The organism is Variovorax sp. VNK109 (assembly GCF_049445855.1).
Taxonomy (GTDB): Bacteria; Pseudomonadota; Gammaproteobacteria; order Burkholderiales; family Burkholderiaceae_C; genus JAGOCV01.
The window spans coordinates 112,948-224,940 of the sequence record NZ_JBMSDV010000001.1; the positions used below are offsets into that span (position 1 = coordinate 112,948).

At 65.1% G+C, this 111,993-nt stretch carries 111 protein-coding genes and 1 tRNA gene (2 of these 112 cut by a window edge); 59 read left to right on the plus strand and 53 right to left on the minus strand.

Annotation, left to right across the window (positions count from 1 at the left end):
• On the minus strand, positions 1–84 hold the 5' portion of the coding sequence (locus ACO2Q9_RS00510; RefSeq protein ID WP_423307212.1) for a mechanosensitive ion channel family protein. Its footprint begins 1,209 nt before the window's first position; only the first 84 of its 1,293 coding nucleotides appear in the window; its start codon is at positions 82–84; its stop codon lies off the left edge, out of view.
• A 6-nt stretch (positions 85–90) separates the two neighbouring features.
• A complete protein-coding gene (locus tag ACO2Q9_RS00515) occupies positions 91–1,050 on the minus strand; it encodes a histone deacetylase family protein (protein WP_423307214.1) in 960 nt (319 codons plus the stop codon).
• A gap of 53 nt (positions 1,051–1,103) precedes the next feature.
• Between ACO2Q9_RS00515 and ACO2Q9_RS00520 the strand changes: the two genes are divergently transcribed.
• The 7 genes from ACO2Q9_RS00520 to ACO2Q9_RS00550 all read left to right on the plus strand — a co-directional run bounded on the left by ACO2Q9_RS00520 (position 1,104) and on the right by ACO2Q9_RS00550 (position 9,052).
• Positions 1,104–2,024: an AAA family ATPase gene (locus tag ACO2Q9_RS00520; RefSeq protein ID WP_423307216.1), complete on the plus strand. Its 921-nt coding sequence runs from the start codon at positions 1,104–1,106 to the stop codon at positions 2,022–2,024.
• Between the two features lie 20 nt (positions 2,025–2,044).
• Positions 2,045–3,070 (plus strand): DUF58 domain-containing protein, encoded by a 1,026-nt coding sequence (locus tag ACO2Q9_RS00525; protein ID WP_423307218.1) that lies wholly within the window; start codon positions 2,045–2,047, stop codon positions 3,068–3,070.
• On the plus strand, positions 3,064–5,082 hold the full coding sequence (locus ACO2Q9_RS00530) for a transglutaminaseTgpA domain-containing protein (RefSeq protein ID WP_423307220.1): 2,019 nt from the start codon (positions 3,064–3,066) through the stop codon (positions 5,080–5,082). The genes ACO2Q9_RS00525 and ACO2Q9_RS00530 overlap by 7 nt, the downstream gene beginning before the upstream one ends.
• Positions 5,083–5,103: 21 nt before the next feature.
• On the plus strand, positions 5,104–6,237 hold the full coding sequence (gene mltB / locus ACO2Q9_RS00535) for a lytic murein transglycosylase B (RefSeq protein WP_423307222.1): 1,134 nt from the start codon (positions 5,104–5,106) through the stop codon (positions 6,235–6,237).
• Positions 6,238–6,323: 86 nt separating this feature from the next.
• Entirely contained in the window at positions 6,324–7,664 is a 1,341-nt protein-coding gene (locus ACO2Q9_RS00540; RefSeq protein ID WP_423307224.1) for an MFS transporter, read from the plus strand.
• 70 nt (positions 7,665–7,734) lie between these two features.
• Positions 7,735–7,881: a hypothetical protein gene (locus tag ACO2Q9_RS00545; RefSeq protein ID WP_423307226.1), complete on the plus strand. Its 147-nt coding sequence runs from the start codon at positions 7,735–7,737 to the stop codon at positions 7,879–7,881.
• A 313-nt stretch (positions 7,882–8,194) separates the two neighbouring features.
• On the plus strand, positions 8,195–9,052 hold the full coding sequence (locus ACO2Q9_RS00550; RefSeq protein ID WP_423307228.1) for an aldose 1-epimerase: 858 nt from the start codon (positions 8,195–8,197) through the stop codon (positions 9,050–9,052).
• On the opposite strand, the gene ACO2Q9_RS00555 is transcribed toward ACO2Q9_RS00550, so the two are convergent.
• The 10 genes from ACO2Q9_RS00555 to ACO2Q9_RS00600 form a co-directional block, all read right to left on the minus strand.
• Positions 9,036–10,331, minus strand: a complete 1,296-nt coding sequence (locus ACO2Q9_RS00555) for a TRAP transporter large permease (protein ID WP_423307230.1) — start codon at positions 10,329–10,331, stop codon at positions 9,036–9,038. The genes ACO2Q9_RS00550 and ACO2Q9_RS00555 overlap by 17 nt on opposite strands.
• Positions 10,328–10,816 (minus strand): TRAP transporter small permease, encoded by a 489-nt coding sequence (locus ACO2Q9_RS00560; protein ID WP_423307231.1) that lies wholly within the window; start codon positions 10,814–10,816, stop codon positions 10,328–10,330. Before ACO2Q9_RS00560 ends, ACO2Q9_RS00555 begins: the two co-directional genes overlap by 4 nt.
• A 21-nt stretch (positions 10,817–10,837) precedes the next feature.
• Entirely contained in the window at positions 10,838–11,812 is a 975-nt protein-coding gene (locus tag ACO2Q9_RS00565) for a TRAP transporter substrate-binding protein (RefSeq protein ID WP_423307233.1), read from the minus strand.
• Positions 11,813–11,846: 34 nt separating this feature from the next.
• Positions 11,847–12,749: an SMP-30/gluconolactonase/LRE family protein gene (locus ACO2Q9_RS00570; protein WP_423307235.1), complete on the minus strand. Its 903-nt coding sequence runs from the start codon at positions 12,747–12,749 to the stop codon at positions 11,847–11,849.
• A gap of 12 nt (positions 12,750–12,761) precedes the next feature.
• Complete coding sequence (locus tag ACO2Q9_RS00575; protein WP_423307237.1) at positions 12,762–13,565, minus strand: NAD-dependent epimerase/dehydratase family protein; 804 nt, start codon at positions 13,563–13,565, stop codon at positions 12,762–12,764.
• 467 nt (positions 13,566–14,032) lie between these two features.
• Positions 14,033–15,139: a type I restriction endonuclease gene (locus ACO2Q9_RS00580; RefSeq protein WP_423307239.1), complete on the minus strand. Its 1,107-nt coding sequence runs from the start codon at positions 15,137–15,139 to the stop codon at positions 14,033–14,035.
• Positions 15,140–15,454: 315 nt separating this feature from the next.
• Entirely contained in the window at positions 15,455–15,883 is a 429-nt protein-coding gene (gene arfB / locus ACO2Q9_RS00585; protein WP_423307241.1) for an alternative ribosome rescue aminoacyl-tRNA hydrolase ArfB, read from the minus strand.
• Positions 15,880–16,839, minus strand: coding sequence for an alpha-E domain-containing protein (locus ACO2Q9_RS00590; RefSeq protein WP_423307243.1), 960 nt, complete (start codon positions 16,837–16,839; stop codon positions 15,880–15,882). Before ACO2Q9_RS00590 ends, arfB begins: the two co-directional genes overlap by 4 nt.
• Before the next feature lie 4 nt (positions 16,840–16,843).
• The gene (locus ACO2Q9_RS00595; protein WP_423307245.1) at positions 16,844–18,325 is read right to left on the minus strand and encodes a circularly permuted type 2 ATP-grasp protein; all 1,482 of its coding nucleotides are present in this window, start codon (positions 18,323–18,325) and stop codon (positions 16,844–16,846) included.
• Positions 18,319–20,823, minus strand: coding sequence for a DNA internalization-related competence protein ComEC/Rec2 (locus ACO2Q9_RS00600; RefSeq protein WP_423307247.1), 2,505 nt, complete (start codon positions 20,821–20,823; stop codon positions 18,319–18,321). Before ACO2Q9_RS00600 ends, ACO2Q9_RS00595 begins: the two co-directional genes overlap by 7 nt.
• 92 nt (positions 20,824–20,915) lie before the next feature.
• Here ACO2Q9_RS00600 and ACO2Q9_RS00605 point away from each other — a divergent pair, with 92 nt between their 5' ends.
• The 5 genes from ACO2Q9_RS00605 (at position 20,916) to ACO2Q9_RS00625 (ending at position 29,120) form a co-directional block, all read left to right on the plus strand.
• The gene (locus ACO2Q9_RS00605; RefSeq protein ID WP_423307249.1) at positions 20,916–24,458 is read left to right on the plus strand and encodes a DUF2126 domain-containing protein; all 3,543 of its coding nucleotides are present in this window, start codon (positions 20,916–20,918) and stop codon (positions 24,456–24,458) included.
• Positions 24,459–24,584: 126 nt separating this feature from the next.
• Positions 24,585–27,200 (plus strand): circularly permuted type 2 ATP-grasp protein, encoded by a 2,616-nt coding sequence (locus ACO2Q9_RS00610; RefSeq protein WP_423307251.1) that lies wholly within the window; start codon positions 24,585–24,587, stop codon positions 27,198–27,200.
• Positions 27,201–27,247: 47 nt separating this feature from the next.
• Positions 27,248–28,180, plus strand: coding sequence for a transglutaminase family protein (locus ACO2Q9_RS00615; RefSeq protein WP_423307253.1), 933 nt, complete (start codon positions 27,248–27,250; stop codon positions 28,178–28,180).
• A complete protein-coding gene (locus ACO2Q9_RS00620; protein WP_423307255.1) occupies positions 28,177–28,635 on the plus strand; it encodes a RidA family protein in 459 nt (152 codons plus the stop codon). Before ACO2Q9_RS00615 ends, ACO2Q9_RS00620 begins: the two co-directional genes overlap by 4 nt.
• Positions 28,635–29,120, plus strand: a complete 486-nt coding sequence (locus tag ACO2Q9_RS00625) for a disulfide bond formation protein B (protein ID WP_423307257.1) — start codon at positions 28,635–28,637, stop codon at positions 29,118–29,120. Before ACO2Q9_RS00620 ends, ACO2Q9_RS00625 begins: the two co-directional genes overlap by 1 nt.
• Positions 29,121–29,142: 22 nt before the next feature.
• Here ACO2Q9_RS00625 and parC read toward each other — a convergent pair whose 3' ends face one another.
• From parC to ACO2Q9_RS00645, 4 genes are read right to left on the minus strand one after another with little or no spacing between them, the layout of a single operon-like run.
• Positions 29,143–31,488: a DNA topoisomerase IV subunit A gene (gene parC, locus ACO2Q9_RS00630; RefSeq protein ID WP_423307259.1), complete on the minus strand. Its 2,346-nt coding sequence runs from the start codon at positions 31,486–31,488 to the stop codon at positions 29,143–29,145.
• Between the two features lie 17 nt (positions 31,489–31,505).
• Positions 31,506–32,315 (minus strand): lytic transglycosylase domain-containing protein, encoded by an 810-nt coding sequence (locus ACO2Q9_RS00635; protein ID WP_423309863.1) that lies wholly within the window; start codon positions 32,313–32,315, stop codon positions 31,506–31,508.
• A gap of 59 nt (positions 32,316–32,374) precedes the next feature.
• Entirely contained in the window at positions 32,375–32,905 is a 531-nt protein-coding gene (locus ACO2Q9_RS00640) for a GNAT family N-acetyltransferase (RefSeq protein WP_423307261.1), read from the minus strand.
• Entirely contained in the window at positions 32,902–34,869 is a 1,968-nt protein-coding gene (locus ACO2Q9_RS00645; RefSeq protein WP_423307263.1) for a DNA topoisomerase IV subunit B, read from the minus strand. The genes ACO2Q9_RS00640 and ACO2Q9_RS00645 overlap by 4 nt, the downstream gene beginning before the upstream one ends.
• Before the next feature lie 199 nt (positions 34,870–35,068).
• Between ACO2Q9_RS00645 and ACO2Q9_RS00650 the strand changes: the two genes are divergently transcribed.
• The 6 genes from ACO2Q9_RS00650 to ACO2Q9_RS00675 are packed head-to-tail and all read left to right on the plus strand — an operon-like array spanning position 35,069 to position 39,889.
• Positions 35,069–36,298, plus strand: coding sequence for an MFS transporter (locus ACO2Q9_RS00650; protein WP_423307265.1), 1,230 nt, complete (start codon positions 35,069–35,071; stop codon positions 36,296–36,298).
• A gap of 14 nt (positions 36,299–36,312) precedes the next feature.
• Positions 36,313–36,450, plus strand: a complete 138-nt coding sequence (locus tag ACO2Q9_RS00655; RefSeq protein ID WP_423307267.1) for a hypothetical protein — start codon at positions 36,313–36,315, stop codon at positions 36,448–36,450.
• A complete protein-coding gene (locus ACO2Q9_RS00660) occupies positions 36,438–37,037 on the plus strand; it encodes a class I SAM-dependent methyltransferase (RefSeq protein WP_423307269.1) in 600 nt (199 codons plus the stop codon). Before ACO2Q9_RS00655 ends, ACO2Q9_RS00660 begins: the two co-directional genes overlap by 13 nt.
• Positions 37,038–37,080: 43 nt before the next feature.
• Entirely contained in the window at positions 37,081–37,965 is an 885-nt protein-coding gene (gene dapA, locus ACO2Q9_RS00665) for a 4-hydroxy-tetrahydrodipicolinate synthase (protein ID WP_423307271.1), read from the plus strand.
• A gap of 30 nt (positions 37,966–37,995) precedes the next feature.
• Positions 37,996–39,084 (plus strand): outer membrane protein assembly factor BamC, encoded by a 1,089-nt coding sequence (gene bamC, locus ACO2Q9_RS00670; RefSeq protein WP_423307273.1) that lies wholly within the window; start codon positions 37,996–37,998, stop codon positions 39,082–39,084.
• A gap of 28 nt (positions 39,085–39,112) precedes the next feature.
• The gene (locus ACO2Q9_RS00675) at positions 39,113–39,889 is read left to right on the plus strand and encodes an MBL fold metallo-hydrolase (protein ID WP_423307275.1); all 777 of its coding nucleotides are present in this window, start codon (positions 39,113–39,115) and stop codon (positions 39,887–39,889) included.
• Between the two features lie 103 nt (positions 39,890–39,992).
• On the opposite strand, the gene ACO2Q9_RS00680 is transcribed toward ACO2Q9_RS00675, so the two are convergent.
• The 3 genes from ACO2Q9_RS00680 to ACO2Q9_RS00690 all read right to left on the minus strand — a co-directional run bounded on the left by ACO2Q9_RS00680 (position 39,993) and on the right by ACO2Q9_RS00690 (position 42,008).
• Positions 39,993–40,262, minus strand: a complete 270-nt coding sequence (locus ACO2Q9_RS00680; protein ID WP_423307277.1) for a hypothetical protein — start codon at positions 40,260–40,262, stop codon at positions 39,993–39,995.
• Positions 40,263–40,358: 96 nt separating this feature from the next.
• Positions 40,359–40,877: a hypothetical protein gene (locus ACO2Q9_RS00685; RefSeq protein WP_423307279.1), complete on the minus strand. Its 519-nt coding sequence runs from the start codon at positions 40,875–40,877 to the stop codon at positions 40,359–40,361.
• Entirely contained in the window at positions 40,878–42,008 is a 1,131-nt protein-coding gene (locus ACO2Q9_RS00690; protein ID WP_423307281.1) for a JmjC domain-containing protein, read from the minus strand.
• Positions 42,009–42,022: 14 nt separating this feature from the next.
• On the opposite strand from ACO2Q9_RS00690, the gene ACO2Q9_RS00695 reads away from it, so the two are divergent.
• Entirely contained in the window at positions 42,023–42,541 is a 519-nt protein-coding gene (locus ACO2Q9_RS00695; protein ID WP_423307283.1) for an FKBP-type peptidyl-prolyl cis-trans isomerase, read from the plus strand.
• 83 nt (positions 42,542–42,624) lie between these two features.
• Here the strand turns inward: ACO2Q9_RS00695 and ACO2Q9_RS00700 are convergent, their stop codons facing one another.
• The 4 genes from ACO2Q9_RS00700 to coaBC all read right to left on the minus strand — a co-directional run bounded on the left by ACO2Q9_RS00700 (position 42,625) and on the right by coaBC (position 45,160).
• Complete coding sequence (locus ACO2Q9_RS00700) at positions 42,625–43,125, minus strand: glycine zipper 2TM domain-containing protein (RefSeq protein WP_423307285.1); 501 nt, start codon at positions 43,123–43,125, stop codon at positions 42,625–42,627.
• A gap of 168 nt (positions 43,126–43,293) precedes the next feature.
• Positions 43,294–43,740, minus strand: coding sequence for a dUTP diphosphatase (dut, locus tag ACO2Q9_RS00705; protein WP_423307287.1), 447 nt, complete (start codon positions 43,738–43,740; stop codon positions 43,294–43,296).
• Between the two features lie 2 nt (positions 43,741–43,742).
• On the minus strand, positions 43,743–43,931 hold the full coding sequence (locus ACO2Q9_RS00710) for a hypothetical protein (protein WP_423307289.1): 189 nt from the start codon (positions 43,929–43,931) through the stop codon (positions 43,743–43,745).
• The gene (gene coaBC, locus ACO2Q9_RS00715; RefSeq protein ID WP_423307291.1) at positions 43,928–45,160 is read right to left on the minus strand and encodes a bifunctional phosphopantothenoylcysteine decarboxylase/phosphopantothenate--cysteine ligase CoaBC; all 1,233 of its coding nucleotides are present in this window, start codon (positions 45,158–45,160) and stop codon (positions 43,928–43,930) included. The genes ACO2Q9_RS00710 and coaBC overlap by 4 nt, the downstream gene beginning before the upstream one ends.
• Before the next feature lie 77 nt (positions 45,161–45,237).
• On the opposite strand from coaBC, the gene ACO2Q9_RS00720 reads away from it, so the two are divergent.
• Genes ACO2Q9_RS00720 through ACO2Q9_RS00740 form a run of 5 tightly spaced genes read left to right on the plus strand, consistent with a single transcriptional unit; the run spans position 45,238 to position 49,322 of the window.
• On the plus strand, positions 45,238–46,911 hold the full coding sequence (locus tag ACO2Q9_RS00720) for a CTP synthase (RefSeq protein ID WP_423307293.1): 1,674 nt from the start codon (positions 45,238–45,240) through the stop codon (positions 46,909–46,911).
• A gap of 22 nt (positions 46,912–46,933) precedes the next feature.
• Positions 46,934–47,224 carry a DUF1330 domain-containing protein gene (locus ACO2Q9_RS00725; RefSeq protein WP_423307295.1) on the plus strand — a complete coding sequence of 97 codons (291 nt, stop codon included), beginning with the start codon at positions 46,934–46,936 and terminating at the stop codon, positions 47,222–47,224.
• 47 nt (positions 47,225–47,271) lie between these two features.
• A complete protein-coding gene (gene eno, locus ACO2Q9_RS00730; protein ID WP_423307297.1) occupies positions 47,272–48,555 on the plus strand; it encodes a phosphopyruvate hydratase in 1,284 nt (427 codons plus the stop codon).
• A gap of 18 nt (positions 48,556–48,573) precedes the next feature.
• Positions 48,574–48,849 carry a septum formation initiator family protein gene (locus ACO2Q9_RS00735; RefSeq protein WP_423307299.1) on the plus strand — a complete coding sequence of 92 codons (276 nt, stop codon included), beginning with the start codon at positions 48,574–48,576 and terminating at the stop codon, positions 48,847–48,849.
• Between the two features lie 8 nt (positions 48,850–48,857).
• Entirely contained in the window at positions 48,858–49,322 is a 465-nt protein-coding gene (locus ACO2Q9_RS00740) for a hypothetical protein (protein ID WP_423307301.1), read from the plus strand.
• Between the two features lie 3 nt (positions 49,323–49,325).
• Here ACO2Q9_RS00740 and ACO2Q9_RS00745 read toward each other — a convergent pair whose 3' ends face one another.
• Both ACO2Q9_RS00745 and ACO2Q9_RS00750 read right to left on the minus strand, forming a co-directional pair.
• Positions 49,326–50,297 carry an Hsp33 family molecular chaperone HslO gene (locus tag ACO2Q9_RS00745; protein ID WP_423307304.1) on the minus strand — a complete coding sequence of 324 codons (972 nt, stop codon included), beginning with the start codon at positions 50,295–50,297 and terminating at the stop codon, positions 49,326–49,328.
• Between the two features lie 30 nt (positions 50,298–50,327).
• Positions 50,328–50,852 carry a gamma carbonic anhydrase family protein gene (locus ACO2Q9_RS00750; protein ID WP_423307306.1) on the minus strand — a complete coding sequence of 175 codons (525 nt, stop codon included), beginning with the start codon at positions 50,850–50,852 and terminating at the stop codon, positions 50,328–50,330.
• A gap of 40 nt (positions 50,853–50,892) precedes the next feature.
• Here ACO2Q9_RS00750 and ACO2Q9_RS00755 point away from each other — a divergent pair, with 40 nt between their 5' ends.
• Positions 50,893–51,720 (plus strand): ferritin-like domain-containing protein, encoded by an 828-nt coding sequence (locus ACO2Q9_RS00755; protein WP_423307308.1) that lies wholly within the window; start codon positions 50,893–50,895, stop codon positions 51,718–51,720.
• Positions 51,721–51,732: 12 nt separating this feature from the next.
• On the opposite strand, the gene ACO2Q9_RS00760 is transcribed toward ACO2Q9_RS00755, so the two are convergent.
• The 3 genes from ACO2Q9_RS00760 to ACO2Q9_RS00770 form a co-directional block, all read right to left on the minus strand.
• Positions 51,733–52,503, minus strand: coding sequence for an aspartate dehydrogenase (locus tag ACO2Q9_RS00760; protein WP_423307310.1), 771 nt, complete (start codon positions 52,501–52,503; stop codon positions 51,733–51,735).
• Positions 52,504–52,518: 15 nt separating this feature from the next.
• Positions 52,519–53,424, minus strand: coding sequence for a site-specific tyrosine recombinase XerD (gene xerD / locus ACO2Q9_RS00765; protein ID WP_423307312.1), 906 nt, complete (start codon positions 53,422–53,424; stop codon positions 52,519–52,521).
• 81 nt (positions 53,425–53,505) lie between these two features.
• Positions 53,506–54,480 (minus strand): tripartite tricarboxylate transporter substrate binding protein BugE, encoded by a 975-nt coding sequence (locus tag ACO2Q9_RS00770; protein ID WP_423307314.1) that lies wholly within the window; start codon positions 54,478–54,480, stop codon positions 53,506–53,508.
• Positions 54,481–54,598: 118 nt separating this feature from the next.
• Between ACO2Q9_RS00770 and ACO2Q9_RS00775 the strand changes: the two genes are divergently transcribed.
• On the plus strand, positions 54,599–55,519 hold the full coding sequence (locus tag ACO2Q9_RS00775; RefSeq protein ID WP_423307316.1) for an AEC family transporter: 921 nt from the start codon (positions 54,599–54,601) through the stop codon (positions 55,517–55,519).
• A gap of 72 nt (positions 55,520–55,591) precedes the next feature.
• Here the strand turns inward: ACO2Q9_RS00775 and ACO2Q9_RS00780 are convergent, their stop codons facing one another.
• The 4 genes from ACO2Q9_RS00780 to queG form a co-directional block, all read right to left on the minus strand.
• Positions 55,592–56,686, minus strand: a complete 1,095-nt coding sequence (locus ACO2Q9_RS00780) for a hypothetical protein (protein WP_423307318.1) — start codon at positions 56,684–56,686, stop codon at positions 55,592–55,594.
• 2 nt (positions 56,687–56,688) lie between these two features.
• Complete coding sequence (locus tag ACO2Q9_RS00785) at positions 56,689–57,429, minus strand: hypothetical protein (protein ID WP_423307320.1); 741 nt, start codon at positions 57,427–57,429, stop codon at positions 56,689–56,691.
• A gap of 42 nt (positions 57,430–57,471) precedes the next feature.
• Complete coding sequence (locus ACO2Q9_RS00790; RefSeq protein WP_423307322.1) at positions 57,472–59,799, minus strand: mechanosensitive ion channel domain-containing protein; 2,328 nt, start codon at positions 59,797–59,799, stop codon at positions 57,472–57,474.
• A gap of 302 nt (positions 59,800–60,101) precedes the next feature.
• Positions 60,102–61,139 carry a tRNA epoxyqueuosine(34) reductase QueG gene (gene queG, locus ACO2Q9_RS00795; RefSeq protein ID WP_423309865.1) on the minus strand — a complete coding sequence of 346 codons (1,038 nt, stop codon included), beginning with the start codon at positions 61,137–61,139 and terminating at the stop codon, positions 60,102–60,104.
• 54 nt (positions 61,140–61,193) lie between these two features.
• Between queG and tsaE the strand changes: the two genes are divergently transcribed.
• From tsaE to ACO2Q9_RS00810, 3 genes are all read left to right on the plus strand, one after another.
• Positions 61,194–61,682, plus strand: a complete 489-nt coding sequence (tsaE, locus tag ACO2Q9_RS00800) for a tRNA (adenosine(37)-N6)-threonylcarbamoyltransferase complex ATPase subunit type 1 TsaE (protein ID WP_423307325.1) — start codon at positions 61,194–61,196, stop codon at positions 61,680–61,682.
• Complete coding sequence (locus ACO2Q9_RS00805; protein ID WP_423307327.1) at positions 61,679–63,091, plus strand: N-acetylmuramoyl-L-alanine amidase; 1,413 nt, start codon at positions 61,679–61,681, stop codon at positions 63,089–63,091. The genes tsaE and ACO2Q9_RS00805 overlap by 4 nt, the downstream gene beginning before the upstream one ends.
• A gap of 144 nt (positions 63,092–63,235) precedes the next feature.
• Positions 63,236–63,457 carry a glycine zipper domain-containing protein gene (locus ACO2Q9_RS00810; protein WP_423307329.1) on the plus strand — a complete coding sequence of 74 codons (222 nt, stop codon included), beginning with the start codon at positions 63,236–63,238 and terminating at the stop codon, positions 63,455–63,457.
• A 36-nt stretch (positions 63,458–63,493) separates the two neighbouring features.
• On the opposite strand, the gene ACO2Q9_RS00815 is transcribed toward ACO2Q9_RS00810, so the two are convergent.
• Complete coding sequence (locus ACO2Q9_RS00815) at positions 63,494–64,192, minus strand: HAD family hydrolase (RefSeq protein ID WP_423307331.1); 699 nt, start codon at positions 64,190–64,192, stop codon at positions 63,494–63,496.
• Positions 64,193–64,214: 22 nt separating this feature from the next.
• Here ACO2Q9_RS00815 and hemH point away from each other — a divergent pair, with 22 nt between their 5' ends.
• The gene (hemH, locus tag ACO2Q9_RS00820) at positions 64,215–65,306 is read left to right on the plus strand and encodes a ferrochelatase (RefSeq protein ID WP_423307333.1); all 1,092 of its coding nucleotides are present in this window, start codon (positions 64,215–64,217) and stop codon (positions 65,304–65,306) included.
• A gap of 33 nt (positions 65,307–65,339) precedes the next feature.
• Here hemH and ACO2Q9_RS00825 read toward each other — a convergent pair whose 3' ends face one another.
• From ACO2Q9_RS00825 to ACO2Q9_RS00855, 7 genes are all read right to left on the minus strand, one after another.
• Entirely contained in the window at positions 65,340–66,212 is an 873-nt protein-coding gene (locus ACO2Q9_RS00825) for an alpha/beta fold hydrolase (RefSeq protein WP_423307335.1), read from the minus strand.
• On the minus strand, positions 66,209–67,306 hold the full coding sequence (locus ACO2Q9_RS00830; protein ID WP_423307337.1) for a branched-chain amino acid ABC transporter permease: 1,098 nt from the start codon (positions 67,304–67,306) through the stop codon (positions 66,209–66,211). The genes ACO2Q9_RS00825 and ACO2Q9_RS00830 overlap by 4 nt, the downstream gene beginning before the upstream one ends.
• A gap of 16 nt (positions 67,307–67,322) precedes the next feature.
• On the minus strand, positions 67,323–68,306 hold the full coding sequence (locus ACO2Q9_RS00835; RefSeq protein ID WP_423307339.1) for a branched-chain amino acid ABC transporter permease: 984 nt from the start codon (positions 68,304–68,306) through the stop codon (positions 67,323–67,325).
• A 13-nt stretch (positions 68,307–68,319) separates the two neighbouring features.
• Positions 68,320–69,048, minus strand: a complete 729-nt coding sequence (locus ACO2Q9_RS00840; RefSeq protein ID WP_423307341.1) for an ABC transporter ATP-binding protein — start codon at positions 69,046–69,048, stop codon at positions 68,320–68,322.
• On the minus strand, positions 69,045–69,815 hold the full coding sequence (locus tag ACO2Q9_RS00845; protein WP_423307343.1) for an ABC transporter ATP-binding protein: 771 nt from the start codon (positions 69,813–69,815) through the stop codon (positions 69,045–69,047). Before ACO2Q9_RS00845 ends, ACO2Q9_RS00840 begins: the two co-directional genes overlap by 4 nt.
• Positions 69,815–71,014 carry a substrate-binding domain-containing protein gene (locus ACO2Q9_RS00850; protein ID WP_423307345.1) on the minus strand — a complete coding sequence of 400 codons (1,200 nt, stop codon included), beginning with the start codon at positions 71,012–71,014 and terminating at the stop codon, positions 69,815–69,817. The genes ACO2Q9_RS00845 and ACO2Q9_RS00850 overlap by 1 nt, the downstream gene beginning before the upstream one ends.
• A gap of 145 nt (positions 71,015–71,159) precedes the next feature.
• Positions 71,160–72,728: a sigma-54 interaction domain-containing protein gene (locus ACO2Q9_RS00855; protein WP_423307347.1), complete on the minus strand. Its 1,569-nt coding sequence runs from the start codon at positions 72,726–72,728 to the stop codon at positions 71,160–71,162.
• 40 nt (positions 72,729–72,768) lie between these two features.
• Between ACO2Q9_RS00855 and ACO2Q9_RS00860 the strand changes: the two genes are divergently transcribed.
• Complete coding sequence (locus ACO2Q9_RS00860) at positions 72,769–73,521, plus strand: hypothetical protein (protein ID WP_423307349.1); 753 nt, start codon at positions 72,769–72,771, stop codon at positions 73,519–73,521.
• Between the two features lie 4 nt (positions 73,522–73,525).
• Here ACO2Q9_RS00860 and ACO2Q9_RS00865 read toward each other — a convergent pair whose 3' ends face one another.
• From ACO2Q9_RS00865 to ACO2Q9_RS00875, 3 genes are read right to left on the minus strand one after another with little or no spacing between them, the layout of a single operon-like run.
• Positions 73,526–75,016 carry a tripartite tricarboxylate transporter permease gene (locus ACO2Q9_RS00865; RefSeq protein ID WP_423307351.1) on the minus strand — a complete coding sequence of 497 codons (1,491 nt, stop codon included), beginning with the start codon at positions 75,014–75,016 and terminating at the stop codon, positions 73,526–73,528.
• Positions 75,017–75,038: 22 nt separating this feature from the next.
• Positions 75,039–75,551, minus strand: a complete 513-nt coding sequence (locus ACO2Q9_RS00870) for a tripartite tricarboxylate transporter TctB family protein (protein WP_423307353.1) — start codon at positions 75,549–75,551, stop codon at positions 75,039–75,041.
• 10 nt (positions 75,552–75,561) lie between these two features.
• Positions 75,562–76,518, minus strand: a complete 957-nt coding sequence (locus tag ACO2Q9_RS00875; RefSeq protein WP_423307355.1) for a Bug family tripartite tricarboxylate transporter substrate binding protein — start codon at positions 76,516–76,518, stop codon at positions 75,562–75,564.
• 128 nt (positions 76,519–76,646) lie between these two features.
• Between ACO2Q9_RS00875 and ACO2Q9_RS00880 the strand changes: the two genes are divergently transcribed.
• The 6 genes from ACO2Q9_RS00880 to ACO2Q9_RS00905 all read left to right on the plus strand — a co-directional run bounded on the left by ACO2Q9_RS00880 (position 76,647) and on the right by ACO2Q9_RS00905 (position 82,907).
• Positions 76,647–77,333 carry a response regulator gene (locus ACO2Q9_RS00880; RefSeq protein WP_423307357.1) on the plus strand — a complete coding sequence of 229 codons (687 nt, stop codon included), beginning with the start codon at positions 76,647–76,649 and terminating at the stop codon, positions 77,331–77,333.
• A complete protein-coding gene (locus ACO2Q9_RS00885; protein WP_423307359.1) occupies positions 77,330–78,802 on the plus strand; it encodes a sensor histidine kinase in 1,473 nt (490 codons plus the stop codon). Before ACO2Q9_RS00880 ends, ACO2Q9_RS00885 begins: the two co-directional genes overlap by 4 nt.
• A complete protein-coding gene (locus ACO2Q9_RS00890) occupies positions 78,802–79,206 on the plus strand; it encodes an RNA-binding S4 domain-containing protein (protein WP_423307361.1) in 405 nt (134 codons plus the stop codon). Before ACO2Q9_RS00885 ends, ACO2Q9_RS00890 begins: the two co-directional genes overlap by 1 nt.
• Positions 79,207–79,322: 116 nt before the next feature.
• Positions 79,323–80,276 carry a TAXI family TRAP transporter solute-binding subunit gene (locus ACO2Q9_RS00895; protein ID WP_423307363.1) on the plus strand — a complete coding sequence of 318 codons (954 nt, stop codon included), beginning with the start codon at positions 79,323–79,325 and terminating at the stop codon, positions 80,274–80,276.
• A 3-nt stretch (positions 80,277–80,279) separates the two neighbouring features.
• The gene (locus ACO2Q9_RS00900; protein ID WP_423307365.1) at positions 80,280–82,484 is read left to right on the plus strand and encodes a TRAP transporter permease; all 2,205 of its coding nucleotides are present in this window, start codon (positions 80,280–80,282) and stop codon (positions 82,482–82,484) included.
• Positions 82,485–82,496: 12 nt separating this feature from the next.
• Entirely contained in the window at positions 82,497–82,907 is a 411-nt protein-coding gene (locus ACO2Q9_RS00905) for a DUF2177 family protein (protein WP_423307367.1), read from the plus strand.
• Positions 82,908–82,946: 39 nt separating this feature from the next.
• Here the strand turns inward: ACO2Q9_RS00905 and ACO2Q9_RS00910 are convergent, their stop codons facing one another.
• Positions 82,947–83,252, minus strand: a complete 306-nt coding sequence (locus ACO2Q9_RS00910; protein ID WP_423307369.1) for a zf-TFIIB domain-containing protein — start codon at positions 83,250–83,252, stop codon at positions 82,947–82,949.
• Between the two features lie 170 nt (positions 83,253–83,422).
• Here ACO2Q9_RS00910 and ACO2Q9_RS00915 point away from each other — a divergent pair, with 170 nt between their 5' ends.
• Genes ACO2Q9_RS00915 through ACO2Q9_RS00925 form a run of 3 tightly spaced genes read left to right on the plus strand, consistent with a single transcriptional unit; the run spans position 83,423 to position 85,729 of the window.
• Positions 83,423–84,160, plus strand: coding sequence for a TerC family protein (locus ACO2Q9_RS00915; protein WP_423307371.1), 738 nt, complete (start codon positions 83,423–83,425; stop codon positions 84,158–84,160).
• 42 nt (positions 84,161–84,202) lie between these two features.
• A complete protein-coding gene (locus ACO2Q9_RS00920) occupies positions 84,203–84,430 on the plus strand; it encodes a hypothetical protein (RefSeq protein WP_423307373.1) in 228 nt (75 codons plus the stop codon).
• Between the two features lie 6 nt (positions 84,431–84,436).
• A complete protein-coding gene (locus tag ACO2Q9_RS00925) occupies positions 84,437–85,729 on the plus strand; it encodes a DEAD/DEAH box helicase (protein ID WP_423307375.1) in 1,293 nt (430 codons plus the stop codon).
• A 21-nt stretch (positions 85,730–85,750) separates the two neighbouring features.
• On the opposite strand, the gene ACO2Q9_RS00930 is transcribed toward ACO2Q9_RS00925, so the two are convergent.
• On the minus strand, positions 85,751–86,086 hold the full coding sequence (locus ACO2Q9_RS00930) for a DUF6172 family protein (protein WP_423307377.1): 336 nt from the start codon (positions 86,084–86,086) through the stop codon (positions 85,751–85,753).
• A gap of 175 nt (positions 86,087–86,261) precedes the next feature.
• Between ACO2Q9_RS00930 and ACO2Q9_RS00935 the strand changes: the two genes are divergently transcribed.
• From ACO2Q9_RS00935 to ACO2Q9_RS00990, 12 genes are all read left to right on the plus strand, one after another.
• Positions 86,262–88,019 carry an ATP-binding protein gene (locus tag ACO2Q9_RS00935; RefSeq protein ID WP_423307379.1) on the plus strand — a complete coding sequence of 586 codons (1,758 nt, stop codon included), beginning with the start codon at positions 86,262–86,264 and terminating at the stop codon, positions 88,017–88,019.
• The gene (locus ACO2Q9_RS00940) at positions 88,009–88,446 is read left to right on the plus strand and encodes a response regulator (RefSeq protein ID WP_423307381.1); all 438 of its coding nucleotides are present in this window, start codon (positions 88,009–88,011) and stop codon (positions 88,444–88,446) included. Before ACO2Q9_RS00935 ends, ACO2Q9_RS00940 begins: the two co-directional genes overlap by 11 nt.
• Before the next feature lie 82 nt (positions 88,447–88,528).
• Positions 88,529–88,891, plus strand: a complete 363-nt coding sequence (locus tag ACO2Q9_RS00945) for a response regulator (protein ID WP_423307383.1) — start codon at positions 88,529–88,531, stop codon at positions 88,889–88,891.
• 15 nt (positions 88,892–88,906) lie between these two features.
• Positions 88,907–89,359, plus strand: coding sequence for a hypothetical protein (locus ACO2Q9_RS00950; RefSeq protein ID WP_423307385.1), 453 nt, complete (start codon positions 88,907–88,909; stop codon positions 89,357–89,359).
• Complete coding sequence (locus tag ACO2Q9_RS00955) at positions 89,356–89,850, plus strand: hypothetical protein (RefSeq protein ID WP_423307387.1); 495 nt, start codon at positions 89,356–89,358, stop codon at positions 89,848–89,850. The genes ACO2Q9_RS00950 and ACO2Q9_RS00955 overlap by 4 nt, the downstream gene beginning before the upstream one ends.
• Positions 89,851–89,865: 15 nt before the next feature.
• Positions 89,866–91,581, plus strand: a complete 1,716-nt coding sequence (locus tag ACO2Q9_RS00960) for a methyl-accepting chemotaxis protein (protein WP_423307389.1) — start codon at positions 89,866–89,868, stop codon at positions 91,579–91,581.
• An 11-nt stretch (positions 91,582–91,592) separates the two neighbouring features.
• Positions 91,593–91,958: a response regulator gene (locus ACO2Q9_RS00965; RefSeq protein ID WP_423307391.1), complete on the plus strand. Its 366-nt coding sequence runs from the start codon at positions 91,593–91,595 to the stop codon at positions 91,956–91,958.
• A gap of 18 nt (positions 91,959–91,976) precedes the next feature.
• Positions 91,977–93,731, plus strand: a complete 1,755-nt coding sequence (locus tag ACO2Q9_RS00970) for a chemotaxis protein CheA (RefSeq protein WP_423307393.1) — start codon at positions 91,977–91,979, stop codon at positions 93,729–93,731.
• On the plus strand, positions 93,728–94,219 hold the full coding sequence (locus ACO2Q9_RS00975) for a chemotaxis protein CheW (RefSeq protein ID WP_423307395.1): 492 nt from the start codon (positions 93,728–93,730) through the stop codon (positions 94,217–94,219). The genes ACO2Q9_RS00970 and ACO2Q9_RS00975 overlap by 4 nt, the downstream gene beginning before the upstream one ends.
• A 7-nt stretch (positions 94,220–94,226) precedes the next feature.
• Complete coding sequence (locus ACO2Q9_RS00980) at positions 94,227–95,090, plus strand: CheR family methyltransferase (RefSeq protein WP_423307397.1); 864 nt, start codon at positions 94,227–94,229, stop codon at positions 95,088–95,090.
• Between the two features lie 14 nt (positions 95,091–95,104).
• On the plus strand, positions 95,105–95,710 hold the full coding sequence (gene cheD, locus ACO2Q9_RS00985; protein WP_423309868.1) for a chemoreceptor glutamine deamidase CheD: 606 nt from the start codon (positions 95,105–95,107) through the stop codon (positions 95,708–95,710).
• A 10-nt stretch (positions 95,711–95,720) separates the two neighbouring features.
• Complete coding sequence (locus ACO2Q9_RS00990) at positions 95,721–96,785, plus strand: protein-glutamate methylesterase/protein-glutamine glutaminase (protein WP_423307399.1); 1,065 nt, start codon at positions 95,721–95,723, stop codon at positions 96,783–96,785.
• An 87-nt stretch (positions 96,786–96,872) separates the two neighbouring features.
• Here ACO2Q9_RS00990 and ACO2Q9_RS00995 read toward each other — a convergent pair whose 3' ends face one another.
• Both ACO2Q9_RS00995 and ACO2Q9_RS01000 read right to left on the minus strand, forming a co-directional pair.
• Positions 96,873–97,496 carry a response regulator gene (locus ACO2Q9_RS00995; protein ID WP_423307401.1) on the minus strand — a complete coding sequence of 208 codons (624 nt, stop codon included), beginning with the start codon at positions 97,494–97,496 and terminating at the stop codon, positions 96,873–96,875.
• 59 nt (positions 97,497–97,555) lie between these two features.
• The gene (locus ACO2Q9_RS01000) at positions 97,556–97,921 is read right to left on the minus strand and encodes an Hpt domain-containing protein (protein ID WP_423307403.1); all 366 of its coding nucleotides are present in this window, start codon (positions 97,919–97,921) and stop codon (positions 97,556–97,558) included.
• Between the two features lie 207 nt (positions 97,922–98,128).
• Between ACO2Q9_RS01000 and ACO2Q9_RS01005 the strand changes: the two genes are divergently transcribed.
• A complete protein-coding gene (locus ACO2Q9_RS01005; protein WP_423307405.1) occupies positions 98,129–101,458 on the plus strand; it encodes a PAS domain-containing protein in 3,330 nt (1,109 codons plus the stop codon).
• Positions 101,451–102,587: a sensor histidine kinase gene (locus ACO2Q9_RS01010; protein ID WP_423307407.1), complete on the plus strand. Its 1,137-nt coding sequence runs from the start codon at positions 101,451–101,453 to the stop codon at positions 102,585–102,587. The genes ACO2Q9_RS01005 and ACO2Q9_RS01010 overlap by 8 nt, the downstream gene beginning before the upstream one ends.
• Positions 102,588–102,884: 297 nt before the next feature.
• Here ACO2Q9_RS01010 and ACO2Q9_RS01015 read toward each other — a convergent pair.
• The 6 genes from ACO2Q9_RS01015 to cysS all read right to left on the minus strand — a co-directional run bounded on the left by ACO2Q9_RS01015 (position 102,885) and on the right by cysS (position 108,394).
• Positions 102,885–102,977: transfer RNA gene (locus ACO2Q9_RS01015), tRNA-Ser, on the minus strand.
• A 12-nt stretch (positions 102,978–102,989) separates the two neighbouring features.
• On the minus strand, positions 102,990–104,258 hold the full coding sequence (locus ACO2Q9_RS01020) for an aspartate kinase (protein WP_423307409.1): 1,269 nt from the start codon (positions 104,256–104,258) through the stop codon (positions 102,990–102,992).
• 125 nt (positions 104,259–104,383) lie between these two features.
• Complete coding sequence (tilS, locus tag ACO2Q9_RS01025; RefSeq protein ID WP_423309870.1) at positions 104,384–105,283, minus strand: tRNA lysidine(34) synthetase TilS; 900 nt, start codon at positions 105,281–105,283, stop codon at positions 104,384–104,386.
• Between the two features lie 49 nt (positions 105,284–105,332).
• The gene (locus tag ACO2Q9_RS01030) at positions 105,333–106,310 is read right to left on the minus strand and encodes an acetyl-CoA carboxylase carboxyltransferase subunit alpha (RefSeq protein WP_423307411.1); all 978 of its coding nucleotides are present in this window, start codon (positions 106,308–106,310) and stop codon (positions 105,333–105,335) included.
• 64 nt (positions 106,311–106,374) lie between these two features.
• A complete protein-coding gene (locus ACO2Q9_RS01035) occupies positions 106,375–107,019 on the minus strand; it encodes a DNA-3-methyladenine glycosylase family protein (protein ID WP_423307413.1) in 645 nt (214 codons plus the stop codon).
• 1 nt (position 107,020) lies between these two features.
• Complete coding sequence (gene cysS / locus ACO2Q9_RS01040; RefSeq protein ID WP_423307415.1) at positions 107,021–108,394, minus strand: cysteine--tRNA ligase; 1,374 nt, start codon at positions 108,392–108,394, stop codon at positions 107,021–107,023.
• Positions 108,395–108,509: 115 nt separating this feature from the next.
• On the opposite strand from cysS, the gene ACO2Q9_RS01045 reads away from it, so the two are divergent.
• The 5 genes from ACO2Q9_RS01045 to ACO2Q9_RS01065 all read left to right on the plus strand — a co-directional run.
• Positions 108,510–109,079: a tetratricopeptide repeat protein gene (locus ACO2Q9_RS01045; RefSeq protein WP_423307417.1), complete on the plus strand. Its 570-nt coding sequence runs from the start codon at positions 108,510–108,512 to the stop codon at positions 109,077–109,079.
• 105 nt (positions 109,080–109,184) lie between these two features.
• Positions 109,185–109,907, plus strand: coding sequence for a peptidylprolyl isomerase (locus ACO2Q9_RS01050; protein WP_423307419.1), 723 nt, complete (start codon positions 109,185–109,187; stop codon positions 109,905–109,907).
• A 16-nt stretch (positions 109,908–109,923) separates the two neighbouring features.
• Positions 109,924–110,430, plus strand: coding sequence for a peptidylprolyl isomerase (locus ACO2Q9_RS01055; RefSeq protein ID WP_423307421.1), 507 nt, complete (start codon positions 109,924–109,926; stop codon positions 110,428–110,430).
• A 57-nt stretch (positions 110,431–110,487) separates the two neighbouring features.
• The gene (locus ACO2Q9_RS01060; RefSeq protein ID WP_423307423.1) at positions 110,488–111,276 is read left to right on the plus strand and encodes a UDP-2,3-diacylglucosamine diphosphatase; all 789 of its coding nucleotides are present in this window, start codon (positions 110,488–110,490) and stop codon (positions 111,274–111,276) included.
• Between the two features lie 3 nt (positions 111,277–111,279).
• Positions 111,280–111,993: the 5' portion of a zinc-dependent peptidase gene (locus tag ACO2Q9_RS01065; RefSeq protein ID WP_423307425.1), read on the plus strand. It continues 96 nt past the right edge of the window; the window shows 714 of its 810 coding nt (coding positions 1–714); the start codon lies at positions 111,280–111,282; its stop codon lies beyond the right edge, outside the window.

The window sequence follows — 111,993 nt, forward strand, 5'->3', positions numbered from 1 at the left end:
GCACCCGGCCAGAACAGCCAGTTCGATCCAGGTATTGGATTGCTGGAAATCTTCGAGAAGACGCTGGAGCGCGAGTAGTTCCATGAATGTTCAGAGATCGGCCAGAACGCGCACATGGGCTTCCACGCTGCGCGCCAGGGCGTCGAGGTTATAGCCGCCTTCCAGGCAGGAAACGATGCGGCCCTTGCTGAAGCGCCGCGCCACGTCCTTGATGCGCGAGGTGATCCACACATAGTCCTGCTCGGTCAGGCCGAGCTGGCCGAGGTCATCATCTCGGTGCGCGTCGAAGCCAGCGCTGATGAAGATCATCTCGGGCTCGAAGGCTTCCAGCCGTGGAATCCACAGGCTCTCGATCTGTTCCCGGATCGCATCGCCACGCGTATAGGCCGGAACCTGGAAATTCAGCATGTTGGGCGACGGATGCGGCAGCACGATGTTCGGATAGAACGGATGCTGGTAGAAGCCCACCATCAGGATGCGATCGTCACCGCCCAGGATGTTTTCGGTGCCGTTGCCGTGGTGGACGTCGAAGTCCACCACCGCCACACGCGAAAGGCCATGCCGCTCGAGCGCGTGCAGCGCTGCCACGGCCACGTTGTTGAAGAAGCAGAAGCCCATGGCCTGCGCGCGACCGGCATGGTGCCCCGGCGGACGAACGGCACAGAAGGCGTTCTCCATCTCACCCGCCATCACCGCATCGGTGGCAGCGACCGCGGCGCCTGCCGCATGCAAGGCTGCGCTCCATGTGTACGGGTTCAGCGCGGTATCGGGATCGATCTGCACATAGGGGCGACCACCGGCCTGCATGTCCTCGACCAGTTGGTCGCCGAGGCCGCGCAGCGCAGCCACGTGCATGCGGGTGTGGGCCAACTCGAGGTCAGCCACCGACGCACTTGGCGCTTCTCGCTGGTCGAGTGCATCGGCCACACCGGTGAGGAGCAGGCGGTCGTCGATGACATCCAGGCGCTCGGGGCATTCCGGATGCCCCGGTCCCATCTCGTGCCGTCGGCAATCGGGGTGGGAGAAATAACCTGTTCTATTCACAGTCATTGCCAGATGTCTCTGATTTTCGGCTAACGTCGCTGCATCAAGATGTAAACGCCATGGACGCACAAGAAAAACTCAAGGCCCTTCTCAATCAGCTTAACACGGTGATCGTGGGCAAAAAGCCCCAGGTCCAGGACTGCGTGGCATGCCTTCTGGCCGGTGGCCACCTGCTGATCGAGGACGTTCCGGGCGTCGGCAAAACCACCTTGGCGCACGCGCTCTCACGCAGTTTCGGCCTGCAGTTCTCGCGCGTGCAGTTCACCGCCGACCTGATGCCCAGCGACCTGTCGGGCGTGTCGATCTACGAACGCAACCAGCAGGCCTTCGTGTTCCATCCCGGCCCGGTTTTCGCACAGGTGCTGCTGGCCGACGAAATCAACCGTGCCAGCCCCAAGACACAGAGCGCGCTGCTCGAAGCCATGGAAGAAAAGCAGGTCACGGTGGAAGGCGAAACGCGGCCGCTGCCCACGCCCTTCTTCGTCATCGCAACGCAGAACCCCCACGATCAATTGGGCACCTTCGCCCTGCCCGAGTCGCAGCTCGACCGTTTCCTCATGCGCATTTCCATCGGCTACCCGGACCGCGCGGCGGAGCGCGAGTTGCTGGGCGGCGCCGACCGGCGCGACCTGGTCGATTCCCTGCCCGCCGTTGTGACACCCCATGAACTCATGCAGATCCAGCAGCAGGTGCTGCAGATCCATGCCGCCGGGCCGCTGCTCGACTACGTGCAGGACCTGATCTCCGCCACTCGCTCGGGCCAGTGGTTCCTGCAAGGCCTGTCGCCCCGCGCGGGCATCGCCGTGGTGCGTGCAGCCAAGGCGCAGGCGCTCCTCGCCGGTCGTGACTACGTGGCGCCGGACGATGTGCAGTCCGTCCTGCCGCAGACCGTCGCGCACCGCCTCGTGCCGGTGAGCGACGCAGGTCGCGGGCCCGTCGAGCAGGTGCGCGCCATGGTGGAATCGGTTCCCCTGCCCTGACGCGTCGCAGGAACGAGCGCATGGCCCACGCCGCCGCCCTGAAATCTTTGCCAGATGCGTTGCCCAACCCGCTCACGCGGCCGCTCGCGCACGTGCGCGCCCGGTTCCAGCGCTGGTGGCAGGCGCGGCTGCCGCTGTCGGACACCGCCGTGCTGACGCAACGCAACGTCTACATCCTGCCTACCAAGCCGGGGCTGATGCTCGCGTTCACGTTGCTGCTGCTGCTCATCGCCTCCATCAACTACCAGCTCAATCTCGGCTATCTGCTGACCTTCCTGCTGGCCGGCAGCGCGGCCGTCGGCATGCACCTGTGCCACGGCACACTGCGCGGTCTCACGCTGACCCTGCGCCCACCCGATCCATGTTTTGCCGGCGGCAACGCGCCGTTGCAGATCAAGCTGGACAGCACCCGACGACAGACCCGCTACGGCATCGGGCTTGCCGTGCTGGACAGTGGCCACTGGGCCTGGGCCGACGTCCCACCGGAAGGCAGCAGTTCGGTGCAGATCGCGTTCCGCCCGACCCGGCGCGGCCTGCACGCCGTCCCGGTGCTCACGGCGGAGACGCGCTTCCCGCTCGGTACGTTCCGCGTGTGGACCATCTGGCGACCCGCCGCGCAGGTGCTTGTCTACCCGGCAGCGGAAGCCACACCTCCGCCATTGCCGCCGGGTGAACCGCGCGCCGGTGGCGCCACGGCGTCGAGCGTCACCGCGACCACCGGCGAGTTTGACGGCGTGCGCAGCTATCGTCGCGGCGACCCGATGAAGCTCGTGGTCTGGAAGAAGGCGGCGAACGCGTTCGCAACCGGCTCCGGCGAGCTCGTGAGCCGCGACGCCCAACAGGCCCAGCGTCACGAACTCTGGCTCGACTACGCTCAGGCAGGCCTCGCAGACCCCGAGGCGCGCCTCTCGCGCCTGTGCGCGTGGGTGATGATGGCCGACCGCCTCGGCGTGGACTACGGGCTTCGCGTGCCCGGCCTGCAGATCAAGCCCGCCAGTGGCGAAGCGCATCGCCGTCGTTGTCTGGAGGCGCTGGCCCTATGCTGATGCGGCGCCTTGCCACGCTGCCCCGCGACAGCCGCGACACGCTGTTCCTGTTGCTGGTCATCGCGTGGGTCGTGCTGCCGCAGATCGGCAACCTGCCGCTGTGGTGCAGCCTGCTGGCAGGTGGCGTTCTGGTCTGGCGTGGCCTGCTCGCATGGGGCAGCCGCCCGCTCCCGAGTACCTGGTGGGTGGTGGCGCTGCTCGCCGTCACCGTGGCCGCCACGCTGTACACGCACCGTACCCTGCTCGGCCGCGACGCCGGCGTCACGCTCACCGTGGTGCTGCTCGCACTCAAGACACTCGAACTGCGCGCGCGGCGCGATGCCTTCGTCGTGTTCTTCCTGAGCTTCTTCGTGATGCTCACCAATTTCTTCTTCTCGCAGTCACTGCTCACCGCCGCCGCCATGCTCATCGCGCTACTGGGGCTGCTCACTGCGCTGGTCAATGCGCACATGCCGGTCGGCCGGCCCTCGCTGGCGCGCGCCGCGCGCACGGCGGGCTGGATGGCTTTGCTCGGCGCGCCCATCATGGCCGTGCTGTTCGTGCTGTTCCCGCGGTTCGCGCCGCTGTGGGGCGTACCCGGCGACGCGATGGCCGGGCGAAGCGGCCTGTCTTCCACCATGGAGGTGGGCGCGATGGCGAGCCTCGTGCTCGACGATAGCATCGCCCTGCGCATCCGCTTCGACGGACAACCGCCGCGACAGGATTCGCTCTATTTCCGCGGCCCTGTGCTGGGCACCTACGACGGGCGGGAATGGACGGCATCGAACTCCCGCTTCTCGCAGCGATTCCCGATGGCCTCCGAGCTCCAGGTCGCTGGCGAACCTTATCGCTATGAAGTGACGATGGAGCCCAGCCGCAGGCCATGGATCTTCGTGCTGGAGGCCGCAACGCGTGAGCCGCGTGTGCCGGGCTACGAGTCAGCGATGTCGCCGGAACTCCAGTGGACCACCAACCGCGCGGTGACCGACCTCTTGCGCTACCGCGCCGAGAGCTACCCCGACTTCCGTCACGGCCCCACGCGCTTCGCGCCAGGCCTCGCCGCCTATCAGCAATTACCCGACGGCTTCAACCCGCGCACGCGCGAACTGGCCAACGAAATCCGCAACACCGTTGGCCTGACCACGGACAACATGAAGCTGGTGGACGCCGTGCTGCAGCGCCTGCGTACCGGCGGCTACGTCTACACGCTCGAGCCCGGCACGTACGGCCAGCACTCCGCCGACGAATTCTGGTTCGACCGCAAGCAAGGCTTCTGCGAGCACATCGCCTCTGCATTCGTGCTGCTGATGCGCGCCATGGACGTGCCTGCCCGCATCGTGACAGGCTATCAAGGGGGCGAGCTCAACGGCGTCGACGGCTACTGGGTCATCCGCCAGTCGGATGCACATGCGTGGGCCGAGGTGTGGATCAGCGGCCAGGGCTGGGTGCGTGTTGACCCGACCGCCGCGGTCTCACCTTCGCGGATCGGGTCATTCAACCGGCTCACGCCACCGCGCAACGTGTTCGCCACCGCCGTTGATGCCGTAAGCCCCGGCCTGCTGCTGCGCATGCGCGCCTCGTGGGAAGCACTCAACAACGGCTGGAACCAGTGGATCCTGAATTACACGCAGAGCAACCAGCTGAATCTGCTGAAGAACTTCGGCTTCCAGTCGCCCGGCTGGGAAGACCTCGTGTACCTGCTGATCGCCCTGTTGGTCGGCGCAAGCATTGCGGGCGGTGCCTGGGCCTTGTGGGAAAAGCGCCGGCATGACCCGTGGCTGCGCCTCTTGTGGCGGGCGCAGTCGAACCTGCGCAAGGCCGGCCTCAAGGTCGCGCCCACCAGCCCACCGCGGCAACTGGCCCGCATGGCGATCGCGCAGTTCGGCGACGACGCCAGGCCTGCCCACGACTGGCTGCTGCGCCTCGAGGCGCAACGTTATTCAACAATTTCCTCTGCCTCGAAGCACGACAATCGCACCGCGCTCGCTACACTGAGACGCGAGTTCAAACTGATCATCTGGCCCCGGGCCTGATCTTTTTTCCTGATTTCCCTGATGCGATCCATTGCCTCGAAGGCGCCGCGTTGCGTGGCGCTCGGTCTTTCTGCAACTGCCCTCATGGCGGGGCTTCTCGCCGGCCTCGCCGGTTCGCCTGCATTCGGCCAGTCGCAGGCAAAAAAAGCCACGCCGTCCAAGGTCAAGCCCGCCAGCACGGCAACGCGCAACACCGGCGTGCCCTACTCGACGCGTGCCGACGCCATGACCTTCGCCGACGACCTCGCCTCGCGCCGCGACCTCGACCGTGACTGGGTGCGCCAGGCCATCGGCCAGGCCCGCCTGATCCCGTCCATCCCGCGCCTGATGTCGCCGCCGCCCGTGGGCACGCCCAAGAACTGGCGCGTGTACCGCAGCCGTTTCATCGACCCGGTCCGCATTGCGGCCGGCGTGCGCTTCTGGCGCGAGAACGCCGACACACTGGCGCGCGCAGAAGAAGAGTACGGCGTGCCTGCCTCCATCATCGTCGGCATCATCGGTGTGGAGACCATCTACGGCCAGCAGATGGGCAGCTTCCGCGTGATCGACGCGCTGACCACACTGGCTTTCGACTTTCCTTCCGCCCATCCGCGTGCACGTGAACGCAGCGAATTCTTCCGCAGCGAACTCGAGCAGTTCCTCAGCCTGCAAAGCCGCACCGGCAACGACCCGATGAAACCTCTGGGCAGCTACGCCGGCGCCATGGGCATGCCGCAGTTCATGCCCAGCAGCTGGGTGCGTTATGCGGTGGACTTCGACGGCGACGGCACCATCGACCTGCGCGGCAGCCCTGCCGACGTCATCGGTTCGGTGGCGAGTTACTTCAAGGCGTTCAACTGGCAGACCGGCATGCCCACGCACTACCCCGTGCGCTTCGACACATCGCGTCTGGACATGGAAACACTCATGGCACCCGACATCCTGCCGACCTTCAGCGCGGAAGGCTTCGTCGCCAAGGGCGCAGTGATCGAGGGCGATGCACTCAGGCACACCGGCAAGTTCGCGCTGATCGAACTGCAGAACGGCGGCGATGCACCGAGCTACGTGGCCGGCACCGAAAACTTCTACGTGATCACGCGCTACAACTGGAGCAGCTACTACGCGATGGCGGTCATCGAACTCGGCCGCGAAGTGGCCGAGGCCATGCAGCGCTGAGCCTGCGTCAGCGGCCTGTCAGCGACCGCAAGGCCCTCGTCAGGCACTGACAGAGGGTTTTCCCTAGACTCGCGGGTCGCTTTGCCATGAACATCCTGAATACGACAGCAGGCGCCAATGCGCCGCCGGCATCTTCGCCTGCACCCGCGCGCCCGCTCACACGCGACGACTACAAGACCCTGGCCCTCTCCGCACTGGGCGGCACGCTCGAGTTCTACGACTTCGTCATCTACGTCTTCTTCGCTGCCGTATTGGGCGCGCTGTTCTTCCCGACCGACATGCCCGACTGGCTGCGCCTGCTGCAGACCTTCGGCATCTTCGCGGCAGGCTACCTGGCCCGTCCGGTGGGCGGCATCATCATTGCGCACTTCGGCGACAAGCTCGGCCGCAAGCGCATGTTCTCGCTGTCCATCTTCCTGATGGCCGCGCCCACGCTCATCATCGGCCTGCTGCCCACCTACGCTGCCATCGGCGTGGCTGCACCGCTGCTGCTGCTGGCCATGCGCGTGCTGCAGGGCGCTGCCATCGGCGGTGAAATGCCGGGTGCGTGGGTGTTCGTCGCCGAGCACGTGCCCAGGCATCGCTACGGCCTGGGTGTCGGCACGCTGACGGCCGGCATCACCGGCGGCATCCTGCTGGGTTCGCTGGTGGCCGTGTTCATCAACACGCATTTCACGCCCGAAGAAATCCTGGGTGGCACGTGGCGTTACCCGTTCATCCTGGGTGGCGTGTTCGGTCTGGTGTCGGTGTACCTGCGCCGCTTCCTGCAGGAGACCCCGGTGTTCAAGGAGCTCGCCGAGCGCCGCACGGTCGCGGCTGAACTTCCGCTCAAGACCATCCTGCGCGAGCATCGCGGCGCAAGCGTGGTGGTGGGCCTGATGACATGGGTGCTGTCGGCCGCCATCGTGGTCGTCGTGCTGTACACGCCGACGTACCTGCAGAAGGTGCATCACATCCCCGCAGCGATCGCACTCGAAGCGAATGCGCTCGCCACGCTGATGCTCACCATCGGCTGCGTGATCGTCGGCTGGGCGACGGACCGCATCGGCACGCGCGCAGTGATGATCATCGGCTGGGGCGGCCTGATCGTCACCAGCTACCTGTTCTACAGCGGCTTGCCGGGGACGACGACGTCGCTGTTCATGTACTACGGCCTCGTCGGCCTCTTCGTCGGCTCCATCGCCACGACGCCGATCGTCGGCGTTCGCGCCTTCCCGCCGGCCGTGCGCTTCACCGGCCTCTCATTCGCGTACAACATGTCGTACGCCATCTTCGGCGGCCTGACGCCGGTGATCATCACGCTGTGGGTGCAGAAGGACCCGATGGCGCCCGGACACTACGTTGCTGCGCTGGCGCTGCTGGGGCTGGTGCTGGGCCTGCTGCCGTTCTCTTCGCGTGGCTGGCAGCCGACTACAGAGCGTCGCTGAGCTTTCGCGGCATCGACGGCGCCCGGTCAGCGCGACCGGGTTACATTCAGTTCGTCAACAAGGAGCGACCATGGCCAAAGGCGATCAACGCAGCAACAAGATGGCGAAGAAGCCGAAGAAGAACACCAGCCCGCCGCAGGAGTCATCGAGCACCTCGACCCGACCGATACCACCAACCACGACCGTCATGCCCAAGGGCAAACTGAAGAACAAGTGAGCGGCGGCCCGGGCAATCGCGTGCAACGGCCCGTTTTTCCATTCTTTGGCGCGGTCATCTTTGTGATGTTTCGGTATGTCTTGGGCCTACCGAGATCGCGGCAATGGTGCCGTATTGCAAGCCGACGAAGCGCTCAGCTCCAAGTTGAAGTGTGGAGCCAGCAATCAGCGAGGCCCATACGTACGTGATGTAGCGCCCCCTTTCATCCCTGCGGAGTCGTTTACGGCGGCCTCTCAGGCAGCACCACCCATCCAGCCCAGTGCTTGCTGAATAGACTCACGCCACAGCCAAAAAAAGCAACGAGGAGCAGCGGTTGACATCCATACACCAACTGACAGCAGGCGATACGCATTGCATCATCCGCACGGACATGGGTGCGTGCATTGCAGGTCTCTGGCACGCGGGCCATGCGGTGCTGCGTTCGCCTCCACCGGAATCGCTCGCGACCTCGCGGCAGTCGGGTTGCTATCCGTTGGTGCCGTATTCCAATCGCATCGGCAACGCCGTGCTGCACTGGCAAGATGAAGAGCATCGCCTGTCCGCGAACAATCCGCCCGAGCCGCACGCCATTCACGGCGTCGGTTGGCAGCGCGCGTGGGACATCGTGGATTCATCGCCCGCGCATCTCACGCTCTCGCACACCCATCGTGGTGACCCAAGCTGGCCGTTCGCGTACCGCGCCGAACAACGCTTCGGTCTGGCTGACGGCAAGCTCGAAGTGCAGATGACACTCACCAGCGACGACAGTCGCCCTGCCCCAGCCGGTCTCGGCTGGCATCCCTATTTCATCAAGCGACCTGGCAGCCACTTGCGCTTCGCTGCATCAGGTCGCTGGGAGATGGGTGCAGACAAGCTGCCGACGCAGCGCAGGAACGTGACCGGCATCGATGCCCGGTGCGCGTCGCTCGATGTCGATCACTGCTTCGACGGCTGGCCCGGTGAAGCGGTGCTGGGCGACGAGGTGCTGGTCACACGCATCCGCAGCGACCTGTCACGCCTCGTCGTCTTCACCAATGACACGCGGGACTTCATTGCGATCGAACCGGTGAGTCATGTCAACAACGCGTTCGACAAGGCGAACGCCGATGAGCTCGGCGTTCGCACACTGGCGGCTGGTGGATCAATTCAGGCGCACATGACGCTGCTGATGTCGCTCACCTCACCGACATGAACAAGCCCGGCAGCCAGGTCGAGAACGCCGGCACAAAGGTGCACAGCCCCAACGCAAAGATCAGCGCGCCGTAGAACGGCCAGATCGTCCGCATCACCGTCCCGACCGACACGCCACCGATCGCACAGCCGACGAACTGCGTCGTGCCCACCGGCGGTGTATTGAGACCGAGCGCGCAGTTGATCAGGATCACCACGCCGAACTGCACCGAGGTCATGCCGTACTGCTGCGCGATCGGCAGGAAAATCGGTGTGCAGAGCAGGATGGTCGCCGCCATGTCCAGGAACGTGCCGAGCACGAACAGGATGACGTTGATGAGCAGGAAGATCATCCACGGCGTCGTCGTGATCTGCGAGAGCATCTTGCCGGTGAGTTCGGCGACGCCGTAGAGGCTGATGAGATAGCCGAAGGTGCTCGAGATGCCGATGAGCAGCAGGATCACCCCTGTCGTGCGCACCGCCTTCGCCGCCGCCTTGATGAAGTGCTCCCACTTGAGCGTGCGATACACGAACACCGTGAGCGCCAGCGCATAGAGCACGGCCACCGCCGCAGACTCCGTCGCCGTGAACACGCCCGACAGGATGCCGCCGAGGATCAGCACCACCACGAACAGGCCCGGCAGCGCCGCCGCGAACGAACGCGCCACAATTTCCCAGCCCGGGAAGCTGCCGGCCGGATAGCCGCGCTTGACCGCCACGAGATAAGCGGCCGCAAGATTGCTGATGGTCAGCACCGCTGCAGGCACCAGACAAGCCAGGATCAACGCGGCAATGGACACCTTGCCGCCCGCAGCGAGCGAATAGATGATGATGTTGTGGCTGGTGGGCATGAGCGCACCGACCAGTGCCGCGTGCGTGGTCACGTTGACCGCGTAGTCGGCGTGGTAACCCTCCTTCTTCATCATCGGGATCATCACCGCGCCCATGGCCGACACGTCGGCCACCGGCGAGCCGGACACGCCGCCGAACAGCGTGCAGGCCACCACGTTGGACATGCCGAGGCCACCACGCACATGCCCGACGAGATTGCGCGCGAAGTTGACGATGCGGTCGGCAATGCCGCCGTAGAGCATGAGCTCACCGGCAAAAATGAAGAACGGAATCGCAAGAAACGAGAAGATGCTCATGCCCGAGGTCATCTGCTGGAAGCCCACCGCGAGGGGCAGGCCTTCGTAGAGCAGCGTGGCCAGGGCCGAGAGGCCGATGGCGAAAGCCACAGGCACACCGAGTACGAGGAACCCGACGAAACTGAGTGAGAGAACGAGAAGAGGAACGGTCATGACCAGCTCGGTTCGACGTCCTGGCCCTTGGCCAGGGCGATGATGTGTTCGACGGAGAACATCACGATCAGCACGCCACTGACGGCGGCCGGGACGTACTTCCATCCTTCGGAAATCCAGAGGGTCGGCAGCCGGTAGCTCCAGACCGACAGCGCGAGCGACGCGCAGTTCCAGGCCATGGCGGCGCCAAACGCGAGGATGCACAGATGGATGAGGTATTCCATCTTCAGGCGCAACTTCTCCGGCGCGAGGACGAGGAACGATTCGAGGCCGATGTGCCCCGCGTCACGCACGCCCACGGCGGTGCCGAGCATGGTGACGTAGAGCACGATCAGCAGCGCGAGGCTCTCGGCCCAGGTCGGCGTGTTGTTCAGGACATAGCGACCGAACACCTGCCAGCTCACCGCGCAGATGAGCGCGATGATGCCGGCAATGCCCAGCCACATGCAGGCCCTGGCGAGCCTGCGGCAGATGCGTGTGTACATGGATGGACTGGACGCGTGGCCTTACTTGGTGTCCTGGATGCGGCGCACCAGGTCCTTGAGCTTGGCGTCGGTGATGAACTTGTCATACACCGGCTTCATCGCGTTCTGGAAGGAAGCCTTGTCGACCTGGATGATCTCGGCACCGCCGGACTTCACCATCGCGAGCGACTTCTCTTCACGTTCGTCCCACAGCTTGCGCATGAAGGGCACCGACTCCTTCGCAGCCTGGCGGATCGCCTTCTGGTCGTCGGCCGACAGCGTGTCCCAGGTGCGCTTGGAGAACAGCAGCATCTCGGGTGCCATGGAGTGGTCGGTCACCGAGTAGTACTTGGCGACTTCGAAGTGACGCGAGCTCTCGTACGACGGGTAGTTGTTCTCGGCACCGTCGACCAGGCCGGTCTTGAGCGCGGTGTAGACCTCACCGAACGGCATCGGCGTGGCGTTGGCACCCATGGCTTCGAGCAGGGAGACCCACAGGTCGGACTGCTGCACGCGGATCTTCATGCCCTTGGCATCGGCCAGCGTGCGCACCGGCTTCTTGGCGGTATAGATCGAACGCGCGCCGCTGTCGTAGTAGGCCAGGCCGATGAAGCCCTGCGGCGCGCACGACGCGAGGATTTCCTCGCCGATCGGGCCGTCCAGCACCTTGCGCATGTGGTCCTTGCTGCGGAACAGGAAGGGCATGGTAGGCACCTGCGTCTCGGCGCAGATGTTATTCATCGGCGCGATGTTCACGCGCGTCATGGCGAGCGCGCCGATCTTCGTCTGCTCGATGGTGTCCTTCTCGTTGCCCAGCGCGCTGTTGTTGAATACGCGGATCGAGTGCTTGCCGTTGGTGAGCACCTTCAGGCGTTCGCCCATGAACTTCACCGCGTCGACGGTCGGGTAACCGTCGGGGTGGATGTCCGACGAGCGGAATTCCATGGCCTGCGCGCCGACGGCGAACATGACGGCCAGGCCGATCAGGCTGCGGCGCAGGGTCTGCTTGAGTTTCATTTGTCTTCCTCTTTCGTTGGTGGTGAATGGTTTTCTAGAGAACGGCTTCCGGCTCGGGCACACCCTGTGCACCGGGCCGCAATGCGAAGACGCCGCCTGCAAGCGGCTGGTCCGACAGATCGATGTTGTCGGGCCGGATGGAGGTGACATAAAGCGTGTCGAGGTTCGCACCGCCGAACGCACACATGGCGGGCTTCTTCACCGGCACGGCGAGCGAGCGGTCGAGCTTGCCGTCGGGTGTGAAGCGGTGCACCAGACCCGCGTCGTTGCCGCAAATCCAGTAACAGCCGTCGGTGTCGATGGCCGCGCCGTCGGGGCGTCCGGGCAGCGGCTGCATGTCGGCGAAGAGGCGTCGATGGGTGGGCATGCCCGTGTCGGTGTCGTAGTCGAACGCCCAGACCTTCTGCACGACCGGATGCGAGTCCGACAGGTACATCGTCCGCCCGTCGGGGCTGAACGCAAGGCCGTTGGGCACGATGAAGTCGTCGAACTGCGCGGCGACGGGCGATGACGACGCACCGTCGAAGCGGTACACGCGCCCTACCCTGTGCGCGCCCGCCATGTCCAGTGCCATCGTGCCGGCCCAGAAGCGGCCTTGCCGGTCGCAGCGGCCGTCGTTGAAGCGCATCGGTGTCATGGCGTGCGCGACGGGTGCAATCAAGGTCGTAGAAAGCGTGCCATCGGCTTGTGGCGCCAAGGTGAACACACCCGTCTCCAACCCGGCGATCCACTCGTTCGTCGCGCTCCGCCGCCGCGCAATGCACGCGATCATCTGCGGCGCCTCCCAGCATTGGGCCTTACCACCGGGCTGCCACCGGTACAGCCGGCGCCACGGGATGTCCACCCAGTACAGCGCCTGCTCGCGCGCGTCCCACACCGGGCTTTCACCGGTGCCATTGCGTACGTCGAGAACGAGTTCGGCTTGCGGCTGGCTCATATCGCCCCAGCTTCAGAAAGGGCCTTGGGCCGTGAAGGCGCCGCCCTGGTAGATCGCATTGGGATCGGTGGGCGCCACGGGTGGCTGCGCCTCTACCTTGTCGCGGAACACCTCGGACGTGTCCTGCGGCACGAAGCCCAGGTGCGCCGCACCCGAGTTGTCCCACCACACATCGCGGTTGGCCGACGCGCCATACACCACGGTGTGGCCCACATGCGGCGTGAAGAGCGACTTCTCCACCAGCGTCGTGAGGTCGCGATAGCTCAGCCACGTGCTCATCATGCGGCGGTTCACCGGCTCGGGAAACGACGAGCCGATGCGGATGCTCACCGTCTCGATGCCCCAGCGGTCGAAGTAGAACTGCGCGACGTCTTCGCCGAAGGATTTGGAGAGGCCGTAGTACCCGTCGGGCCGGCGCTTCGCGCTGTCGTCGATGCGCTCTGTCTGCTTGTAGAAGCCGATGACGTGGTTGGAGCTGGCGAACACCACGCGCTTCACGCCGTGGCGGCGCGCGCCTTCGTAGAGGTGGAAGATGCCCTTGATGTTGGCTTCGAGGATCTGCTCGAACGGCCGCTCCACGGAAATGCCGCCCAGATGCACGATGGCGTCGCAGCCTTCGACGAGCCGGTCCACTGCGGCCTTGTCGGCGAGGTCGCAGACGACCAGCTCCTCGTGGCCCTGCGCGGGTTGCATGTCGGCAATGTCGGAAACGCGCAGGGTACGCGCCATCGGTGCCAGCCGCTCCCGCAACACCTTGCCCAGCCCGCCAGCCGCCCCCGTGAGCAGCAGCCGGTTCATTCGTTGTTCGTTGCTCATGTCTCTTTGTCGCGTTGTTATGTGATCAGTTGTCGTACAACTACGGTCGCGATTATCAGCATGCTCGATTTCGTCTGTCAACAGGACAAATCCGGCTGCTGGGCGAGCCCGGCTTACTAGATAGGAATTCGCACTCGTGTTGTACGATGACTTACAACAAAATACGGGTTTCTACTTGGTTCTAGGCTTGCTGACGAGCGCGGGGCGGCAGCGGTACCTGCCTCCGCGAATGTCCCCCGCCGCTCCAGCGGCTCCTCCTTTATTTCGCTGCGGCAGGCACCGCTACCGCCCCGCTCCGGGACTTGCGTGGAACTCGAGAGGCGAGAACGCCTGCCGCCATCGGGCTAGGCTAGGCCTTCACGCGGGTTTGCGTGAAGCCCAGCTTTTGTAGATCGAGCGCCAGTGAAACAGACTGCGTCCATCCGCCTTAGACGGAATTTCGCTTCATCGAAAAACGCTAGCTGACATCAGGCCGGTGTCTGCTCTCCGGCCTCTTTCGGGTTTGGATTCAAGTACCCGGCAACAGCAGACTTCAGTCGGTCGGCGTGATCGAAGATGTCATCCACGCTAGCCAACGCGATGCGCTCTTCCTCTTTGTTGTCGTCGAACAAGCCGAGAATCAGTCGATTCTCATTGTTGAACCTCAGGCGGCAGATCGGGCGTCGATTGTTGTCGTCGAACAAGATCGCACAGTAACTCGCAGCGTCTCGAATGCTGACTCTTGAAGGCTTCACCAGAGGACGGACGATGGCGCGAATGATCTGGAATGCCTCCACTTCGAGAGCGGATGGCTCTGCGCCCTCTGGGACAGGCGCAGGTTCGCCCGCATTCTCCAGTTCCGCTGGCGCAAGTGTCGGCTCGGGGCTCATGGCTCCCTTCAGGCGTTCATTGATCTTGTCGCCGATTAGCTGCTGGAAAGCTCGCTTCGTGATGAGCGTGAACTGATCCTTCACAGTGCTGCGGAACTGCTTTCCGACCAGGAACTCAGCGGACACGAGTCGCACGAAATCTTCGGGCGGGTTGATCATCCAATCATTGAGCGTGTTCTGGATGGCCCTCGTGTACTTCAGATGGTTGGCTGTCGTGAGGATGTTCTCGAGGTCGAACGCGGACTTCGCGAACTTCTTCAGTTCTTCGACCTCTTGCTCACGGAAATCAAGGATGTTGAACTCGAAGAATGGCTTCTCATCCATCTTGTTCGGCTTTTCAAGGTCAGTGAAGAAGCGATACGTCAGGCCGTTGGTGAGTACGCCGAATCGAGCTTCGGTGACGTGGAAGTAGCGGAACAACTGCGAAGCATGATTGATGTGGAGGTCTCCGCCGCTCTTCTTGCACTCGAACAGCATGATGGGCTTGCCATCTTTCAAGATGGCGTAGTCGACCTTCTCGCCCTTCTTCGTGCCCACATCTGCAACCAGCTCGGGAGTAACTTCATTCGGGTCGAATACGTTGTACCCGAGCAATTGAATGAAGGGCATGACCATCGCATTCTTGGTCGCCTCCTCAGTGCTGATTTTCTCTTTCGCATCCGCCACGCGCGATGACAAAGCCCTGAGCTGGTCAATGAAGTCCATGCAATCCCTCTCCAGTGTTTTCGTGTTTTGACGCACGAATTGTCAACAGGAGTGCTCGCCAAGGCAAGCAAAAAGTTCTCAGTCAGAACGGCCACTTTTGCGGGCTTAACCGAGCAGGACATTGACCAGTCCGAATTGCAGACGACAACCAAACATCCTAACGAATGCTTTCCCGATCTCCACCACGCCTCCCGCCTGAGAGGCCGGGGTGAACGGCGCAGCGAAATAAAGGAGGAGCCGCTGGAGCGGCGGGGGACATTCGCGGAGCTGTTTACCCCGGCCTCTCAGGCCGCGCGCAACAAACGACCGGGGAAATCAGTCATCCCCACGAACCCGCCCACGCAGACTTTTCACGCCGCTGCGCGAAGCCTTGCCTTCCAGCCGCCGCACTTTCGAAGCCAGCGTTGGCCTCGTCGCCTTGCGCTTCTTCCGCACGACGGCCACGCTGTCCACCAGTTCCTGCAAACGCTCGATGGCTTCCGCCCGGTTCAGCAACTGGCTGCGCTGCGTCTGCGCCTTGATGACGACGACGCCCTGCTCCGTGATCCGCTGGTCATCCAGTGCCAGCAGCCGGGCCTTGATGTCCTCTGGAATCGACGAAGCGCGGATGTCGAAGCGCAAGTGGATCGCGCTCGACACCTTGTTGACATTCTGCCCGCCCGCGCCCTGCGCGCGGATGGCGGTGAGTTCGATCTCATCCGCCGCCAGCGCGACGAGCGGCTGGCGAGCGCTGCCTCGCGTCAAGCCGTCACCGGCACCAGGAACTCGCGGCTGATGCGCGTGCCCAGTTCGTTCACGCGGTCGAGGAACTGCGTGAGGAATGCATGCAGCCCGGTGGCGAGGATCTCGTCGATGCGGCCGTACTGCAGGTCGGCGCGCAGCTTGCCGGCACGGCGCAGCGTTTCGCTGGTCGGGTCTTCCGCCACCATCACGAGGTTGCTCACCACTTCGTTCAGGCTGGCGGCAAGAGAACGCGGCATGTCCGGGCGCAGGATCAGGAGTTCCGCCACACGCTCGGGCTTGATCACGTCGCGGTACACCTTGCGGTAGATCTCGAAGCCCGAGACGCTGCGCAGGATCGCGCTCCAGTGATAGAAGTCGTACTCCTGGTCCTTCTCGCTGGCGGCGCCGAAGAAGTCGCTCTGCACGGCGTGGAACTTCACGTCCACCAGCCGCGCGGTGTTGTCCGAGCGTTCGAGGAAGGTGCCCATGCGCATGAAGTACAGCGCTTCGTCCATGAGCATGGTGCCCACGGTCACGCCACGCGAGAGGTGCGAGCGGAACTTCACCCATTCGAAGAACTGGCCAGGGTCGCGTTCGAACTCGCCGCTCTTGAGCATGCGGTTCACTTCGAGCCAGGTCTGGTTCTGCGTCTCCCACGTCTCGGTGGTGAGCGAGCCGCGCACCGCCCGCGCGTTTTCGCGTGCAGCGCGCAGGCACGAAATGATGGACGAGGGATTGTTCTCGTCCTTCACCATGAACTCCATCACGTCCTGCGGAACGATCTCGCCGTACTTGGCGTTGTACGACGGCAGCAGCTCGCTGATGGACAGCAGACCCTGCCAGCCCATCTGCGCGACGGCGGCGGATTGCGGCAGCAGCGAGGTCTGGTAGTTGACGTCGAGCATGCGCGCGGTGTTCTCGGCGCGCTCGGTGTATCGGGACATCCAGAAAAGGTGGTCGGCGGTACGGGACAACATGACTTCAGCTCCTTGCCTGCTGTGACTGGCTCTGGCTCTGGGACGGATACAGCCCGTCTTCGAGGATCCAGGTGTCCTTGGTACCACCGCCCTGTGACGAGTTCACGACGAGCGAACCTTCCTTCAATGCCACGCGGGTCAGGCCGCCGGGCACCATCTGCACCTCCTTGCCCGAGAGCACGAAGGGTCGCAGGTCGATATGGCGCGGCGCAATGCCGGATTCGACGAAGGTCGGGCAGCTCGACAGGCTGAGCGTGGGCTGCGCGATGTAGCCGCTGGGGTTGGCTTCCACGGCCTTGCGGAAGTCCTCGATCTCGGCCTTCGTCGCTGCCGGGCCGACCAGCATGCCGTAGCCGCCTGCGCCGTGCACTTCCTTGACGACCAGGTCCTTGAGGTTGGCCAGCGTGAATTTCAGGTCTTCCGGGTTGCGGCACATGTACGTGGGCACGTTGTTCAGGATGGGCTTTTCGCCCAGGTAGAACTCGATCATCCTGGGCACGTACGGGTAGATGGACTTGTCGTCCGCCACACCCGTGCCCACGCCGTTGCACACCGTCACGTTGCCGGCCTTGTAGGCCTTCATCAGCCCGGCCACGCCGAGCGTGGAGGTCGGGCGGAATACTTCGGGATCGAGGAAGTCGTCGTCCACACGGCGGTAGATCACGTCCACGCGCTTCAGGCCGCGCGTGGTGCGCATCCAGACGAAGTTGTCCTTGACGACCAGGTCCTGCCCTTCGACCAGTTCCACACCCATCTGCTGGGCGAGGAAGGCGTGTTCGAAGTAGGCGCTGTTGTACATGCCGGGCGTCAGCACCACGACGGTGGGCTCGGCCGTGGCCGGCGGTGCGGAAGCGCGCAGGGTTTCGAGCAGCAGGTCGGGGTAATGGGCGACCGGTGCCACATGGTTCTGGCTGAACAGCTCGGGGAAGAGCCGCATCATCATCTTGCGGTTCTCCAGCATGTAGCTCACGCCGCTGGGCACGCGCAGGTTGTCTTCGAGCACGTAATACTCGCCGTCACCCTTGGCATTGGGGGCGCGCACGATGTCGATGCCGGCGATGTGCGAGTAGATCTGGTTGGGCACCGTCACCCCGACCATCTCGGGGCGGAACTGCGCGTTGTTGACGATCTGCTCGGCAGGCACGACGCCGGCCTTGATGATTTCCTGGTCGTGGTAGACGTCGTGGATGAAGCGGTTGAGCGCCGTGACGCGCTGCACGAGCCCTTTTTCCATGCTCGACCATTCATGGGCCGGGATGATGCGGGGGATGAGGTCGAACGGGATGAGGCGTTCGGTGCCGGAACCGTCTTCGTCCTTGGCACCGTAGACCGCGAAGGTGATGCCCACACGGCGGAAGATCATTTCCGCTTCGTCGCGCCGGGCCCGCATCACGTCGGCGGGTTGCCGCGCCAGCCACTTGTCGTATCCCTTGTAGTGGTCCCGCACGCTGCCGGCAGCGTCGTGCATTTCATCGAATTTCAGCATGGATCGCTTTTCTCCTGACGACAGGATAGCAATTTTCGGGCCTCATGATGCCAATATCTGCGCGCGACGTTGCGCTCGCAATGCAGTTGCCCGGGCGCGGATGATGCCCATCGTGCGGCACCGCACTCGGGGCTGGTGGCGACATGGATACCCTGCGATTCGTAGCGCTCGCGTATTTCCGGCGCCGGGTGTCCGAAGCGGTTGCGGTAGCCCGCCTGCACCACGGCCAGCGTTGGAGCAACCGCCGAGATGAAGGCGGGTGAAGACGATGTCTTGCTGCCGTGATGTGGCACCAGCAGCACGTCGGCCTTGAGGTCCGCATCGCTGGCCACCAGCGCCCGCTCCTGGGCCAGCTCGATGTCGCCGGCCAGAAGGGCGGCCGCGCCGCCTGACGAAATCCGCAACACGCACGACAGCGCATTCGATTTCGCACGGGCTTCATAGTCCTGCGGCTGGGGATGCAGCATCTCGAAGCGCACGCCGTCCCAGGTCCATTGCTGCCCGGCTTCGCAGCGTGTGGCCGGGCGGATGGCCTGCAACTCATGCTCCGGCTCGATGGACGCATACAGGTCGGCCTGCGGCTGCATCGCCAACACCGCAGGCGCGCCGCCGGTGTGGTCGATGTCGCGATGGCTGAGGACGACCCGGTCCACCCGCTCGCCCAGGGCGCGCAGTAGCGGAACGAGTACCCGATGCCCGGCGTCGGACTCGCGCGAGAAACGCGGGCCGGTGTCGTAGACCAGCGTGTGCGCCGCCGTCCGCACGAGCACCGCATTGCCCTGCCCGACATCGGCGGCGATCAGTTCGAACTGGCCCTGCGCCGGTCTTGCCGGCTGCCACAGCACGAGGGGAAGCAGAAGCACCACCCCTTGCATGCGCAGCACCCAGGGCAAGCGCATGACCAGCACAGCACCGCCGAGCACCCCGGCCGCGCCGACCCACCACGGCGAAGCCGCCATGGAGAACGTCGCCAGCGGCCATGCGGCCATCTGACCGAGCAGCCAACCCAACGCCTGCACGCAACCGGCAGCAGCCACCCACAACGGCGCCCACAAGCAGCCCGCCAACGAGAGCGGCGTCACCAGCAGCGTGACCCAGGGAATCGCGATCAGGTTGGCCAGCAGCCCCACCACCGACATCTGCTGGAAAAGAAGCAGACCCAGCGGGGCAAGCGCCAGCGTGACGATCCATTGCTCGCGCAGCAGCTGCCAGGCGCGCTCCCGGAATGCGTGCAGCAGGCTGCCGGTCGAGTTGTCAGCTGCCGCGCCCTGGAGGGCTTTGTGCCCGCCTCCAGGATCCGTCGCGAAAAGCACACCCACTGCGACGAAGCTCAGCCAGAAGCCCGCCTGCAGCAGCGCCCACGGATCCACCGCCAGCACCACGCAACACGCCAGCAGCCACACATGCGGCCACGGCCAGCGCCGACCGCACAGGCGCAGCAGCGCCACGGTGGCCAGCATCAGCACGGTGCGCTGCGAGGGCACGCCCCAACCACTGAAAACGGCGTATGCCGCAGCCATCGACACGCCCAGCACCAGTGACGCCAAGGGCGCAGGAAAGACCAGGCAAAGACGCGCCGATCGCCGCCACAGCACTGCCGTCACCGCTGCGGCCAGCCAGGCAAACATCGTGATATGCAGTCCGGAAATGCTCATGAGATGCGCAACACCGGTTGCACGAAAGACGTCCCAGTCCGCGCGCTCGATGGCGCGCTGGTCGCCCACAGCCAAAGCAGCCACCACGCCGGCGGCACGCGGGCTGTCCACCGCGGCCAGGATGTCGTCACGCACGGATTGCCGCAGCCGCTCGACCGGCTTCGACCATGAGCTTGCGAGCCGGCGCGGGTTGTCGCCCGCCCCCGTGCGGACATAACCGTTGGCCTGCACGCCCTGCTCCCAGAGCCAGAGTTCGTAGTCGACGCCATGCGGATTGCGATGACCGTGCGGCCGCTTGAGCCGCACGGTGAGCTCCCACCGGTCGCCTGCGACCAACTCCGGCACGGGCTGCGCGGCACCCTGCGCATACCAGCCGATATCGATCAGTGGCGGAAGCCGCACGACTTGCCCGCGCAGCGTCGCGTGCTCGACGTCGAATCGCATGCGAGTGCCGTCCTCCTGCCGTTGCGGCATGGCAGCCACGACGCCCACGATGCGCAGGTCCTGCCCCTCCAGCGCTGCAGGCAGCGCCCCGGACGCGAAATGACTGGCGCGCAAACCGCAAAGCGAGAACGCCAACGCGACCTGTGCCAGCAGGATCACGACCACACCCAGCCATTGCCGTCGTTGCCGCCGATGCCCGGACTGCGGGCCACGCCACTTCGACGCGCAAAACAACGCGCAAAGCCAGCCCAGCACACCCGCGATCAGCCAAAGCGTCAGCACAACCGGGTTGGGGAGTGATGCCAACTGAAGATGGATGGCAGTACCGGCAACCCAACCCACCATGGCCGGCCACAACGCATCGGTGGGCCAGTCGTTGTTTGTCTCGTGAAAATGCATGCAGCGGAGCACAACGCGCCATCATTTCTTCATGCCGACTGGCTCGGGACTTGCTAGGATGGCCGTGTTTCCATGCTTTCCGAGACAAGTGCATGTCCATCCACGCAGCCCTGAACCACGTCACCCACTACAAATACGACCGGCCCGTCAACCTGGGCCCGCAGGTCGTGCGCCTGCGTCCGGCGCCGCATTGCCGCAGCAATGTCATCTCGTATTCGCTCAAGGTCGAGCCCGCGCAGCACTTCATCAACTGGCAGCAGGACCCCTTCGCCAACTACCAGGCCCGCCTCGTCGTGCCGGAGAAAGTCACCGAGTTCAAGGTGACGGTGGACCTCGTGGTCGAGATGGCGGTCTACAACCCGTTCGACTTCTTCCTAGAGCCGAGCGCCGAGAAATTCCCGTTCAAGTACGGCGACGAGTTGAAGGCCGAGCTCGCGCCCTACCTCGTCACCGACCCGATGACGCCCCTGGTGAAGGCGTATCTGGCGCAGATCGATCTCACCCCGAAGCCCACCATCGACTTCCTCGTGGCGATCAACCAGAAGGTGGCCGGTGACATCCGCTACCTGATCCGCATGGAACCCGGCGTGCAGACGCCGGAAGAAACGCTCGAGCTGGCCGCCGGTTCGTGCCGCGACTCGGGCTGGCTGCTGGTGCAATTGCTGCGTCGCATGGGCCTGGCCGCGCGCTTCGTTTCGGGCTACCTGATCCAGCTCACACCCGACGTGAAATCGCTGGACGGCCCGAGCGGCACCGACCACGACTTCACCGACCTGCACGCCTGGTGCGAGGTCTACCTGCCCGGCGCCGGCTGGGTCGGCCTGGACGCTACGTCGGGCCTGCTGGCCGGCGAAGGCCACATTCCGCTGGCCTGCACGCCCACGCCGTCGAGCGCCGCGCCCATCGAGGGCGGGGTGGACGAGAGCGAAGTGGAGTTCGCCCACCACATGCAGGTCACGCGCATCTACGAATCGCCGCGCGTCACCAAGCCCTACACCGACGAGCAGTGGACCGACGTGCTGGCCCTGGGCGAGCAGGTGGACCGGCAGCTCATCGCTGGCGATGTGCGTCTCACGCAAGGCGGTGAGCCGACTTATGTGGCTGTCGACAACCGCGACGCCGCAGAGTGGAACACCGACGCGCTCGGCCCCACGAAGCGCGGATTCGCCACCGAGCTCGTGCAGAAGCTGCGCGCCGAATACGGTGACGGTGGCTTCCTGCATTTCGGGCAGGGCAAGTGGTACCCGGGCGAGCAGTTGCCGCGGTGGGCGCTCTCGATCTTCTGGCGGGCCGATGGCCAGCCGGCCTGGAAGAACCCCGACCTGTTCGCCGACGAGCGGCTGCCCTCGAAGTACACCAGCGACGACGCGCAGCGCTTCATCAACACGCTGGCCGGCAAGCTCAACCTGTCGGACAAGTTCATCGAACCCGGTTACGAGGACGTCTGGTACTACCTCTGGCGCGAACGCCGCCTGCCGGTGAACGTGGACCCGTTCGATTCCCGCCTGGACGACGAACTCGAGCGCGCACGCCTGCGCCGGGTGTTCGACCAGAAGCTGGACACCGTCATCGGCTACGTACTGCCGCTGCAGGCCAACGACGGGCCGGCGCTCTCCGGCCCCGTCTGGAGCACCGGCCCCTGGTTCTTCCGCGACGAGCGCATGTACCTGATTCCCGGCGACTCGGCCATGGGCTACCGTCTGCCGCTGGACTCCATGCCCTGGGTCAGCAAGGGCGACTACCCCTACCTGATCGAAGTCGATCCGATGGCGCCTCGCGATGCGCTGCCGGACGCCGGCTCCATCCAGTCGCGTTACGCCGTCCCCTATCAGGCGGGCAACACCCCCGCCACGGGAGAAGCCACGCGCCGCATGCAGGACGTACTGGGCACGCGAGGATCGGGCGCACAAGGCTCCGCAGCCGGCGCCGGGGCTGGCTCCAGCGCTGGCGCGGGCCGGGGCACGGGTGAGGGTCGGGCCACGGTCGATCTGCAAGCCGAGCCCGCCGATTTCGTGCGCAATCCCAACCGCTTCGAATCGGCCCACTGGATCACCCGGACCGCGCTCTGCGTGGAAGCGCGCGACCCGCGTCGCGCGAACGGCCCCAAGGCCGAGGCCGTCGGTACGAAGACCGGCGTGCTCTACGTCTTCATGCCACCGCTGGCACGCCTGGAAGACTACCTCGACCTGCTCGCTGCGGTGGAAGCCACAGCGCAGGAGCTGGGCGTGAAGATCGTGCTCGAAGGCTATCCGCCGCCGCGCGATCCGCGCCTGAAAATGCTGCAAGTCACGCCCGACCCCGGCGTGATCGAGGTGAACATCCACCCGGCGCACAACTGGGGCGAGCTGGTGCAGCACACCGAGTTCCTCTACCAGGCCGCGTTCGAGTCGCGCCTGTCGGCCGAAAAGTTCATGACCGACGGCCGCCACACCGGCACCGGCGGGGGCAACCACTTCGTGCTGGGCGGCGCGACGCCGGCGGACAGCCCCTTCCTGCGCAAGCCCGAACTGCTGGCCAGCCTGCTGCTGTATTGGCACAACCATCCCAGCCTGTCGTACCTGTTCTCGGGCATGTTCATCGGCCCGACCAGCCAGGCGCCGCGCGTGGACGAAGCGCGCAACGACCAGCTCTACGAGCTCGAAATCGCGCTGAGGGAAATCCGCCGCAACCGCGAGGTCCATGGCCAGGAGATGCCGCCCTGGCTGGTGGACCGCACGCTGCGCAACGTGCTGATCGACGTGACCGGCAACACCCACCGCAGCGAGTTCTGCATCGACAAGATGTACTCGCCCGACGGCTCCACCGGTCGCCTCGGCCTGCTGGAACTGCGTGCGTTCGAGATGCCGCCACACGCGCGCATGAGCATCGTGCAGCAGCTACTGCTGCGCGCGCTGATCGCCCGCTTCTGGGCCAGGCCCTACGAGGCGCCCGCGACGCGCTGGGGCACCGAGCTGCACGACCGCTTCCTGCTGCCCACCTTCGTGAAGATGGACTTCGACGACGTGATCGCCGAGATGCAGGCCGAAGGCTATGCCTTCGATGCGTCGTGGTTCGCGCCGCATTTCGAGTTCCGCTTTCCGCTGGTTGGCGAGGTCCAGTCGCGCGGCATCGAACTCACGCTGCGCAACGCGCTCGAGCCCTGGCACGTCATGGGCGAAGAGGGCGCGCCCGGCGGCACCGTCCGTTACGTCGACTCGTCGCTGGAACGCATCGAGGTGCGCGTGACAGGCCTGAACGAAAGCCGCTACGCCGTCACCGTGAACGGCCGCGCCCTGCCCCTGCAGCCCACGGGCACCGTCGGCGAATTCGTGGCCGGCGTGCGCTACCGCGCATGGAACCCGCCTTCGGCCCTGCATCCGACCATCGGCGTGCATGCGCCTCTGGTCTTCGACATCGTCGACACCTGGATGAAGCATTCGCTGGGCGGTTGCCAATATCACGTGGCGCATCCGGGCGGCCGCAACTACGTGACCTTCCCGGTCAATGCCTACGAAGCAGAAAGCCGGCGTCTCGCGCGCTTCTTCCGCATGGGCCATACCCCCGGCGGCCTCTCGATTCCGCCGGCCACCATCAACATGCCGGGCAGCCGCGAGTTCCCGTTCACGCTGGACCTGCGCAAGCCGGCCGGCACCTGACAGAGGCTGACTGCGTCCGACTTTGTCATCCATCGTCAAATAAGTCGCATCAGCACAACATGCGATCAGCCAATTCGGCTGATCGCGCGTTTAGCGAACACTACAGATGTGACAATTCGTTGACACGTGGAAAAGCAAAGCGACTCCCTCTTCTCTGACCACGCCCTGGAAGCACCCGCCGAGCTGGCCTCGGCGCTGGCCCCCCGGGCGGTTCGCGGCCACTTCGACGAACTGCGCGACGGCGCGCACGACCCCGATGCCGAAGCGACAGCAGAGTCCGGCTCCGGCATCGCCGCGCCGTGGGAAGAGTTCTTTACCCATCTCGGCCACGAAGGCTTCAACGACCTGACCCGCCGCACCGCCAACCTGGCCCGCCAGGTGCGCGACAACGGCATCACGTACAACGTCTACGCCGACACCAACGGCCCGCAACGGCCCTGGTCGCTCGATCTCTTCCCGCTGATCATCTCGCCCGAAAGCTGGGCGCAGATCGAAGCCGGCGTGCAGCAGCGCGTGCGCGTGCTCGACCGGGTGATGGCCGACGTCTATGGCCCGCAGAAACTGCTGGCCGACGGCTTGTTGCCCCCGGCGCTGGTGCAAGGGCATCCCGGCTACCTGCGTGCCATGCACGGCGTGAAACCCGTGGGCGGCACCCACCTGCACATCGCCGCGTTCGACCTCGCACGCGGCCCCGACGGCAACTGGTGGGTGGTTTCGCAGCGCACGCAGGCTCCCTCGGGCCTGGGCTACCTGCTGGAGAACCGCCTCATCATCTCGCGCCTGTTCCCGCAAGCCTTCGAGGCCATGCAGGTGCAGCGCCTGGCCGCCACCTACCGCGCGCTGGTCGAAGGGCTGAAGGCCATGAGCCCGGCCGGCGCCAATTCGCACATTGCGCTGCTCACGCCCGGCCCCTACAACGAAACCTATTTCGAGCACGCCTATCTGGCGCGCTACCTCGGCCTGACGCTGGTCGAGGGCAGCGACCTGACGGTGCGCGACCAGAGGCTGTACCTCAAGACACTGCAGGGCCTGCAGCCAGTCCATGGCCTGCTCAAGCGGCTGGACGACCAGTTCCTCGATCCGCTCGAACTGCGCCCCGATTCCACGCTGGGCGTGCCGGGCCTGCTGCAAGCCATCCGCGCGGGCAACCTGCTGGTGGCCAACGCGCCGGGCTCCGCGTTCCTCGAATCGACCGCGCTGCTCGGCTTCCTGCCGGCGCTGTCGCGTCATCTGCTGGGTGAGGAACTGCTGTTGCCCGCCCTGCCGACCTGGTGGTGCGGCGAACGCGCCGCCATGGAGGAAGTGCTGCCGCAACTGGGGGAATGCGTCGTCAAGCCGACCTACCCCGGCATGGCGAGCCACGGATCCTTCGACGCGGTGCTCGGCCGCAGCCTCTCGCGCCGCGAACTGGACGAATGGTCCGGCCGCATCATGCGCCAGGGCGACGAACACACGGTGCAGGCTTATCTGCCCATGTCGCAGATGCCCACGTGGCAGGACGGCCTGGGTGGCCGCGCGCGCATCGCGCCGCGCTCGGCCATGCTGCGTGTCTTCGCCGTGGCCAGCGGCGAGCAGACCTGGAATGTGCTTCCCGGCGGGCTGGTGCGCATCGCCACTGCCGATGAAGAGATCGCCTCCATGCAGCGTGGTGGCAGCAGTGCCGACGCCTGGGTGCTCACACGCGACGAGGTGGACCACACCACGCTGCTGCAGCCGCACCTGACTCCCTTCGAAGTGGCGCACCGCAAGCGCCTGGTCACCAGCCGCGCCGCCGAAAACCTGTTCTGGCTCGGCCGCTACACCGAGCGCACCGAGAACACGATCCGCCTGGCCCGGCTCACCCTCGAATGCCTGAACGGCGAAGACCAGTCCTCCCAGCCGCTGCTGACCTGGTTGACCGAACTGGCCGTGCACACCGGGCTCGTGCTGCCCACCGTGCCGGCCGCCACGCAGGCGCGCCGCGTGTTCGAACGCTCGCTGATCGCTGGCCTGGGCAACAGCGAGGTTGCCACCAGCGTGGGCTTCAACCTGAGCGCCATCAAGTCGGCGGCCACATCGGTGCGCGAGCGCCTGTCGCACGAACACTGGAACGTGATCGTCCACGCGGAGCGCGAGTTCTTCCTGCGTTGCGCCGAGCACGTTTCGGAGGGCGACTATTCGCCGGTGGAAGCCGTGCGTGTGCTCGAAGCCGCGAGCGGCCACATGGCCGCGATGACCGGCGCGCAGACCGACCGCATGACGCGCGACGACGGCTGGCGCCTGTTGTCCATCGGCCGGCACATCGAGCGGCTGGGCTTCCTGGCCGGCGCGCTGGCCGAAGGCTTCGAGACCGGCGCCGTGCACGACGAGGGCGGCTTCGAAGCCATGATCGCGCTGTTCGACAGCACCATCACCTTCCACGCCCAGTACCAGCAAAGCCGCGACGTCGCCGCCCTGCTCGACCTGCTGGTGCTGGACCGTGACAATCCCCGTTCGCTGGGCTGGGTGGCGCAGACGCTGCGCGGCCGCCTGGCCAAGCTGGCCGGTAGTGCGCCGACCGAAATGAGTGCACTCGGCCAGCTGGTGCCCGACCCGTCGTCCTGGTCGCTGGAACAGCTCTGCGGACTCGACGACGATGGCAAATACGCGATGCTGCTGGACCTGCTGAACCAGTGCACAGCCGCTGCCTATCACGTATCCGATACCATCAGCGCCACCTATTTCACCCATTCAGGCGAGTCCAAGCGCAGCGTCGGCGCCTGACACGCCCGCGCGGGCGAACCGAACGCCTCCCGCCAAGTCTCCCGAGCATGCTGCTGAACATCACGCACGAAACGCGCTACGAATACTCGCCGCCCGTCGAGACGGCGCAGCACATGGCCCACCTGCGTCCGCTCAACCTGCCGTGGCAGCGCGTCATGGCGCATGCGCTCGAGATTTCGCCCACGCCCGCGCAGCAAAGCGAAACCAGCGATGTCTACGGCAACACGCGCGCCTTCTTCTCGCTGCAAGGCGTGCATGAGGAGCTGGTGGTCGTCGCGCGCAGCACCGTCGTCACCACAGACCCACCCCAGCCACGCGGCAGCCTGCCGTGGGAGCAGGTGCGCGAGCGCTTCCGCTACCACGCGGGTGGTGACTATGACGCCGCGGCCGAATTCGTGTTCGCCTCGCCGTACGTGCCGCGCCACGAGAATTTCGCGTCGTACGCGCGTCCGAGCTTTACCGCCGGCACGCCTGTCCTGATGGCTGCCCGCGACCTGATGGACCGCATCCACACCGATTTCACCTACGAAACCGACAGCACCGAGGTCAACACGCCCGCGCTGGAAGCGCTGGCCCAGCGCAAGGGGGTCTGCCAGGACTTCGCGCACATCATGGTGGCGAGCCTGCGGGCCATGGGGCTGGCAGCCCGTTACGTCAGCGGATACCTGCTCACCGAGCCGCCACCGGGCCAGCCGCGCCTGGTGGGCAGTGACGCGTCGCACGCCTGGGTCTCGGTCTATGTGCCGGACGAGCTGGGGCGGGGAACCTGGTGCGACCTGGACCCCACCAACAACCGCGCGCCCGGTGAAGACTATGTGACCCTGGCCATCGGGCGCGACTATTCGGACGTCTCGCCCATGCGCGGCGTCATCCACGGCGGCGCGAACCATACGCTGCATGTCGGAGTCACAGTGGAACCCGTGAACGAAACTGCGACCGAACCCGCTGCCCCAACATCATCCGAGGAAGTGAAACCATGAGCGTCTACGACAAATTGAAAGAACTGGGCATCGAACTGCCGCCGGTGGCCGTGCCCGCCGCCGCCTACGTGCCCTTCGTACGAACCGGCAATAACGTCTTCCTGAGCGGCCACATCGCCCGCAAGGACGGCAAGCCCTGGGTCGGTCAGTTCGGCAGGAACATCGACACCGAAACCGGCAAGGCCGCTGCGCGCGCCGTGGCCATCGACCTCATCGGCACCCTGCACGCCGCCGTGGGCGACCTGAACAAGGTCAACCGCATCGTCAAGGTCATGAGCCTGGTCAATTCCACGCCCGATTTCACCGAGCAGCACCTCGTCACCAACGGCGCGAGCGAGCTGTTCGGCCAGGTCTTCGGCGACAAGGGCGCGCACGCCCGCAGCGCCTTCGGCGTCGCGCAGATTCCGCTGGGCGCCTGTGTCGAGATCGAGCTCATCGCCGAGGTGGCTGCCTGATGTTCTCCCTCCGCACTCCTTCCGGCTGGCTGCTCATCGTCGCCGTGCTCTGTTTCGGCGCCGTGGGCGCCGCGCTCGTGTCGCAGTACCAGTTCGACATGCAGCCCTGCGTGTGGTGCGTGTTCCAGCGCGCCATCTTCCTGGCCGTCGGCATCGTGGCCCTGGTTGCTGCTGTGCTGCCCGGCCTGGTGCAACGCATCGCCGCGCTGATCGCCATGGTCTTCGCGGGTGGCGGCATGGCTGCGGCGCTCTGGCAGCACTTCGTGGCGTCGAAGAGCGACTCCTGCGCGATGACGTTCGCCGATCGCGTGATGGGCGACCTCGGCCTGTTCGGCCTGGCGCCGGACATCTTCACGCCGCAGGCTTCGTGTGCCGATGCGGCCGTCAACCTGTTCGGGCTGCCCTACGAATTCTGGAGCCTCGGCCTGTTCGTGATCGCTGCGCTGCTGTGCCTGCGGGCGGCGCTCATGAGCCGCCCTTCCTGAGCAGGCCCACGCAGCCCGCCGGTCACTCGACGCGGGTGATCTGCGTGGGCTTGAAGCCCAGGTCCGCTGCCTTGCCCTTGCGGCCGCGCGCCGCGCGCGCATTGTTGAGGCTGCGGATTTCCAGCGTCTCTTCGCGCTCCTTGCCGCCACGGCCGATGCCCTCGATCTTCACACTGCGCGTGTAGGCAGCGGCACCCGCAAGGCTGTCCTTCGCCTCCAGGTCCAGCAGCATCAGGCCGCGCCCGCCGTTGGACATCGCTTTCAGTTCGGCGATGTCGAAAGTCAGGATGCGTCCACCCGTCGAGGCGCACGCCACATGCGTGGCAGCCGGCAGCAGTGCCGAGCCCGACGTGCCGCCCACATGCGACGGCCGGCACACAGTTTCCCCGTCCCCCACGCTGATGAACGACTTGCCACCTTTCTGGCGCGACACCATGTTCTCGACGTTCGCCAGGAAGCCGTAGCCACCGGAAGCCGACACGAGCAGCGTCGCTCCGGCCGGACCCGCGAAATAGTGCGCCAACTGTGAGCCGGCTTCCAGTTCGATGAGCGTCGTCACCGGCTGGCCGTCGCCGCGCGCACCGGGAAGCTGTGACACCGGTACCGAATACACGCGTCCGTTGCTGCCGAACACCAGCAGCACATCGACGGTGCGGCATTCGAACGTGCCGTACAGTCCGTCGCCCGACTTGAAGGCGAAGCTCGCGGCCTCATGGCCATGGCCGGTGCGCGCACGCACCCAGCCCTTCTGCGACACGATGACGGTGACGGGCTCGTCGACCACCTTCACTTCCGCGACTGCCTTCTTCTCTTCCTGGATGAGCGTGCGGCGCGCATCGGCGAACTGCTTCGCGTCGGTCTCGATCTCCTTGATCATCAGGCGGCGCAGCGCCGCCGGGCTGCCCAGGATTTCCTCGAGCTTCTGCTGCTCTTCACGCAGCGCCTTGAGCTCCTGCTCGATCTTGATGGCTTCCAGTCGCGCAAGCTGGCGCAGGCGGATTTCCAGGATGTCCTCGGCTTGCCGGTCCGACAGGTTGAACCGCGCAACAAGTGCGGCCTTCGGCTCTTCAGCCTGGCGGATGATCGCGATCACCTCGTCGATGTTGAGCAGCACCAGTTGCCGCCCCTCGAGGATGTGGATGCGGTCCAGTACCTTGTCCAGCCGGTGCTGCGAACGCCGCTGCACCGTTTGCTGACGGAACTCGATCCATTCGACCAGCACGTCGCGCAGGGACTTCTGCACCGGCCTGCCATCCAGGCCCACCATGGTCAGGTTGATCGGCGACGAGGTTTCCAGCGAGGTATGTGCCAGCAGCGCGGTGATGAGCTCCTGCTGCGCGATGCGGCTCGTCTTGGGCTCGAACACCAGGCGTACGGCCGCGTCCTTGCTCGATTCGTCGCGCACGGCGTCCAGCACGGCGAGGATGTTCGCCTTGAGCTGTGTCTGCTCCTGCGTAAGCGCTTTCTTGCCGGTCTTGACCTTGGGGTTGGTCAGTTCCTCGATCTCTTCGAGCACCTTCTGCGAGCTCACCCCGGGCGGCAGTTCGTTCACCACGAGCTGCCACTGGCCGCGCGCGAGTTCCTCGATCTTCCAGCGGGCGCGCACCTTGAGCGAACCACGGCCGCTGCGGTACGCATCGGCGATGTCCGATGCACTGCTGATGATCTGTCCGCCGCCGGGGAAATCGGGCGCGGGCAGCAGCGTGAACAACTCTTCGTCGCTCAGCTTGGGGGTCTTGATCAACGCCACGCAGGCGTCGGCGACCTCACGCAGGTTGTGGCTCGGGATTTCCGTGGCCATGCCGACCGCGATGCCACTCGCGCCGTTGAGCAGCGTGAAAGGCAGCCGTGCGGGCAACTGGCGTGGCTCTTCGGTCGAACCGTCGTAGTTGGGGATGAAATCGACCGTGCCTTCGTCGATCTCGTCCAGCAGCAGCGAGGTGATGCGCGACAGGCGCGCTTCGGTGTAACGCATGGCAGCCGCGCCATCGCCGTCGCGGCTGCCGAAGTTGCCCTGCCCGTCGATCAGCGGATAGCGCTGGCTGAAGTCCTGCGCCATGCGCACCAGCGCGTCGTATGCTGCCTGGTCACCGTGCGGGTGGAACCGGCCGAGCACATCGCCGACGACGCGCGCGCTCTTCACCGGCTTCGCGCCAGTGTTGCCGTTGAAGCCCAGACCCATGCGCTCCATCGCGTAGAGGATGCGGCGCTGCACCGGCTTCTGGCCGTCGCACACGTCGGGCAGGGCCCGGCCCTTCACGACAGAGAGTGCGTATTCGAGGTACGCCCGCTGGGCGTAGCCCGCAAGTGAAAGCGGGTCGTCGCCGGAAGGCTCGGAAAGAAGGTCCAAAGTGGTTTGATCGCTCATGTGTCTTGCTTGTTCGCTCAGGGCTCCGGCGTCGCCACGGTGCGCGGGCCTTGCGTGAGGGAGGGCACCATGTTGCCGCGCCCCACCGCGCCCCCGGTCACACCGCCGGGTATGCGCCCCGTGGGCATTTCCATCCGCACGCGGCCCGGCTGCCGGATTTCGGCCACCGTCGCCGGCGGCTTGAGGACGGTGTACAGCTGCATCACCGTCTTCACGTAGTTCTGGGTTTCGCGGTAGTTCGGGATCTTGTTGCCCGCCCGCTGCACCGCGCCCTCGCCCGCGTTGTAGGCCGCCAGTGCGAGATCGAGCTGCCCCGGAAAGCGCCGGATCAGGTCGCGCAGATAACGGCTGCCGGTGCGGATGTTCGTGCGGGGATCGGCCAGCTTCTTCTCGACCGGCGTCTTCTTGTCGCTGCTCACGCCGTAGCGCTCGGCCGTCGCCGGCATCACCTGCATCAGACCGACCGCGCCGCGCGGGGAAACGGCCGTCGCGTCGAAGCCCGATTCAGTGGCGATCAGCGCCTGCAGGAGCTCGTAGTCGATCTCGTGCTGCATGGCCGCTTCCCGCAGCAGGTGCTTGACCGACTTGTAGCTCGGAGAGACATCGAAGAACGCCAGCAGCTTCGGCGGCGCCGTCGGCACGGCCACGGCACGCGGCGTCTCGATGCGCGCGGACACGCCGTCGGCGGTATTGAAGTTCTCGCCGCTCTTGAAGAAGAGCTCGTAACGCTCGTCGATGCGCTCGGTTGCGAAATGCGCGACGCCCTTGTCGTCCACATAACCCCAGACGTCGGCGCGTGCGGCAATCGGCACGAGCGCCAGCAGCATGCAGACGCCCGCTGCAGCGCTGGCCACGGCATGCGCGATCCTCCAGCGCAGCACGGGCTTCATGCCGGCAACTCCTGCACCGCCGTGCGGCGACCCGCAAACTCCGACGCCAGCATCGACATCACGACCAGCGAATCGAACCCGCTCGGCGTGAGCTTGCCGACACGCACGGCATCGCGCAGCGTGCCTTCGACCTGGAAGCCCTCGCTCTCGTAAAGGCCCCGCGCCCGTGTGTTCATGCTCTTCACATCCAGCCACAACCGGTGCGCGCCGAGGTCGTCGAATGCAATGCGCTTGAGCACCCGGAATGCGGCGCGCCCGGTTCCCTGCCCCTTGACCTGCACCACCATGCGCTTGAGTTCGATGGACTGATGCTGGCTGCGGCAGCCGATCACGATGGCAAAACCCGCCGACTCGAAATCGGGTCCGGCCTCAATGATGAAGTGCCTGAAATCCGGAAACCGGATCGCCGCCTCATGCTGCGTACGCTCCCACGGCGTGATGAACGGCAGGTTCTCCGGATCACGCTCGAGCGTGAGCACGAAGTCCAGATCGGACTGCATCGTGGGGCGCAGGCGGACACGGGTCACACATCCACCTCGACCGCATCGCCATGCAGCTCCATCAGCTCACGCCGCGCGGCAGCCTCGCCCTTGCCCATGAGCTTGGTGATCTCGGCTTCGGTCTGGCTGAAATCGAGCTGGCCCAGTTGCACCGGCAGCAGGCGGCGCGTGTCCGGGTTGAGCGTGGTTTCCCACAACTGCTCGGCGCTCATCTCGCCCAGGCCCTTGAAGCGGCTGATGCTCCACTTGCCCTCGGCCACGCCTTCCTTGCGCAGCTTGTCGAGGATGGCCGTGAGCTCGCCTTCGTCCAGCGCGTAAACCTTGCCCGCGGCCTTCTTGCCCCGCGCGGGCACGTCCACGCGGAACAGCGGTGGCCGCGCGACATAGACATGCCCCGCCTCGATGAGTTTGGGGAAATGGCGGAAGAACAGCGTGAGCAGCAGCACCTGGATGTGCGAGCCGTCCACGTCGGCATCCGACAGGATGCAGACCTTGCCATAGCGCAGGCCGGAGAGGTCCGGTGAGTCGTTCGGGCCGTGCGGGTCCACGCCGATGGCGACCGCGATGTCGTGGATTTCGGTGTTGGCGAAGAGGCGGTCGCGTTCGACCTCCCAGGTGTTGAGCACCTTGCCGCGCAGCGGCAGGATGGCCTGGGCCTCCTTGTCGCGCCCCATCTTGGCACTGCCGCCGGCGGAGTCGCCCTCGACGAGGAACACTTCGTTGTGGCTCAGGTCGCGGCTTTCGCAGTCGGTGAGCTTGCCGGGCAGCACGGCGACGCCCGAGCCCTTGCGCTTCTCGACCTTCTGGCCGGCCTTCTGGCGGCTCTGCGCCGCCTTGATGGCGAGCTCGGCCAGCTTGCGGCCGTATTCGACGTGCTGGTTCAGCCAGAGTTCCAGCGCGGGACGCACGAAGGTGGACACCAGCCGCACCGCGTCGCGCGAATTCAGGCGTTCCTTGATCTGCCCCTGGAATTGTGGGTCCAGCACCTTGGCCGAGAGCACGTACGAAGCACGCGCGAACACGTCTTCCGGCAGCAGCTTCACACCCTTGGGCAGCAGCGAATGCAGGTCGATGAAGCTCTTGACCGCGTTGAAAAGGCCATCGCGCAGGCCGGACTCGTGCGTGCCGCCCGCGCTGGTGGGGATCAGGTTGACGTAACTCTCGCGCACCGGCTGGCCGTCTTCGGTGAAGGCCACGCACCAGGCCGCGCCTTCGCCTTCGGCGAAGTTGTCGTTGGTTTCGGCATAGCCTTCGCCCTCGAACAGCGGAATCACCGGATCGGCAGTCAGCGTCTGCATCAGGTAGTCACGCAGGCCGCCCTTGTAGAGCCAGGTCTGGGTGTCCTTCGCCTTTTCATTGAGGAGCGTGACTGTGACACCGGGCATCAGCACGGCCTTGCTGCGCAGCAGGTGCTGCAGTTCGCCCATGGGCAGTGCGGCGGATTCAAAATACTTCGCGTCGGGCCAGACACGCACGGTCGTACCCTGCTTGCGGTCGCCCTCGCCCTGCGGTCGCACGGCCAGCACTTCGGTCACGTCGCCGCCCTGGAAGACGATGCGCGCAGCCTTGCTTTCGCGGTAGCTGGTCACTTCCAGGCGTTTGGCGAGCGCGTTGGTCACCGACACACCCACGCCGTGCAAGCCTCCCGAGAAGCTGTAGGCGCCGCCCTTGCCCTTGTCGAACTTGCCGCCCGCATGCAGGCGGGTGTACACCAGCTCGATGACCGGCGCATTCTCTTCCGGGTGCAGGCCGAACGGGATACCGCGGCCGTCGTCTTCCACGCTGACGGAGCCGTCGGCATGCAGGACGACCTTGATCTTGCGGCCGTGCCCGGCCAGCGCCTCGTCGGCGGCGTTGTCCAGCACTTCCTGGATGATGTGAAGCGGGTTGTCGGTCCGGGTGTACATGCCCGGGCGCTGCTTGACCGGCTCCAGCCCCTTCAGGACGCGGATCGAGCCTTCGGAATAATCGGACGGGGGTTTGACTGCCATAGCGGCGGATTGTAGCTTCGGCACCCCGAAGAAGCTGTATGCCCGTACAGCCCGGCCACGCCCGGGGCTTTTCTGCCGCGCCGGACCGCACCCGGCTGGCATTTGATGCGCGGGCGTCATCAAATTGCACCGAAAATTTCACGGCCTCATCGCGCTGGCCGCGACAGCGCAAAAGGCCTGTTCCCGGTACATTCGCCGCATGAATCCAAGAGACAACACCCAAGACAACCGGCTTCCGATGGTCCAGCTGCTGATATGCGGTGCCGCCATCGTGACGCTTTCCATGGGCATCCGCCACGGCTTCGGCCTCTGGCTGCAGCCGATCACCCAGGCCAACGGGTGGACGCGCGAAACCTTTGCCTTTGCCATCGCCGTCCAGAACCTCGCGTGGGGTCTCGCGGGCATCTTCGCCGGCATGGTGGCCGACCGCTTCGGCGCCTTCCGCGTCCTGGTCGCCGGCACCATTGCCTATTCACTCGGTCTTGCCGGGATGGCTTATTCGCCCACGCCGTTCCTGTTCACCCTGACGGCGGGCGTCCTGATCGGTGTCGCGCAGGCGGGCACCACCTATGCGGTGATCTACGGGATCATCGGTCGCAACATCCCGGCGGAAAAGCGGTCCTGGGCCATGGGCATGACGGCGGCGGCCGGATCGTTCGGCCAGTTCCTCATGGTGCCGACCGAGGGCTTCCTGATCAGCAGCTTCGGCTGGCAGCAGGCGCTGGCGGCCCTGGCCATCGTTGCGTTGCTGATCATTCCCATGGCCTGGGGCCTGCGCGAACCCGGCTTCGCCGGTGCCTCCGCCGCCAAGCGGGACCAGACCATCGGCCAGGCGGTGGCGGAGGCTTTCCAGTACCGCAGCTTCCAGTTCCTCATGGCCGGCTATTTCGTCTGCGGCTTCCAGGTCGTGTTCATCGGCGTGCACATGCCCAGCTATCTCAAGGATCACGGCCTTGCCCCGCAGGTGGCAAGCGTGGCCCTCGCGCTGATCGGGCTGTTCAACGTGGTGGGAACCTATATAGCCGGCGTCCTCGGGGAAAGGATGCTCAAGAAGAACATCCTCGCGTTCATCTATTTCGCCAGGGCTGCCGCCATTGCGGTCTTCCTGGTGGTTCCCCTGTCGCCGATGAGTGTGTACATCTTCTCTGCCGTGATGGGCACGCTCTGGCTGTCCACCGTGCCGCCGACCAATGCGGTGGTGGCGCAGATCTTCGGCGTGGCCCACCTGTCCATGCTCAGCGGCGTCGTGTTCTTCAGCCACCAGATCGGCTCGTTCCTGGGCGTGTGGCTGGGTGGCTATCTTTACGACCGGACCGGCAGCTATGACGTGGTCTGGTACATCTCCATCGCGCTGGGCATCTTCGCCGGGCTGATGAACCTGCCCGTGAAGGAAACGGCCATCGCGCGGGTGACGCCGCGTCCGGCCTGACCCTGCCTGATTGCATGACGCCCACGCCACGCCATCGCAAGTTGCTCGCCTACGCTGCTGCGCTCGCGGCACTGGTGGGGGTGTTCCTGTTGTACACGCGGCCGGCTTTCATGGTCACACTCGCGGACCAGATCTGGGCATGTTTCCAATGACCGGCGGGCCGGTTTCATTGCCTTCGCATCCGCACTCCGGTCACCCTTCGGCCTGGCTCCGGCGTTTCGTCCACCTCATTCCGCGCGGCGGCACCGTGCTGGACGTTGCCTGCGGACAGGGTCGCCATCTGCGCTGGCTGCACGATCTGGGTTTCCGGATGACGGGGGTGGACCGCGACCCGGCCGCCATCGAGGCGGTCCGGCCATTCACCGCGTCCGCGGGCGAGGCCGTGCTGGCGGACATCGAGAACGGGCCCTGGCCATTTGATGGCCGGCAGTTCGATGCGGTCATCGTCACCAACTACCTGTGGCGGCCGCTGCTGACGGAGATCGTCGCCAGCGTGGCCGACGGCGGCGTGCTGCTCTACGAAACCTTCGCCGCAGGCAATGAAACCGTCGGCAAGCCGTCGAGGCCGGATTTCCTGCTCAGGCCGGGCGAGTTGATCACGGCCTGCCAGGACCTGCGCGTCGTGGCCTACGAAGATGGCTTTCTCGATTCACCCGAACGCTTCGTGCAGCGCATTGCCGCTGTGCGTCAAGCCCCTGAAACCCCGGTCAGATACCCTCTGGCTGCCCCGGCGGCCTGAGTAGAATGGCGGGCTACCGTTGAAACTGCAAGGCTTTGCGGACATGACACCCATTACCGGAAGCATCGTGGCGCTCGTCACCCCGATGCTCGAAGACGGCAGCGTGGACTACCCCACGCTGCGCAAGCTGATCGACTGGCACATCGCCGAAGGCACGGACTGCATCGGTGTCGTGGGCACGACCGGTGAGTCGCCGACGGTGAACGTCGAGGAACACCAGGAGATCATCCGCGTCTCCGTCGAGCAAGCCGCCGGCCGTGTGCCCATCATGGCTGGCTGCGGCGCCAACTCCACCGCCGAGGCGATCGAGCTCGCGCGCTACGCCAAGAAGGTCGGTGCCGATTGCCAGCTGCAGGTCGTTCCCTACTACAACCGGCCGACGCAGGAAGGCCAGTACCAGCACTTCAAGGCCATCGCCGAAGCCACGGGCGATCTGCCCATGGTGCTTTACAACGTGCCCGGCCGCACGGTCGCCGATATGCTGCACGACACCGTGTTGCGACTGGCGCAGGTGCCCGGCATCGTCGGCATCAAGGAAGCGACGGGCAACATCGAACGCGCCCAATGGCTGATCCGCGACGTGCCCAAGGGCTTCTCGGTGTACTCCGGTGACGACCCGACCGCCGTCGCGCTCATGCTGTGCGGCGGCCAGGGCAACGTGAGCGTCACCGCCAACATCGCGCCGCGCCTCATGCACGAGCTTTGCGTGGCCGCCGTCGCGGGCGACGCGAAGCGTGCGATGGAAATCCAGTTCAAGCTGATGCCCGTGCACAAGCACCTGTTCGTGGAAGCCAACCCCATCCCGCTCAAGTGGGCCATGGCCCGCATGGGCCTGTGCGGCCCGGCCATGCGCCTGCCGATGACGCAACTGTCCAGGTCCAGCGAAGCCGTGGTGGAAACCGCCCTGCGCGCCAGCGGCCTGATCTAATCTGCAAAATTGAAATCCAAGGGATCCGAAGTGAAGCCAATCTCCCGTCTGTGCGTCCTGTCGCTCGCCATTGCCCTCAGCGCCTGCTCGGTCCTGGAAACCGACAAGGTCGACTACAAGAGTGCGACCAAGGCCCCCACGCTGGAGGTCCCGCCGGACCTCACGCAGCTCTCGCGCGATTCGCGCTACACAGTGCCGGGCCGCCCCGTCACGGCCAGCAGCTACCAGGTCGGCCAGACCACGCAGTCCGTGCCGACGGCCGCCGCGACGCTGGGCGATGTGCGCATCGAACGCTCGGGCAGCCAGCGCTGGCTGGTCGTCAACCGTGCGCCTGACCAGCTCTGGAATTCCGTGCGTGACTTCTGGCAGGAAAACGGCTTCCTGCTCACCATGGACCAGGCCAACCTGGGCATCATGGAAACCGACTGGGCCGAAAATCGCGCCAAGATCCCGCAGGACGCCATCCGCAGCATGATCGGCAAGGCGCTGGACTCGCTCTATTCGAGCGGCGAGCGTGACCGCTTCCGCACGCGTCTGGAACGCACGGCCTCCGGCGGTACCGAGATCTACATCAGCCATCGCGGCATGATCGAGGTCTACAGCAACACGCAGAAGGACCAGACGGTCTGGCAACCGCGTCCCACCGACCCGGAACTCGAAACCGAATTCCTGCGTCGCCTGATGGTCAAGCTGGGCGTGACGCAAGAGCAGTCGCGTGCCATCGTCGCCGCTGGCGCCGACAAGCCCACCTCGCGTGTCTCCACCGTCGGCAACACGCCGGTCGTGCAGATCGACGAAGGTTTTGACCTGGCCTGGCGTCGCGTCGGCCTTGCGCTCGATCGCACCGGCTTCACCGTGGAAGATCGTGACCGCAGCCAGGGCATGTACTTCGTGCGCTACGTCGAGCCGACCGCACCGGATCGCAAGGAGCCGGGCTTCTTCGGCAAGCTGTTCTCGTTCGGCAGCAAGTCCGATTCGGTCGCTCCGCTCAAGTACCGCATCGCATTGAAGAGCGCAGGCAACTCCACCACGGTATCCGTGCTGAACGCCGCAGGCGCACCCGACACCTCCGCCAACGCGCAACGCATCGTCAAGGTCATCGCCGACGACCTGAAGTAAGCCGCGGGAGGACGGACGGGGCCGGGGCATGCTGCGCTTCAAGAACCTGGGTAGCGGCAGCACCGGCAACGCCACACTGGTCGAGGCGCGTGACGACGTCTCCGTATCACGGCTCCTGGTGGACTGCGGCCTCGGCGTCCGCAACCTGGAGGCCCGCCTGGCCGAGGCCGGCCTGCAGCCCGCCGACGTCGATGCCATCTTCATCACCCACGAGCACAGCGACCACATCGGCTGCGCCCGCCAGTGGGCACCGCGCCACGGCATTCCGGTCTGGATGAGCCATGGCACGCACGCGGCGCTGGGTTCACCCGACATCGGCGGCCTGGTTCGCACAGCCCATGACGGCGTGGCGTTCGAGCTGGCCGCGATGCACGTCACGCCGTTCACCGTGCCCCACGACGCGCGCGAGCCGCTGCAGTTGCGTTGCAGCGACGGCGCACGGCATTTGGGCATCCTCACCGATCTGGGTCATGCGACAGCGCACGTGCTGGAGCAGCTCGCGCTCTGCGACGCCCTGCTGCTCGAGTGCAACCACGACCTGGACATGCTGCAGACGGGCAACTACCCGTGGTTCCTGAAGAAGCGGGTCGCCGGCGATCATGGTCACCTGTCGAATGCGAGTGCCGCAGAAATCGCGGCGCATCTTTGCCATGACGGCCTGCGACATGTAGTGGCGGCACACCTGAGCCAGCAGAACAACCGGCCCGAGCTGGCCACGGCAGCGCTGTCGGCGGCCCTGGCCTGCTCGCCAGACGACATCCTCGTTGCACACCCGCAGGAAGGCACGGTCTGGCTCGACGCCTAGGCCGGACAGGCCAGGGACAGGCCAGGGACAGGACGGATGACGTCCATGAAAAAAGCCACCTTGCGGTGGCTTTTCGCTTTCTGACAGTCGGAGAGCCGACGTATCAGGGCTTCTTCATGGCTTCCTTGGCAGCTTCAGCGGCCTTGGCGGCAGCGTCGGAAGCAGCGGCGGATGCGTCAGCCGCAGGTGCGGAAGGGGCAGACGGAGCTGCAGTGGCTGCGTCGGCAACGGGTGCGGAAGGTGCAGCCGCGGGTGCGGGGGCCGGTGCAGCAGCCGGGGCCGGTGCGGGTGCAGGAGCGGCTTCTTCCTTCTTGCCGCAAGCGGCCAGGGCAACGGCAGCAACCAGGGTAGCCAGTACGAGCGATTTCTTCATTTCATTTCCTTGAAACAGGAGTCTTCAGTTGGATGAGCCGTGGGCGGCGCCGCACGGCCGAGCGAAGGTTCTGATGACCTTCTGCTCAGCCGGGAATTATAGGCCGAGGGTGGAGGCCGGGAAGCCAGGAGCACTCTTGCGGACCCATTCGTCCAGGCTTTCGCGCAAAGCCACGCGCCGCTCCGGTTCGCGGCCCGCGACACCATTGCAGCGCTCGGGGTCGAGGCGGTGCATGGCCCATTGCGGACTCCAGATCGCGCTGGGCATTTCCAGCGGGTCAGCTGACCCACAGGCCCAGCATTCGATGATGTGGCCCCAGGTCTTGCGCCAGGTCACGAATCGCGCATGCTCACGGATGAGCGTGTCGTAGTTGCGCGCAATCATCACGAAACTGCGCCCGCTGCGGGACCAGTCGTTCAGCGACTGTGCGACTGCGCGCTCGCCCAATGGCCAGTCGTCGAAATCGGCGTCGGAGATGATGATCTGCCGCCAGTCTTCACGCACTGCGGCAGCGAACGCGTCGCGCACGAGGTCGCGGAAATCGTTCCGGCCGGAAAACCGGCCCTGGGGAAGTTCGCCAGGTTCGGGCGTGACACCCGTCGTGGATTCAGCCATTCACATCTCCTCAGGTTTTCCCGCCGCGTGCAGCCACCCTGCCGCACACCAGGAAGACAGCAACTCCAGCGCATCGTCGCTGGCCCCGGCAAGGGTTTTGGCGTCGAGCCTGCGCGTATCTGCCAGTTTGCGCATGAGCGTTGCATCGCGCCCGGCAGCCAGATAGCTCTCTCCATTGATGAAGATGCGCTTGCGGTCATACATCATCCGCGAACGGCGATCCAGCGCCACTGCCACCAGCTTGCGTGGAACACGGGTCGCATCGAACCATATGTTGGCCTTGGGTTCGGTGAGGTATTCCCCGAGCGCCCGCTCCAGCGCCCCGGTTTCACCCAAGGCGCGCGCTACGGAATCACGCGCGAAATCGACCATGCCTTGCGGGATTTCCGCCGGCGACTCCACGGCAGGCTGCCTGGCATCGCGGTACAGCACGGGTTCGTCGCCGTCCTCGTCGGCAATGCGCTGAAGCAGTTCGCGCGCGAGCTCCTGCCGGGCCGGCGCGCGAAAGCCGATCGAGTAGGTCATGCATTCGCCCTCGGCGATGCCATCGTGTGCATAGCGGGGCGGCAGGTAGAGCATGTCACCGGGCTCAAGCACCCACTCCTGTTGTGGCCGGAAGTTGGCGAGAACCTTGAGCGGCACGTCGTCGCGCAGGGTCAGATCGTCCTGCAGGCCAATGCGCCAGCGGCGCTTGCCATGCGCCTGCAGCAGGAATACGTCATAGCTGTCGAAGTGCGGCCCGACGCCGCCACCATCCGTGGCGTAACTGATCATCAGGTCATCGAGCCGGGCATCGGGCACGAAGCGGAAGCGCGTCAGCAATTCGTGAAGGCGATCATCGTGCAGGTCCGTCCCCTGAACGAGCAGGCTCCATTGGGGCCGGCTGAGCGGCGGCAGGCTGCGCGGCCCGAAGGGCCCGCGGCGCAGCTTCCAGGCACCGCCCCGTTGCTCGACCAGGCGCGACTCCACATCGTCGTGCGACACGAGCGCGAAGAGCTGCTGCCGGGACAGCAGGGCCTGCATGTCCGGCACGGCCTGCCTGACCAGCAAGGGCTTTTTCTGCCAATGCCGCGACATGAACTGGCTTGTGGAGAGGCCGCCGAGCAAGCCAATGTTTTTCCGGGAGTCCATGGGACAATTCTCCTATGGAAATTTCACAGCAATGCGTGGTCGGTCTCACCTGGACGCTCAAGGACACACTGGGCGAAGAACTGGACGTCCTCGAGGAACCCGTCGAGTTCCTCGTGGGCGGGGGCGACCTCCTCGCCAAGATAGAGGAAGCCCTCCAAGGGCATGAACCGGGCGCGACCCTGAACCTGCATCTGGAGCCGGAAGAGGCGTTTGGCGACTACGACGAGCAACTGGTGTTCCTCGAAGCGCGCTCGCTGTTTCCCGCAGGCCTCGAAGAAGGCATGACCTTCGAAGGCCTACCGGAAGGCGGCAACGCTGATGCACCGAAGAACCTGCTTTTCACCGTCACGGAAATCTATCCGGAGCATGTCGTGCTGGACGGCAACCATCCGTTGGCAGGCATTGCACTGCGCATTGCCCTCAAAGTTCATACCGTGCGTGAAGCCACCGAAGAGGAAATCGGTGAGGGCACGGCCGGCACCGGCTTCTTCCGTGTCACGCCACAAGCGCCGGGAAGCTCGTCACTGCATTGAGCGACGAGCTTCCCGTGTGCGCGGTCGGGCACTGAAGTGCCCGACCGATGCGAGTGTCTTACTCGCGGAGGTCTTGCGCGCGGTCAGACGCGCGAGATCTGGCCGTCCTGGATCCTCACGCGGTCACCCACGCGCAGATCCCCAGGGGACGGCACGTCGTATGAACGCATGGTGCCGTTGTCGACCTGGATGGACACACGGTAGGTTTCGTTGACGGTGTTGCGGTTGCGGCCTTCCACATTGTTGCCGACCACTGCGCCGCCGACAGCGCCTGCAGCGGTAGCCAGCGCGCGACCCGAACCACCGCCGATCTGATTGCCGATCACCGCACCTGCGATGCCGCCAATCACGGCGCCAGCACCCGAGGGACGGCCGCCGCGCTCTTCGGTACGGATGATGTCGACGGAAGATACACGACCGAATTCGACGTAGCTGGCCGAGGCGACAGGCGGATATGCCGGTGAGTACGGACGGCTCGTCACCACCTGCTCAGGCGGGAGATTCGGGTTGGTGCCGCAAGCAGCGAGCGTCGCCACGACGACCGCAGCAGACACATAGGTAAAGGTTCGAGCGATAGTGCGCATGACATCTCCTTGGAAAAGTCCGGGCTCCTCGAAGGAGAAACCCATGCGCCAATTACAGGGCGCGCCGCAGCGTCGCGCGGTCAGGCACCGGCACGGCCACCTGTACGACGCGCGCGTAGCGTCGCGTAAGACGTGTCCGACAGCCAGCCGGCAGAGCCGCCCTGCAGCTCAGCCTTTGCCGGTGGAGCCGTAACCGCCCTCACCGCGCTCGCTGGGCGGGAACTCATCCACCACGCGGAACGTGGCTTGCACCACCGGCACGATGACGAGCTGGGCGATGCGCTCCAGGGGCTGGATGGTGAAGGCGGTATCGCTGCGGTTCCAGGCGCTCACCATGAGCTGGCCCTGGTAGTCACTGTCGATCAGACCCACCAGGTTGCCCAGCACGATGCCGTGCTTGTGCCCCAACCCGGAGCGCGGAAGGATCAGTGCTGCATACGATGGATCGCGCAGGTAGATCGCAATGCCGGTCGGCACGAGCTGCCATGCATTCGGTTCGAGCGTGAGGGGCTCCTGCAGGCAGGCCCGCAGGTCCAGGCCTGCGCTGCCCGGCGTTGCATAGGCGGGGAGTTGATCCGCCATGCGCGGATCGATGATCTTGACGTCGAGGTTCATGTTCAGCGGTTGCCACGCTGCCCGAGCAGCTGGCGAAGAATGGTGGCGAGGTCCGGCGGGCCGGACATCGGTTGCATGGGTTGCGGCGCGGCCCTGGCCTTGCGCATGACGATTCCCGGTGGCGGCGACGTCAACTGCTCGACATAACGCACGAAATCGCCATCCGGCGGGGTGTCATACAGCTTGTTCATGCGTGCTCCCTGCGTGCCTGCGCCATGCGGCCGGCAATTTCCGAAATGAGCTGACGGGCCAGCACGAGCTTGCTGGCACGCGGCACTTCACGCACGCCCTGCGCGTCCACCAGCAGCAACTGGTTGTCGTCCTGCCCGAAGGCCGCCGGGCCGATGTTGCCCACCAGCAGCGGAATGCCCTTGCGCGCGCGCTTGGCCTGCGCATTGACCAGCAGGTCATGGCTCTCGGCCGCGAAGCCCACGCAATACAAATCGCCCTTCTGCGCGCGCTCGCTTTGCGCCAGCGTATGCAGGATGTCCGGGTTTTCGGTGAAGGCCACGACGGGTGCCTGCCCCGAGCCGTCCTTCTTGATTTTCTGTTCGCTTGGCGACGCTGGCCGCCAGTCCGCCACTGCCGCAGTGGCGATGAACACGGTCGCCTGCGACGCAAATCGAAGCGACGCATCGAGCATGTCGCGCGCGGACTGCACGTCGATGCGCGTCACGCCACGTGGCGTGGGCACGGCGACGGGGCCGGCAATGAGCGTCACGTCGGCACCCGCCTCGCGCGCAGCGCGGGCCACGGCGAAACCCATCTTCCCGGACGAATGGTTGGTCACGCCGCGGATCGGATCGATCGCCTCGAACGTCGGCCCTGCCGTCACGAGCACGTGCTGACCGCGCATCGGCTTGGGCTGGAAGAACGCAATGATGTCCTCGAGCAGTTGTGGCGGTTCGAGCATGCGGCCGTCGCCCGTCTCGCCACAGGCCTGGAAGCCGCTGCCCACACCCAGGATGACGGCACCGTCCGCATCGAGCTGCCGGAGGTTGCGCTGCGTCGCCGGGTGCGCCCACATCTCGCGGTTCATGGCCGGCGCGATGAGCAACGGCACGCGATCGATCGGCCGGGCCAGGCACATCAGGCTGAGCAGGTCGTCCGCACGGCCGTGCAGCAGCTTGGCCATGAAATCCGCGCTGCAGGGCGCGAGCACGATGGCGTCGGCCTCGCGGCTCAGGTTGATGTGCGGCATGTTGTTGGACTCGCGGGCATCCCATTGCGAGTCGTAGACGGTGCGACCCGAGAGCGCCTGCATCGTCACCGGGGTGATGAACTGCTCGGCAGCGGCTGTCATCACCACCTGGACAGTCGCCCCCTCCTTGATGAATGCGCGGCAGAGCTCCGCCGCCTTGTAGCAGGCGATGCCACCGGTCAGCCCGAGGATGATGTGTTTGCCGGCGAGGTCGTTCATGGGGCGCATGGTATCAAGGATGCCGAGCGTATAATCTCGCTTTACCACCTCCTTCGGGGTCACGCCCCGAACCTGACATGACCAAATTCGTCTTCGTCACCGGCGGTGTGGTGTCCTCCCTGGGCAAGGGAATCGCCTCAGCCTCCCTCGCCGCGATCCTTGAATCGCGGGGCCTCAAAGTCACCCTCATCAAGCTCGATCCGTACATCAACGTCGACCCCGGCACGATGTCGCCCTTCCAGCACGGTGAAGTCTTTGTGACCGACGACGGTGCCGAAACCGACCTGGACCTCGGCCACTATGAGCGCTTCATCACGACGCGCATGCGCAAGGCCAACAACTTCACCACCGGCCAGATCTACAAGAGCGTTCTCGAAAAGGAACGCCGCGGCGACTACCTCGGCAAGACCGTGCAGGTCATCCCGCACGTCACCAACGAAATCCAGGAATACGTCAAGCGCGGCGCGGGCATCGGCTCCGACCATGCGGTGGACGTGGCCATCGTCGAGATCGGTGGGACCGTGGGTGACATCGAGTCCCTGCCCTTCCTGGAAGCCGCGCGCCAGATGAGCCTGAAGCTCGGCCCCAACAATGCCGCTTTCGTCCACCTGTCTTACGTACCGTGGATCGCTGCCGCCGGTGAGCTCAAGACCAAGCCCACGCAGCACACCGCGCAGAAGCTGCGGGAAATCGGCATCCAGGCCGACGCCCTGCTCTGCCGTGCCGACCGACCGATCCCCGAAGACGAGCGCGCGAAGATTTCGCTGTTCTCCAACGTGCCCGAATGGGGCGTCATTTCCATGTGGGACGTGGACACCATCTACAAGGTGCCGCGCATGCTGCACGAGCAGGGCCTGGACGGCCTGATCTGCGACAAGCTGCGCCTGAACACGCCGCCCGCCAACCTCAAGCGCTGGGACGACCTCGTCTACGAAACGGAACACCCGAAGGGCGAGGTCACCATCGCCATGGTCGGCAAGTACGTCGACCTGTCGGACAGCTACAAGTCGCTCAACGAAGCACTGCGCCACGCCGGCATGAAGAACCATGCGCGCGTGAAGATCGAGTACGTCGACTCCGAAACCATCACGCCCGAGACCGTCTCGCGCCTCTCCAAATTCGACGCGGTGCTGGTGCCCGGCGGCTTCGGCAAGCGCGGCATCGAAGGCAAGATCGCCGCGGCCCGTTTTGCACGCGAGAACAAGCTGCCCTACCTCGGCATCTGCCTGGGCATGCAGGTCGCGACCATCGAAGTGGCCCGCGACATCGCAGGCCTGAAGGACGCCAACAGCACCGAGTTCGAGCCCGACACACCGCACCCCGTCATCGCCCTCATCACCGAGTGGAAAGACGCGGACGGCACGATCAAGACGCGCGACGAGAAGTCCGACCTCGGCGGCACGATGCGCCTGGGTGCCCAAAGCTCCGACGTGAAGCCTGGCACACTGGCGCACAAGATCTACGGCGACGTGGTGAACGAGCGCCACCGCCACCGCTATGAAGCCAACGTGAATTACCTGGACCAGTTGCGCGACGCCGGCCTCGTGATTTCCGCGCTCACCCAGCGCGAGCAGCTCACCGAAATCGTCGAGCTGCCGCAGACTGTGCATCCGTGGTTCATGGGCGTGCAGTTCCACCCGGAATTCAAATCCACGCCGTGGGACGGCCATCCGCTGTTCAACGCATTCGTGAAGGCCGCACTCGACCATCAGGCGATGGGCGGCAAGAAGAGCCTGAAGGCAGTTGCCTGAAGCGGCCAACTGGAGACACACCTTGTCTAGCGCCTATATCTTCGCGAATGTCACGGTCACCAATCCCCAGCAATACGACGAGTACAAGAAATGGTCCACGGCTGCCATCCAGATGCATGGGGCCGAGATCTGCGTGCGTGGTGGTGCGGTCGAAGTGCTGGAAGGTGACTGGAAGCCGGACCGCGTGGTGCTGCTCAAATTTCCCAGCGTCGAAGCTGCCAAGGCCTTCGATGCATCACCCGAATACACGAAAGCCCGCGAAGCACGCGCCGGTGCCGCCATCATGCGCATGGTGGTGATCGAAGGCGTTTGACCCTGGGCATCTGACCGATTTTTTGACTTGAACCGAGAGACACACACATGAGTGCAATTGTTGATATCGTCGGCCGCGAAGTTCTCGACAGCCGTGGCAATCCCACCGTGGAATGCGACGTCCTGCTCGAATCCGGCACCATGGGCCGCGCAGCCGTTCCGTCGGGCGCATCCACCGGCTCGCGCGAAGCCATCGAGCTGCGCGACGGCGACAAGGGCCGCTACCTTGGCAAGGGCGTGCTCAAGGCCGTCGAACACATCAACACCGAAATCTCCGAGTCCGTGCTCGGCCTCGACGCCACCGAGCAGGCTTTCCTCGACCGCACGCTGTGCGATCTGGACGGCACCGACAACAAGTCGCGCCTGGGTGCCAATGCCACGCTGGCCGTTTCGATGGCCGTGGCCCGCGCTGCCGCTGAAGAATCCGGCCTGCCGCTGTACCGCTACTTCGGTGGCATGGGTGGCATGCAGATGCCAGTGCCGATGATGAACGTCATCAACGGCGGCGCGCACGCCAACAACAGCCTGGACCTGCAGGAATTCATGATCCTGCCGGTGGGCGCGCCCAACTTCCGCGAAGCGGTGCGCTATGGCGCGGAGGTGTTCCACGCGCTCAAGAAGATCATCAACGACCGCGGCATGAGCACGGCCGTCGGCGATGAAGGTGGCTTCGCGCCCAGCGTGGCGAGCCACGAAGCAGCGATCCAGCTGATCCTCGAAGCCATCGACAAGGCGGGCTACACGGCCGGCGAGCAGATCGCGCTGGGCCTCGATTGCGCGGCCAGCGAGTTCTACAAGGACGGCAAGTACCACCTCGAAGGCGAAGGCCTGAGCCTCTCGTCCGAAGAGTGGACGAACGTGCTGGCGACGTGGGTCGACAAGTACCCGATCATCAGCATCGAAGACGGCATGCATGAAGGCGACTGGGACGGCTGGAAGACACTGACCGAACGCCTGGGCAAGAAGGTGCAGCTCGTGGGCGACGACCTGTTCGTCACCAACACGAAGATCCTGAAGGAAGGCATCGAGAAGAACATCGCCAACTCGATCCTCATCAAGATCAACCAGATCGGCACGCTGACGGAAACCTTCGCCGCCATCGAGATGGCCAAGCGCGCGGGCTACACCGCCGTCATCAGCCACCGCTCGGGTGAAACCGAAGACAGCACGATTGCCGACATCGCCGTGGGCACCAACGCCGGCCAGATCAAGACCGGCTCGCTGTCGCGCTCGGACCGCATCGCCAAGTACAACCAGCTGCTGCGCATCGAGGAAGACCTGGGCGACGTGGCCAGCTACCCCGGCCGCGCGGCGTTCTACAACCTGCGCTGACCGTTCGCCTCCACCCGCATGAGCACCCGCGTCGTCCCGGCCATCCTCATCACCCTGCTGGTGGTGTTGCATGCGCAGTTGTGGTTCGGCCGCGGGAGCCTGCCGGACGTATCGCGCCTGCAGCAGAAGCTGGACGTGCAGAAAGCGGCCAACACGAAGTCGCAGGTCGCCAACGAACGCCTCGCCGCCGAGGTGAACGACCTGCGTGAAGGTCTGGAGATGGTGGAAGAGAAGGCGCGCATGGAGCTCGGCATGGTCCGGCCCAACGAGGTCTTCGTGCAGATCGCGCGCTGACGCGGCTCATGCCGCCCACGCCGCTCATGGCACTGCGCATCCACATCCTCGGTGCCGGCCATACCGGCAAGACAACGCTCCACAGCGAGCTCACCCAGGCCTTGAAGGCGCGCGGTGCGGACGTTGTCGTCTCGGAGATTTCATCCTTGCCCGACAGCCCTAGCCCTTCGCATGAAGGCGATGCGCTGCACCTCCTGATGGGGCTGGACCTCGGAAATGCGCAGGCAGGAGAGAAAGCCGATGTCGACCTGCGTTCACAACTTGCATCGGCAGGTATTGCCTACCGCGTGATTTATGGCCGGGGCCCCGCGCGACTGACAAACGCCCTGCGTGCAGTGGAAGAACGGCTCAACCCGGACCGGCAAGACCCCTCTTCCACCGTGCCCTGGGTCTGGACCTGCGAGAAGTGTTCTGACCCTGCATGTGAACATCGGCTGTTCAGCCGGCTCACGAACCGGGCCGACGAACCGTAACGGTCACTGGACGGTCGCGCTGCCCGGCGGCTGGTCGTTGCGCGACATGAAAATCTGCGCCGCGTCCACCGCATCGAAGCGGTACTGCCGACCGCAGAAATCGCAGCCGACCTCGATGTCCTCTCGCTCCGAAAGAATGCTCTCGGCTTCTTCGACGCCCAGGCCGCGGATCATCTGCATCACGCGCTCGCGGCTGCACGAGCATGCAAAGCGTGGCGTGCTGTGCTCCAGCCGCTGCACCGGTTCCTGCCAGAACAGTCGCCGCAGGACGGTGTCCACGTCGAGGGACAGCAGCTCCTCGCGCTTCAGGCTGGCGGCGAGCGTGGCGATGCGGTTGTAGTCCTCGTTGACACCGATCTCGTCCTCGTTCGCCCGCTGCGTCCCCGCAAGGTTGCCTTCGCCTTCCAGCGGCATGCGCTGGATCAACAGGCCAGCGGCCACCTTGTCATCGGCGGCCAGCACCAGCGTCGTGTCCAGTTGCTCGCTCTGCAGCATGTAGTGCTGCAGCACATCGCTGAGTTTCTCGAGCTTCTCGCGCTGGTCACCGAACAACGGCACCACGCCCTGGTAGGGCTGCTGGCCGGGCAGCTTCTCGCGCGGGTCCAGCGTGATCGCGCAGCGACCCTGGTTGTTCACGTTCACCAGCTGGCTGAGCGACGCGTCATCCGCCACATCGCCCATCACCTTGGCGGTGACGCGCAGCGACAGGTCGGACTGCACCTCGGCCACGGCCACTTTCACGGGGCCATCGCCGAAAATCTGCAGCACCAGCGCACCGTTGAACTTGATGTTCGACTGCATCAGCACACCGGCAGCAGCCATCTCGCCCAGCATGCGGGAGACGGCGGCCGGATAGGCGCCCGTCTCGTTGTTCGACGCACGCCGCTGCAGGATCTCCGTCCACGCATCGGTCAGCCGCACGATGCAACCGCGCACCGGCAGGCCTTCGAACAGGAATTTGTGTAGCTCGCTCAAAACCGGATCTTCTTTCCGCTTCTCTTGGATTCAATCAATCCTGCGGAGCCCGCGCGCGAAGCGGTGCGCGTTCTCCACATAGTGTTCCGCGCTCTGGCGCAACTTTTCCGCCGCCGCATCGTCCAGCGTGCGCACCACCTTGGCGGGCGCGCCGATGATGAGCGAATTGTCCGGGAACTCCTTGCCCTCTGTCACCACGCTGCCCGCGCCGACGATGCAGTTTTTCCCGATCTTCGCGCGGTTCAGCACCACGGCCTGGATGCCGATCAGCGAGTTGTCGCCCACCGTACAGCCATGCAGCATGACCTGGTGGCCCACCGTCACGTTGTCGCCGATGCTCAGCGGGCAACCCACGTCGGCATGCAGGACGCTGCCGTCCTGGATGTTGCTGTTGCGTCCGATCTTCAGCAGCTCGGTATCGCCGCGCAACACCGCGCCGAACCATATGCTGGCGTTTTCGGCCAGTTCAACCTCGCCGATCACCTGGGCGCTGTCCGCTACCCAGGCGCCTTCGGCCAGTTTGGGGGCCTTGCCATCGAGTTCGTAGATCGCCATGCTGATGTCTCTTCGTGTGGGGAAAAATAGAATTGTAGGGATGGAACTCAGACAATGCGCGCTGCAGGCCTTGTGCCTGGCCGACCCTGTCGAAAAGGCCGACAGCCTCAAGGCCGCGTGGGCCAACACACCCGGCATCGCCGTGGACATGGCTCGCGCGCCCGTTCCATCAAAGCCGCTGCCCGGCCGTCCCGCGCGCCCCACGCTCGTTCCGCCCAAGGACGTGCCCCACCGGTCACCCTTTACCCCGCAGGGCATGGCCGGTCTGCTTCATTCGATCTGTCACATCGAATTCAATGCCATCAACCTCGCGCTTGACGCCATCTGGCGCTATTCCGGCATGCCGCGCGATTTCTACATGGACTGGCTGCACGTGGCGCGCGAAGAGGCCTGCCACTTCACCTTGCTGCGCGAGCACATGGAGGCGATCGGCCACCGGTACGGCGACTTTCCCGCGCACGACGGCCTCTGGACGATGTGCGAGAAGACGAAGGACGACGTCGTTGCCCGCATGGCGCTGGTGCCGCGCACGCTGGAAGCGCGCGGACTGGATGCGTCGCCGCTGATCCAGGGCAAGCTGCTCAAGGTCGGTACGCCGGACGCGCTCAAGGCCGTGGACAACCTGGGCATCATCCTGCGTGACGAAGTAGGCCATGTAGCCGTCGGCAACCGCTGGTACCGTTGGCTTTGCGAGCGTGACGGGCTGGATCCGCTGGCGCACTATCGCGTGCTGTATCGCCTGCACGAGGCGCCGCGGCTGAAAGCGCCTTTCAATTTCGAAGCGCGGACGCGGGCCGGTTTCACGCCGGAAGAACTGGCAGCACTGGACCCATCGCCATCGCCGCTGCCGGAACTGCGCCCACTGTAGGGCACCCGAGCATCAGGGCATGCGCACCGATGCATGGAAATCCATGACGGCTCGTGCGACGCTCATGGCCGCGAGCGCCGAAGTTCTCGGGTTGGAAGCCATGGGCTCGTTGGAGAGCGTGATCTCGAACTCGCCAAACACACCCCGCGCGCGTATGACGTGGCGGTTGAGCGAGAGCGAAGGATCCGCCGTCAGCATCACGCGCGTGCGGTCGAGCCCCATGCCCGCGAGGGCGACGGTCGCCGCGACGTTGGCGTTGCGCGGATAGAGGCGCGCCGCATCGCGCGCCGAACCGTCGAAGATCACCACGGGTTGCGCGAGCGCATCGAGATCGACCTGTTCGGCAGCCGGTGTGCCGCCCCAGGCGCGCGGCGGTTTGCGCCCTTCGTATTCCACGTGCGAAAGACCGTCGAGCGCGGCGGCCGACAGCACATCGATGCCCCCCACCCCGCCCGCAACGAGCCGCAGGAATGTGCGACCTTTGCTGGCCGCCTCTTCCAGTCGTGCGGCAAGTTCCTCATCGGCCAGCGCACCGACCGACGCGACGATGCAGGGAATGCCCCTGCCCAGCGCAGGCAGGACATGCTGCGCCACGGCGGCTCCACCGGCGCATTCGACGACGAGATCCACGCCAGCGGATGGCACGGCCTGCGCAACCGCATGCACGGACCGCGTGACCAGGCAAACGACCTGGACATCCGGCGAATGCTGCGCCAGATGGCGGACTACGGCGGTGCCGATCGCACCGCCTCCCACGATGGCAACTCGCGTTTTCTTGGTCATGCTGGTATGTCGCGGTCACCCGCGTGGATGGTGTTGTGCATGGAGCTGGCGCAGTCTTTCACGCGCGACGTGCGTGTAGATGGTGGTCGTCGATATGTCCGCATGACCCAGCAACATCTGCACCGCACGCAGGTCGGCGCCGTGGTTGAGCAGGTGCGTCGCAAACGCGTGCCGCAGCGTGTGCGGCGACAGCGGCACGTCGATGCCGGCCCGCTGCGCGGACTTCTTCACGACTACCCAGAACATCGCCCGGGTCATGCCCGCGCCGCGCGAGGTGACGAACAGGTCCTGCGTCTGCTGGCCGGCGAGGATCGCGCCCCGCCCTTCTGCCAGATAGCGCTCGAGCCATTGCCGCGCCACTTCGCCGAAGGGCACGAGCCGTTCCTTGCTGCCTTTGCCCATGACGCGCAGCACGCCTTCGTTCATGCCAACATTGAAGACCTTCAGCCCCACAAGCTCGCTCACGCGCAGGCCACTGGCGTAGATCAGCTCGAGCATGGTGCGGTCACGCAGGCCGAGCGGTGTGTCCACGTCCGGCGCAGCGAGCAAGGCCTCGACCTGCGCCTCACTCAGCGACTTGGGCACGCGCAGCGGCTGCCGCGCAGCTTCGAGGCGAAGTGTCGGGTCGGCGTCGATGCGCCGCTCGCGCAACGCCCAGCGGAAATAGCGCTTGAAGACAGTCAGGCGCCGGTTGGCCGTCGTGGCCTTGGTGTCCGCATGACGCTCCGCACGGTAGCGGTTGAGCTTTTCCTCGGTGGTGTCATCCAGTCGCAGCCCCTGCCCGGCAAGCCAGCCGGCATAGAGCGCCAGGTCGCGCCGGTAAGCGGCCAGCGTGTTGCGCGACAGGCCTTCTTCCAGCCACAGGGCGTCGATGAAAGTGTCGATGCTGGAGGCGCTGTCATTCTGCGCGGTGGACTGCATGGGGCGACGATAGCAAAACGAATCAAGAAATGAAAAGGCCGCAGGGCGAACCGTGCGGCCTCGCGGAAAAGAAAGCTGCGCTTATTCGAGCGTCAGCTTCTGCTTGACCACCACTTCCTTGTAGACCTCGAGTTCGGCCTTGATCTGCGCGGCGAACTGCTCGGGCGTATTGCCGACGACGATGGAACCCGTGTCCTCGATGCGCTTGCGCACGGCCGGGTCTTCCAGCGACTTCTTCACGCCGGCGGACACCTTGTCCACCACTTCCTTGGGCAGACCCTTGGGGCCCAGGATGCCGTAGTACGCCATGCGGTTCACCGGTTCGAGGCCGACTTCCTTGAAAGTCGGCACGTCGGGCAGCGCGGCCAGTCGCTGGGGCGCAGCCACGACGATCGGGATCAGGCGGCCTTCCTTGATGAAGGGCAGCGCCGACGGCAGGTTGTCGAAGATCATCGGGATCTGACCGGCCACCGCGTCATTGAGTGCCGGGCCCGCGCCACGGTACGGGATGTGCGTGACGAAGGTATTCGACAGGCTCTTGAACAGCTCCATCTGCAGGTGGCCGATGCCGCCCGTGCCCGACGAACCGTACGAGTACTTGCCGGGCGACTTCTTCAGTTCGGCGATGAACGCCTTGTAGTCCTTGGCAGGGAATGAAGGATGCACCGCGATCACGTTCGGCGTGGCCGCGATGTTGATGATCGGCGTGAAGTCGGTCACCGGGTTGTAGGGAATCTTGGGGTTGATGGCCGGGTTGGCTGCCGTGGTGGACACGGTGGCCACGCCAAGCGAATAGCCATCGGGCGTCGCGCGCACGGTTTCGGTCGCGCCGACCACGCCGCCTCCGCCAGCCTTGTTGATCACCACCACGCTCTGTCCCAGGGCCTTGCCCAGCGGATCGGCGATGACGCGGCCGACGATGTCGGTCGTGCCACCGGGCGCGAATGGAACCTGAAGCTGAATCGGCTTGTTGGGGTAGCCCTGCGCAAGCGCAGAACCGGCCGCGGCAGCCAGGGTGAAGGCGCCGGTCACGGCCATCCATTGACGTCGTTGCATTGCTTAACTCCTCTATGCGATCGAAACGTTCGATGCTAAACGCTCGTGTTCCCTACATGCCCCCTCGATACGGCCAATCCATAAGGGCAAACCCCAATGAACGCCCCTGTGGGCGGTTATGCTTCGCGCCGTGAACTACGCGCAGCTGCTATTCCCCGATTTCTCCCTGATCCTGTGTGGTTATCTGGTGTGCCGCTACACCGCCCTGGACCGTTCGGTCTGGGAAAAGGTCGAAAGCCTCGTCTACTACTTCCTCTTCCCGATCCTGCTGTTCCAGTCCATCGTGCGCAGCCCGCTCGATCTGGGGTCAGCGTCCAGCCTCATCGCGGCCGGTGTGGTGTGCGGCCTTTCGGCCATCGGCCTGTCCTACGCGCTGCCCTACCTGCCGGTGCTGGGCGGTCACATCGATCGGCGCGAGCATGCGGGGGCGGCGCAGGTGGCGTTCCGGTTCAACTCGTTCATCGCCCTCGCACTCGCCGACCGCATCGCGGGGCCCGAGGGCCTGCTGCTGATCGCCGTGCTCATCGGCGTGTGCGTGCCGATCCTCAACATCGCCGCCGTCTGGCCCATGGCGCGCCACGGCCAGGGCGGTTTCCTGCGCGAGCTTGTGCGCAACCCGCTCATCATCGCCACGGCCTCCGGGCTCGTCGCCAACATCGCCGGATTGCATATCCCCTTCTGGCTCGAACCCACCGTATCGCGCATCGGCGCAGCGTCCATCGCGCTGGGCCTGATGTCCGCCGGCGCCGGCATGCAGCTGGGCTCGCTCGCCCGCGGCAAGACGCTGGCCGTGGCCGTGCTGTCCATCCGCCACCTCATCACCCCGCTGATCGCCGCCGGCATGGCCTGGGTGTTCAAGCTCACGCCGCTGCAGGCCACCGCGCTGCTCACCTTCTCCGCCCTGCCCACGGCATCGACCTGCTATGTACTGGCAGCGCGCATGGGCTACAACGGGCCGTACGTGGCGGGGCTGGTCACGCTCTCCACCTTGCTGGGAATGTTGAGTCTGCCGTTTGCGCTCGGGGTATTGCGGGGCTGAACCCGCTCGCCCAGGTCGATCAGATCGCAATCGGCAGCACCTTCAGCGGGTCTTCGGGGCGGCACCACGCCGTCAGAGTTGACCCTCCAGATGTTCCGGCGCTGCGATGGTGCGCATCCACTTGATGGATTCGACCTTCCAGCCGGGTTCGCGCTTGATGATGTCCATCACGCCCGGCAGATGGGCGGCACCATAAGTCACATAGATCCTGGGATGCGGATCGGACAGCAGTTGGGCTGCGAGATGGCGGTTGCGGAAATCGAGCACCACCGAGTCCATCGCGCCGCCTTGCCGCTCGTTGGTGCGGCGCATGACTTGCGTCATCAGGCCGCGGCAGAGCGTGCCGGCCAGCACGCGCCGGCGCTCGTCACCGGCCTTTTGCCGCTCGATGAGCCAGCCAATCACGTCCGGCGCGTCGTCATCCGCCGCCGCTGGCGCCTCGCGTTCGCGCATGGCGGCGGCAAAGGCCGGATCGGCCTGCATCAGACGGTCGTATTCCTGCTTCATGGCGCGGGTGTTCACGTCCATGGTGACGTGGCGCTCTGGATGGGTGCGGGCGTCAGCGACGAGCGGACCGAAGTAGTCGATCTGGTATGACAGGCCGCACATCTTTCCCAGTTCGCGATAACTGTCCCCCAGATCTTTTCCGTGGCTCAGGGTGGTGCGGAACCACGCGTTGGCCTCGGCATCGCTGTCGGCCACGCCCTCGTAGGCGAGCAAGTAACCGTCTGCCAGCGCCTTCTCCAGGTCGTACACCACGGCCTGGTAGAAGCGCTCCGCGCCGACGTGCTGCATACCTTGCAGCACGATGGTGCGCGTTCCATTACCCAGGGTGATGGTGGGCACGATGGCCGGTCGCGCTTCCGTGGTCACCGCAAGGAAGTAGATGGGCGCCGCCACCGCCCCGCACAACAGGAACCAGAGGCCGGCGCTCGTGCGCGCCCATACCTTGGCCCAAGGCCGGCTGCGCGCGGGCCGCCAGCCGCACCGCCACAGCCAGGCCACCGGCAAGGCGATCACTGCCGCCAGCGCGGCAAGCGCCGGGAGCAGCAGCCACGTGAATCCCAGCACCACCGGCAATCCGCAGAGGAATGAGATCACGAGCGCGGCCCATGTCAGCGTCGAGACGCGGATGGCCCAGGAGGATGATTGCGCGGGTCGGGCCATGTTCAGAACCGCCGGCTTGCGCCCCAGTCGCCGACGTCGCACTTGCCACTGAATCCGGGTCGGCCCTTGATCTCGGCGAACCCGCTGCGCCGGTCGATTTCGACAGCCAATCGGTTGAGCCCATTCACACGGTAATGCGCAGTAATGCGGTCCGCGCCCATCTGCAGGTCTTCAAGGGGCCACCAGCCATCGGTGCCACCGGAATTCAGGGGCGGGATCATCTTCTCGCTGAGATGCACCCGTCCGCTGCCGTCACGGAAGTCGAACTGCACGCCGGTCTGGAACTGCTCTGATGCGGTTTCCATGCGCTGCATCGGCTCGTAGCGCTTGCTCTTCTCGTTCCACTGGTAGCCGGAATGGCTCGAATAGACCGCATGCTCGCCCTGCCCGTAGCACACGAGCGTGAGGACGTCGGGGCGCGGCGCCGCAGGGCTGGCTCCGGCCATGCCGCCAGGGCGGCAGTTCTGCTCCGGGATGCGGTTGATCGTGGCGTAGCGTCCTTCCGTGGTGGCCACCGCGACGCAGGCGCGCTGGACTTCGCTCCACCAGATGGTCCACGACTGATCGCGAACCAGGGTCGCGCGGACCTGCTGGTACCCACGCGCGAGCAGCTGGGTCTCGCCCCCTGCCCCACGCGCACCGACGAGGTCCTCGAGGTCGGGCGGCGTTTGTGCCTGCGCCAGCGGCGCGCACATCAACAAGGCGGCAAGCAGTGTCACGGCCGCAGGAAGGTGTGGTTTCATTTCTTCGCTCCTTTGTCGAATGGCTGCAGCAACTGAGAGAGTCTACGCAGCACCTTGCGGGCCGTCGCGCGCAGACTCGCGCCGCCGGAGGCCCTCGTCGTCGGGCAGATGCAGGTCGAGCTGTGGATACGGAATGGCAATGCCTTCGGCCTGCAGCGCAGCCAGGATGCGCGCCAGCAGCTCGCTGCGCAACGCGCCCCAGTTGTCGATGTTCAGTGTCCAGGCGCGCAGCACGAAGTTCAATGCGTTGTCTCCATAGCCTGCGAGCTGAGCGCTCGGCGCAGGATTGCCGGCGATGCCCGGAGTGGCCCGCGCGGTGCATTCGAGCAGCTGCAACACCTTGGCTGGATCGCTGCCATAGGCCACGCCGACTGCAATCTCGAAGCGGCGGCTGCGGTCGAACATCGTCCAGTTGGTGAGATTGCTGCTGAGCAGCAGGCCGTTGGGCACGACGACGTCGGCGCCGTCGTAAGTGCGGATGGTGGTCGCGCGAAGCCCGATCGCGCGCACGGTGCCCCCGACGCCTCCGGTCTCCACCATGTCGCCGGGCTGGATTGGCCGCTCGAACATGAGCACCAGGCCCGAGACAAAGTTGTTCACAACGTTCTGCAGCCCGAAGCCCACGCCCACGCCAAGGGCGCCAACCATCAGTGTCAGCTGGTTCAGCTTCAGACCGGCTGCCGACAAAGCCACCAGCAAACCGAGCAGGAGCACGCCGTAGTAGCTGAGAGTAGCGATGCTGTTGCCTGCGCCCCGTGGCAGATGCGAGTAACGCGGCAACTCGTCGTGCAGCAGGCGTCGAACGGCGCGGGCGACCCAGTAGGCAAGCCAGACGGAAACCGCGAAGGCGAGCACGTCGCCCACGTCGATGGAAATCTCGCCAACGTCGACGCCCAGCTTGAGCACCATGGCGCCAAGATTCTGCAAGGGCTGCAGCACACGGAAGGAGCCCAGCGCATACAGCAGCCACCCCAGCGATGCAGCCAGCACCAGGACGCGCTTGCAAGCCGACAGGAGCAGCATCCCGTGTTCCTGCAGGAGCCTGCGACGCGCGATTTCCGGCTGCCCGAGCAAGGCGCGTACGATCCCCATACCGGCCACGACGGCCGCGTACAGCACAAGCGCCATGTAGCCACTGTCGGTCAATCCGCTGGTGAGCATCTCGGCCAGCGAGACGTTGCCCGCCACGTTGGCCAGAGCCGACACGGCCAGCAGCGGCACTGCCAGCCAGCCAACTGCTTTCAGCGCCCGGACCAAGCCGTTACGGGGAGCTGCCGCGTTGGCCACCGGATGGCGCAGCAACCAGACTGTCAGCCCCAGCGTGAGCAGGGTCTGCGCCAGCACGAAGAGGCGATAAATCGGCGCATCGGCGACCACCGCGACGCCGAGCCTGTCCAGCACGTAGATTGCAATCGCGACGTAAGGCCATGCGCCGAGCGCCGATAGTGCCGCCGCGGGCAACAAGCGCAACACTGGCACCAGCGCGATCAGCAAGGCGAACTCCTGCACCAGTTGCGGCGCGTCGGGTTCCAGCAGCAGCACGGCCAGCATCGACAGCAACAACCATGACGAGATCGGCCGCCGCAAGGCCGGCGCCACATGGCCGGCGGACGGCGCCTCCGCAGGCGACTGCCGGCTGCGGTAGTTCAGCCACACAATCAGTGGCAGCAGCAACACCTGCAGCGCACGCAGTGCCTGCTGGTTGGCTGTATTGGCGGCGTTGTAGTCGACCGCAAACCGGCTCTCCACGTCCAGCCCCCGCTCCATGGCCTCCCGCGCCTCACCGGCGCCCAGCCCTGCGCCCAGGCCGCGCCAGATCGGCGGCGAATCGATCCGCAGCAGTCGGCGGTCGATCTCTTCCATGGCAGCTTGCGAGGCGCTGGCGCCGGCCTCGATGCGCGCCTTCAGTTCCCCCGCGCGCTGCGTGAGGGCGAACTGGCGTGTCAATGCGGTGCCCAATTCAGCTTCGGCGCTGTCGATCTGGGCGAGGATCGCATCCACGCGTTGCGACATGACGGCGGGCAGACCATCCAGTAATCCGGACGCCCGTGTGGCCGACCACGCCTGTCGGCGCTGCGCGAGTTGGAGCGCACTGTCGGCGTAAGGTGTGAAGTCGCGCCGCGCCTGCGCTTCCCATCGCGCGACGCGCTCGGCGTCGAAACTCCAGTGGCGCGACAGGCTTTCGAGCCGCCGGATCGGCAACGCATGCAGGTTCGCGGTTCCCTCGGCGTCCAGCTTGGAATCGACCGAGCGGGCAATCTCGTCGAGCTGGCGAGCCAGTCGCACGACCGGATCGGTGGACGCCAGCAATCGGGACGCGCGCTCGGCGCGCTGCTGGTCCTCGGCGGCCCTCGACAGGATGTCGCTCATCGCGATCGGGGCTGCGGCTGCCGGAGTCGGTGACATCTCGCTCGGAGGAGCGGCGCTTACCATGGATGCCATGGCGACGGAGGCCACAAGAGCGGCAATGAGGCGGCGGACTGCATGGCCGGGCCAGGGCGATGTTCTGATGTTCGGCATCTGGAAAACGGGCGTTCATCGGGACGCTTCTTACGTTGAATGTCCACAGGTGGTCCGATGGTGCCCCGCGCATCATTGCAGAACAATGCGCGGCCAGTCAACGCAACGGCCCGCGCCAACGCAGCCCGACCGCAATGCGTGCGCCTACCGGCTCAGCGCTGCGCCAGCCCCCAAAGCACATGCTCGCGAACAAGCATGCTCGAATGCGCGCGATGCACCGCAAGCCCATCGCGCAGGGAGACATCCCCACTCTCGCGCCACATGTTCCCCATGGCCACCGCCACATTGCGCTGCCATCGCTCATGCCCGATGCGGCGGATGGGGCTGCCTTCGGTGTAGTGCAGGAACTGGTCTTCGGTCCACGCCATCAGGTCGACCAGTTGGGCGTGCCCGAGACCATGGCGTTCGTCGAAGTCGGGCAAGGTGCTGCGTTGCGCGAATTTGTTCCACGGGCAGATGAGCTGGCAGTCGTCGCAACCGTAGATGCGGTTGCCGATGAGTGGGCGCAAATCCAACGGAATCGGCCCCGCATGTTCGATGGTGAGGTAAGAGATGCATCGGCGTGCGTCCAGCCGGTGCGGCGCGATGATGGCCTGCGTGGGGCAGACGTCGATGCATGCGCTGCAGCTGCCGCAATGCGGGGCGACAGGTTCACTGGGCTCAAGGGCCATGTCGACATAGATTTCGCCGAGGAAGAACATCGACCCGGCCTCGCGGTTGAGCAGCAGCGTGTGCTTGCCGCGCCAGCCCTGCCCGCTGCGCGCTGCAAGCTCGGCTTCGAGCACGGGCGCGGAGTCGGTGAAGACGCGGTGGCCGAACGGGCCCAGTTCTTCGCCGATGCGGTCACTCAGCTTCTGCAGGCGGCTGCGCAGGACCTTGTGATAGTCGCGACCACGTGCATAGATCGAGATCACCGCTTCGGCGGCGTCATTCAGGCGGGAAAGTTCCTTGTCCTGCCACTGGGCAGGCGTGTCGCGCGGCAGGTAGTCCATGCGTGCGGTGATCACGCTCACCGTGCCGGGCACGAGTTCGGCAGGGCGCGCGCGCTTGAGGCCATGGGTTTCCATGTAGGCCATCTCGCCATGGAAGCCGTTGTCAAGCCATTGCAGCAACCCCGGCTCGGCGGAGGACAAATCGACCCCTGCGATGCCGATTTGGGAGAATCCCAGTTCGCGGGCCCAAGCCTGCATGCGAGCAACGAGTTGAGTGCTGTCGACGTTCACCACCCGCCCATTGTAGAAACCGTGACCTGGCGCACGGAACAGGACACGCAGGCCGCCGCGGAAGCGCTGGCCGCGAGCCCCTCCGTGCGCGATGCATTCATCTCGCTGCACGGCGATCTGGGCGCAGGCAAGACGACGTTCGTGCGGCACCTGCTGCGCGCCCTCGGCGTGACGGGGCGCATCAAGAGTCCCACCTACGCCGTGGTCGAGCCCCATGAAGTCCCGGCATCCAGTGGCAAACACTTGAGCATCTGGCACTTCGATTTCTACCGCTTCAACGACCCGCGCGAATGGGAAGACGCCGGCCTGCGCGACATCTTCGCGCAGCCGGGCTTGAAACTGGCCGAGTGGCCGCAGAATGCGCGCGGCTTCCTGCCGGTCGAAGACCTCGCCATCCACCTCGAAATGCAGGCCGATGAATCCCGCCGGGTTTCCCTCACCGCTCACGGTGCCCAAGGCGCTCGTGGCAGCACGCTGCTGCGCGCGCTGCAACAGGGCTCCATGGCATGAAGGCGGGACGGGCCATCGGCCGTCGTGACCTGCTGCAAGGTGGACTGCTGGTCCTCCTGCTCGGCCGGCATCACATCGCAAAGGGCGCCACCATCCTGGCGGTCCGTGTGTGGCCCGCGCCCGACTACACGCGCGTGACCATCGAGTCCGACGGTGCGCTGGTGACCCGGCAGATTTTCGTGGCCGACCCGCCGCGCCTGGCGGTGGACATCGAAGGCATCGAGCTCAACGCGGCCTTGCGAGATCTGGTCGGCAAGGTGCGCAGCGACGACCCTTTCATCAGCGGCGTGCGAGCCGGCCAGAACGCGCCGGGCGTCGTTCGCCTGGTGCTGGACCTGAAGCAACCCGCGCTGCCGCAGGTCTTCACGCTCGCGCCTGTGGCCGCCTACCAGCATCGCCTGGTGATGGACCTGTATCCCGCCCAACCGGCAGACCCGCTGGAAGCCCTGATCGCAGAGCGCATGCGCGACAGGAACGCGCCGGCACCCTCGCCTGCCGCAGCAGCTGCAGCCTCAGCCGCAGACCCGAAAGATGCGGGCAACGACCCGCTCGAAGAACTGATCGCGCGCCATGCAAGGCCCGGTGAAACGCCAGCACCGAGCGCAACGAGGAACGCGTCGCCTCCTGCTGTTGCGACGCGCCCACCCGCGCCTGCCCCCGGCGCGGTGCCGGCGCCATCACGCACCGATCGGCTCATCATCATCGCGCTCGACCCCGGTCACGGCGGCGAGGATCCGGGAGCCATCGGCCCGGCAGGCACGCGCGAGAAAGACGTCGTGCTGCGTGTGGCGCACAAGCTGCGCGAGCGCATCAACGGCACCACGATCAACGGCAACCCCATGCGCGCGTTCATGACCCGCGATGCGGATTTCTTCGTGCCGCTGCATGTGCGCGTGCAGAAGGCGCGCCGCGTGCAGGCCGACCTGATGGTGAGCATCCACGCCGACGCGTTCACCACGCCAACGGCGCGCGGCGCGAGCGTGTTCGCGCTGAGCCAGAGTGGCGCTTCGAGCAGTGCCGCGCGCTGGCTGGCCAACAAGGAGAACAGTGCCGACCTGGTGGGCGGCGTCAACATCCGCAACAACGACCGTCAGGTGCAGAGCGCGCTGCTCGACATGAGCACCACCGCGCAGATCAACGACAGCCTGAAGCTCGGCAGCGCGCTGCTGGGTGAGATCGGCAACGTCGGCCGCCTGCACAAACCGCGCGTGGAGCAGGCGGGCTTCGCCGTGCTCAAGGCACCGGACATCCCGAGCGTGCTGGTGGAGACGGCATTCATCAGCAATCCTGAAGAAGAAAAGCGCCTGGCCAGCGATGCGTACCAGGAAGAACTGGCCGATGCCCTGATGCGAGGCATCGTTCGCTACTTCGCGAAGAACCCACCGCTGGCACGCAACCGCGCGGTCTGAATCGAACGTTCAAGGCCGACACGCAAGGTCGGCACGCTCCTACATGGCGCCCACGGCGCGCTGCCTACAGTGGGGTCACAGGCAAAACAAGCCGTCGCCTCATGTGCGATGCGCCTGCGAACCCAGAACTGACAGGTGACAACCATGAAGACGAAAATTTTGACCCTGCTGGCCACCGCCTCGCTGGTGACGCTGACCGCATGCTCCTCCAACCCGACTAGCCAGCAACTCGGCACAGGCGCCGGTGCCCTGGTCGGGGGCGTGGCAGGTAGCGCACTTGGCGGCACCGCAGCCACCGTAGGCGGTGCAGCGGCCGGCGCGCTGATCGGCAACGAACTGGGCAAGCGTCAGGATCAGCGCCGCTGATCATCCGCCCAGTCCGGGCAGACTCGCCTTCACGGGCTAGGCCAGCAATTCGGCCAGCTTGTGGAGGCTGCTTGCCGTGATATGGGGATGGGGCTGCTGTGGCAGTGACCACGGCTTGCCATCGCGCGCAAGCCAGAAAGCCTGCATGCCGGCGTTCAAGGCGCCGACGACATCGAGATGCGCGTCGTCACCGACGTGCAAGACCTCGGAGGGCATGACGCCCGCAGCTTGGGCTCCCGCGTGAAAAATGCGGGCGTCGGGCTTGCCCACGCCGAACTCCCGGGCGCTGAAAGCGGCCCGGAAATACTTTCCCACACCGGTTTTGTGAATGTCTGCATTGCCGTTCGAGATGGCGACGACGGGAAATTTCGTCATCAGGAATTCGAGTGTCGGCAAGGCGTCTTCGTAGAGCTCGACTTTCTGTCTCTCGGCAAAGAACACATCGAAAGCAAGCTCCGCGAGAGCGGGGTCGTCGCCGGATTGCGTGAGCGCATGGCGGATGGACTCGCGCCTCAACCCGCTCAAGTCATGCAACAAATCGGGTCGCATGTCGACCATGGCCTCGCGGATTTTCCTCAAGGCTCCGGGCGTAGCGTAGAGCGCTGCAGTGGCCGGGGCATTTGCCTCGAGCCATGCTGCAAGCGCCTGCTCCGCGCGTTCGATGACGGGCCACACCGGCCAGAGGGTATCGTCCAGATCCAGGGTGATCGCCCTGACGCGTGCGGCTTCGAACATGGTGGGTGGGAGAATAACGCACATGGCTTTCCGCAAAGAACCGACGTACACCCACGGGCAACCCCCATCCACGGGTGTCCTGTTGTGCAACCTGGGCTCACCCGACGAACCGACCGCGCCCGCGGTGCGGCGCTATCTCGCCGAATTCCTGCGCGACCCGCGTGTGGTGGAGATTCCACGCATCGCGTGGCTGCCCATCCTGCACGGGATCATCCTGCGGACGCGTCCTTCGAAGTCTGCCGCCAAATACGCCAGCATCTGGACGCCCGATGGCTCGCCACTGAAGGTGTGGACGCAGAAGCAGGCCACGCTGCTGCCCGGCTGGCTGGGCGAACGCGGCCACAGGCTGACGGTGCGCGCCGCCATGCGTTATGGCTCGCCATCGATCGCCTCGCAGCTGGACGCCATGCGCAGCGAAGGCGTGACGCGCGTTCTGGTGCTGAGCGGGTATCCGCAGTATTCGGGCACGACGACGGCCAGCGTGGTGGACGCCATCAACGCGTGGTCGGCCGGTGCACGCCACGTGCCGGAGTTCCGCTTCGTGAACCGCTATCACGATGACGCGGGTTACATCGAGGCGCTGGCCTCGCGAATCCGCGCGCACTGGCAGGCCAACGGCCGCGCACAACAACTGGTGATGAGCTTCCATGGCGTGCCCGAACGCACGCTGCACCTGGGCGATCCCTACCACTGCGAATGCCTCAAGACGGCGCGGCTGCTGGCCGAACGACTGGGCCTCGCGCAGGCGGACTATCGCGTCACGTTCCAGTCACGTTTCGGCAAGGCGAAGTGGCTCCAGCCTTACACCGAGCCGACGCTGCGCGAGATGGCGCGCCAGGGCGTGAAGAGCGTCGACGTGGTGTGCCCTGGTTTCATCAGCGATTGCCTCGAAACGCTGGAGGAAATTTCTCAGGAAGCGCGTGAAGCGTTCCTGCATGAAGGCGGCAAGGAATTCAGCTACATCACCTGCCTGAACGACAGCCCGGCCTGGATACGCGCGCTGACGGACATCGCCGAGCGGCACCTCGCGGGCTGGCCGACGCTGGATGCCACGCAGGTGGAAGCGCTGGCGCTGCAGAGGGAACTGGCGCAATCACGCGGCGCGCGCCAGTAGTGGTCGCGAATGGCCGGCAACGGCCGCGCGCTTTCAGGCGCTCGCGTCGATGAATCCGGTGACGAGTTCGAGTTGCTCGGGCACGTTCAGCGCGGGCGCATGGCCGCAACCGGCGATCTCCACAACGCGTGCGAGGCCGCGCGCGCCGGGGCCGCGACGGAGCATTTCTTCCGTCACCTCGGGCAATACGAGGTCGGACTCCATGCCGCGCAGGCACAGCACGGGAATGTCGAGCGCGTCGTAGTGGTCCCAGATCAGGTAGTCGTCCGGATGCTGGATGAACTGCTGCACCATCGCCGGGTCGTAATGCGGCGTGACACGGCCGTCCGGCAGGCGGCGCGTGGACGTTTCGGTCAGGCGTCGCCATTGCGCATCACTCAACCAGCCGTAGGGCTTGTAGACCTGCCGGAAGAAGGCTTCGAGTTCCCGCACCGAATCGAACGCGGGCGGATTGCCCGCGTAGTCGCGGATGCGGCCGATGGCGGCATCGGCCAACTGGGGCGCGTTGTCGTTCAGCACGAGGCTGCGGATGCGCCCCTTCAGGCGCGGCTCATACAGACCCGCGGCGCAGACCGTGCCGATGGCCCCACCCATGGAAGTACCCACCCAGTGCGCGCGTTCGATGCCGAGTTGGTCCATCAGGTCGGCCGCAAGGCGTGCATAGAAAGACAGCTGGTATTCCGACAGCGGGTCCGGGCTCCACTGGCTCAGGCCGCGGCCCAGCGTGTCGGGGCAGATCACACGATAACGAGCGGCCAGGTGCGCCGCCAGTTCGTCCATGTCGCGACCGGTGCGCGCAAGGCCGTGCCAGGCAATCACCGTTTCGGCATGGCCAGCACCCCACTCGGTGTAGTGGATCTCGCGGCCGGCGCAGACAACGTAATTCGACGTGGGTGTGGGGCTCATGCCTTTACCGCCTTCACCGCCTTGACGCGCCCTGCCGCAGCCCGTGCGCGCAGCTTGCCCACGACACCCGTCGGGAAGTAGTAGACCGAGAGCACGAAGAGCAGACCCAGCCACAGCAACCAGCGATCGGGCGAGAGCAGTGACGACAGGCCCGGGATGCCCGATGCCGCTTCACTGCCCAGGCGCAGGACGTCCTGCAGGTAGCTCTGCGCCACCACGAACAGCACCGCGCCGATGGCCGCGCCGTAGATCGTTCCCATGCCGCCGATGACGACGATCAGCAGCACGTCCAGCATGATCTCGAAGGACAGCGACGTGTCCGGCCCGTTGTAGCGCAGCCAGATCGCCAGCATGCAGCCGGCCAGCGTCGCAAACAAAGCGGAGAGCACGCTGGACACGGTGCGGTACACCACCACCCGGTAGCCGATGGCTTCGGCGCGGAACTCGTTCTCGCGGATGGCCTGCAGCACGCGGCCGAACGGCGAGTTCACGATGCGCAGCATGGCCAGCAGAAGCACGACCGCCGCGACGAACATCAGGTAATAGGTGATGAGCTTGCCGTCCAGAGACACGCCGAGGAAGGGCTCTTCCATCAGTTCGAAACTGGGCGACAGCAGTTCGGGCAACCGGAAGGTCAGCCCGTCTTCACCGCCGGTGAATTCCGACAGTTGCGAGGCCAGCGTCTGGAAGGCGGACGCCACGGCCAGCGTGATCATCGCGAAGAAGATCGCCCGCACCCGCAGCGAGAACAGGCCGATCGCCAGCGCGAGCACGAGCGAGATGGCCAATGCCGAGCCGATGCCCACGCCCAGCGCACCCCACGACGCGCCCATGCGCGCACTGGCAATCGCCACGCCGTACGCACCGATGCCGAAGAACATGGTCTGCGCGAAGCTCACGATGCCGGTGTAGCCCAGCAGCAGGTCGAAGCTGACCACCAGCACGATGAAGATCAGCACCTTGGCCGCGACGTTGAGCGCTTTCACGCCCGGGAAGATGAACGGCGCAAAGGCCAGGCCGAGGAGCAACGCCACCAGCACGACTGCCAGCACGCGGCTGCGCGGATAGTCGCCGGAGAGGATTCGGTTGAGCATGTGTTCCCTCCCCTTCTCAGCGGTTGGCCACCGGGTACACACCCTGCGGACGCCACAGCAGGATGGCCACCATGAGCGCGATGTTGGAGAAGAGCGCGACCTTGGGCACGAGGAAGCCCGTGTAGTTGGCCATCAGGCCCACCAGCAGCGCGCCGATGAGCGCCCCGCCCGTCGAGCCGAGCCCGCCGATGATGATCACGATGAAGATCAGCACGTTGACCTGCGCACCCATCTGCGGGATGACGTTCTGCTGGTAAAGGCCCCACATCACGCCACCCAGGCCGGCGAGTGCGCTCCCCACCACGAAAATGCCCACGAAGAGCTGGCGGATGCGGTAGCCGAGCGACTCGACCATCTCGCGGTCCTGCACACCCGCGCGGATCAGCAGGCCGATCTTGGTGCGCGAGAGCGTCCACGCCAGCACGCCGAAGACCACTGCACCGATCACCACCGCGATGAGGCGGTACTTCTCCACCGCGGCGTCGCCGACGAGCAGCGCGCCCTTCATGGCTTCGGGCAGCGGCAGCGGAATCTGCTGCGGACCCCAGATCACCTTGATGAGTTCCTCGCCGATGATCATGCCGCCCATGGTGATGAGGATCTGCTTCAGATGCTGGCCGTACACCGGCCGCACGATGAGGCGCTCGAAGGCGAGACCCAGCAGGCCGGCGGCCACCATGGCGGCCGCCACCGCACAACCCATGGCCACGAGGTTGCGCCACAGCTGCTCGGACGTCGTCCAGTCGGCCATGCCGCCGAACACGCTCACTGCCACGAAAGCGCCGAGCGCGATGAACACGCCATGACCGAAATTCAGCACGTCCATCAGCCCGAAGACGAGCGTGAGGCCCGAAGCGATGATGAAGATGATCATGCCCATCGCCAGGCCCGCCACCGTGAGCGTGAGCCAGGTCGAGCCCGAGCCGATGAGCGGCAGCGCGAGCGCGGCCAGCAGCGGCACCAAAGCCAGCGGCTTCCAGTCGAAATTCATCTGTTTCATAGCGCCAGCCCTTTCATAGCGCCAATCCCAGGAGCGACTGCTGCAGCTCTTCATCGGCCGCCAGCTCGGCCATCGAGCCCGCGTGAACCACGACACCGTTGTCCATCACGGCCACGGTGTCGCCCAGCCGCTTGGCGAAATTGATGTTCTGCTCCACCAGCAGCAGCGTCACGCCCCTGGCCTTCAGCTCGGCGAAGGCGTCGATCATGTTGTTGATGATGGCCGGCGCCAGCCCCTTGCTCGGCTCGTCCACGATGAGCAGCTCGCGCGGCTCCACGATGGCGCGCGCCACCGCCAGCATCTGCTTCTGCCCGCCCGAGAGCTTGCCCGCCGGGTGGTTCCAGAACTTCTCCACGGCCGGGAAAAGCTTGAATATCCATTTGAGGCGCGCGTCGTCCATCTCGCCCGCATGGCTTGCGCTGCGCGCGGCGAGCAGCAGGTTCTCCTTCACCGTGAGGTCGGAGAAGATACCCATGTTCTCGGGCACGTAAGCGATGCCCAGTTGAGCGATGTCCGGCGTGCTGGACGCCGTGATGTCGCTGCCGTTGAAGCGCACCGTGCCCTGGCTGGCCTGCCACAGGCCCATCACCGTGCGCAGCGTCGTCGTCTTTCCGGCGCCGTTGCGGCCCAGCAGCATGGTCAGGCCGCCGCGCGGCACTGCGAGGTCCACACCATGCAGGATGTGATACGCCCCGATGTGCGTGTGCACGCCCTTGAGTTCGAGGAGGTTGTGGTTGCTCATGCGGCCTCCTTGTCAGGAGCGACGCCCAGGTAGGCTTGCTGCACCACCGGCGATGCAATCACTTCGGCAGGGTCGCCATCGGCTACCAGTTGACCGTTGTGCAGCACGATGATGCGGTCGGCCAGCTCGCGCACCACATCCATCTTGTGCTCCACCAGCAGGATCGTCTTGGTCTTGTCTTTCTTGAGCGCGCGGATGAGGTCGAGGATGACTGGTGCGTCGTCGTGGCTCATGCCGGCCGTCGGCTCGTCGAACATGAACACCTGCGGCTCCAGCGCCATCAGCAGCGCGACTTCGAGCTTGCGCTGGTCGCCGTGCGGCAGGCTGGACACGGGCACATCCGCCTGCCCCGTCATCGAGACGTCCTGCAGGATCTGCTGCGCCCGCCCGGTGAGTGCCGTGTGGTCGCTCCAGATGCTCCACAGGTTCAGCCCGTGGCGGTGCGCGCCCGCACGCGTGGCCTGCACGGCCAGCCGCACGTTCTCCAGCACCGACAGGTTCGGGAAAAGATTGGTCAGCTGGAACGCGCGGCCCAGCCCCGCTTTCGCCCGCGACGACGCGCTGTGGCGCGAGATGTCCACGCCATTGAGCGTCACCGTGCCCTCGCTGGCAGGAATCTGCCCCGAGATCAGGTTGAAGTACGTGGTCTTGCCCGCACCGTTGGGGCCCACGATGGCCGTGAGCGTGCCCGGCGCGAACGCGCACGACACACTGCTCACCGCCACGTGGCCGCCGAAGCGAACGGTTAAATCTCGGGTCTCCAGCATCAGCGCTTGTTGCGGATCGGCACGTTCATTTCTTCAGGCTTGATCTCGCGCACGAGCTCCGGCACGCCCCACGGGAACGCCGGGTCGACCTTGATCTTGAAGTGGTACATGCTCTGCATGGCCTGGTGGTCTTCCTTGCGGAAGGTCATCTTGCCCTTGGGCGTGTCGAAGCTCATGCCTTCCATGGTGGAGATGAGCTTGTTGGTGTTGGTGTCGCCGTTGGTCTTCTTGAGCGCGGTGACCACGGCCATCGCCGACGAGAAGCCGCCTGCGGTGAAGAAGTCCGGCGGCGTCTTGAATTCCTTGTAGTGCGCGGCAACGAGTGCTTCATTCACCGGATTCTTCGGGATGCCGAAGTAGTAGTACGTCGCGCCTTCCATGCCGGGCAGGTTCTTGTACGCGGCCATGGCGGGCAGGATGTTGCCGCCAGTGGCGATCTCGATGTTGTAGCGCTTCAGGTCCAGATCGACGATCTTGAACGGGTTGCCCGCACCGGCCCAGACGATCCAGATGATCTTGCGGCCCGGCTGGTCCTTGAGCTTGTCGATCAGGCGCTGGGCGCCGGCGGTGAAGTCGGTCGTCGCGGCGGGCAGGTATTCCTCGTGCACGAGCTTGGCGGTCTTCACCGAGTCCTTGAAGGCCTTCACGCCGTCGCGGCCGAAGGCGTTGTCCTGCGCCAGCGTGGCCAGCGTCACGCCGGCCTTGTCCACCGCCACGGCGTTGGAGATCGCGTCCTGGCTCGAATTGCGGCCGGTGCGGAAGATGTACTTGTTCCACTTGTCGCCGGTGATGGAGTCGGCCACGGCAGGCTCCACCAGCAGGATCTTCTTGTATTCCTCGGCCACGGGCAGCATGGCGAGCGCGACGCCGGAGGCCGTGGGGCCGATGGCGAGGTCGACCTTGTCGTCGGAATAGGCAGTGGCCAGCAGCGACTTGCCCAGGTCGGGCTTGCCCTGGTCGTCCTTCTCGATCACGACGATCTTCTTGCCGTTGATTTCCATCGAGCCGCCGGTGGCGTAGCTCAGGCCCATCATCAGGCCGGTCTGCGTCTGTTTGCCGTAGGCTTCCAGCGGGCCGGTCTTGCTGTAGATGTGGGCGATGCGGATTTCCTTGGCCTGCGCAAACGCGAGGGGCGCGGCGAAGGGGGCGGCGATGGCGGTGGCTGCGGCAGCCAGGGCCACGAGGGTGCGACGTTGCATGGATGTCTCCTTGTGATGGACTGGCTGAATATTGCACAGTCCATGCCAATCGCCAAGTCGTTGATTTACCTAGGATGCCTTGCCACAAGGAATGGCATTGACTGAATTTCAGACATTCAATTTGTCCGAATTCCAGTCAACTGTCTTATTCCTTGTCAGGGTTTTCCAGACGTTCGTAGAGCGTCGCGCGGGAGATGCCGAGCAGCCGCGCCGTGGCCAGCTTGTTGCCGCCCGTCGATGCCAGCGCCGCTGCAATGGCCTGGCGTTCGAGCTGCGCGACCTGCACGGCAAGCGGCCGCAGCAGGCTTTCATCGGAGCTCGGCGCGGTTTCGGGCACGGCGGGCGCGATCTGCTCCACGCCCGTTTCGAGCAGGATGCGTTCGAGCTGCGAAGCATCGACGAACTGCGAGTCGCTGCGCATCGCTGCCTGCTCCAGTACGTTGCGTAGCTCCCGGATGTTGCCGCGCCAGTGCTGCGCCGAAAGCAGTGCAAGCGCATCCGGCGTGAATTCGGGTGGCGGCGTCCCGCTGCGCAGCGCGACGTCTTCGCCCAGCACCTCCACCAGCGCGGGAATGTCGCTGCGCCGCTCGCGCAGCGGCGGTGCGCGCAAGGGCAGCACGTTCAGCCGGTAATACAGGTCTTCGCGGAAGCGTCCTTCCCGCACCAGCGCGCTGAGGTCGCGCGAGGTCGCAGCGATCACGCGGGCGTCGAACGGCACGAGCTTGTTGGAGCCCAGCGGTTCGATCTCGCCCTCCTGCAGTGCGCGCAGCAGCTTGGCCTGCAGGCCGGGCGGCATGTCGCCGATTTCGTCGAGGAACAGCGTGCCGCCGTCGGCCAGCTTGAACTTGCCGTCGCGGCCCTTGCGGTCGGCACCGGTGTACGCGCCGGGCGCGACACCGAAGAACTCGGCCTCGAGCAGCGTGTCGGGCACGGCCGCGATGTTCACGCTGACGAACGGCCCCTTGGCGCGCGCCGACGCGGCATGGATCGCATGCGCCAGCAGTTCCTTGCCGGTGCCCGTTTCGCCCAGCAGCAGCACCGGGCTGGTGGACTGCGCCGCGCGGCGTGCCTGGCGCTTCACCTCCACAGCTGCCGCACTGGTGCCGATGAAGCTCGCGAAGGTGTGCTTGGACTGTCGCTGGCCGTAGGGCTGGTTGTACAGCGGATGGTTGCGCTGCGTGGCCAGTTCGCGGCGCGCGTCGTCCAGGTCGCGCTGCAGGCGCGCGAACTTGCTGATGAGCGGCTTGAGCGTCGTTTCCGGATGGTCGAACAGCACGATGCCGATCGCGCCGATCAGTTCGTTGCTTTCGTCGCGCAGCGGGATGCGGCTGACCACGAAGGTGCCGGCCTTGTTGGTGAGCAGGTCGATCAGGATCGGCTCGCCCGTCTGCAGCACCTGGCGCATCTGGGTGTTGGGTATCACCTCTTCCACTTCATGCCCGAGGAATTCGTCCACCGACGAAAAGCCCAGCAGCGGCAGGAAGCGCTTGTAGCCCTCGTTCACCCAGACGATGCGCGCACTGCGGTCCACGAGAAACATGCCCTGGCTCACGCTGGAGAACAGGTGGAACATCGAACGCGCCGCCAGCTCCAGGATGCTCTGCGCGTCGCCGGGCAGATCACCCGAGAGAGGCGATTGCGGCGACTGCGCTGGCGGCGGAGATGCTGCGCTCGATGCGGTAGGCGAGTCTGCTCGAGTGGGCTTGGCGGGCATCGGGCGATGTTAACTTGGGCGTGCTCATTAAACTCGCGCCATGTCATTCGGTCACTCGCTGCGCGCCGATGCCCTGATGCTGGCAGGCGCAGCAGCGATCGCCGTCGGCTGGTGGTGCAGCGACCCCCTGCCCCCGCGGGCGCGGCTGCTGCCGCAGATGAGCGGCGAGCCATTGCAGACGGCGCCGTCATCGAACGCTTCGTTCGCAGCACGCATGGGTGGTGTCGACTACCGCGTGCAACCCGTGGCCGACTATGAAATCCACGGCCTCGTGGTGAGCCGGCACGATGCCGACACGTGGTGGGACTGGATCCACGCCGCGAGCAACGACCATTTGAACGCAGTGGACCTGTGCGTGATCTGGGGCGTGAACGCGGCCGACGGCGCGTACGAGCGCATCAAGTTCTGGAGCGGCCAGTTCGTCTGCTATTTCCAGACATCCGACATGGCGGTGGCGAAGCCACAGTACTTCCGCGCGCTGTCGAACAACCACCTGCTGACCGACGACCCGGCCATCGCGCGGGCATTGCGCAAGGTGCGCATCGGTGACCAGATCCGCATCAGCGGCCAACTGGCCGAGTATTCACACAACCACGGCTTTGCCTTCCACCGCGGCACGTCCGTCTCGCGGGACGACACAGGCAACGGCGCCTGCGAAACGATCTTCGTGCGCGACCTGTCGGTGCTGCGTCGCGCGGATGCCTGGCCGCGCTGGCTGTTCTATTGCGGGATTGCAGCATTGCTGCTCGGCCTGTTCGTGTGGTTCGCCACGCCACACAGGCCGAGGGATTGAACGTTCAGGCCGGCGCCTTGCGGAACAAGCGCACCGCACGCGGCAACACCAGCACGGAAGCGATGATCACCAGCAGCACGAGCGAACCCGGACGCTGCACGAACACCGTCCAGCTGCCTTCGCCGATGGACACCGCGTTGCGCATCTGCGCTTCGGCCAGCGGGCCGAGGATCATGCCCACCACCACGGGCGCCGTCGGGAAGTCGTAGCGGCGCATCACCACACCCAGCAGGCCGATGGCATAGAGCAACACCAGATCGAACGCACTCTGGCGCATGCCATACACACCGAGCGTCGAGAAGATCAGGATGCCGGCATACAGGTAGGACTTGGGAATCTTCAGCAGCTTCACCCACAGGCCCACCAGCGGCAGGTTCAGGATGAGCAGCATCACGTTGCCCAGGTACATGGACGCGATGAGTGCCCACACCAGCGATGAATTCTTGTCGAACAGTTGCGGACCGGGCTGGATGCCGTAGTTCTGGAACGCCCCCAGCAGGATGGCCGTGGTGTTGGAGGTCGGGATGCCCAGCGTGAGCAGCGGGATCAGCGTCGCCGTGATGGCCGCGTTGTTGGCCGCTTCCGGCCCGGCCACGCCTTCGATCGCGCCGGTCGTGCCGAACTCCTCCTTGTGCTTCGACAGCTTCTTCTCGGTCGCGTAGCTCAGGAAGGTGGGGATCTCGCTGCCGCCCGCAGGAATGGTGCCGAACGGAATTCCGATGCCGGTGGCGCGCAGCCATGCGGGCCACGAGCGCTTCCACTCCAGCTTCGTCATGTGCACCTTGCTCATCTTGTTCTGCGTCTCGACCGTGCGGCCTTCGTACAGCACGTTGTAGAGCGCTTCACCCACCGCGAAGAGACCCACCGCGATCAGCACGACCTCGATGCCGTCCATCAGCTCGGGCAGGCCGGCGGTGTAGCGCGCCTGACCGGAAATCTGGTCGATGCCGATGAGGCCCATCGCCAGGCCGACGAACAGCGCGGTCAGGCCACGCAGCGTGCTCTTGCCCAGCACCGCGCTCACCGTGGTGAAGGCCAGCACCATCAGCAGGAAATATTCGGGCGGGCCGAGACGCACCGCGTATTCCGCCACCATGGGCGCGAAGAAGGTGACGACCACCGTGGCGATGGTGCCGGCCACGAAAGAGCCGATGGCCGCGGTTGCGAGCGCCGCGCCCGCGCGGCCGTTCTTGGCCATCTTGTTGCCCTCCATGGCCGTGACCATGGAGCCGGATTCACCGGGCGTGTTCAGCAGGATGGAGGTGGTCGAGCCGCCGTACATCGCACCGTAGTAGATGCCGGAGAAGAAGATCATCGACGCCGTCGGGTCGACCTTGGTGGTGATGGGCAGCAGCATGGCCACCGCAACAGCCGGGCCGATGCCGGGCAGCACGCCGACTGCGGTGCCGATGATGCAGCCGACGAAGGCCCACAGCAGGTTGATGGGCGTGGCGGCCGTGGCGAAGCCCGCCAGCAACTGGTTCAGGATATCCATGTTGTCTCTTTATCTACGGAAATCAGAGCCAGCCGGTGGACGTGAGCCCGGGGAGGCTGATGGCCAGCAGTTGCGTGAACATCCAGTACACAGGCGCCGCAATGGCGATGCCGATGGCGCTGTCGATCAGCAGCGCCTTGATGCCCAGGTCGAGCCGGCCTTCCGAACTGCGGAAGCCGCGTACGGCAAGCACGAAGCACAGCGCGCAACTCAGGATGAAGCCGATGGTCGTGATGAGCGCCGCGTTGAGCAGCAGCCCTGCAGACACCCAGGCAAAGCCTGCCCAGTCGCCCCGCCCGGCACCGGAGCCCTCTTCGAGGTCCCGGTAGCCGCCGGATTGCGCTTCCCAGACCAGAAAGCCGCCGCACGCCAGCAGCGCAACGCTCACCACCCACGGCAGGAAGTTGGGGCCGACGCCGCCGTAGCCTGCGTCGGAAGAGGTTTGCGCTGCGCCGGCGGCCAGCACCAGTGCCACGAGGGCAAGGGCACCGCCAACCAGCGATTGCAGCGTCGTGGAACGGGAAGAGTGCTGCATGGTCCCGCCGTCAGATCATGCCGGACTTGACCATGGTGGCGCGCAGGCTCGCGAACTCGTTGTCCACGAAGTTGCCGAATGCGTCGCCGGTCATGTAGGCCTCGGTCCAGCCGTTCTTTTCCATCGCCTCGCCCCAGACCTTGGTCTTGGTCGCCTTGATGATCAGGTCGGTGAGTTCCTTGCGCTGGGCGGCGGTGATGCCGGGTGCGCCATAGACGCCGCGCCAGTTGCCGATTTCCACGTTGATGCCCTGCTCCTTGAGCGTAGGGATGTTCACGCCCTTGAGCCTGGTGGCCGACGTGACGGCGATGCCCTTCATCTTGCCGGTGTCGATGTATTCGGCGAACTCGCTGTAGCCGCTGCCGCCGACGGTGACGTTGCCACCCAGGATGGCTGCCGTGGCCTCACCGCCCCCACGGAACGCGACGTAGTTGATCCTGGCCGGGTCGACGCCGACTTCGCGGGCGATCATCGCGGCCGCAATGTGCTCGGTGGAGCCGCGCGAACCGCCACCCCACTTGACGCTGCCCGGGTCTTTCTTGAGCTGTTCGATCACGTCCTTCATGGACTTGTGCGGCGAGTTGGGCGGCAGCACGAACACGTTGTATTCGCTGGTCAGGCGCGCCAGCGGCGTGGCCTGCGACAGGTTCACCGGCGGCTTGCCGGTGATGATGCCGCCGACCATGACGGCGCCCATCACCATCAGCGCATTCGGGTCGCCCTTGCTGGCGTTCACGAATTGCGCGAGGCCGATGGCACCGGCGGCGCCGCCCTTGTTGTCGTAGCTGACCGAGCTGGCACCGGCCTCCTGGAGGGCACGGCCGAGCGCGCGGCCCGTCGTGTCCCAGCCACCACCGGGGTTGGCGGGGATCATCATCTTGATGTTGGCGGCAGCCAGTGCCGACAGGGGCAGGCCACCGGCAGCCACGAGAGCGGCCATGGATTTCAGGAACGTGTCGCGACGCATACGTGTCTCCTCTTGGGGTTGTCGAACGGTGGCGATGATGCGCCGCATCCCTGTCAGTTGGCTGTCCGGCACACTAGGGAAAGTACCGAGCGCCCTGCCCGGTTCGCAACGCGCTGTAATCTCGGCCCATGAAGCTCCTGCTCGTCGAAGACGAACCCGCCATGCAGGCGACGCTGCGGCGCGCCCTGCTCAATCGCGGCATGGACGTGCAGGCCTGCGGCGACGGCCTGCAGGCGCTGGCCATCTGGAAGTCCACGCGTTTCGACGTCATCGTGCTCGACCTCTCGCTGCCCGGCCTGGACGGCCTGCAGGTGCTGGAGCAGGCGCGCTCGGCAGGCCTGCGCACGCCGGTCATCATCCTCACGGCGCGCGGCACGGTGGGCGACCGCGTCATCGGCCTGAAGACCGGCGCCGACGACTACCTCGCCAAGCCCTTCGACCTGGACGAACTCGAAGCCCGTCTGCATGCCCTGCACCGCCGTGCGGCCGAGCGCGGCGACGCGGTGAACCCGGCCGGCAACACCCAGAGCGTCGGTCCGCTGCGGCACGAACGGCACAACGGCGCGATCTACCTGCGCGACGAGGTGATGGAACTCGCCCCGCGTGAGCTCACGCTGCTGCAGGCATTGATGGCGACGCCCGGCAAGGCGGTTTCCAAGGAACGGCTGTTCACGCTCGTCTTTCCCGGCGAGGCCGACGTGCAGTACGAGGCCATCGAAGTGGTCGTCTACCGGCTGCGCAAGAAGCTCGCCGGCACCGGCGTCTCGCTGATGACGCTGCGCGGCCTGGGCTATTTGCTGAAGGTGGACGATTGAGCCGCGCGACCACACCGGCCAGGCCGGCGCGCACCGTCTCGCTGCGGCGCTACTTGCTCGTGGGCATCCTGCTGCCTGCAGCGTTGCTGATCACGGTGAACGCGGTGGGGCTGTACCGCCAGACCTTCCGCGCGGTGAACACAGCGTACGACCGCACACTGCTCGCGTCGGCCAAGACCATCAGCGAGCAACTGGACGTGACGGGCTTCGACGATGAAGCGCGCATCCGCGCGACGGTGCCCTACTCCGCGCTCGAGGCCTTCGAGGCCGACAACCAGAGCCGCATGTTCTACCGCGTCTCCAGCCTGCGAGGCGAGATCGTCTCGGGCTTCGACGAACTGCCACCGTGGCTGGGCCGGATGCCAGACAAGACAACTTACGCGGCACTCGTGCATTTCTACGACACCACCTTCCGCAACCAGCCGGTGCGGGTGGGCGTGCTGCTGCAGCCGGTGGTCAGCGCGAACGGGCGCGGCATGGCCGTGATCCAGGTCGCCGAGACGCTGGAACTGCGCGAGAACCTCACACGGCAGATCCTGCTCGATACGGTGACGCGCGAAGCGGCGCTCGTGCTCGTGATCGCGTTCATCACTGTGCTCGTGGTGCAGCGCGCCACGCGGCCCGTGCGGCGCATGAGCGCTGAACTCGCCACGCGGCCCGAGGACGATCTCACGCCCATCGATGCGCCCCATGCGCCGCGCGAATTGCTGCCGATGATCGAGGCCACCAACGGCCTGATGGAACGGTTGTCACACCTGCTGGAGCACCAGAAGCGCTTCGTGCGCGATGCGTCGCACCAGTTGCGCACGCCGCTCGCCGTGTTGCGCGCACAGGTGCAGTCCGCCCTGCGCGGCGATGTGGAACCGAAGCAGGCGCTCGCCGAAATCGAGGACACGGTCGAGCGCGCCACCCAGCTGGCCAACCAGATGCTGGCGCTCGCCAAGGTGGAGCAGTTGCGCCAGCAGGCGGACGCAACGGTGGTGGACTGGGCGGAGATCGTGCGAAACGTCGCACTCGACCTCTCACCGCTCATGGCCGACCGCGACCTCGACTTCAGCATCGACACGCAATCCGCCCCGGTGCACGCACATGAATGGATGCTGCGCGAACTCTCGCGCAACCTGCTGCACAACGCCATCAAGCATTCGCCCGAACACGGACGGTTGCACGTGAGCCTGGTGTCGGACACACGGCATGCGGCGCTCACCGTTTCCGACAGCGGACCGGGCATTTCGGGGGAATTGCGGCGGCGGCTGTTCCAGCCGTTTTCGCCGGGCGACACGCGCGGCGGATCGGGTCTGGGCCTGGCCATCTGCCGTGAGATCGTGCAGGCGCTCGAAGGCAGCATCACGCTGGACAACCGCGAGCAGCTGGGGCGCGTCGCCGGGCTCGATGCCACGGTGCGCCTGCCGGTCATGACACCCCCTGTCACACCGGCCGCCACACCGCTGGTACAGAATGAGGGCTGATGGAAAAACTCCGCATCGACAAATGGCTGTGGGCCGCGCGCTTCTACAAGACGCGGTCGCTCGCCGCGCAGGACATCGAGAAAGGCCGTGTGCATGTGAATGGCCAGGAAGCCAAGGCTTCGCGCGAGGTCCGGCCCGGCGACATGGTGGATCTGCGCGATCTCGTCTCGACCCGCACGATCAAGGTGCTCGGCCTCTCGGGCACGCGCGGGCCGGCACCCACGGCGCGGCTGCTCTACGAGGAAACCGCGGAGAGCCAGCAACGTCGCGCCCAGGCCGTGGAGCAGCGGCGCTTCGAGCCCGCCCAATCGCTGGAGCACGGTCGCCCCACCAAGCGCGACCGCCGCGACCTCGAGCGCGAGAAAAACAGCTGGGGCGACCGCTGGAGCGCCTCGCTGGATTGAGGCGTCCCGGCCAACGGGTACGGTTCCTGCTTCGGGCTTTCACTATGGGCTGGCAGCAGCGCATGTGCTGTACTGACAGCGTCCCATCCTTGTTCCCTATCCAGAGGAGTGATCCCATGAAACTGAAGCATCTTGCCACCGCCGTCGTCGCGGCCATCGCACTGACGGGCACCGTGTCTGCCCAGCAGTTCTTCCGCATCGGCACGGGCGGCACCGCCGGCACCTATTACCCCGTTGGCGGCATGATCGCCAACGCCGTGTCCCAGCCCGGCAAGATCGTGGTGACAGCCCAGGCCAGCAACGGTTCGCTGGCCAACGTGAACGCCATCGCCGGCGGCTCGCTCGAATCCGGCTTCAGCCAGTCCGACGTGGCCACCTGGGGCCAGAAGGGCACCGGCATCTTCGAAGGCAAGCCCAACATCCCCGACCTGCGCCTCATCGCCAACCTGTACCCCGAAAGCGTTCACGTCGTGGTCAAGAAAGGTTCGGGCATCAAGAGCGTGGCCGACCTCAAGGGCAAGCGCGTCGCGCTGGACGAACCCGGTTCGGGCACGCTGGTGAATGCGCGCCTGATCCTGGCCGCCTATGGCGTGAAGGAGTCGGACATCAAGCCCGAATACATCAAGCCCAACCAGGCCGGCGACAAGATGAAGGACGGCTCCCTCGACGCCTTCTTCTTCGTGGGCGGCGCACCGGCCGGTGCCATCGCCGAGCTCGCCAGCTCGGGCAGCGGCATCGAACTGCTGCCGCTGGACGGCCCGCAAGCCGAAGGCCTGCGCATGGCCAGCCCCTTCTTCGCCGTGGATGAAATCCCCACCGGCGCCTACAAGGACACCGCAGGCGTGAAGACGCTGGCCGTGGGCGCGCAATGGGTCACCAGCGCGAAGGCCGACACCGACACGGTCTACCAGATCACGAAGGCCCTGTTCAGCGACGCCACGCAGAAAACACTGCAGGCCGGTCATGCCAAGGGCAAGATGATCACGCTGCAGAACGCGGTGAAGGGTGCCGGCATCCCGTTCCACCCGGGCGCCGAGAGGTTCTACAAGGAAGCCGGCGTCCTGAAGTAAAGCATGACGGAAGCAGCAGCCACCATCCTCCCTGACGACAGGAAACTCCAGGAACTCGAGGAGAAGTTCGACCCCGAGATGCGATTCCGCCCCACCGTGCCACCGGCCACGGTGATCGTGAAGTGGCTGCTGATCGCGCTGTCGTGCTTCCACTACTACACCGCAGGTTTCGGCCTGCTGCGCGAAACCACGCACCGTGGCGTGCACATGGCCTTCGTGCTGAGCCTGATCTTCCTGGTGTTCGCCGGAAGCAGGAAGGCCCAGCAGCAGGAGATGCGCCACAGCTGGTCGACACCGGGCGGCGTGCCGCTGGTCGACTGGCTGCTGGGCATCTGCTGCGCACTGAGCGTCCTGTACATCCCCTATGTCTTCGACGGCCTGGCGTTCCGCGTCGGCAACCCGAGCATGACCGACGTGGTCTTCGGCTCGGTCCTGTTCTTCACCCTGCTCGAAGCCACGCGGCGCAGCATGGGATGGCCGCTTCCGGTCATCGCGCTGTTGTTCACCACGTATTCGCTGTTCGGGCCCTATTTCCCCGGCCTGCTGCAGCACTCGGGCGCGAGCTGGTCACAGTTCATCAACCACCAGTACCTCACGAGTCAGGGCATTTACGGCGTGGCCGTGGGCGTGGTGGCGACTTATGTCTTCCACTTCGTGCTGTTCGGCGTGCTGGCCACGCGCATCGGGCTGGGCCAGCTGTTCCTGGACATCGCGTCGAGCGTCGCGGGCCGCTATGCGGGCGGTCCGGCCAAGGTGAGCGTGTTCGGTTCGGCGCTGTTCGGCATGCTGAGCGGCTCGTCGGTGGCCAATGCGGTCACCGTCGGCTCGCTGACGATTCCCGCGATGATCCGCGTGGGTTATCAGCGGCATTTCGCGGCGGCTGTCGAAGCCGCGTCGTCGACGGGCGGGCAGATCACACCGCCGGTACTGGGCGCTGCGGCGTTCCTGATGATCGAATTCCTGAACGTGCCGTACCAGACCATCATCGCCGCGGCGGTGGTGCCGGCGTTCATGCACTTCTTCGGCGTGTTCATGCAGGTGCACTTCGAAGCCAAGCGCTACGGCCTGCGCGGCCTGACGGACGAGGAAATGCCCCGGCTGCGCCAGAGCCTCAAGCTGCGCTGGCCCACGCTGATCCCGCTGGTCCTGCTCATCACCATCCTGGTGAGCGGTCGCACGCCCTACCTCGCGGCCTTTGTCGGCATCACCTCGTGCGCCATCGTCGGCGTGACCACACAGGCCAGCGGCAACCGCGCCGCCAACTGGGTGCTGATGATCCTGCTGCATGTCGCGCTGATTGCCATCGCCTTCGCCACCGGCAACGAGTGGATCAAGCTCGGCATCCTGGCCGTGGGCGTTGCGCTTGCGTTTGCAGGGCGGCACTTCCTCAAGGTGACCGGCCGCATCGGGTATGGCGTGCTGGTCGAGGCCTTCGAGACCGGCGCCAAATACGCGCTCGCGGTCGGCGCAGCGGCAGCCACCGTGGGCATTGTCATCGGCGTGGTCACGCTGACCGGTGTGGGTTTCAAGATCAGCTACATCATCACGTCGTGGGCGAATGCCATCGCAGGCGGGCTCGCGGCTTTCGTGCCGGCCGCCATTGCTTCGCCCAACGGCATGGCCTTGTTTGCCGCGCTGCTGATGACCGGCATCGTCTGCATCCTGATGGGCTGCGGCATCCCGACCACGGCCAACTACATCATCATGGTGACGGTGGCAGCGCCGACGCTGGTACAACTCGGCGTGGAGCCGCTGGTGGCGCACTTCTTCGTCTTCTACTACGGTGTGCTGGCGGACATCACACCGCCGGTGGCGCTGGCCGCGTATGCGGCGGCCGGCATGGCCGGCAGCGACCCGTTCAAGACCGGCAACACGGCGTTCAGGCTCGGCATGGCCAAGGTTCTGGTGCCTTTCGTGTTCGTGTTCTCGCCATCGCTGCTGCTGGTGGCCAAGGGCTTCACTTGGTTCGACTTCGTCGTCACGTTTGTCGGGTGCGTGGCAGGCATCACCATACTTGCATCTGCGCTGAGCCGCTTCTTCCTGGTCGAAATGAAGCGGTGGGAACAGATCGTCTGCATCATCGCGGCTTTGCTGATGGTGTATCCGGGTCTCGCCAGCACCCTGACCGGCGTGGCGCTGACGGTGCCCATGCTGCTGAGACATTTCGCTGCATGGCGTAACACTGGCAGGAGTACAGTGGTCGCTTGATCAGGAGACCACATGACGCAGGAAACTTCGACCAGCACCTGGGTGCTCGCCTATCTCGCGGCACTCGCCGCCGTTGCCGTGCTCGACGGCATCTGGCTGGGTTTTCTCGCGCGTGACTTCTACAAGCAGGAGATGGGCGCTCTCATGACGGAAAGCGTTCGCATCGCGCCAGCTGCTGCGTTCTACTTGCTCTACCCTGCCGGGCTCGTCTTCCTCGTCGGCGGTGCGAATCCCGGTAGCTGGAGTGAAGCCCTGCTGCGCGGCGCAGTGGTGGGCCTGATGGCGTATGGCGCCTATGACATGACCAACCTCGCCACGCTCAAGGGCTGGTCATTGAAGCTCAGCCTGGTCGATGTGGCATGGGGCACCTTCGTGTCAGCGGCCGCTGCAGCAGCGATGCAGGCCGTCCGCGTGTCACGTTGATGCCCCTTTGATGCCCCGTTGTTGCCAGCGCCGCTCCGGTCAGTCGAAATCGAACAGCTCGCCCAGGAAGCCCTCGCGCTTCTTCTTGCGGTAACCATCCTTGTAGTAACCGCTGTCCTTGTAATAGCCGCTGTCCCTCGGGGGTGGCGCATGGTGCGCCTGTGCCGGTGCAGCGACGGGCGCAGGTGCCGCGCCCTGCGCGGCCTGGGGCGTGGCCCTCTCGATGATCTTGTCGAGCTCGCCGCGGTCGAGCCAGACGCCCCTGCATTGCGGGCAGTAGTCGATTTCGATACCGCTGCGTTCGGACATGACGAGCTGGACGCCGTCGCACGTGGGACATTTCATTGAAGGATTCCTTTCGCCTTGTGGGAGCCGGCTGCCGCCCGTCGGTTCCCCGATGACGCGAGCGACCGGTAACAAAGCCATACGTATCGCCTTGACACCATCATTGCGGCGGCGGACGATGCCGCAAGCCTTGCCCTTGCAGGGCAAGAGGTTTTTCCATGGAACAACTCATGGACCCGAACGTATGGATCGCCTTTGCCATGCTCACGGCACTGGAGATCGTGCTGGGCATCGACAACATCATCTTCATCTCCATCCTGGTGGGGAGGCTTCCGCCGGAACTGCGGGACAAGGCGCGGCGCCTCGGCCTGGGTTTCGCAATGCTGTCGCGTCTGGCACTGCTCTTCACGCTGAGCTGGATCATGGGGCTCACGGCCGACCTGTTCCATCTCTTCGGCATGGGCGTCAGCGGGCGCGATCTGGTGCTCTTCTTCGGCGGACTCTTCCTGCTCTACAAGGCGTCGCACGAAATCTTCGTGCAGGTCGAGGCACGGGAGGAAGGCGGCCCGCCGCAGGCCGACAGCGCTACCGTTCGTTCCGCAGACACACGGCTCTTCTGGGCCATCATCGGCCAGATCGCCATCGTCGACATCGTGTTCTCGCTCGATTCGGTCATCACGGCGGTCGGCATGGTGGACCATCTCTGGGTGATGGCGGCCGCCGTGATCACGTCGGTCGGCGTGATGCTGATCGCCGCCAAACCGATCGGTGAATTCGTGGACAGGCACCCGTCCGTGAAGGTCCTCGCCCTCGCGTTCCTGGTGATGGTGGGCATGGCCCTCATTGCCGAGTCGTTCGACCGGCATCTGCCCAAGGGCTACATCTACGCGGCAATGGCGTTCTCGCTGGTCGTGGAGATGCTCAACATCCGCGCACGCCGCAAACGCGACGCCAAGGTGTCCGCGTAGACGGGTTGCGGGCCAGTGCCGGCATAGCGGCGACAATCGGGCATGGCAAGAGCAAACGACTGGACCGGGAAGATCCTGGCCCTCCTCAAGGGCGGCAACACCGGCGCGGCGATCGCGCAGATCAAGGTCGCGCCCACGGTGAAAGACCTCAAGGCGCTGAAAGCGGCCATGATCGTGGAACGCCTGTCGGGCCGCTGGCGCGATGTGGATGAGGCGGTCGATGCCAACCTCGCGTTGCTGTCGGCACCGCGGCTTCACCGCGCACCCTGAGAACGCATGCCCGCATCGCACGATTTCCCCTCCCTCGGCCTGAACGCAGAATTGCTGCGCGCCGCCGCGCAACTCGCACTGGACCGGCCGACGCCGGTGCAGGCCGCCTCCATCCCGGTGATCCTGCGTGGCAGCGACCTGATCTCCACCGCGCAGACAGGTTCGGGCAAGACGGCCGCCTATGCGCTGCCGCTGATGCAGCGGCTGCTGGAAGAACGCCCTCCGCTCAGCACGATTCCCCGCACGCGGCGGGACACGCGTGCGCTCGTCCTCGTGCCCACGCGCGAACTCGCGGCGCAGGTGGGCGAGTTGCTTCACGGCATCGCGCAGCACCTGCCTGCGCGATTGCGCTGCGAGGTGGTGTTCGGTGGCGTGTCCATCAACCCGCAGATGATGTCGCTGCGCGGGGGTGCAGACGTCGTTGTCGCAACACCGGGGCGCCTGCTCGATCTGGTCGACCACAACGCGCTGCAACTGGGCGACGTCCGGCAACTCGTGCTGGACGAAGCGGATCGCCTGCTCGATCTCGGCTTCGCCGACGAACTTGCCCGCGTGCTGGCGTTGCTGCCCGCACGACGGCAGAATCTTTTCTTCTCCGCCACCTTTCCGGCTGCCGTTGAGGCATTGGCCACCCGGCTGCTGGTGTCGCCGGTGCGCGTCGAGGTTCCCGACACGCCCGACACCACGCCCGGCATCGTGCAACGCGCCCTTGTGGTGGACGAGGGTCGCCGCACCGAGCTGCTGCGCCATCTCGTGCTCGAACACGGCTGGAAGCAGTCGCTGGTGTTCGTCGCCTCGCAGCACGCCGCCGAGCACGTGGCGTGGAAGCTCTACAACCGTGGCGTGCACGCGGCGCCTTTCCACGGCGGGCTGAGCCAGGGCGCGCGACGCGATCGCCTGGCCGAATTCAGGAACGGCCAGTGGGACATGCTGGTCACCACCGATCTGGCGGCGCGCGGCATCGACATTGCCGGCCTGCCCGTGGTGGTGAACTACGACCTGCCGCGCTCGACCGTGGACTACACCCACCGCATCGGCCGTACGGGCCGTGCGGGAGAAAGCGGACTCGCCGTGAGCCTGGTGACACCGGCGACCGAGGCACATTTCCGCCTGATCGAGAAGCGCCAGGGTCGCCCTGTGGCGCGCGAAACGGTCGCCGGTTTCGAGCCCGATGCGCAAGCCGTTGCGACGGCAGCCGCTGCACAGGCCGCAGCCGGCACGGGCGGCATCAAGGGCAAACGGCCGAGCAGAAAAGACAAGGCGCGCGCCGAAGCCGCGCGCCAGGCGAACAAGCCGTAGACCTTGCGGCGCGCGGGAGCTTCAGTCCTCGGCGTCGCCTTCGAGCTCGTTCCGCAACACGTCCTGCCCGACGCCACGTGGTCCCCGCTTTGCAGCACGGGCCACGATTTCCACGAAGAACTGCGCATCGCCAGCTTTGGCTGCCGCATCGACAAGTCCGATGACCGTGGCGAAGTGCACCGGCGCCGCGTCGGCTTCGGTGGGGCCGAAGCGGCAGTCGAAGTCCCAGTAGTCCATGTCTTCAGGCAATTCGCGCCGGCGCTCGCGGCGGACGTATTTGCGGATGTCGTGCTTGGTCGCTTCGAGCAGGCGCTCCGGATGTTTGCCCGGGGCGGCAAGGGGAAATGTTTTGCGCATGGCGACCATGGTAGCCGCAGCCCCCAGGCATGAGGCGCGGCCCCGTACGTGCAACACCGCATCACTTCGCAAACACGCCCAACAAATTCACACTTTTTCGGATTATTTTAATGATAAAAATGATTTAAACGATATAGGCGATATAGTTGGGGTACTTCAACGCCACCCAAGTTCTATGCCGCAAAGCCCTTTTCTCTCGTCGTCCACTTTCCGACATGGACCTTTCGCTCCCAAATCCGGCATCGTCTGGCAGGTCGCGGCACGCATGGGTATCCAACGCCTGGCCTGGGGGATCTACGGGTTCTGCCTTCTGGTGATCTGGACCACTTTTGCCTCCACCATGGCCGCTAGTTCACGCAGCGACCAGGACCTGCGGGTATCGCGTGCGCACCTCAACGCAAAGGGCTTCGCAGAGTACGTCGGCCTCAACATGTTTGCTGTCGACGGGATGCTTGCAGGCCTGGGGCAGGAGTTTCTGTCCGGAAAAGGCCTGCCCGCACAGACTGAAATCGACCGTCGCACCGCGGGCCTCGGTTTGACCCTTCTTCAAGTGGCTGTCGCCGATGCCACTGGCCGCATCGTAGGAAGCACGCTTCCACTGACGGGCCCCGTCAGCATCGCCGATCGCAAGCATTTCCTGGATGTGAAAGCCGATCCGCGCGATCGGCTTTACATCGGCCAGCCGGTGATCGGCCGGGTGTCCAAGCGCATGTCCCTCCAGCTCGTTCGCCCCTTGCACGACGCGGCCGGGAGATTCCAGGGGGTCATCGTAGGCAGTATCGATCCCACGGCATTGCAGACCTATTTCCGCAACTACGACGGCCTGGCCAACGGCGGCGCGGTGTCGCTTGTGGGAACCGACGGCATCGTGCGCCTGCGCATGCAGGGGGACGCCATCACCTGGGGGCAGGACATCCAGGGTACTGCGCACTGGTCGGCCGTACGCGACACGGCACGAGGCGGCTTCACGGGCAAGAGCCCTGTCGATGGACAGATCCGGGACTACGCCTTCACGCGCGTCGGAGACTATCCGCTCTCGGTCATCGCGGGCTACGGCAAGCCGGGGTTCATCGACCTGGGGGATCCGGTGACGTCGTTGTCACTCGGTTTGGCGACCGCCTTTTCTCTGGTGCTCGGCGCTCTCGCCTACCTGATCAGCCAACTGGCTTCCGCACAGTCGGTGCTGATCCGCCGGTTGCGCGAAAGCCGCGAGAAAGCGCTGGAGGCGAACCGCATGAAGTCGAACTTCCTCGCCGCAGTCTCACATGAGCTGCGCACACCGCTCAACTCCATCCTGGGCTTCTCCGAACTCATCCGTGATCTGGCCCCGGATACCACGCTGCGCAAGTATGGTGACCTCGTGCATCGCAGCGGAAAGCACCTGCTCGCGCTGGTCGGGACAGTTCTCGATCTGGCCAAGATCGAAGCCGGTCGCATGGAGCTCACGCCCGAGCGCATCGACATGCGCGAATTGCTGGAAGCCATCGTGGAGGTGCACAAGGTCAGCGCCGACAAGAAGCAGCTCACCCTCTCGCTGAGCCTGCCTGCGGATGAAGAGCTCGTTTTCATGCTCGACCGCACCAAGTACGTTCAGGTTCTCAACAACGTGCTGCACAACGCAATCAAATTCACACAACAAGGGGCAATCTTCGTCGCGGGCGAACTGACGGACGACCGCTTCGTCGTGTCCGTCATCGACACGGGCTGCGGCATCGCTGCGGAGATGCAGGCCAAGGTGTTTGAACGTTTCAACACCATCGGAAGCCGCCACGAACAGCAACTTGACCATGGCACGGGTCTGGGTCTGGCCCTTTCCCGTGAATTGATGGAACTCATGGGCGGACAGATCGACCTCCATTCGGATGTCGGCGTCGGGACCCATGTACGCATTTCCCTGCCCATCCCCCGAAAGGAACCTTCCAATGAAATTTGACGAAATGGCCACCCAGCCGCCGCCTGCACCGCCGACACCAGGTCTGGCGCTCGTGATCGATGACGTGGAAGTCAATCGCATTCTCGCGCGAACACACCTGGAGATGCTCGGCTGGCGTGTCGAGGAGGCCGAGGACGCGATGCGCGCTCTCAGGCTCATGCACGACTTCACACCCGAGCTGATGATCATCGACGTGCGCATGCCCGGCCTCTCGGGCGACGTGCTGGCCAGGCGCGTGCGCACCATGTTGGGCCCGGCAATCCAGATGGTCGGCTACACGGCGCACTGCATGCAGGACGAGATCAACCAGCTGCTGAACTGCGGCTTCGACCGCATCCTGATCAAGCCCGTTTCCTTTGCACAGATGGCCGACGCAGCAGGCTCACCGGCTGGTGCGCGACTTCACTCAACCCCGGTCTTTTCGTGAACTAGTACACGCGACAAATACAAAATAAACGTTAAAATCATTTAGATCAACAAATTCAATACGCCTCACTGAAGGAGCACTCATGAAGATCCTGATTGCCGATGACAGCCGGGCCATGCGCCAGCTGATTGCCCACATGTTGCGCGAAGCCGGGTTCCGCGGTCACCAGATCGTCGAAGCGGCTGATGGGTCGCAGGCGCTTGCCGTTGCCGCGACGGAGAAGCCGGACGTGATCCTTTCGGACTGGAACATGCCCGCCCTCACCGGTATTGAAGTACTCAGCCGCCTGCGCAGCGAGGGCGCAAAGACGCCATTCGGCTTCGTCACCACGGAGGTCAGCCAGGAGATGCGCACCCGAGCACAGTCGGAAGGCGCGGCCTTCCTGATCGGCAAGCCGTTCACGCCCGATGACTTCCGCGACGCGCTGGAAGCCATCCTCGACTGACAGGACTGAAAAGCCATGAGCACCCATATCGCCAAGGCCGACGCCATCAGCCGTCACATTTCGCTGCTGCTGCGCCGCAAAGTCTTTGTGCAACCCGCCGCTGCACCCGCAAAAGGCAAGCTGGTGATCTTCGGTCGCTATGAGGACGGCACGGGAAAAGCGTTGGGCACCGTTGGCGCCGACATGGCGCTCGCCGCCTACGCCGGCGCAGCGCTATCGCTGGTCCCTGCGGATGTCGCGCGCGACTGCATTCGCGTACGCCGGCTCGAACCTGCCCTGCAGGAGAACTTCGGGGAAATCCTCAACGTGCTGTGCTGCGGCTTCGATGCCGAAGGTGGGAGGGTCAAGCTCGCCAGCATGGTCTTCCCACCGGATGCCGCCACTGATGATTTCACGGGCGGACTGCATCTGTCCCTCGATATCGACGGCTATGGTGAAGGCCTGCTGTCGCTCAGGAGTGCGGCATGAGCCATGCACCGGCGCCCGCTCAAACGCCGCCCTGGGCAGTGGAAGCGCACGGACTGCTGTCCGAGTGCGGCAGCGAAGGCCTCAATCAGCTTTATGGCGCGCTCGAAGAGATCGCGCATGCGCGCGGCTTGCTCGGCGGCTCACTGACCCAGTTGCGTGACGACATGAAGGAACTCATGGCCGACGGTTCGCCCGAGTTGCAGGCACGTCTGGCCGAAGCCTTCGTCGCGCTGCAGGCCGAAGATGCCGTGGCCCAGATGCTGGACCACGTGCATCACCGCGCTGCCGCGCTCGGCCAGGGTCTTGCGCGACTCAACGGGCATGCCAACCAGCTCTTCGCCGCACGGACCTTCGGTGGCGTCGAGCCCGAACAGTGGCCCCGCCTTCGCGAGGACTTGCAGGCTTGCGCCCAGGAATTACGAGATCTCGAGCGCATGCGTGCACCGGTGGGCCGGCATGCGTCTTCCCCCGGTCCCATCGATCTGTTCTGAACCAAGGAAACCAACATGAAACTCAACAACATCAGGATCGGCACCCGGCTGGGTGCCGCATTCGGCCTCATTGTTCTGGTAGCAGCCGTACTCGTCGTACTCGCGGTAGTCCGCCTCAATACGCTGCGCGAGGGCCTGATCCAGGAACGCGAAGTGGCACTGCCGCGCCTGACGCTCGCGCATGAATGGGCAGCAAGCATCCACCTCAACTATGCCCGGGCGCTCGCGCTGTTCTACAGTAACGACGCCAAGTTCTCTGCGACCACACAGCGGGAGATGGGAGAGCTGTCGCAGACCGTCAGCGACAACCTGAAACGTCTGCAGGGCCTGATCACCGACGCTGATAGCCGGACGCTCATCGATGCTGTTGCCGAGCGCCGCAAGCTGTACCTCGAGAAGCGCCAGGAACTCATCAAGGAGAAAGCCGCAGGTCGCGACATTGCCGATCGCATCGATTCGGAACTCCGTCCCTCGGCCGAGGCGTACCTCAAGGCATTGGCTGCCGTGGTAGCCAACCTCGAACAGCACGACAAACAAGAAGCGGAAGCGATTCTCGCCATCACGCAGACAAGCAAGTTTCTGCTCATGGGTGGCGGCGCCCTGGCGGCGCTGTTGGGCATCGTCTGTGCCTTGTTTGCCACGCTCTCCATCGTCAGACCGTTGCAGCAAGCCGTGAAGGCCGCCGATGCCGTGACCGCAGGAGATCTTGCTGTGGACATCCCGGTGGAAGGTAGCGACGAGGCTGCCAGCATGTTGCGCGCTTTGGTGGCCATGCGCAACAAACTCTCGGACCTGGTGGCAGAAGTGCGCCGCAACGCCGAAGGCGTTGCCAGCGCCAGCGCCCAGATCGCCAACGGCAACAACGATCTGTCGGCCCGTACAGAACAGCAAGCGTCGGCCCTCGAAGAAACGGCGGCGTCGATGGAAGAACTCAACTCCACGGTCAAGCAGAATGCCGACAACGCCTCGCAGGCCAACCAGCTCGCGCTCAAGGCCTCCGGTGTCGCGACGGAAGGTGGCGAGGTGGTCAGCCGCGTCGTGGACACAATGCGCGGCATCAATGACAGTTCCAGGAAGATTGCGGACATCATCAGCGTGATCGACGGCATTGCCTTCCAGACCAACATCCTCGCGCTGAATGCGGCCGTCGAAGCGGCCCGCGCAGGCGAACAGGGCCGCGGATTCGCAGTGGTCGCCAGCGAAGTTCGTTCGCTCGCTCAGCGCAGCGCCGATGCGGCCAAGGAGATCAAGTCGCTGATCGAAGCAAGCGTCGAACGGGTCGAACAAGGCAGCACGCTGGTGGATCAGGCGGGCGAAACCATGCAGGAGATCGTCACCGCGATCCGTCGTGTGACGGACATCATGGGTGAGATCAGCGCTGCCAGCAACGAGCAGAGCCTGGGCGTGGCACAGGTCGGCCAAGCCGTCACACAGATGGACGAAGCCACACAGCAGAACGCCGCCCTGGTCGAGGAATCGGCCGCTGCCGCGACGCTGCTCAAGACCCAGGCCGACCAGCTGGTGCACTCGGTGGCTGTGTTCAGGGTGCGTGGCGATGCCACCGCCGCATCTGAAGCCGCCAGCGCCCCTGCGGTCGCCGCAACGCCCGCTCCCGCATCGCGCACGTCGGCGACCCCGAGCCGTCCCGCTGCGGCCCGGCCCACCCGCGCACCCCTGCGCGCTGCGCCTGCGCTCGCCACCGCCGCCGGTGGTGACTGGGAAAGCTTCTGAAGGAGTCTGAAATGTCCAAGACTGTGCTGACTGTTGATGACTCGGCCTCGATCCGCCAGATGGTCGCCATGACCCTGCGCATGGGTGGTTACGAGGTTGTCGAAGCTGCCGATGGCGTGGAGGGTCTGACGAAAGCCCGGGAGCATCAGGTCGACCTCATCATCACCGACCAGAACATGCCGCACATGGACGGTCTCACGCTCACCCGTGAGCTGCGGTCCACGGAACGTTATGGCCGCTCGCCCATCCTGATGCTCACGACCGAGTCGAGCCAGGCGATGAAGGACGCAGGACGTGCTGCCGGCCTGACGGGCTGGATGGTCAAGCCCTTCGATCCGTCGACGCTGCTCAATGTGGTCGGCCGGGTGCTGGCCTGAACACCAACTGGAATGCCCATGAACCTCGACCTGAGCGAACTTTCCGCCATCTTCGTCGAAGAGGCCGGTGAACATCTCCAGACGCTGGAGTCCCGCCTGCTCGGTTTGCAGGCTCACGCGGGAGCGGACACCGACTTCAACGAGATCTTCCGCGCTGCCCATTCGATCAAGGGGGGCGCCGCCACCTTCGGCTTTGCCGAGGTGGCCGAGGTCGCGCACGTGCTGGAAACGCTGCTGGACCAACTGCGCTCGCGCAAACTCGATGTCACGGGTGATCTGGTTGATGCGTTGCTCGAAGGGACAGACGTGATCGGCACGCAACTGGCTGCGCACCAAGGTCAGGCGAAGGCCGACCCCGAGGCCGCGCAACGCTCTCGCGAGCGCATGTCCCGGCTGGCCGGCCTGGCAATTCCAGCTCCCGTCGATGCGCCCGCCGCGGCTGCCGAGCCTGTGGCGCGGGCCGCGCCGGTGCCAGGTGAAGGCAGCGCCTTCGGCTTCTTCGACGACGCACCCGCAGCAACGCCCACGCCCGCGCCCGACGACGGACTTGCATCGGCTGCGGGAGCGCAAGCCGCCAGAGCCGCCCCGCCGGCCAGCGCCCACGAATCCAGCTCGATCCGTGTGAGCACCGAGAAAGTCGATCAACTCATCAATCTTGTCGGCGAACTCGTCATCACGCAATCCATGCTGGCCGAGACACTGCGCCCCCAGGCCAACGAACGTCTGGCTGCAGGACTCGCACAACTCGAGCGCAATACCCGCGAACTGCAGGAAGCCACCATGGCCATCCGCATGCTGCCCATCTCGGCCGTCTTCAACCGCTTTCCGCGCATGGTGCGCGATCTGGCGGGGAAGCTGGGCAAACAGGTGGAGTTGCGCATGAGCGGCGAAGCTACCGAGCTGGACAAGGGGCTTATCGAAAAAATCACCGACCCGCTCACCCACCTCGTCCGCAACAGCCTGGATCATGGCCTCGAATCACCGGCAGAACGCATCGCCGCCGGAAAGCCCGCCACCGGCGTCGTGACGCTGCGCGCTGCGCACCAGGGCGGGAGCATCGTGGTGGAAGTAAGTGACGACGGCCGGGGGCTGCGCCGCGACCGCATCATCGCCAAGGCACGCGAACGCGGCATTCCCGTAGAAGACGACTGTCCGGACGCCGAGGTGTGGAACCTGATTTTCGAACCGGGCTTCTCCACCGCAGCGCAAGTCACCGATGTCTCGGGCCGCGGTGTCGGCATGGACGTGGTGCGCAGCAACATCACGGCGCTGGGTGGCCGCGTCGACATCTTCAGCGAGGCGGGTGCCGGCATGCGCATCGTGGTGCGCCTGCCCCTCACGTTGGCCATCCTCGACGGTCTTTCGGTCGCCTGCGGGCAAGAGATGTTCATCGTTCCGCTGGCCAACATCGTCGAATCGCTGCGGCCGGCGCCAGACGCGGTCAAGAGCATCGCCGGCCAGGGCCGGGTGGTGGATGTCCGCGGCGAATACCTGCCTGTTCTGGCACTGCACCGGGTGTTCGGCATCGAGGGCGCGCAGTCGCAGGAGCACGACGGCATCCTCGTCGTGCTCGAAGCCGAGCACGGCCGCTTCGCACTTTTCGTGGATGCCCTGGTGAGCCAGCACCAGGTTGTCATCAAGAGCCTGGAGACGCACTACGGTCGCGTCCAGGGCATTTCCGGTGCGACGATCCTCGGCGATGGCCGGGTCGCGCTCATCCTTGACGCCGCCGGTCTGGCGCGCCAGGCCCATCTCGAAAGGAAATACGCATGAGTTTCGCCATCCTCGCCCCGCACGCCACGCATTCGCGTGCCACGCCCGAAGCCGGTTCCACCGCCCGCGAGTTGCTCACCTTCCGCCTGGCAGAAGAGCACTACGGGATCGACATCCTCAAGGTCCAGGAGATCCGGGGACACGAGGCTGTCACGCGCATCGCCAATTCGCCCGCGCATATGGTCGGCGTGATCAACCTTCGCGGCATCATCGTTCCGATCCTGGACATGCGCACCCGCTTCGGGCTTCCTCCTGCAGCGCAGGAAGCGCCGACGGTCGTGATCATCCTCAACGTCGGCAGCCGCGTTGTGGGCATCGTCGTCGACAGCGTCTCCGACGTGGTACGCCTTGGCGCTGACTGCATCCGCCCGACTCCGGACGCCGCCCTGCTCGATGCCGGCATGATCACCGGGCTGGGCACGATCGAGGACCGCATGATCATCCTGCTGGACATCGACCAGGTCGTCGCCGGGATGCAGGTGCATTGAGATGGATATGCGCGCGCTCGACGATCTCGATTCAACCGGCGCGCGGAGCACAACCGCGCACGAATGGGCTTTCTCGCGCGCGGATTTCAACCGGATTCGCCGCATGATCCACGGGTACGCAGGTATCGATCTGGCTGAGAGCAAATATGAGATGGCTTACAGCCGCGTGGCCAGGCGGCTGCGCGCGACAGGTGCGTTGAGCTTTCGCGCGTATCTGGACTCGCTGGAGGCGGGCAAGGGTCCCGAGTGGGAGCAGTTTGCGAATGCGCTGACCACCAACCTCACCTCGTTCTTCCGCGAAGCGCACCATTTCCCGATGCTGGCGGACCAGCTCCGCGCCGTGGCAGAACGCGGACCGGCACGCATCTGGTGTGCCGCGGCGTCCACCGGTGAAGAGCCCTACTCACTGGCGATGACAGCATGCGAAACCTTCGCGACGTGGACGCCACCCGTCACCATACTGGCGACAGACATCGACACCGAGGTGCTTGCCCACGGCCGGCAAGGTGTCTACGGCCGCGACCGCGTCGAGTCACTTTCGCCAGAACGCCTGCGCCGCTTCTTCCTGCGCGGCAAAGGTGTCCAGGAAGGAAAGGTTCGGGTGCGCCCGGAGCTGGCGCAGTTGATCCAGTTCAGGCCTTTGAACCTTCTGGACAGCAACTGGGGCCCCATGCAACCCTTCGACGCCATTTTCTGCCGCAACGTCATGATCTATTTCGACAAACCCACGCAATTGCGTGTGCTCACGCGGCTGGAGCCCCTGCTCACGCCCGACGGGCGGCTGTATGCCGGGCATTCGGAAAACTTCTTCCATGCCCAGCAACTGATCCGCCCCTGTGGCCGCACCGTCTACAGGAAGGCAGCACCGTGAGCGCCACGTCCGCAATGCCCGGCGAAGGCCGTCAGGCCGGAGAGTTCTATTTCGACCCCGTGTTGGGGGCACCCGCCTGCAAGGTCCTGCCGGGCGAGTACCGGGTTCTGCGTGACGATGCAGCCATCGTGACCGTGCTGGGCTCGTGTGTGGCCGCCTGCATCCGCGACCCTGCCACGGGGGTCGGGGGAATGAACCATTTCATGCTGCCCGATGCCGCCAGCCTGGTCCCCGGCCAGGATTCCGGATCTGCCCGCTACGGCGTGCACGCCATGGAAATGCTGATCAACGAACTCGTCAAGCAGGGCGCGCGCCGTCAGCATCTGGAAGCCAAGGTTTTCGGGGGTGCCCACGTGATCGCCGGGATGACACAGATGAACATAGGCCAGCGCAATGCACGTTTCGTGCTCGACTTCCTGAAGACAGAAGGTATCCGCGTCCTCGCGCGCGACCTCGAGGATTCCTGCCCGCGCAAGGTCGCCTATTTCCCGCGCACCGGCGTGGCAAAGGTCAAGCGCATGATGCTCGACGAACATCGCAAACTGCTCGCGCGCGAACAGCACTACCGTCACCAGTTGAGCGGGCAGCGCGTGAGCGGCGACATCGAACTGTTTGCCTGAGTCGCAGCCGATGCGCAAGACACGCATCCTCGTCATCGATGATTCGGCATTGATGCGCCGTCTCCTGACTGAAATCATCCAGTCCCAGCCGGACATGGAAGTCATCGGGACGGCGCCGGACCCTCTGGTGGCTCGCGAAAAGATCAAGGCCCTGGCTCCCGACGTGCTGACGCTCGACGTGGAGATGCCCCACATGGATGGCATCGAATTCCTGGGCCACCTGATGCGGCTGCGCCCCATGCCGGTCGTGATGGTCTCGAGTCTCACGGAACGTGGCAGTGACATGGCATTGCAGGCCCTGGAGCTGGGCGCCGTGGACGTGGTGGCCAAGCCGCGCCTGGGCGTGGCGGAATCTTTCCATGCCTGCGCCGAGGACATCTGCTCCAAGCTCCGCGTCGCGGCGCAGGCACGCCCACGGACAGCCACGACGCGGGCCGCAACCACGGCCACATCCGCACGGCTGGGCGCCGCCGCGCGGCGGCACGTCATCGCCGTAGGTGCCTCAACCGGGGGAACAGAAGCGCTGCGCGACTTCCTGATCGGGCTGCCAGCTGACTGTCCCCCGGTACTCATGGTGCAGCACATGCCGGCTGGCTTCACGCGCGGATTCGCGCAACGCCTGGATCGCTCGTGCGCGCTGAATGTTTCCGAAGCCGTCGATGGTCAGCTACTGGAGCCTGGCTGCGCCTATCTTGCGCCCGGGCATGCGCATCTGCGGATGATCGGGAGCGCCACCGGCTGGCGCACGGCGTTATCGGAAGAAGCGCCCGTCAACCGGCACCGCCCGGCAGTGGACGTGCTCTTTCACTCTGTCGCGCGACATGCAGGCCAGCGTGCGGTCGGCGTGATTCTCACGGGGATGGGACGCGATGGCGCAGAGGGTCTGGTGGCGATGCGCGAGGCAGGCGCCCCGACATTCGCACAGGACGAGGCGAGCTGCGTGGTTTTCGGCATGCCTCGCGAAGCCATCAACCGCGGCGCAGTACAACACGTGTTGACACTCGATGCCATAGCGCCGGCAGTGGTTGCGGCGCTGGCCTCATCCCCGCGGGACCCGTTCAAGGCATTCAGTTGAAGATGCATGAACGCATTCCGAAATCAGTTGAATCAACAAATCAGCTTTTGATGCCTAGCGTGAAATGCTCCGAATGGCAGCGGATTTTCATTCCAGAGCAAGCTGCTGTTGCTGCACAAATGCATCCAGATACCCGCGTAACCGCTCTGACGAAAGCGGCTTGCGGTAAAAAAGTACATCGGCAGGCAGCCCGCCGCGCTTTTCGATTTCGCGCGGAGAGAGCGAAGAAACCGCCAGGATCGCCACCCCACGGTACTCCGGCTTTGCGCGGATGAGCTGGATCAGACGGAACCCGTCAAAGGGCTGCATGTGCAAGTCAGTCACCACGATCGACGGTCGGTTGCGCTCGAGTTGGAGTACGGCCTCGAGACCATCGCGGGCGACGTCGACACGCACGGAGGGGTAGTTCTCGGCAAGCATGCCAGTGAGTTGCGCAATGATGACTTCGTCGTCTTCTGCAAGCAGCAGCGTGAGGGGACGCGCATGGACCGCACCGCCGGTACCGCCGTCAGGCACCGATCGGGCCCCGCGCAACGCGGTGATGCCCATCCTTGCCTGAAGTGCCTCGAGCGACGCCCTCGCGATGCGCCGATGGCCACCCGCCGTTTTCACCGCAGCCAGATGGCCACCATCCACGAGCTTCTGCAGTGACGTGCGGGACAAGCCAAGTGCTGCAGCGGCGTCGCCTATACCGACAAAATCGTTGTCCATGTTGTGCTTCGAAGATCCGGACGAGTCGCGATTTTAATGGGTCGAAGCGCCAGAAACAATTAATTCAAATATTTCCGCAACTCATCCGACAGCCTGGCGAGCTCCGGGAGCAGGGATTCATTCGCACGTCGCCTGTCGGTGGGCGTACTGGTAGCCGCCATCTGCTCCCAGCGGGCGAGGACATCGGCCAGGCGACGCGCCCCTAGCGTGGCGCAAGAGCCCTTCAGTTTGTGGACTGCGTCCTGCCACTGGGCAAATGGCACTTGCTCCCCTGCTCCAGCCTCGAGTTCACCGACGATCATCGGCAATTGCCGCTCGAAGGCTGCGGCCATCAGCGAACGCACGCGTGCGTTCGGAGCGGACTCGGCAAATGCTTCGCCGTCGAGAACTGGCAACGCAGTATCTAAGAGCGTTTCAAAAGGCATGAGGGTTGACCATCTATTGCGGAACGATCTGCAAAGTCGCATGATGACTCAAGGTGACCATTAGAACAAAGGCATGCACCGGCTGACGACGCCGAGGAAAGGGGTGGTATGGGGGCAAAAGGTGGTATCGGAAGGTTCCCGGGCTTCAGGAACGCCTCTCTGCGTACGCGTCTCGCAGTAGTCACGGTGGTATGCGTCGCCTTGCCCATGATGGTATCGACCTGGATGGATGTCGCGCACACGCGCTCCCATGACTTCAACGCCCTCAAGAGCCTGCTGGATGCACGTACCGAACAGATCACCCATGAATTCAACAGCATCCACGAGGGATACCTCACCGCAACGAGCCGCGTGGCGCGCTTTTCCGATGTTGTTCAGGCCTGTCTCGCCGCGGGGCGCACCGCCGAGTCCGTTCAGCGCACAACGCAGATCCTGAAGATTTTCCCGGAAAGCGATCCGAACATCCGTGGCGCAGCCCTCATTGATGGGCGCGGACGCGTCATCGCGTCGAGCGACGACTCAACGGTAGACGCGGATCTCGGTGGTTACTCTGCGGTCCGTGGGGCGCTGGCAGGCGAGTCGCGGATTTACGGCATCTATGTCTCGCCGACCAACAGTGGTGCAGTGCCTTCGGTGGCCTACCTCGTGCCGGTGAAGGATGCTGCAGGAAGGACCATCTGCGCCACCGCGCTCTGGGTCCGGGCTCAACCCTTCAGGGCAGTCATCAAGAGTTCGTCAGGACTTGCCGGGGCCGGCAGCTACGCCGTGCTATTCGATGCGCAAGGTATCCGGATCGCACACAGCCTGGACGACTCGAACCTCTACCACCCGGCGGGCGAACTGCCCCCGGAGGAACTCAACCAGGCTGTGCGGGAGGCACGCTTTGGCACTCGCACCCGGGAGTTGCTTGAGGACGTCCTGCCCTTCCCTGACCAGTTCGCCCGATCGCGCAGCGCGTCGCCGGATCACGCCTGGTTCGAAGGACTTTCCCCTTCCAATGGCTTGCAGAATTACGGTGTCGCGCGGCGACTGTCCGCGGTTCCATGGACCATTTTCTACATGGTGCCGCAGCAGGTGGTGGAGGCGCAGGCGGCGCAGGTTGCACGGGAAAAAATACTGCTCTCCCTGGCCATCGTGACCATCGTCGCAATGGCCGCGGCGCTCTTTGCGACGGGGCTGATCGGTCCGCTGCGCGACCTGCGGAACGCGACCTTGAGACTTGCCTCGGACCCGGGCGCGCGGGCACCTGTGAAGCAGGGTGACGAACTCGGCGAACTGGCTGAGGCGTTCAACACGATGGCCGACCGCATCCAGACTCAGGAAAGCGCCTTGCGGGAGGCAAATGCAGCGCTCGAGCGCCGCGTGCAAGAGCGAACTGCCGAACTTGATATGACCGTGATCCGATTGCAGCAGGAAGGTGAGCGCCTTGTCGATGCCCAGGACATGGTCCGCGAGAACGAGAGGCTGCTGCATGCCATCATCGACAACACGGCGGCGGTGATTTACGTCAAGGACCTCGATGGCCGCTTCGTGCTGGTGAATGAGCGGTTCCTGCAAGTCTTCCGTCTCGAGCGCGATCAGGTGATCGGGAAGACCGATTTCGACATCGTCCCGGCCGAGGCTGCGGTAGTGATCCGCCAGATCGACGAAGAGGTTGCGCGCTCGCCACAGCCCGTGCTCCGGGAAGAATCCATTCCGCAGGACGACGGTGAGCACACCTACATTTCCGTCAAATCACCGCTGCGGGACGACGAAGGCCTCGTCACGGGCGTTTTTGGTGTGTCCACCGATATCACAGAACGCAAACGTCTCGAATCACGCCAGCGCGCCCAGCTCGAACGGTTGAACCTTCTGGACCAGATCACTCAGCGGATCGGCGAACGTGAAGACTTGGGCAGCCTGTACCACACGCTGTGCAATACGTTGGAAGAAAGGTTTTCACTGGGTCTGGCCTGCGTTTGCCACCTCAGTGACGAGCCGGGAATGCTCGAGGTGATGACAGTGGGCCAACTCGGCCAGGCTCGCGCGCAAGCCATGGGTCTGGCAACCGGCAGCCGCTTGCCGATCGGCGACAACGGGCTTTCACGGTGCATCGGAGGGCAACTGGTGTATGAACCCGAACTCACCCGCAATGCCCATGAATTTCCCCGGCGTCTGGCCGGCGCGGGCTTTGGCAGCGTGGTGCTTTCGCCCCTGATGTCTGACTCCCGAGTGTTCGGGATGCTTATAACTGCCCGTGATGCCACGGAGGGATTCGGCAGTAACGATTGTGAGTTCCTCCGTCAGCTCAGCAGCCATGTGGCACTGGCATCTGTGCACACGCGCCTCTATACGGATCTGCGCCGTGCCTATGAGGAATTGCGCATGACGCAGCAAGCGGTGTTGCAGCAGGAGCGCCTGAGCGCGCTCGGCCAGATGGCAAGTGGCATCGCGCACGACATCAACAATGCCATCTCGCCAGTGTCGGTCTATGTTGAGTCGCTCCTGGAAACGGAGCGCGGGCTGAGCGAACGGGCTCGCTCCCAGCTGCAGATCATTGCCCGCTCCGTCGACGATGTGGCAGCGACTGTCGCTCGCATGCGGGAGTTCTACCGAACGGATACCGAGGACGCGCGCGCAGCCGTCGATCTCAGTGAGACGATGCGGCAGGTCGCGGAACTCACCCGCGCGCGCTGGAGCGATCAGGCATTGCAAGCGGGGCAATCGATCGTGCTGCACACCGAGGTCGCCGGAGACACCCCCCCGGCGCTCGCCGTGGCCACCGAGGTGCGCGAGGCGCTCGTCAATCTTGTACTGAATGCCGTCGATGCGATGCCTCACGGCGGATCACTCAGGTTGAGATGTGGAGCCCAGGAACATTCACGAGGTCATGCAGGCGCTTATGTCGAAGTCATCGACAGCGGCATCGGCATGGACGAGGAGACGCGCCGGCGTTGTCTGGAGCCGTTCTTCACCACCAAGGGGCAGCGCGGCACCGGTCTCGGGCTCGCCATGGTGTATGGAATTGCCCAACGCAACGAGGCGGACATCGAGATAAGGAGCGCACCGGGCCAAGGCACGACGGTGCGCCTCGTTTTCGCTGCGGCGGGCACGGATTTGCCCGCGCCCAGCCCCGCGGAGCAGGTGCGGCACGCACGGGTACTGCGTATCCTGGTCATCGACGACGATCCGCTGCTTCAGCAGTCCATCGCCGCGCTCCTGGAGGTGGACGAGCACGAAGCGATGTGCGCGGGGAGCGGACCCGAGGGCATCGCGCACCTGCAGGAAAGCCTCGCGCCGGATGGTCGCAACTTCGACGCCGTCATCACGGATCTGGGGATGCCCGGGATGGGCGGCTATGAAGTGGCCGCGGCGGCCAAGCAGCTCGCACCCGCTTTGCCCGTCATCCTGCTGACCGGCTGGGGCCAGCGCCTGATCGACGATGGGACGCTGCCCCCGAATGTCGATCGCGTGCTGAACAAGCCACCCAAACTTGCCATCTTGCGTGGTGCGCTGGCCGATCTGGTGCCGGATCGGAAAGGAGACGTCGATGCTTGAGATCGAGACCGCACGGCCCCCACCCCGGGTCCTGGTCGTCGACGACGAGCCGGCGGTGTTGCGATCGCTCTGCGACGTGCTGGAGGTACGGGGCTTGCAGGTCGAAGGCCGCACCGATGCAGGAGAAGCATTGGCCTTGCTCAGGCCGCAGACCTGGGATCTGTTGCTCTGCGATCTTTCGATGCCGGGCATCGACGGCATGGAACTCGTGCGCCGCGCGCTGGTCATCGACCCTGATCTTGCGTGCGTCATGATCACGGGGCACGCAAGCGTGGACAACGCAGTGCAAGCCATGCGCGCCGGTGCTGTGGACTACCTGGAAAAGCCCCTTCGCCTCTCAATAGCCATGCCAGTGATCGAGCGTGCGCTGGAGATTCGTCATTTGCGGCGCGTGAAAGCCGAGCTTGAAGCAACCGTTCGCACACAAATGGACGAACTGCGCCAGGCCAACGCCGATCTGAACAGCTTCGCGCATTCCGTTTCGCACGATCTCCGCGCTCCGCTGCAAGCCATCGATGGTTTCAGCCGATTACTGGAGGCCAGGGAGACAACGCAATCGGACGAAAGGAGCCTGCATTTCCTGAGCCGCATCCGCAGCAGCGTCAAACAGATGGGCGAACTGATCGAAGGCCTGCTTCTGCTTTCCCGTTTGGGACGCACCGCGATCGACAGGCACGCCGTCGACCTGTCGGCGATGGGAAATGACATCGTCAGCTTCCTCCGCGAAGCGAGCCTGGACCATGGGGCCACATTCGATATCGATCCAGAACTACCGGCAGTCCAGGCGGATGCGACGTTGCTGCGGCAGGTGCTGGTGAACCTCATGTCCAATGCCTGCAAGTTTTCTTCCAAAGTCACACAGCCACGGGTGCAACTCGGTTGGGATTCCGCCACGTCTCCACACACGTTCTTTGTGCGTGACAACGGTACGGGATTCGATTCGGCCCGGGCCAATGAAATCTTCGAGCCCTTCCAGCGCCTGCACCCGCAATCCGAATTCGCCGGTGTCGGCCTTGGGCTGTCCATCGTGGCTCGGATCATCGCCAGGCATGGAGGAACGATTCACGCAGAGTCATCCCCAGGGCAAGGCGCTTGTTTCCGCTTCACGCTGTCCGGAGCGCACGAGTAGGAGCAGGGCGCGTCCGGTCCGGTTTTCGCGACACGTACTCATCGCACCTGAAGCCCGATTTTCTGGAACCGCCGCTCTACTTCATCCGCGCATCTACTGCGTTTCCGGCTGATGCGTCTTCCATGAACGGTGGCGAGCTCCAGACCCCATGTGCTCGCGTCTCCAACAGCACAAATCGCAAGCCATCGTTGCAAAGGGACTCGCGCAGGAATCGTTCGGTCAAAGAGAAAAGCCGCACCAAGAATTTGCATCTCGAAGCGGCTTCTAAAAAAAGTCCTTTGAAATCAAAGGACTGGATGGCGGAAACGGAGGGATTCGAACCCTCGATGCGGCTCTACACCGCATACTCCCTTAGCAGGGGAGCACCTTCGGCCTCTCGGTCACGTTTCCTGAAAGGCGTGATTATGCCTGAGCCTGCTCGAGATCGAAAGCCTTGTGCAGGGTGCGCACGGCCAGCTCCAGGTACTTCTCGTCGATGACGACGGAGGTCTTGATCTCGGAGGTGGAGATCATCTGGATGTTGATGCCCTCTTCCGACAGCGCGCGGAACATCTTGCTGGCGATGCCCACGTGGCTGCGCATGCCGATGCCGACGATGCTGACCTTGCAGATCTTGGTGTCGCCGACAACCTCGGCCGCACCGAGTGCGGGCAGCACCTTGTCCTTGAGCAGGTCAACGGCCTTGGCATAGTCGTTGCGGCTGACAGTGAAGCTGAAGTCAGTCTTGCCGTCCTTGCTGATGTTCTGGATGATCACATCGACTTCGACGTTGGCATCTGCCACTGCGCCGAGGATCTGGTACGCGATGCCCGGCTTGTCGGGCACGCCCAGCACGGAGATTTTGGCTTCGTCGCGGGTGAACGCGATACCGGATACGACGGCTTGTTCCATCTTTTCGTCTTCCTCAAAAGTGATCAGGGTGCCGGACTTGGCTTCCGCGTCAATGTCGATGTCCCATTCGGTGAAGCTGGACAGCACGCGCAGCGGCACCTTGTACTTGCCTGCGAATTCCACCGAGCGGATCTGCAGCACCTTGGAGCCGAGTGATGCCATTTCCAGCATTTCCTCGAAGCTCACGGTGGACAGGCGGCGCGCTTCGGGCACGACGCGCGGGTCGGTCGTGTAGACGCCATCGACGTCGGTGTAGATCAGGCACTCGTGCGCCTTCATCGCAGCGGCCACGGCCACTGCCGAGGTATCGCTGCCGCCGCGGCCCAGCGTGGTGATGTTGCCCTCATCGTCCACGCCCTGGAAGCCGGTGATGATGACCACGCGCCCGGCCGCGAGGTCGGCACGCACGCGCACGTCGTCGATGCTTTCGATGCGTGCCTTCGTGTAGGCCTTGTTGGTCTTGATGGGAACCTGCCAGCCGGCGTAGCTGACCGACTGCAGCCCTTCGGCCTGCAGCGCAATGGCCAGCAAGGCCGACGAGGCCTGCTCGCCGGTGGAAGCCAGCATGTCGAGTTCGCGGCCGTAGGCGTCACCAGGTTTGGCGGGTGCGAGTTCCTTGGCCAGGCCGAGCAGGCGGTTGGTTTCGCCGCTCATGGCGCTGGGCACCACCACCATCTGGTGGCCGGCACGCACCCACTTGGCGACACGCTTGGCGACATTGCGGATGCGCTCGGTCGAGCCCATCGACGTGCCGCCGTATTTATGAACGATCAATGCCATCGGGAAAATGGAAATGGAGAATGAAAGAAGCTTGAAAACCTGGTGGGCAAAGGCGGTGATGCTGCCTGGCCCCGAGGCGGCCCCTGAGCCAGCGCCCGCGGTACGGGCCGGCCGGGTGGATCCGGTCAAACCGGTTGATTGTACCAAGCCAGAATATCGCCTTCGCGCTGGGCGAACCCGGGGCCGAGCCGGATGTGGATGCGGTGTCCTCGCGTGGTGCAGGCATCGATCTGGTCGAGCAGCTCTTCCATCTGCGCTGCGCTGGCACCGCACTGATGGCGCGCGCGCAACCAGTGCCGCAACAGATTGGCCTGCCGCTCGCGCGGAAGCTGGCGCAAGCCGGCAATGCGCGGCGGGTCGCCCACGCTACGCAGATCGTCCTGCGCCAGCGCCGCGAGCAGTTGCTGCGCCTGCGCCGCGTGCCGCGCCGACCGCACGAACGTGTCGCGGAACTGCGGAAAGACTTCTTCCAGTACGGGGAGCAGCCGTGCACGGATGCGGTTGCGCGTGAATGCAATGTTGGTGTTGGTCGGATCGTCGATGTACGCAACGTCCTCTTTCCGCAACCAGTCGCGGATGTCTGCAGCGCGTACGCCCAGCAAAGGCCGGTGGAATTGCACCCCGTGCCGCTCGAACGACGGTGCCATGGATGCAAGACCCGGCAGTCCTGCGCCGCGGCTCAACGCCAGCAGCAATGTTTCCACTTGGTCGTCTGCATGCTGGGCCAGCAGCACCCCGGTTGCGTTGGCCTGCAACGCAAGACGGGAGAGCGCCGTGTAGCGGGCAATGCGTGCGGCCTCTTCGGGGCTTTCACCGGTCGCATGCCGCGCATCGACGCGCTCGGCGTGAAAGGCAATGCCATGGGCAGCACAGAATTCACGCGCATGCGACTCGAAACCGTTCGCTGCCGGTTGCAGTTGATGGTTGACGTGCAGCGCCGACACCTGACCAGGCCACAAGGCAGCAGCAGCCAGCAACAAGGCGGTGGAATCAGCGCCGCCGCTGTACGCGACGGCCAGCGGCATGGGCAGCGCCACAGAGCCCTGCCAGACCGACAGGGCCTGCGCGCAGGGGTTACCTGATTTCGGCCTTGGTGTCGGTGAAGCGGCCATAGCTCTGCAGGCGTTCGTAGCGCCGCTCGAGCAGTTCGCGCGTCTTCAGGTCGGTCACCTGACGCCAGGCGTCGCCCAGCGCGCGCTTGAGGAAGGCCGCCATCTGCTTGTGGTCGCGATGGGCACCGCCTACCGGCTCGTTCACGATCTTGTCCACCAGACCCAACGCCTTGAGGCGGTGCGCCGTGATGCCCAGCGCCTCGGCAGCCTCCTGGGCTTTCTCGCTGGTCTTCCAGAGGATGGACGCACAGCCTTCAGGGCTGATGACGGAATAGACAGAGTACTGCAGCATCAGGACCTGATCCGCCACGCTGATCGCCAACGCGCCGCCGGAGCCGCCTTCGCCGATGATGGTGGTGATGATCGGCACTTCGAGCTGCGCCATCTCGAAGATGTTGCGGCCGATGGCTTCGGACTGGCCACGCTCCTCGGCGTCGATGCCGGGGTATGCGCCGGGCGTGTCGACAAAGGTGAACACAGGCAGCTTGAACTTCTCGGCCGTCTTCATGAGCCGCAACGCCTTGCGGTAGCCCTCGGGCTTGCTCATGCCGAAATTGCGCAGACCGCGCTCCTTCGTGTCGCGCCCCTTCTGGTGACCGAGCACCATGCAGGCGTTGCCGTTGAAGCGCGCGAGGCCGCCGACGATGGACAGGTCATCGGCGAAATGGCGGTCGCCGTGCATCTCGACGAAGTCAGTGAAGATTTCGTGGATGTAGTCCAGCGTGTAAGGACGCTCGGCATGGCGTGCGATCTTGGTGATCTGCCACGGCGAGAGGTCGCTGTAGATGTCTTTCGTGAGCTGCTGGCTCTTCTTGGCGAGCTGGTCGATCTCTTCCGAGATGTCCACCGCCGATTCGTTCTGGACGTAGCGCAGCTCTTCGATCTTGGCTTCGAGTTCAGCGATGGGCTGCTCGAAGTCGAGGAATGTTTTCTTGGCCAACGACGTTTCTCCTGGGCTCTGGGACGCTGCGGCCATCCGCTGGCACCCCCTGCTCGCACACTGCTCAGTAAGCCACCGGCAACGGGTCGAGCGACCGCCAAATATACCAAGTTGCCACGCTGCAGTACGGTTGCCAGGCTTCGGCCACTTCGCGGGCATCGCTGCGGCTGACCGGATCACCCGAAAAGTAGCTCTTGCTGATACCGCTGATCAAGCCGACATCGTCCAGTGGCAGCACGTTGGGCCGCATCAGGTGGAAGATGAGGAACATCTCCGCCGTCCAGCGGCCGATGCCGCGGATGGCCACCAGTTCGGCAATGATGGCTTCGTCGTCCATCGCGTTCCACTGGCTGACGTGGATGGCCCCGCTGTCGAAATGCAACGCGAGGTCCACCAGGTACTCGATCTTGCGGGCCGACAGACCGGCGGCCCGCATGTCGTCCACCTTGAGCTTGAGCACGGCAGACGGCGTCATGCGGCGCGGCAGCCTGGCGAACCTGTCCCACACCGCCTGCGCGGCCTTCACCGAAATCTGCTGGCCCACGATGCTGCGTGCCAGCGTGGTGAACGCATCGCCGCGCGACTGCAGGCAGGCGTCGCCGAACTCGGGGATCAGGCGCTTCATCACCCGGTCCTTCTTCATGAGGTGGCGGCAGGCCTCCTCCCAGTAGTCGGGGACGACGAGAACCGGCTCCTTCGCACCCGCCATGTCAGCCGCGCTCCCAGGTCGTGCCGGTTGGTGAGTCCTTCAGGACCACGCCCTGCTCCAGCAATGCCTTGCGGATGCGGTCGGCCTCGGCAAAATCCTTCGCCTGCTTGGCTGCGACACGCAGGTCGATCTGCTTGCGGATTGCCGCTTCGTCCAGGCCTGCACCGGCCTGGAGAAATGCTTTCGGGTCGCCCTGCAGGATGCCCAGGCAGCCGCCGAGCGCGCGCAGCAGGCCCGACAGTTGCGGCGAGGCGCTCTTGTTCACTTCGGTCGCGAGTTCGAACAGCACGGCCACGGCGTCGGGCGTGCCGAAGTCCTCGTCCATCGCAGCCTTGAAGCGTGCGGCGTAGGGGTCCATCCAGTTGATGGTGACCACGGCAGGACGCACCGAATCGAGCGCCGTGTACAGGCGCTTGAGCGCGGCCCGTGCGTCGGCGAGGTGCACGTCGCTGTAGTTCAGTGGACTGCGGTAGTGCGCACGCACGACGAAGAAACGGATGGTCTCCGCGTCGAACTCTTTCAGCACGTCGCGGATGGTGAAGAAGTTGCCCAGGCTCTTGGACATCTTCTCGTTGTCCACGTTGATGAAGCCGTTGTGCATCCAGGTGCGTGCCAGTTGCCGGCCACTGGCCCCTTCGCTCTGGGCGATCTCGTTTTCGTGGTGGGGGAACTGCAGGTCGGCGCCGCCGCCATGGATGTCGAAGCTCTCACCGAGCAATTCGCAACTCATGGCCGAGCATTCGATGTGCCAGCCAGGGCGGCCCGGGCCGAACTGGCTCGGCCACTTCACCTCGTCGGGCTCGGTGGGCTTGGCGCTCTTCCAGAGCACGAAGTCCAGGGGGTCTTCCTTGCCGTCGAGCACGGCCACGCGTTCGCCCGCATGCAGTTCGTCGAGCGACTTGCCGCTGAGCTTGCCGTAGCCCTTGAATTTGCGCACGGGGTAGTTCACGTCGCCGCTGTCCACGCGATAGGCCAGTCCGTTCTTCTCGAGCCTGCCGATCATGTCCAGCATCTGCGGGACGAACTCGGTGGCGCGCGGCTCGTGCGTGGGCCGCTCGATGCCCAGCGCGTCGGCATCGGCATGCAGTGCCTGCACCATACGGTTGGTCAGCGAGCGGATGGACTCGCCGTTCTCCACAGCGCGGCGGATGATCTTGTCGTCGATGTCGGTGATGTTGCGCACGTAGGTGACGCGCAGGCCCGAGAGCCGGAGCCAGCGCTGAACCACGTCGAATGCGATCATGGAACGCGCATGGCCGAGATGGCAATAGTCGTACACGGTCATGCCGCACACATACATGCGCACATGCCCCGGCTCCAACGGTGAAAAGTCCTCCATGGCACGCGTGAGCGTGTTGTAGATGCGCAGGGTCATGAACGGTAGGGAAACGGGGGATGCCGTGCAGGAGGTCGTACCCCCTCGGCTACAATCCGCCGCAGTATATAGCCCCCTGTTCGGGCTTGTCACCGCACCAGAGCAAAGAGGCTTTATGAAGCAAGCATGTGTTCCGTCGGTTACCTCCACACCGGTTTCCGTGCGCCGTCTCGGCGCAGCACTCGCGGTTTGCGCGCTGCTGTGGACGGGTGCCGTTCATGCAGATGAATACGGCGACGTCAACCAGTTGCTCAAGTCCGGCAAGTATTCCGAGGCGCTGAACAAGGCAGACATGTTCCTCGCGAGCAAGTCGCGCGATCCGCAGATGCGCTTCCTGAAAGGCGTCATCCTCACCGAAATGGGCCGCCCGGTCGATGCGGTGAATGCGTTCCAGGCGCTCACGCAGGACTACCCCGAGCTGCCCGAGCCCTACAACAACCTGGCAGCGCTGTATGCGCAGCAGAACCAGCTGGACAAGGCGCGCGCCGCGCTCGAAATGGCCGTGCGCATCAACCCCAACTACGCCGTGGCACACGAAAATCTGGGTGACGTGTATGCGCGTCTGGCCAGCCAGTCGTACAACAAGGCTTTACAGCTGGATACGAGCAGCACCGCGCTGCCTGCGAAACTCACAGCTGTGCGTAGCGTGCTCAATCCGCCGTCGCGCACCGCCGCCAGGAAATAACGCTTTCGAGGCCTGTCGAGGCTTCTGCCTGAAGGACGAAGCGGGCTTGACCCAATTCGTCCGTATCGTTCACTCCGCCCAACGAGGCATACACGAGGCATACGCATGGTTCAATCTTCCGCATCCCGATCTTTCGACACGGCCCGCAGCACCGGCCGCCGCGCGCTGCTGGCCGTGGCCGCACTCGCGCTCGCCTTGCCGATGGCTGCATCGCCCGCATTCGCACAGGCCAAGGCACCGCGCGTGAAGTTCGTCACCAGCGCCGGCGAGTTCGTGATGGAGGTCTATCCCGACAAGGCGCCCAAGACGGTCGCCAACTTCCTGCAGTACGTGAGCGACAAGCACTACGACGGCACGGTTTTCCACCGCGTCATCGGCAACTTCATGATCCAGGGTGGCGGCTATGACGCGTCGTACACCGAGAAGAAGACGCGGCCGCCCGTGATGCACGAAGGCCGCGAATCGCTGGCTGCCGGCCTGCGCAACGAGGTCGGCACTGTCGCCATGGCGCGCACCAACGACCCGAACTCTGCGTCGGCCCAGTTCTTCGTGAACGTCAAGGACAATGCCTTCCTCGACCCGACGCCGATCCCGCCGGGCGACCCGGTGCCGCGCTTCGAATACCAGGGTCGCGTGTATGAAAACACACCGCGCGCGAACCTGCTGGCCGCACCGCAGCTGTACGGTTACACCGTGTTTGGCCGCATCGTCAGCGGCATGGACGTCGTCAACAAGATCAAGGACACGCCTACAGGCGCGGGCGGTCCCTTCCCCTCCGACGTGCCCAGGACGCCCGTCGTCATCCGTTCAGCCACCCTGCTGAAATAACGAAAAGAGAGCCACCATGAGCAACCCGAAAGTCGAACTGCACATCCGCAACCACGGCGTCATCACCCTCGAACTCGACGCAGACAAGGCGCCCAAGAGCACGGCCAACTTCCTGGCCTATGTGAACAAGGGCCACTACGACAACACGATCTTCCACCGTGTGATCCCCGGCTTCATGGTGCAGGGCGGCGGTTTCGAACCCGGCATGAACCAGAAGCCGACCGATGCGCCGATCGAGAACGAGGCCAACAACGGCCTGAAGAACGACAACTACACCGTGGCCATGGCCCGCACGCAGGCACCGCATTCGGCGTCCGCGCAGTTCTTCATCAACGTGTCCGACAACGGCTTCCTGAACCACACGGCGCCCTCCATCCAGGGCTGGGGCTATGCGGTGTTCGGCAAGGTCGTCTCCGGCACGGAAGTGGTGGACAAGATCAAGGGCGTGAAAACCGGCCGCAAGGGCTTCCACGACGACGTGCCGAACGAAGACGTGGTCATCGACAAGGCCGTCGCAATCTGACGCACGGCGGGTGACGGCACTGCGCCCCGATGTCGCGGCTCATTCATGAACACGTTCATGATTGACGCCGCGCAACACCCCCCTCTCCTCGAAGCGCCGGCGTCATGGCGCGCGGTGGACTTCATCTCCGACCTTCACCTGCAAGCGGCCGAGCCGGCAACGGTCGCGGCATGGAAGCGCTATATGGCGCAATCGCCGGCAAACGCGATCTTCATCCTGGGCGATCTCTTCGAGGTCTGGGTCGGGGACGATGCCGCGCAACCCGGCAGCTTCGAGCACGAATGCGCGCAGGTGCTGCAGGAAGCAGCGCACACGCGCGAGCTCTTCTTCATGCACGGCAACCGCGACTTCCTGCTCGGCGACACGATGGCCGCCGCCGGCGGATTCGCACTGCTGCAGGACCCGACCGTGCTGCTGTTTGCCGGCCAGCGCTGGCTGCTGACGCACGGGGACGCACTGTGTCTCGATGACCACGACTACATGGCGTTCCGTGCACAGGTGCGCAACGACGCATGGCGCAACCAGTTTCTCGCACAGCCGCTGCAACAGCGGCAGGCGGTCGGGCGCGAACTGCGTGCGCAAAGCGAAGCGCGAAAGCGCAGTGGCGCGACGTACGCCGATGTCGATGCCGGAGAAGCCCGGCGGTGGCTCAGCGCGGCGAACGCCAGCACCCTGATCCATGGTCACACGCACAAGCCTGCCGAACACCCCCTGGGCCAGGGCATGCGTCGCGTGGTGTTGAGCGACTGGGAAGCTGATGCGAAGCCGCAGAGGCTGGAGGTGATGCGCCTGAGCGCTGACGGACTGCAGCGCATTGCGCTCGGCAGCCTGTCACCGGAGGCCTGAGCGGTGTTCGGCTGGCTGCGCAGACGCGCCAAGGCACGCCCCATCCCCGATGGCCTGTGGAACTCCGTCATCGCCGCACACCCTTTCCTGGCGCGGCGCACAGTCGATGAGCAGCAACGCATGCGCGCGCTGTCGGAAGAATTCCTCGCCAGCAAGGAATTCACCGGCGTGCACGGCGTGACGGTCACCGACGAAATGGCGGTCGCGATAGCCGCGCAGGCGGTGTTGCCCGTGCTCAACCTGGGCCTTCACTGGTATGACGATTTCGTTGGCATCGTCGTGCATCCGGGCGACGCCGTCGCACGCCGCTCACAGGTCGACGAGGCAGGCGTTGTGCATCAGTACGACGAAGTGCTGTCAGGCGAAGCGATGGACGGTGGACCGGTGATGCTGAGCATGCAGGCCGTCGCGGAGTCCGCAGATACCGCGCCGCAGGGCTACAACGTGATCATCCACGAGTTCGCACACAAGATCGACATGCGTGACGGCGACAACGACGGCTGTCCGCCGCTCACCGCGCGTTTCATGGGCGCTGCGAGCGTCCAGCAGGCGCGTGTGAACTGGCTGGCGACGCTCACCACGGAATACGACCGCTTCCGCGAAGAAGTCATCATTGCAGAGCGATTCGGCGGCAGCTGGCCTTGGCTGGATTCCTACGGAGCCACCGCCATCGACGAGTTCTTCGCCGTGTGCTGCGAGGCGTACTTCGTGAACCGG

Coding starts and splice junctions, on each gene's coding strand:
- ACO2Q9_RS00595 (WP_423307245.1), bottom strand. CDS start 18,325: ATGCTGAAATTCGATGAAATGCACGACGCTGCCGGCAGCGTGCGGGAC.
- ACO2Q9_RS00775 (WP_423307316.1), top strand. CDS start 54,599: ATGCTTCGCGCCGTGAACTACGCGCAGCTGCTATTCCCCGATTTCTCC.
- ACO2Q9_RS00675 (WP_423307275.1), top strand. CDS start 39,113: ATGCTGCGCTTCAAGAACCTGGGTAGCGGCAGCACCGGCAACGCCACA.
- ACO2Q9_RS00940 (WP_423307381.1), top strand. CDS start 88,009: ATGAAATTTGACGAAATGGCCACCCAGCCGCCGCCTGCACCGCCGACA.
- ACO2Q9_RS00970 (WP_423307393.1), top strand. CDS start 91,977: ATGAACCTCGACCTGAGCGAACTTTCCGCCATCTTCGTCGAAGAGGCC.
- ACO2Q9_RS00740 (WP_423307301.1), top strand. CDS start 48,858: ATGCCGCCCACGCCGCTCATGGCACTGCGCATCCACATCCTCGGTGCC.
- ACO2Q9_RS00560 (WP_423307231.1), bottom strand. CDS start 10,816: ATGTACACACGCATCTGCCGCAGGCTCGCCAGGGCCTGCATGTGGCTG.
- ACO2Q9_RS00960 (WP_423307389.1), top strand. CDS start 89,866: ATGAAACTCAACAACATCAGGATCGGCACCCGGCTGGGTGCCGCATTC.
- ACO2Q9_RS00830 (WP_423307337.1), bottom strand. CDS start 67,306: ATGCTCAACCGAATCCTCTCCGGCGACTATCCGCGCAGCCGCGTGCTG.
- ACO2Q9_RS00920 (WP_423307373.1), top strand. CDS start 84,203: ATGGCAAGAGCAAACGACTGGACCGGGAAGATCCTGGCCCTCCTCAAG.
- ACO2Q9_RS00825 (WP_423307335.1), bottom strand. CDS start 66,212: ATGAGCCCCACACCCACGTCGAATTACGTTGTCTGCGCCGGCCGCGAG.
- ACO2Q9_RS00545 (WP_423307226.1), top strand. CDS start 7,735: ATGGCCAAAGGCGATCAACGCAGCAACAAGATGGCGAAGAAGCCGAAG.
- ACO2Q9_RS00520 (WP_423307216.1), top strand. CDS start 1,104: ATGGACGCACAAGAAAAACTCAAGGCCCTTCTCAATCAGCTTAACACG.
- ACO2Q9_RS00515 (WP_423307214.1), bottom strand. CDS start 1,050: ATGACTGTGAATAGAACAGGTTATTTCTCCCACCCCGATTGCCGACGG.
- ACO2Q9_RS00865 (WP_423307351.1), bottom strand. CDS start 75,016: ATGGATATCCTGAACCAGTTGCTGGCGGGCTTCGCCACGGCCGCCACG.
- cysS (WP_423307415.1), bottom strand. CDS start 108,394: ATGACCCTGCGCATCTACAACACGCTCACGCGTGCCATGGAGGACTTT.
- ACO2Q9_RS00895 (WP_423307363.1), top strand. CDS start 79,323: ATGAAACTGAAGCATCTTGCCACCGCCGTCGTCGCGGCCATCGCACTG.
- ACO2Q9_RS00570 (WP_423307235.1), bottom strand. CDS start 12,749: ATGAGCCAGCCGCAAGCCGAACTCGTTCTCGACGTACGCAATGGCACC.
- ACO2Q9_RS00710 (WP_423307289.1), bottom strand. CDS start 43,931: ATGAACAAGCTGTATGACACCCCGCCGGATGGCGATTTCGTGCGTTAT.
- coaBC (WP_423307291.1), bottom strand. CDS start 45,160: ATGAACGACCTCGCCGGCAAACACATCATCCTCGGGCTGACCGGTGGC.
- ACO2Q9_RS00700 (WP_423307285.1), bottom strand. CDS start 43,125: ATGCGCACTATCGCTCGAACCTTTACCTATGTGTCTGCTGCGGTCGTC.
- tilS (WP_423309870.1), bottom strand. CDS start 105,283: ATGCCGCTGGCCGTCGCGTACAGCGGCGGCGCTGATTCCACCGCCTTG.
- ACO2Q9_RS00565 (WP_423307233.1), bottom strand. CDS start 11,812: ATGAAACTCAAGCAGACCCTGCGCCGCAGCCTGATCGGCCTGGCCGTC.
- ACO2Q9_RS00695 (WP_423307283.1), top strand. CDS start 42,023: ATGGAAATTTCACAGCAATGCGTGGTCGGTCTCACCTGGACGCTCAAG.
- ACO2Q9_RS01050 (WP_423307419.1), top strand. CDS start 109,185: ATGGTTCAATCTTCCGCATCCCGATCTTTCGACACGGCCCGCAGCACC.
- ACO2Q9_RS00655 (WP_423307267.1), top strand. CDS start 36,313: ATGACGCCCACGCCACGCCATCGCAAGTTGCTCGCCTACGCTGCTGCG.
- ACO2Q9_RS00975 (WP_423307395.1), top strand. CDS start 93,728: ATGAGTTTCGCCATCCTCGCCCCGCACGCCACGCATTCGCGTGCCACG.
- ACO2Q9_RS00720 (WP_423307293.1), top strand. CDS start 45,238: ATGACCAAATTCGTCTTCGTCACCGGCGGTGTGGTGTCCTCCCTGGGC.
- ACO2Q9_RS00650 (WP_423307265.1), top strand. CDS start 35,069: ATGAATCCAAGAGACAACACCCAAGACAACCGGCTTCCGATGGTCCAG.
- ACO2Q9_RS00835 (WP_423307339.1), bottom strand. CDS start 68,306: ATGAAACAGATGAATTTCGACTGGAAGCCGCTGGCTTTGGTGCCGCTG.
- dut (WP_423307287.1), bottom strand. CDS start 43,740: ATGAACCTCGACGTCAAGATCATCGATCCGCGCATGGCGGATCAACTC.
- ACO2Q9_RS00600 (WP_423307247.1), bottom strand. CDS start 20,823: ATGCATTTTCACGAGACAAACAACGACTGGCCCACCGATGCGTTGTGG.
- ACO2Q9_RS00890 (WP_423307361.1), top strand. CDS start 78,802: ATGGAAAAACTCCGCATCGACAAATGGCTGTGGGCCGCGCGCTTCTAC.
- ACO2Q9_RS00925 (WP_423307375.1), top strand. CDS start 84,437: ATGCCCGCATCGCACGATTTCCCCTCCCTCGGCCTGAACGCAGAATTG.
- ACO2Q9_RS00990 (WP_423307399.1), top strand. CDS start 95,721: ATGCGCAAGACACGCATCCTCGTCATCGATGATTCGGCATTGATGCGC.
- ACO2Q9_RS00980 (WP_423307397.1), top strand. CDS start 94,227: ATGCGCGCGCTCGACGATCTCGATTCAACCGGCGCGCGGAGCACAACC.
- ACO2Q9_RS01000 (WP_423307403.1), bottom strand. CDS start 97,921: ATGCCTTTTGAAACGCTCTTAGATACTGCGTTGCCAGTTCTCGACGGC.
- ACO2Q9_RS00850 (WP_423307345.1), bottom strand. CDS start 71,014: ATGCAACGTCGCACCCTCGTGGCCCTGGCTGCCGCAGCCACCGCCATC.
- ACO2Q9_RS00855 (WP_423307347.1), bottom strand. CDS start 72,728: ATGCCCGCCAAGCCCACTCGAGCAGACTCGCCTACCGCATCGAGCGCA.
- ACO2Q9_RS00660 (WP_423307269.1), top strand. CDS start 36,438: ATGTTTCCAATGACCGGCGGGCCGGTTTCATTGCCTTCGCATCCGCAC.
- xerD (WP_423307312.1), bottom strand. CDS start 53,424: ATGCAGTCCACCGCGCAGAATGACAGCGCCTCCAGCATCGACACTTTC.
- ACO2Q9_RS00910 (WP_423307369.1), bottom strand. CDS start 83,252: ATGAAATGTCCCACGTGCGACGGCGTCCAGCTCGTCATGTCCGAACGC.
- ACO2Q9_RS00760 (WP_423307310.1), bottom strand. CDS start 52,503: ATGACCAAGAAAACGCGAGTTGCCATCGTGGGAGGCGGTGCGATCGGC.
- ACO2Q9_RS00645 (WP_423307263.1), bottom strand. CDS start 34,869: ATGGCAGTCAAACCCCCGTCCGATTATTCCGAAGGCTCGATCCGCGTC.
- ACO2Q9_RS00750 (WP_423307306.1), bottom strand. CDS start 50,852: ATGGCGATCTACGAACTCGATGGCAAGGCCCCCAAACTGGCCGAAGGC.
- ACO2Q9_RS00880 (WP_423307357.1), top strand. CDS start 76,647: ATGAAGCTCCTGCTCGTCGAAGACGAACCCGCCATGCAGGCGACGCTG.
- ACO2Q9_RS00905 (WP_423307367.1), top strand. CDS start 82,497: ATGACGCAGGAAACTTCGACCAGCACCTGGGTGCTCGCCTATCTCGCG.
- ACO2Q9_RS00915 (WP_423307371.1), top strand. CDS start 83,423: ATGGACCCGAACGTATGGATCGCCTTTGCCATGCTCACGGCACTGGAG.
- ACO2Q9_RS00950 (WP_423307385.1), top strand. CDS start 88,907: ATGAGCACCCATATCGCCAAGGCCGACGCCATCAGCCGTCACATTTCG.
- ACO2Q9_RS00540 (WP_423307224.1), top strand. CDS start 6,324: ATGAACATCCTGAATACGACAGCAGGCGCCAATGCGCCGCCGGCATCT.
- ACO2Q9_RS00590 (WP_423307243.1), bottom strand. CDS start 16,839: ATGTTGTCCCGTACCGCCGACCACCTTTTCTGGATGTCCCGATACACC.
- ACO2Q9_RS00900 (WP_423307365.1), top strand. CDS start 80,280: ATGACGGAAGCAGCAGCCACCATCCTCCCTGACGACAGGAAACTCCAG.
- ACO2Q9_RS00845 (WP_423307343.1), bottom strand. CDS start 69,815: ATGCTGGAGACCCGAGATTTAACCGTTCGCTTCGGCGGCCACGTGGCG.
- ACO2Q9_RS00790 (WP_423307322.1), bottom strand. CDS start 59,799: ATGAGCGACATCCTGTCGAGGGCCGCCGAGGACCAGCAGCGCGCCGAG.
- ACO2Q9_RS00575 (WP_423307237.1), bottom strand. CDS start 13,565: ATGAGCAACGAACAACGAATGAACCGGCTGCTGCTCACGGGGGCGGCT.
- ACO2Q9_RS00620 (WP_423307255.1), top strand. CDS start 28,177: ATGAGCGTCTACGACAAATTGAAAGAACTGGGCATCGAACTGCCGCCG.
- ACO2Q9_RS00685 (WP_423307279.1), bottom strand. CDS start 40,877: ATGGCTGAATCCACGACGGGTGTCACGCCCGAACCTGGCGAACTTCCC.
- ACO2Q9_RS00770 (WP_423307314.1), bottom strand. CDS start 54,480: ATGCAACGACGTCAATGGATGGCCGTGACCGGCGCCTTCACCCTGGCT.
- ACO2Q9_RS00680 (WP_423307277.1), bottom strand. CDS start 40,262: ATGAAGAAATCGCTCGTACTGGCTACCCTGGTTGCTGCCGTTGCCCTG.
- ACO2Q9_RS01045 (WP_423307417.1), top strand. CDS start 108,510: ATGAAGCAAGCATGTGTTCCGTCGGTTACCTCCACACCGGTTTCCGTG.
- ACO2Q9_RS01020 (WP_423307409.1), bottom strand. CDS start 104,258: ATGGCATTGATCGTTCATAAATACGGCGGCACGTCGATGGGCTCGACC.
- parC (WP_423307259.1), bottom strand. CDS start 31,488: ATGAGCGATCAAACCACTTTGGACCTTCTTTCCGAGCCTTCCGGCGAC.
- ACO2Q9_RS00870 (WP_423307353.1), bottom strand. CDS start 75,551: ATGCAGCACTCTTCCCGTTCCACGACGCTGCAATCGCTGGTTGGCGGT.
- ACO2Q9_RS00530 (WP_423307220.1), top strand. CDS start 3,064: ATGCTGATGCGGCGCCTTGCCACGCTGCCCCGCGACAGCCGCGACACG.
- ACO2Q9_RS00860 (WP_423307349.1), top strand. CDS start 72,769: ATGTCATTCGGTCACTCGCTGCGCGCCGATGCCCTGATGCTGGCAGGC.
- ACO2Q9_RS00815 (WP_423307331.1), bottom strand. CDS start 64,192: ATGTTCGAAGCCGCACGCGTCAGGGCGATCACCCTGGATCTGGACGAT.
- queG (WP_423309865.1), bottom strand. CDS start 61,139: ATGCAGGCTTGGGCCCGCGAACTGGGATTCTCCCAAATCGGCATCGCA.
- ACO2Q9_RS00935 (WP_423307379.1), top strand. CDS start 86,262: ATGCCGCAAAGCCCTTTTCTCTCGTCGTCCACTTTCCGACATGGACCT.
- ACO2Q9_RS00625 (WP_423307257.1), top strand. CDS start 28,635: ATGTTCTCCCTCCGCACTCCTTCCGGCTGGCTGCTCATCGTCGCCGTG.
- ACO2Q9_RS00840 (WP_423307341.1), bottom strand. CDS start 69,048: ATGAGCAACCACAACCTCCTCGAACTCAAGGGCGTGCACACGCACATC.
- ACO2Q9_RS00605 (WP_423307249.1), top strand. CDS start 20,916: ATGTCCATCCACGCAGCCCTGAACCACGTCACCCACTACAAATACGAC.
- ACO2Q9_RS00810 (WP_423307329.1), top strand. CDS start 63,236: ATGAAGACGAAAATTTTGACCCTGCTGGCCACCGCCTCGCTGGTGACG.
- ACO2Q9_RS00965 (WP_423307391.1), top strand. CDS start 91,593: ATGTCCAAGACTGTGCTGACTGTTGATGACTCGGCCTCGATCCGCCAG.
- ACO2Q9_RS00995 (WP_423307401.1), bottom strand. CDS start 97,496: ATGGACAACGATTTTGTCGGTATAGGCGACGCCGCTGCAGCACTTGGC.
- ACO2Q9_RS00780 (WP_423307318.1), bottom strand. CDS start 56,686: ATGGCCCGACCCGCGCAATCATCCTCCTGGGCCATCCGCGTCTCGACG.
- mltB (WP_423307222.1), top strand. CDS start 5,104: ATGCGATCCATTGCCTCGAAGGCGCCGCGTTGCGTGGCGCTCGGTCTT.
- ACO2Q9_RS00735 (WP_423307299.1), top strand. CDS start 48,574: ATGAGCACCCGCGTCGTCCCGGCCATCCTCATCACCCTGCTGGTGGTG.
- ACO2Q9_RS01035 (WP_423307413.1), bottom strand. CDS start 107,019: ATGGCGGGTGCGAAGGAGCCGGTTCTCGTCGTCCCCGACTACTGGGAG.
- ACO2Q9_RS00580 (WP_423307239.1), bottom strand. CDS start 15,139: ATGGACTTCATTGACCAGCTCAGGGCTTTGTCATCGCGCGTGGCGGAT.
- ACO2Q9_RS01055 (WP_423307421.1), top strand. CDS start 109,924: ATGAGCAACCCGAAAGTCGAACTGCACATCCGCAACCACGGCGTCATC.
- ACO2Q9_RS00615 (WP_423307253.1), top strand. CDS start 27,248: ATGCTGCTGAACATCACGCACGAAACGCGCTACGAATACTCGCCGCCC.
- ACO2Q9_RS00955 (WP_423307387.1), top strand. CDS start 89,356: ATGAGCCATGCACCGGCGCCCGCTCAAACGCCGCCCTGGGCAGTGGAA.
- ACO2Q9_RS00555 (WP_423307230.1), bottom strand. CDS start 10,331: ATGACCGTTCCTCTTCTCGTTCTCTCACTCAGTTTCGTCGGGTTCCTC.
- ACO2Q9_RS01010 (WP_423307407.1), top strand. CDS start 101,451: ATGCTTGAGATCGAGACCGCACGGCCCCCACCCCGGGTCCTGGTCGTC.
- ACO2Q9_RS00805 (WP_423307327.1), top strand. CDS start 61,679: ATGAAGGCGGGACGGGCCATCGGCCGTCGTGACCTGCTGCAAGGTGGA.
- ACO2Q9_RS00930 (WP_423307377.1), bottom strand. CDS start 86,086: ATGCGCAAAACATTTCCCCTTGCCGCCCCGGGCAAACATCCGGAGCGC.
- ACO2Q9_RS01005 (WP_423307405.1), top strand. CDS start 98,129: ATGATGGTATCGACCTGGATGGATGTCGCGCACACGCGCTCCCATGAC.
- ACO2Q9_RS00635 (WP_423309863.1), bottom strand. CDS start 32,315: ATGCTGCTGGCGCTCGTGCCGATTGCCGCACGCGCCGACGTCTGGGGT.
- ACO2Q9_RS01060 (WP_423307423.1), top strand. CDS start 110,488: ATGATTGACGCCGCGCAACACCCCCCTCTCCTCGAAGCGCCGGCGTCA.
- ACO2Q9_RS00755 (WP_423307308.1), top strand. CDS start 50,893: ATGGAACTCAGACAATGCGCGCTGCAGGCCTTGTGCCTGGCCGACCCT.
- dapA (WP_423307271.1), top strand. CDS start 37,081: ATGACACCCATTACCGGAAGCATCGTGGCGCTCGTCACCCCGATGCTC.
- ACO2Q9_RS00875 (WP_423307355.1), bottom strand. CDS start 76,518: ATGCGTCGCGACACGTTCCTGAAATCCATGGCCGCTCTCGTGGCTGCC.
- ACO2Q9_RS00945 (WP_423307383.1), top strand. CDS start 88,529: ATGAAGATCCTGATTGCCGATGACAGCCGGGCCATGCGCCAGCTGATT.
- ACO2Q9_RS00525 (WP_423307218.1), top strand. CDS start 2,045: ATGGCCCACGCCGCCGCCCTGAAATCTTTGCCAGATGCGTTGCCCAAC.
- ACO2Q9_RS00690 (WP_423307281.1), bottom strand. CDS start 42,008: ATGGACTCCCGGAAAAACATTGGCTTGCTCGGCGGCCTCTCCACAAGC.
- ACO2Q9_RS00785 (WP_423307320.1), bottom strand. CDS start 57,429: ATGAAACCACACCTTCCTGCGGCCGTGACACTGCTTGCCGCCTTGTTG.
- eno (WP_423307297.1), top strand. CDS start 47,272: ATGAGTGCAATTGTTGATATCGTCGGCCGCGAAGTTCTCGACAGCCGT.
- cheD (WP_423309868.1), top strand. CDS start 95,105: ATGCCCGGCGAAGGCCGTCAGGCCGGAGAGTTCTATTTCGACCCCGTG.
- hemH (WP_423307333.1), top strand. CDS start 64,215: ATGGCTTTCCGCAAAGAACCGACGTACACCCACGGGCAACCCCCATCC.